Genomic DNA, 92980 nt, shown 5'->3' on the forward strand with positions numbered 1-92980 from the left:
GATCAACAGCGCAGAGCGATCCTCGCGCGCCTTCTCCAGCAGCGCCAATTGATGCGCGCGCGGCGACCAGCCGCGACCCACGAACCATTGTTGGAAGCGGTCGGGCAGCAGCGCGGCCGGCTCGGCCGATGTTTTGAGGGTACGGGGCGGCACGGCGTAAGAGGTAAGCCGTGGGGATGGGTTCGTCGAGGGGTGAGAGCTCTACGATGAGCAAGACGCCGTCCCCTCTCCCCTTGTGGGAGAGGGTGGCTCGCCGCGTAGCGGCGAGACGGGTGAGGGGTCTGTCTCAGCGAGTGAACCTCTCTCATTCGGACACGCGGATAGAACCCCTCATCCGGCGCTTCGCGCCACCTTCTCCCACAAGGGGAGAAGGGAAGAAGGCGCCCTACTCCGACATCGGCTTGTCGGAGATCTCCCAGTCCTTGCCGCTGAAGGTGGAGATGAAGAGCGTCTTCATCGGCGTGTAGTCCTCGGGCGTATAGCTGTAGGTGACGCCGTCGAGGAAATAGGGCGAGTGGAAGCCGGCGAGCGTGGAGGCCTGCTTCAGCACGTTGGCGCGGGTGAGATCGTCGCCGCAGCGGCGCAGGATCTCACCCATGGTCACAGCCTGGCCGTAGCCGGCAAAGGCGATGGTGTTGTCGGGGTCGATGCTCGGCAGGTATTTCTTGCGCAGCTCCTCGAACGCCATCACGTCCGGATCCTTCTCCCACTTCGGCAGCCCCACCTCCTTGTTGTAGCGGATCGCGACGATGCCGGTGGCGTTCTCCAGGCCCGCGGCGTTGAGGATGGAGCGCCCGGTCGAGCCCGCCGACAACAACTGCAGCGGCTTCCAGCCGAGCTCGGCGACTTTGCGGATCGACTGAGACGTCGCCTTGCCGGTGGTGATGTTGTAGAAGACATCCGCACCCGACTTCGAGAGATTGATGAGCTGGGAGTCGACGGTCGGATCGGTGAGATCATAGGTCTGCTCCATGATCACCTGCGCGGTGCCGCCGGCATCCGCCAGCACCTTCTTGAAGGGCCCCAAGAAGTCGCGACCGAAATCGTCGTTCTGGTAGAGGATGCCGATCTTGGCGTTCGGCTTCACGTTGACGACGTGCCGCGCCAGGATGCGTGCCTCGGTCGGATACAGCGGCAGGCCCGCCATCGTCCACTTGAACTCCTTCGGATTGTTCCACTTGGACGCGCCGGTGTTGAGCAAAAGCTGCGGCACGCCCTTGGAGTTCAGGTATTTGTGCACGGCGGTCTGCGGCGCGGTGCCGAGCGAGCCGTAGAGCGCCAGCACCTCCTCCTGCTCGACCAGGCGCCGCGTTGCCTCGACGCATTTCGGCGCGCTGTAGGCGTCGTCCGACGTGATGAACTTGATCTTGCGCCCGTTGATGCCGCCCTTCTCGTTCAGCATCTGGAAATAGGCCTCGCCAACGCGCCCCAACACGCCATAGAGCGAGCCGGGGCCGGAATGCGGCACGGTCTGTCCGATCTTGATCTCGGTGTCGCTGGCGCCCGCATCGTATTTCTTGTCCGCGGCCCAGACATGCGGCGCGGGCAGCGTGGATGCAGCGATGGTCGCGAGCGCGGCGGCGCTGAAATCGCGCCGCGATGGATTCTTCATCATTGTTGTTTTCTCCCTAATGCAAGCATTGTGCTGGCATCGGGCCGCGCGTCGCAAGTGGCAAGTCGCGGCTTTGCGACGCAATGACGCTCAAATCGCTGCAAGTGCAGCGCCTAGACTCAAGTTTTCTCGGCGACGACGACGAGGCCGCGCACCGGCTCGTTGTTCTCGTTGCGTGGGGACGCGGCCTCGAGTGTCAGGAGCTTGAGCCCGGCCTTGGCGATCGCGCCGCGCACATATTCCGCGGAGTGGGCATAGCGCAGGCCTTCGCCGAGCACGACGCCGCTGCCGTCATGCGTTTCCAGCGTGAATGCGAGCACGCCACTGGGCGCGAGCACGCGCTTGGCTTCGCCCAGCACCGGCGCGAGATCGGAGAGATACACGAACGCATCCGCCGCAACGACGAGGTTCGCGCTTGCATCAGCCTTGCCGCGCAGGCCTTCGATCATGTCGGCGACTTCGAGCTCGGCGTAGAGATCGGTGGCGCGCGCCTCCTTGATCATGCCGGGCGACAGATCGATGCCGGTGAAATGATCGACCTGATTGGCGAAGGCGGACGCCGCGAGCCCGGTGCCGCAGCCGAGATCGACGGCGCGCTTGAAGAAGGCCGGCTTCTTCGCGGCAACGCGCGCGGCCAGCACCGCCTTGAAGATTAGCGCCGGCGCGCGATAGCCGAGATCGTTGATCAGCGCGTGCTCGAAGCGCGGCGCATATTGATCGAACAGCGCCTGTACATAGGCCTTGGGCATCTCCGCCAGTTGCGCCTCGCCGAGCCGCATCAGATGCAGGCCGGCGCCATGCTGGTCGTCCGGGTCGGAATCACGCGCCTTGCGGAACGCCGCAATGGCCTTGTCGCGCTCGCCGAGTTCTTTGCGGATTTCGCCAAGCATGAACCAGGCCGAGATGAAGTTCGGCGCGAGCTCGATCGCCTGCTCCAGGAGATCGGCGGCGGCGGGCAGGTCGCCCTTGAGCTGGAGGTCGCGCGCGAACTCGAAGCGGCGGTCGGCCATCAGATCGCCGGAGGACAGGAACAGGCGCAGGGGCATTTTGGAACCAGAGACTGTCGTTGCCGGACTTGACCCGGCAATCCATCTAAAAAAGGGAGTGTTTAAGAGGATGGATGCGCGCGTCCCGCCTCCGCCAATGGCTTCGGCGGGCTTTTACACCACTGGGGCGGCGAAGCCTAGCGGAGACGGCAAGCCCGCGCATGACGGGTGAACATTGCGGTAGCGGCGCCCTATATAACCGGCATGCGTCCGCAAGACATCCTGCTGCCAGTTGCTGCCGGCCTGTGCTGCAAGCCCGGCGGCTTCCATATCGATCCTGTCTGCTCCGTGGAGCGGGCCGTAATCACCCACGGCCATTCCGACCATGCGCGCGCCGGCCACGGCGCGGTGCTGGCGACGCAGGAAACGCTGGACATGATGCGGCTGCGCTATGGCGAGAATTTCGCGGGCTCGACGCAAGCCATCCGCTATGGCGAGGAGATCCGGCTCGGCGATGTCCGCGTCAAGTTTCACCCGGCCGGCCATGTGCTCGGCTCGGCGCAGATCGCGGTGAGCTGCAAAGACACCTGCATCGTCGCCTCCGGTGACTACAAGGATGCGCCGGACCCGACCTGCACGCCGTTCGAGCTCGTGCCCTGCGACGTCTTCATCACGGAGGCGACGTTCGGATTGCCGGTGTTCCGGCACGGCAATGCGGCCGACGAGGTGAAGAAGCTGCTCGCGTCGGTCGCGCTGTTTCCCGAGCGCGCGCATCTCGTCGGCGCTTATTCGCTCGGAAAAGCCCAGCGCGTGATCGCGCTGCTCCGGCGAGCCGGCTACGACGCGCCGATCTATCTGCATGGCGCGATGGAAACGATCACGCATTACTACCAGAGCCGCGGGATCGATCTCGGCGAGCTGCGACCCGTGAAGGGCATGAAGAAAGCGGCTCTCGCCGGCACCATCACGCTGGCGCCGCCCTCGGCCACATCCGATATCTGGACGCGACGCTTTCCCGATCCCGTGACCGCGTTCGCCTCGGGCTGGATGCGGGTGCGTGCGCGAGCGCGGCAACGCGGCGTCGAACTGCCGCTGGTGATCTCCGATCATGCCGATTGGGACGGCCTCACCGCCACGATTGCCGCGACCGGCGCCGGTGAGATCTGGGTCACACACGGCCAGGAGGACGCGCTGGTGCACTGGTGCAGGAGCAGAGGCCTGCAGGCGCGACCGCTCGATCTCGTCGGCTATGGCGATGAGGAAGAGACCGAGACGCCGCTCGCTGACGAGGCCGAGGCATGAACCGCTTCGCCGAACTCCTCGATCGCCTCGCCTACGAGCCCGGCCGCAACAACAAGCTGCGGCTGATCACCAGCTATTTCCGCGAGGTCGGCGATCCCGACCGCGGCTATGCGCTGGCCGCGCTGACCGGCGCGCTCAGCTTCAAGCACGCCAAGCCCGCGTTGATCCGCGACTTGATCGCGGCGCGCACCGACGAGGTGCTGTTCGGGCTGTCCTATGACTATGTCGGCGACCTCTCGGAGACGGTGGCGCTGATGTGGCCGAGGGGAATCGTCAACGACAATCAGTCTTTCCTGGGCCACCCCCCTCCCCAGCCCTCCCCCACAAGGGGGGAGGGAGCGCAGCAGCGAATATGGCGAGCGACCAACGAGGTAACTGACAGAGACCCCGAAAGTGATGGACGCACGGCTCTCAACGTTCCCTCCCCCCTTGCGGGGGAGGAGACGAGCTTCGCTCGCTCCGGGGGGCAGGGAGGGAGGTACCCCGGGCGAGATGCTGACGCATCGCTCCGCCCGCGCAATCATAACAACCCACCACCTCCTACCCTCACCGACGTCGTCACAACGCTCCGCACGCTCGGCAAGACCGACATGCCGGCACAGCTTGCGCGCTGGCTCGACGAGCTCGACGAGACCGGCCGCTGGGCGCTGTTGAAGCTCGTTACCGGCGCGCTGCGCATCGGCATTTCGGCGCGCTTGGCGAAAACCGCGGCCGCCGCGCTCGGCGACAAGGATCCACATGAAGTCGAGTTGATCTGGCCGGGCCTATCTCCGCCCTATCTCGACCTGTTCGCCTGGCTGGAGGGGCGCGCGGAAAAACCCGTCAACCGCGATCCGGCGCCGTTCCGCCCCGTGATGCTGGCGCATGCGATCGAGGACACCGATTTTGCCACGCTCGATCCAGCAGACTACATCGCCGAGTGGAAATGGGACGGCATCCGCGTGCAGGCGGTCGCGGGCCGCGACGACCGCGGCCATATCACGGCGCGGCTCTATTCGCGCACCGGCGAGGACATCACGGGAAGCTTTCCCGATCTCGTGCCGTCGCTGCGCCTGCCCGGTGCGATTGACGGCGAGCTTCTGATCCTGCGCGACGGGCGCGTACAAAGCTTCAACGTTCTGCAACAGCGCCTCAACCGCAAGGTCGTCTCACCAAAGCTGATCAAGGAGTTTCCGATTCACTTGCGCGCCTACGACCTGCTCGGCGACGACGAGAACGATTTGCGCCAATTGCCCTTTGCCGAGCGGCGCGAGCGGCTGGAGACATTCATCAAAAAACTCGACGATGCCCGCATCGACCTGTCGCCGACGGTCCCCTTCGCAAGCTGGGAGGCGCTGACCGCGGCACGCGCCGATCCGGCCAACGCCGGCGCGGGCGAGGATGCGGACGCCGTCGAAGGCGTGATGCTGAAGCGGCGCGACGCACCCTACTTGCCTGGGCGGCCAAGGGGACAATGGTGGAAGTGGAAGCGCGATCCACACATCATCGACGCCGTGCTGATGTATGCGCAGCGCGGCCACGGCAAGCGCTCCTCCTACTATTCCGACTACACCTTCGGCGTCTGGACCTCGGGCGAGAATGGCGACGAGCTGGTGCCGGTCGGCAAGGCCTATTTCGGCTTCACGGACGAGGAGCTGCTGCAGATCGACCGTTTCGTCCGCCGCAACACCACGGAAAAATTCGGCCCCGTCCGTCACGTCGTGCACGAGCCCGAGAAAGGGTTGGTGCTGGAGGTCGCCTTCGAGGGCCTGCAGCGCTCACCGCGGCACAAATCCGGTGTCGCCATGCGCTTTCCCCGCATCAGCCGCCTGCGCTGGGACAAGCCGCCACGCGAGGCGGACCGGCTGGAGACGCTGGAGAAGATGCTGAAAGCGGACGAATCCCTACCAACAATTAACGCGGCGACCGGAACCGGCGGCCATTGACGGCGGGAGGCGGGTTCCCCATGTGCCCTGCCGTGACCTATAATGCAGGCGAATCCGGCGAGGAGTTTTTGCGATGGCCAACGACGTCAGAGATTTGCCGGCAAGCCATGACGGCCTGAACCGCTTCCTCGGCGGCTCGCCACTGGCGGTCGCATTCCGCCTCATCATGCTCTCGATCCTAGTCGGCGTCGTGCTCGCCGCGATCGGCTTCGATCCCTGGAATATCATCTACAGCATCCGGCTGCTGTTCCGGCGGCTGTGGGATCTTGGCTTCGACGCCGTCAACTGGCTGTGGCGCTACTTCCTGCTCGGCGCGGTCATCGTGATCCCGATCTGGCTGCTGTCGCGCGTCTTCGGCGCGCCACGCGGCCGGTAAGACGCAAGGAAAGAGCACAGCCGATGCAATTGCGCTTTGTCGGCTGCGGCGATGCCTTTGGTTCGGGCGGCAGGCTGAACACCTGCTTCCATGTCACCGGGCAACAAGCCAATTTTCTGATCGATTGCGGCGCGTCGGCGTTGCCGGCGCTGAAGCGGCTCGAGATCGATCGCAACGAGATCGATCTCATTCTGATCACGCATTTCCACGGCGATCACTTTGCCGGCCTGCCGTTCTTCGTACTCGATGCGCAGTTCTCGCGGCGGACGCGGCCGCTCATCATCGCCGGCCCGCAAGGGATCACGACGCGGCTTGCGCAGATGATGGAGGCGCTGTTCGAGCACTCCTCAAAAACCAAGCAACGCTTCGAGCTCTCCGTCATCGAGCTACAGCCCGAGCAGAGCCGCAGCTTCGGCGCTGTGACGGTGACGCCCTACCCTGTCGTGCACGGCGAATCCGGCGGGCCGTTCCTCGCCTATCGCGTCGAGGCCGAGGGCCGCACCCTCGCCTACAGCGCCGACACCGAATGGACGGAGACGCTCATTCCGCTGGCGCATGGCGCGGACCTTTTCATCACGGAAGCCTATATGTACGAGAAGGTGGTCAAGAACCATCTCAGCCTGAAGACCTTGGAACAGCATTTGCCCGCCATCGGCGCCAAGCGGCTCGTCCTCACCCATATGAGCGACGACATGCTGTCGCACCTCGATGACGTCGCGCATCTTGCGGCCGAAGACGGCATGGTGCTCGCGGTCTGACGTGCACGCGCCCGCTCATCCCAAGGTCGGTACCCGCCAGGTCTTCGCCATTGCGGGGCCGGCGATGGTCGCGAATCTCACCACGCCGCTGATCGGCGTGGTCTCGACCACCGCGATCGGACGACTCGACGACGCCGCGCTGCTCGGCGGCGTCGCGATGGCCTCGGTGATCTTCGACTGCCTGTTCTGGCTGTTCGCCTTCCTGCGCATGAGCACGCTCGCCTTCACTGCGCAGGCGCTGGGCGCGGGCGAGACGCACGAACTCAGCGCGATCCTGGTGCGCGGCTTCATCGTCGCAGGCCTGATCGGCGCCGCGCTGATCGCGCTGCAACTGCCGCTGGCTGCCGTGCTGTTCGACCTGATGGGCGGCAGCGAGGGCGTGACGCGCGCTGCAACAACCTATTTCATGATCCGGATCTGGTCGTCGCCGTTCGCCTTCGCCAACTATGTCATTCTCGGCTGGCTGGTCGGTCAGGCCCGTGCCAATCCGGCGCTGCTGCTTCAGATCGTCATCAACCTCATCAATATGATGGCGACGATCCTGCTGGTGCTCGTCTACGACACCGGCATCGCGGGCGCTGCGATCGCCGCACTGCTTTCGGAAACGGTCGGCTTCGTCCTCGGCGTGATCGTCTGCCGGCGCTATGCGGATGGCGGCTTCGCGGTGCCGCGAAAGACGCTGCTCGACCGGGCGAAGCTGATGCGGATGCTGTCGGTCAATTCCGACATCATGATCCGCACCGCGGCGCTGATCGCCGCGTTCCTGTTCTTCACCGCCAAGGGCGCCCGCGCCGGCGACGTCACGCTGGCCGCGAACTCCGTGCTCAACAATTTCCTGCTGGTCAGCGCCTTCTTCCTCGATGGCCTTGCCAATGCAGCCCAGCAGCTCTGCGGGCGCACCTTTGGTGCACGCGACGCAAAGGGCTTTGCCGCTTCGACCCGGCTGGTGCTGATGTGGGGGCTCGGTTTCGCGTTGGTGGTTGCGGTGCTGTTCGCCCTGTTCGGGCCGGCCATGATCGACTTCATGACCGCGAGCGAAGGCGTCCGCCGCAGCGCGCGCGACTTCCTAATGTTCATCGTGCTCGCGCCGGTGCCCGGCGTGTTCGCCTTCGGCTTCGACGGCATCTATGTCGGCGCGACCTGGGCGCGCGAGATGCGCAATCTGATGCTGGCCTCGCTCGCGATCTTCTTCGGCACCTGGTGGGCGCTGCAATCGCTCGGCAACGCCGGACTGTGGTGCGCGCTGCTCGCCTTCTATGTCGCGCGTGGCGGGTTGCAGGGCGCGCGCTATCCGGCGCTGTTCAGGGCGACGTTTGCTTCTCCCTCTCCCCGCTTGCGGGGAGAGGGTTGGGGTGAGGGGGACTCTCCGCGGGGGCAGTGACAGTTGGACTCGCGGAGAGTCCCCCTCACCCGGATTGCATCTTCGATGCGATCCGGCCTCTCCCCGCACGCGGGGAGAGGCGAAGGGCTACATCCCCGGCCAGTCTTCCGCCGTGAGCGTCGCGGCGTCGGCGCCGACGATTTCGGAGAGGGAATCCCTCCCTGTGCGCAACAGCGTCGAGGTGAGTTCGCGTTTGATCTCGTCGACGAGGCCGAGGCCCTTGTAGACCAGCGACGAATAGAGCTGGATCAGGCTCGCTCCGGCGCGGATCTTCGTCAGCGCCGCGCCGCCGGAATCGACGCCGCCGACGCCGATCAGGGGGAACGCACCCTCGACCCGCACATAGGTCTCCGCGACCATGCGCGTCGACAGGCGGAACAGCGGCCGGCCGGAGAGACCGCCCTGCTCTTTCGCGCGCATCTCCTCGCGCAGCGTGCTCGGCCGCGCGATCGTCGTGTTCGACACGATCATGCCGTCGACCCGGCGCGAGCGCGCGACCTGCACGACGTCATCAAGCTGGGCGAGGCTGAGGTCCGGCGCGATCTTGAGCAGCACCGGCGTGTCGCCGGCCTTCTGGCGCACCCGCTCGCGCGCGTCGATCACCTTGGCGAGGAGATCGTCGAGCAGCGCACCTTCCTGCAGGTTGCGCAGGCCCGGCGTGTTCGGCGAGGAGATGTTGACGGTGAAATAGCTCGCAACCGGCGCAAAGGTCTCAATCAGCTTGACGTAGTCGGCAACGCGGTCCGGCGAATCCTTGTTGGCGCCGACATTGACGCCGACGATGCCGCCGTTCTGCGCGCGCGCGGCCAGACGTCGTAGCGCGGCCTCCGCGCCGTCATTGTTGAAACCCATGCGATTGATGACGGCCTCGTCGCGCTCGAGGCGAAACAGCCGCGGCCGCGGATTGCCGCTCTGCGGGCGCGGCGTCACCGAGCCGATCTCGACGAAGCCGAAGCCGAGCCGAAGCAACGCATCCGGCACCTCGGCGCTCTTGTCGAAGCCAGCGGCCATGCCGATCGGATTGGGGAAGTTGAGCCCGAAGGCGCGCACCGCGAGCTTGGGATCGTCCTCACGGGGCTTTCCCGGCGGCAGGAACCGCAACCCCTGGATCGCGAGCCGGTGCGCATCCTCCGGATCGAGCCAGCGCAGGACCGGCAGCGACAGGGCATCGAAGGCGCGGATCACGGCGCAAGCTCCGGAATGTCGTGACCGCCATCGGAGCGCATTGCCAGGTTGATCACCGAGATCACCGCGCCGAGGTCGAGTTCGCCATAGAGGTGCGGAAACAGCTCGTCATTGCGCGAGCGCTCCCAGCGCAAGTCGGCGCCGAGCGCATCGCCATCGACCTCGACCAGGAACAGCGCACGCTGCCCGAAGAAATGCTTTCGCGCGGTCTCGGGAACCTGGGATGCGGTCGAGAAATGGATGAAACCGTCGCGCGCGTCATCCGCGCTGCCCCGGTAGACACCCTGCCGCTCCGCCTCGCGCCAGGCCGAGGCCGGACAGATTTTGTAGATCTTGACCACCGCTTAACGGGCCCTGTTTGCTCTTTGAGTCTCTTGGGGTTTTTCGCCTGGTACGGGTCCGAAAACCCGGGCGCGACCGTAAAGGCGGCCCCTGCCGAACTCAAGGCTTGCATGCCGCCTCTTGCACGGAAAACGGAAAACCGGTTGATTTGAGGATAGTTTTCCTGAGTTGCGACGGGCTGGACCTTCCATGGTCAGGCAGGCCAAAGCGCAGAGGATGCTGACCCACGATCAGATCTGGGGCGCGCTGGATCGGCTGGCCGCGCGCGCAGGCCTGTCGCCCTCGGGCCTTGCCAAGCGCGCCGGGCTCGATCCCACCACCTTCAACAAATCCAAGCGCGTGACCTCCGACGGCCGCGAGCGCTGGCCCTCGACCGAATCGATCGCAAAGGCGCTCAGCGCGGCCGGTTCGTCGATCGAAACCTTCGTCAGGCTGATCGACGACAGCCCGGGCGATGGCCGCTCGGTGCCGCTGATCGGCTTCGCGCTCGCCGAGGGAAGCGGCTATTTCGACGATCGCGGCTTTCCATCCGGCAAGGGCTGGGACCAGGTCGCGCTGCCTTCGGCCGAGGACAGGCATACCTTTGCGCTGGAGATTTCCGGTGACGCGCTCGCGCCGGCCTATCGCGACGGCGACATCATCCTGGTCTCGCCGGGCACACCGATCCGCAAGGGCGACCGCGTGGTGGTGAAGACCCGCGCAGGCGAAGTGATGGTGAGGACGCTGATGCGCCGCACGGCGAAGGCGCTGGAACTGCAGCCGCTCGATACGGCACAGGCCGGGCGCACGCTCGCCGTCGCTGACATCGCGTGGATCGCGCGGATCGTCTGGGCGAGCCAGTGATTGCCTTGCGCCAGGCCTCGTCAAAGGACGATGACAGGACGATCGCTGCGTAGGGTGACGATCCGCCCCCGATCGCCATTGCGACTCACCGTACCTCTCGCCTAGGTTGCGCGCCTATCGCGCACCGAATCATCGCGAGGGGGAATATGATGGATCGACGTCATGCATTGAAGGCGCTTGCAGGTCTCGCGCTGTGTCCGCTGTGCAAGCCGGCATTCGCCGCCGAAGGCGCGCATTGGAGCTATGAGGGCGCCGGCGGCCCCGCCAAATGGGGTGAACTCGACGCGGCCAACAAGGCCTGCACGGTCGGCCTGCAGCAGTCGCCGATCGACATCGAGGCGGCGATCAAATCGCAATTGCCCACGCTGAAGCTCAACTGGGCCAGGAGCGCCGATACCATCGTCAACAACGGGCACACGATCCAGCTCAACTTCGCGGAAGGCAGCACGCTGACGCTCGGCGACGTCAAATACAAGCTGCTTCAGGTCCACTTCCACCGCCCGAGCGAACACACGATCGGCGGAAAGAACTTTCCGATGGAGGCGCATTTCGTCCATCGCGCCGACTCGGGCGGGCTCGCCGTGGTCGGCGTGCTGATGGCCGAGGGCAAGCCGAACGCGGCCTTCAGCCGGATCGTCAAGACCATGCCTGGCACGGAGGGTCCTGTGGTGAAGGCGGATGCGGGCATCAATCCCAACGCCATGCTGCCACCGAGGCTCGGCTATTTCCGCTATCCCGGTTCGCTGACGACGCCGCCCTGCTCGGAGATCGTCGAATGGCTGCTGCTGACCGATCCGATCCAGGTCGCCAGCGCCGACATCGCCGCCTTCGCAAAGCTCTATCCCATGAACGCGCGCCCGGTGCAGAAGGACAACCGGCGCTCCGTGCTGCGATCGATCTGATGGGCGACACGACACGGCTATCAATGTCGTTCTGGCGAAAGGACGATTGCGCATGAAGATGCGGTGCCGACGCCCCAATCAACAATGTCGTCCCGGCGAAGGCCGGGACCCATTACCACAGGGAGCAGTTTGGCGAAGATTCGTAGTTGCGCCTTCGTCGGTACCGAGACCGCCGTTCCCCGCTAGAGCATGATCCGGAAAAGTGTGCAGCGGTTTTCCTAAAGCGCGATGACGATTTATCCTAATCTCATCGCGCTTTAGATCACGCGGTATGCGTCCCGGCCTTCGCCGGGACGACGTTGGGGAGATCGCTTGCGCCGCAACGGAGGTCTGTCGCCCGGATGGAGCGAAGCGCAATCTGGGACGGCTGGTGCCTTGTGAAGGCCCCGGATTTCGCTTTCGCTCCATCCGGGCTTCACGTTCACTACGCCGCTCACGCACTCCGCGCCAGCGCGCCGTCGATCATGTTGACCGCGTTCTGGATGCCGTAGACGGCGACGAAGGAGCCGAAGCGCGGGCCTTTCTCCTGGCCGAGCAGCACCTGGTAGAGCATGTTGAACCAGTCGAGCGTGACCCCGGGACGGCCGTCCTTACCCTTCTTGACCTGATCGAGGAACGGCTCGCGCCGGCCGATCTCGTAGACGACGTTCTGGATATCTTCGGCCGAGGCGTCCTGCGGAAGCTGCGACAGCGCGTCGCGCAGATCCTGCAACGCGGCGCGCTCGGTATCGGTCGGCTCGCGGAACTGCTTCGTCGGCGCGACGAAGTCGCGATAATAATTGATGGCGTAGCCGACCATCGCATCGAGCTTCGGATGTGTCTGCGGGCTCACGCCGGGCCGGTAGCGGCCGATGAAGCCCCACAGCGTCTCGGCGTTCTCGGCATTCGACGATGACACCAGCGTGAGCAGGAGCTGGAAGGTGACGGGCATATCGCCGCTCGGCGGATTGCCGTTGTGGATGTGCCAGACCGGATTGCCGAGCTGCTGCTTGGCATCCTGCCTCGGGAAGCCATCGATGAACTGCTGATAGTCGTCGACGTTGCGCGGGATGACGTCGAAATACAGTCGCTTGGCCGCCTTCGGCTCGCGATACATGAACAGCGACAGCGATTCCGGCGAGGCGTAGCGCAGCCATTCGTCGATGGTGAGACCGTTGCCCTTCGACTTCGAGATCTTCTGGCCCTGCTCGTCGAGGAAGAGCTCGTAATTGAAGCCTTCGGGCGGCGCGGCACCGAGCGCCCTGGCGATCGCGCTGGAGAGCTTCACCGAATCGATCAGATCCTTGCCGGCCATCTCGTAATCGACGCCGAGCGCGACCCAGCGCATCGCCCAGTCGGCCTTCCACTGGCACTTCACGTTGCCGCCAGTGACGGGCGTCTCGACCTCCTCGCCGCTGTCGGGATCGACATAGGTCACCGTGCCGGCGGCGACATCGCGGCGGATCATCGGCACCTGGAGCACGGCGCCGCTGGTCTTGCTGATCGGTAGGAACGGCGAATAGGTGGCGCGGCGGTCGGGCCCCAGCGTCGGCAGGATGATCGCCATGATCTCATCGTAGGCGGCGAGCATCTTCAGAAGCGTCGCGTCGAAGCGGCCCGACTTGTAGTAGTCGGTCGAGCTCGCGAACTCGTAGTCGAAGCCGAAATGATCAAGAAAGGCGCGCAGGCGCGCATTGTTGGCGGCGCCGAATGAGGGATGCTCGTTCGAGAACGGGTCCGGCACGGCGGTCAACGGACGGCCGAGATACTGCGCCAAGAGCTCTTTATTCGGAACGTTGTCCGGCACCTTGCGCAGGCCGTCCATGTCGTCGGAGAAGGCGAGCAGGCGCGTCTTGATCTTGTCCTCGGTCAGCACGCGGAAGGCGTGGCGCACCATCGAGGTGCGCGCGACCTCGCCGAACGTGCCGATATGCGGCAGGCCGGACGGGCCGTAGCCGGTCTCGAACAGCACCTCGTCCTTCGGCTTCTTCTTCAGCCGCGCGACGAGCGCCTTCGCCTGCTCGAACGGCCAGGCGTTGGATTGTTCGGCGAGCGCGCGCAGATCGCTCGGGTTTGCGGCAAGATCGATAACGGACATTACGGGGCCTCCGGGCCGCGGAAATTAGCGATTTCCGGGCAGAATGCAATTTTGTGGGATGATGCGGCACCACACACCGTCATTGCGAGCCAACGGGTCCGCGCGAAGCGCGGCCCGATGACAGGCTCCGCGAAGCAATCCAGAATCTTTCCGCGGAGACACTCTGGATCGCTTCGTCGCTGCGCTCCTCGCAATGACGACGGAGGCGGCAGCGACAGAACTAAAACGGACTCACCGAGAAGTAGCGCAGCCACAGATCGGTGTAGCGGCCTTTTTCCCAGACGCGGAACAGCGCCCAGTTCAGGGCCTGGCGCAGCACGTCATTGCCTTTGCGCACGGCAATGCCGATGCCCTCGCCGAAGAAGCGGCTTTCGACGAAGGGGCCACCGGAGAAGGCGCAGCAATCGCCCGAATCCGTGCCGTTGATCCAGAAGGCGAGCGAGATGGCGTCGCCGAAGATGAAATCGACCTCACCCCTGCGGAGAGCGGCACGCAACGCCTCGTCATTGGGATAGGCGTGCAGCTCGGCGTCGGTGAACATCGCCTTGAGGTAGGCCTCATGCGCGGAGCCCGCGATGACGCCGACCTTCTTGCCCTCGAGATATTCGGGGCGGATCTCCGGCATCACCGCGTCCTTGCGCGAGGCGAAGCGCGCCGGCACGCGGTAATAGGGATCGGTGAAATCGACGCGCGCGCGGAGCTGCGGGCTCACTGCCATCGAGGCGATGATGGCATCGCCGCGATTGGACGTGAGCGCATCGACCAGCGTCTCGAAGCGGCGCATCTGCACCGTGCAGGTAATCCTGATCTCATCGCACAGCGCGCGGGCGAGATCGACGTTGAAGCCGGCCGGATTGCCGTCGGCCCCGGTATAGTTGAACGGCGGATAGTCCGTCTCGGTCAAAAAGCGGATCACGGTCAGGCGCGACAGGTCCGGCCGCTCAGGGCGCCGCCGCGGATCCCAGAAGCCGGGCACGGCCTGGGGGGCCGCGGCTTGAGGGGGGGCTTTGGGCGGAGCCTGAGGCGCCGCAGCCGGCGGCTGGGCCGGGGTCTGCGCCTCCGCGCCCGGCGCCAGCGCGAACAGGCACACCCCGACAGCCAGCCCGGTCAGGAGGCCACGGACAGTTTTGGGCAATTTCGCCTGTTGCGATGGGGCCATCGGCGGAAAATGAACGAATTTCGTTGAGATCGGAGGGCCTTATAGACCATCCCACCGGGAACGCGAGCGGGGATTGTGGCCAAGCGGGAGAGGTGCACCGAGTCCATGGATCGGTCGATCCCGCCAATGAAAGTATCAGAGATATCGCTTCAGCTCGGCCGCGGCCTCTTCCGGCGTGCGCTTCAGGTTGAAGGGGGAGACGAAGCGGCCGTCGCGGTCCATCAGGTAGATCAGTGCGGTGTGGTCCATTGTGTAATCGCCGTCCTTGGTCGGGACCTTCTTGGCATAGACCCGGTAGGACGTGATCACCTTGGCGATATCAGCGGGATCGCCGCTGAGGCCCTCGAGGTGAGGATCGAAGCTCGACAGGTAATCCTTCATCGCGGCCTGGGTGTCGCGCTCGGGATCGACCGAGATGAAATAGGCGTTGACCTTGTCGGCATCCTTGCCCATCGCGCGCAGCACCTCGGAGATCTCGAACAGCGAGGTCGGGCAGACGTCGGGGCAATGGGTGTAGCCGAAGAAGATCAGCGTCGGCTTGCCCTTCAGGCTCTTGTCGGTGACGGTCTTGCCGTGCTGGTCGGTGAGCTGGAACGGGCCGCCGATCGCGGCCGGCTGCGCCACCTTGCTCACGCCGCCCATCGTCCAGAACACCACGAGCAGCCCGACGACCAGGCTTGCGGCGAAGGCGGTTGCGATCACCAGCGGGCGGGTGGTGGAGCTCATGGTCGAAAAACTTCCTGTTGTCCCAGCGTCAGAAACAGGCGGCAAAGCCGGTCCTGATCATTTCAAAGAACACCTGGGTGCCATAGTGGAACCACAATGCGAGCGCGCCGATCACGATCAGGCCGCCGAGACCTGCGCCAGCCAACACCAGCATGGACGGCGTCCGGCCGGCAGTGGGCGAATTGTCCGATACCGGATGGGCGGGGTGCAGCGGTTGAGCCATGACAACGATCCGGGCGAACGCTCCGGTTCCCTGCCCTTCAAATAGGCGCTAGCCCGCGGGCGGGCAAGCGCCGCCGGCGGGCAAAACGATCAGGTCACGTCGCGCTGATGGATTTAGTGAAACAACTCGCCCCGGGCGGACTCGAGCTGGTCCGCTGGCGGAAGAGGCCGGCGCAGCGGCCTGCTGGTCGAAGCCTGCGCGTCCAGGTAGCAGGGCTTGTACATGGCCTGAAGCTGCTTGCCCCGGAGGAAGAGCATGTGCGGGGTGAGACCGCCACGCTGTGCGATCCAGCGCCTCACCTGCGAGGGATACATCGCGTAGAGCATCTGGGTGGCTTCGGCATTGGTGATGGCCCGGCCATTGGCGCCAAAATCCCAAGCCGCGTGGAAGCCCAGCGTCGCGTGCGAGGTGACGCAGATGCGATCGCGCGGGATCGCGCCGAGGACGATGGTGCAGGCCGAAGCACAAAGGCCGTCGATGATGACGGTTTCACCGGACTGGCGCAGATCCTGGTAGCGGTCGACATAGGTTCCGATCCGGCCGCCACGATCGTCCGCGATCCGAACCACCGCGTGAGAGGCCCCCATGCCCGCGATCAAGAGAATCGCCGCGAGCAACCCCGTCAGAAGCTTCATTTCCCCGCCCCAGTCGATTTCGAATCTTTGTGTCTGGTGGTGATGCGCAGCTAGCGTCCGTCGTAACCGTGGTTTTGTCTAGGCACGCTGGCCCGCTCAAAACAAATTCAAATCCAGTGTTGCGTCCGCGCTGCACTCCGCCGGCCTCGGTCCCAAACCGGAACAAGTTAACGGACTCTTACGCCTTCCACACTTGATCTCAGCTACGGCCGCTGGCTTCAATCCGGACAACTACAGGGGGAACCTCATGACCGTACATTCGGGCGAGCAGGCGGACGTCATCGTCGTCGGCGCGGGACTGTCGGGACTGGTGGCCGCAACCGAGATTGCGGATGCCGGCAAGCGCGTGATCGTCGTCGACCAGGAGGGCGAACAGTCGCTCGGCGGCCAGGCGTTCTGGTCGTTCGGCGGATTGTTCCTGGTCGATTCACCCGAGCAGCGCCGGCTCGGTATCAAGGACTCCTTCGATCTCGCCTTGCAGGATTGGATCGGCACCGCCGGTTTCGACCGCGACGAGGATTTCTGGCCGCGCCAATGGGCCGAGGCCTATGTGGCGTTCGCCGCCGGCGAGAAGCGCGACTGGCTGCGCGCGATGGGCCATCGCATTTTTCCGGTGGTCGGCTGGGCCGAACGCGGCGGCTATGACGCGATGGGCCACGGCAATTCGGTGCCGCGCTTCCATGTCACCTGGGGCACCGGCCCCGGTATCGTCGAGCCGTTCGAACGCCGCGCGCGCGAGGCGGCGAGTTCCGGACCGCTGATCTTCAAGTTCCGTCACCGCGTCGATGCGCTCTCCGTCACCAATGGCACGGTCGACGGCGTGAGCGGCGTCATTCTCGAGTCCGACAACGTGGAGCGCGGCAAGAGCTCCTCGCGCAAAGTCGTCGGCGAGTTCGCGCTGAAAGCGCAGGCGGTGATCGTCGCCTCCGGCGGCATCGGCGGCAATCACGACCTGGTGCGGCAGAACTGGCCGAAGCGGCTCGGCGAACCGCCGAAATTCATGATCTCCGGTGTGCCCGAGCATGTCGACGGCCGCATGATCGGAATCACCGAGGCGGCAGGCGCGCGGCTGATCAACCGCGACCGCATGTGGCATTATGTCGAGGGCATCCAGAACTGGTCACCGATCTGGCCGCGCCATGGCATCCGAATCCTGCCCGGCCCTTCCTCGATGTGGTTCGACGCGACCGGCACGCGCCTGCCGGCCCCGCTGTTTCCCGGCTCCGACACGCTCGGCCAGCTCGGCTACATCATGTCTACGGGCTATGATTATTCCTGGTTCGTCCTGACGCAGAGCATCATCAAGAAGGAGTTCGCGCTGTCGGGATCGGAGCAGAACCCCGATCTTACGGGGAAGAGCTGGCGCATGACGCTCCGCCGCGCCACCAACAAGGGCGCGCCGGCGCCGGTGGAAGCCTTCAAGAACCATGGCGTCGACTTCATCGTGCGCGACAAGCTCGAGGACCTCGTTGCGGCCATGAACAAGCTTGCCGGCAACGATCTCCTCAAGCTCGACTATGTCAAAATGCAGATCGAGGCGCGCGACCGCGAGATCGCCAACCCTTACGTCAAGGATGCGCAGGTGATGAACATCCACAATGCGCGCCGCTACATCGGCGACAAGCTGATCCGCACCGCCTCCCCGCACCGGATCCTCGATCCTGCGCACGGGCCGCTGATCGCGGTCAAGCTCAATATCCTCACCCGCAAGACGCTGGGCGGCTTCGAGACCGATCTCGACTCGCGCGTGTTCGGCCAGGAAGGACAGATCATTCCCGGGCTCTACGCGGTCGGCGAGGCCGCCGGCTTCGGCGGCGGCGGCATGCACGGCTATCGGTCGCTCGAGGGCACCTTCCTCGGCGGCTGCCTGTTCTCGGGCCGCAATGCGGGCCGCGCCGCGGCGAAAGCGGTGGGATAGATCGCGCGCCGGCACGCCGTTGCGGCATTCGCCGATACGATCGACGTCAAGGGCGTGACGACTCGATCCGGGCTTTTTCGGCCGATTTCCGTGGGCGACGCATGCGCCGCACGGGGTGGCAGAGCGCGAGGCCCTGCGCTAGACAGGGCCGCCCTTCCATCAGGAGACCCGCAATGAGCATTCAGCGTTTCGAAACCGGCCCGCGCATGAGCCAGGTCGTCGTGCACGGCAACACCGTCTATCTCGCCGGCGTCGTCGCCAACAAGGCGGCCGGCGAAAGCGTGACCAAGCAGACCCAGGACATCCTGGCGACGATCGACGGCCATCTCGCCAAGGCCGGCACCGACAAGTCGAAGCTGCTGTCGGCGACGATCTACATCACCGACATGAAGACCTTCCAGGAGATGAACGCGGTGTGGGACGCCTGGGTGTCGCCTGGCAACACGCCGGCGCGCGCCACCGTCGAAGCCAAGCTGGCGGCGCCGCAATACACCGTCGAGATCATGGTGACCGCGGCAAAGTGACGCCGCGTGATTTGTGCGCGCGCCGATAACCTCAGAGGTAATCGATCGGCGCGCGCAAACCTTCGATAGTCACGGTCAGCCGAACCACACGGCGCCATCGAAGGAGAGCACCATGACCGATCACGTCACCATCGCCCGCCGCTATATCGACCTCTGGAACGAGCGCACGGCGAGCCGCCGGCGCCAACTGCTCAGCGAAAACTGGACGGCGGACGCGAGCTACGTCGATCCCCTGATGAAGGGTGACGGCCATGACGGTGTCGACGCGCTGATTGCCGGCGTGCAGCAGCGCTTTCCCGACTTCAAGTTCAAGCTGATCGGCGAGCCCAACGGCTATGGCGACCATGTTCGTTTCAGTTGGGGCCTTGGCCCCGACGGCGTCGACAGCCCGATCAAGGGCACCGACTTCGCCGTACTCCGCGACGGGCGCATCAAGAGCATCACGGGATTTCTGGATCAGGTGCCCGCGGGGGCGTGAGGATCCGCGTTCTGCTTACCCTCTCCCCTTGTTGTGGGAGAGGGTGGCTCGCCGCGTAGCGGCGAGACGGGTGAGGGGTCTCTCTCCGCGAATAACTCTGCTGCGGTGAGCGCGCGGAGAGAGACCCCTCATCCGGCGCTTCGCGCCACCTTCTCCCACAAGGGGAGAAGGGGCAGCGAGGTCGCGGCTTTAGTTAGCCAGCAACCGATACGCAGCCTTCGCATTCGCCCCAAACGCCTTCTCGCGCACATGCGGGCCGAGCTTCGCCAGGCACGCTTCCAACGCGCCCTTGATCTCGCTGTAGCTTCCGGCAAGCAAACACACCGGCCAGTCGGAGCCGAAGATCAGACGGTCCTCGCCAAAACATTTGGCGACGTGGTCGACGTAGGGAAACAGCCGCTCCGCGGTCCAATCGTCCCATTTCGCCTCGGTCGCTAGCCCTGAGATCTTGCACCAGACATTGCCGCAAGCGGCGAGCGCGGCGATGCGATCGGACCATTCGGCGCTGCCGCCATCGGCGATCGGCGGCTTGGCGGCGTGGTCGAGGACGAAGCGCGCCTTGGGAAAGGCCTGCGCGGTAGCGATCGCGGCCGGCAGCTCGCGGCTGCGGACCAGGAGGTCGTAGGCGAGATCGTGCGCGAACACCGCGGTGAGTCCGCGCTGGACGTCCTCGCGCAGCAGCCAATCCGGATCGGACTCATCGTGGACCTGGTGGCGGATGCCGACGAGCTTCTCGCCACCAGGCGAAGTACGCAGCCGATGAAGCGTCTCGTCGAGCGCGCCGTCCGTAAGATCGGCCCAGCCGACCACGCCGATGACGGAGGGCGTTGCGCTGGCAATGCGCAAGAATTCCTCGGTCTCCGCCAGCGCGGAGCGGCATTGCACTAGGATGCTCGCGTCGATGCCGTTCGCCTTCAGAAGCGGCGCGAGGTCGACCGGGCCGAATGCGCGGCGGATCGGCGCCAGCTCCGGCGCTTCCATCCAGGGATAGTCGGCGCGCGCCGGATCCCAGAAATGCTGATGGCCGTCGATCACCATGCGCTACACTCCACCGGGCAACGGCGCCCGCGCATCGACGAGGTTGCGCGCGCGCAGCTCCTGCCAGAAGGCCGGCGGCACGGTTCGTTCCGACATCGCGATGTTGTCGGACACTTCCGCCGGCGTTCGGGCGCCGGTCAGCGCGACCGTCACCGCCGGATGGGCCATGCAGAACTGGAACGCGGCCGCCTTCAGCTCCGTGCCGTGCTTGCGACAGAGCTCGTCGAGCTCGATCGCGCGCTTGACGAGCACTGCGTCGGCATCCTCATAGTTGAATTTCGCGCCGGCGCGCGGATCGGCGAGGATGCCGCTGTTGTAGATGCCCCCGAGCAGGATGCCGATGTTTTTCCTAAGGCACAGCGGAAACAGCGCATCCAGCGCGCCCTGGTCGAGCAGCGTGTAGCGACCGGCCAGCAGGAAGCAGTCGAGGGACACGGCCTCGGCGAAGCGGACCAGCATCTCGGACTGGTTCATGCCGGCGCCGATCGCCTTCACCGTGCCCTCATCGCGGAGGCGACGGAGCGCGCGGAAGGCGCCGGCAACTGCGGCCTCAAAGTGGTCGTCCGGATCGTGAACGAGCAGGATATCGACGCGGTCGAGCCCAAGGCGCTTAAGGCTCTCCTCGACCGAACGCATGACGCCGTCATGACTGAAGTCGAACACCGGCCGCTCGCGCGGCGTGTCCTTATAGTGATCGTCCTCGCCCGCAACGCCGGCCGGCGCCCGCAAGAGCCGTCCGACCTTGGTGGAAATGACATAGGAATCGCGCGGTTTTTGCCGCAGGAAGCCACCCAGCCGCCGCTCGGCGAGGCCGAAGCCGTAGAGCGGCGCGGTGTCGAAGAAGCGGACACCAAGCGACCATGCGCGCTCGATCGTCGCTTCCGCGTCAGTGTCGCTGACCGCGGAAAACAATCCTCCGAGCGGCGCGGTGCCGAGACCGATTGATGTGACATCGAGAGCGCCGAACTGCGACCGTTTCATTGCCGTTCCTTCCGGGAGCCAGTGTCCCTCCCGCTTGCGGGCTCTGCAAGCGGGAGGGAGCATAAGAGTGTGGGGCTGGCGACACTCCTATTTCAACATCTGTGCGACGTTGTCCTTGGTCACGAGATCGAGGCCGGTATAGACGATCTCCGGCACCTTCTCGCCCTTCTTGATGGCGAGCAGCGTATCCATCGCCTTCTCGCCCATCTCGAACGGGCGCTGGCCGACCAAAGCATTGGCATAGCCGTCGCGCAGCAGCTCGAGCTGCATCTTCAGCGTATCGGCGACAACAAGCGTGAACTTGCCGGCGTCGATGTCCTTCTTGTACCTCGTGGCGAAAGCTTTGAAGCCTTCGGGGGCGAACATCGGCCAGCCGCCCACGGGAACGATCGCGGCGAGGTCGGGCGTCGCGGTACGCAAATCCGTCATCTGCTGGACCGCGAGCGCGGGATCATCGTTGCAGAAGGTCGGCGAGCCGCCGACCTCGGTCCATTTCGAGCCCTTCAGCGCCTCGCGAACGCCATCGACGCGTTCGGCGAGATTCTTGGCACCGGGGCCGCCCGAGACCATGGCATATTTGCCGCCGTCGGGCCGAAGCTTCAGCAATTGCTTGCCGAGCGCGAGGCCGAACTCCTTGTTGTTGGTGCCGATATAGGCGATGCGCTTGGAACCCGGCGCATCGGCGTCGAAGGTGATGACGGGGATGCCGGCCGCGGTCGCCGCCTCGATCGACTTGGTCATGGCCGCGACGTCGGCGACTGAGATCGCAAGGCCATCGACCTTCTGGGTGATGAAGTCCTGGATGATCTGCGCCTGCGTCGCCGGCTCGTGCTCGACCGGCCCCTTGTAGATGCACTCGATGTTGCCGAGCTCCTTGGCGCGCTTCTGGCAGCCATCGCGCGCGAAATCGAAGAACGGGTTGTTCATCGCCTTGGGCACGATCACGAAACGGTAGTTCGCGGCAAACGCCGGGGCCGCCATCATCACGACGGCCATGCCGGCAAGAAGAAGTCTCCTCATTGCTCTCCTCCACCCTTGTCTGGCGCCTATCCTCTCAAAATCGTCCGGGAAGCGGATAGGCGGCATCTTCGTTGCCCTCCCGAAACGACGTCACTTCAGATCATCCGCGAGCGGATGCGGTCGACCAGCACCGCCAGGATGATGATCACACCCACCAGCGTCTGCTGCCAGTAGGAGCTGACCTGCGCCAGCACGAGACCGTTGCGGATCACCTCGAGCAGCACGCAGCCGACGATGGCCCCTAACGGACCGCCGACGCCGCCGGCAAGATTGGCACCGCCGATCACGGCCGCCGCAATCACGTTGAGCTCATAGGATGTCGCCATGTTGGCCGGCGCCGATCCGAGCCAGCCGGAGATGATGATGCCTTGGAGTCCCGCGGCGAGCGCGCAGATCACATAGACCTCGATCTTTACCCGCACGACCGGGATGCCGGTCAGTTCGGCCGCCTTCTCGTTGCCACCGAGCGCGAAGACATGCCGGCCGAAGCTGGTGTGGTGCAGGACGATGGCCATCGCCAGCGCGAGGATGACGAGATAGATGAAAGGTACGGGTACGCCGAGCACGTCACCGGAGGTCGCTGCGTAGAAGTAATCGGCGTCCGGCCCGCCCGGAAAACTGCCGCGGCCGTTGGAGACGACATAGCCGAGCCCGCGCACGATCGAGAGCATACCGAGCGTGGTGACGAAGGGCGACAGGCCGAGCACGGCGATACAGAAGCCGTTGACGAGACCGGCGATCAGCGCGACGCCCAGACCGGCGAGGAGCGAGATCAGCAGGATGAGCCCCGGCACGTTGGCAATCACGGTCTTGCCGTCTGCGGCCATGTGAACGAACAGGGAGGCTGCGGGCGAACCGGGCGTCGACAGCTCGGTCATGACCATCGAGGTGATCATCGCCGAGAAGCACATCATCGAGCCGACCGAAAGATCAATGCCGCCGGTGATGATCACGAAGGTGACGCCGAGCGTCGCAATGGCGATGAAGGAGAAATTCTTCGCCACGTTCTGCATGTTGCCTTCGGTGAAGAAATAGGGGCTGGCGAAATGCATGATCACCAGCAGCACCGCGAGCGCGAGCAGGACATAGCCGGTCTGGGAGGCGAAGATGCCGCGCTGCCACCACCTGGCCTTGCCGATATTGGTGAAGGTGATCGGGGATTCCATGGGCATGGCCATCACGCCGCCTCCTTCGCGCCGGTGATGAGAGCGGTGACTTCCTCAGGGGACGTCTCATGGATCGGCTTGTCGGCGCGCTTCTCGCCGCGGCGCATGACCACGACGCGGTCGCACACCGCGAATACGTCCGGCATGCGGTGCGAGATCAGCATCACGGCGACGCCCTGCTCTTTCAGCCGGTGGATCAGGCTCAGCACCTGCTCGACCTGACGCACCGAGATCGCGGCCGTCGGCTCGTCCATCATCACCAGCCTGGCATTGGAGAGCCGCGTCCGCGCGATCGCGACCGCCTGGCGCTGGCCGCCCGACATCTGCTTGACGAGATCATACGGCCGTGTCTCCGAGCGCAGTTCGCCGAACAGCTCCAGCGCGCGCGCCGCCATCGCCTTGTGGTCGAGCAAGGCAAACGGGCCGAACTTGCGCTTCAGCTCGCGGCCGAGAAACACGTTGGCGGCCGCCGTCAGATTGTCGGCCAGCGCGAGGTCCTGATAGACCACCTCGATGCCGACCGCGCGGGCATCGACCGGGCGGTTGAAATGGACCGCGCTGCCGGCAAAGCGGATCTCGCCGTGGCTCGGGCGAAAATTACCGGCGATGATCTTGACCAGCGTCGACTTGCCGGCGCCATTGTCGCCCATCAGGCCGACCACCTCGCCCGGGAAGACCTGCATGTCGACGCCATGCAGCGCACGGATCGCGCCGAACTCCTTGCCAATCCCGGTCAGTTCGAGGACTGGCTGCTGTGCTGCTGCATTTGCCATAAGCCGCCTCGCTCAGACGTAGCGGTTGACCAGGGATTCCAGATACTCCTGCCGGCCCGAGCGCGGCTGCGGGTCGAAGCCGGGTGTGAGTGCACGATCGGCGAGATCGGCAAGCGAACGCTCTCCGCCGAGAATGGCACGGCCTTCGGCGCCCGCCCATCTGCCGTAACGCTCGGCGAGCGGCGCGGTGAGAGCGCCGGCATCGATCATGTCAGCGGCGGCAAGGAACGCGCGCGCGCAGGCATCCATCGAGCCGACATGGGCATGGATCAGGTCGTCGGGATCGATCGACTGGCGCCGGATCTTTGCGTCGAAATTGAGCCCGCCGGAGGTGAAGCCGCCGCGGTTCAGGATCTCGTGGAACACCAGGGCGAGCTCCGGCACGTTCATCGCGAACTGGTCGGTGTCCCAGCCGAGCAGATCATCGCCGCGGTTGATGTCGAGCGAGCCGAAGACGCCGAGCGCCTCGGCGAGCGCGACCTCGTGATGGAAGGAGTGGCCGGCAAGGATGGCGTGGTTCTGCTCGATGTTGAGCTTGACGTCGTTCAAGAGGTCGTAGCGCTGCAGAAAGCCGTAGCAGGTGGCGACGTCGAAATCGTATTGATGCTTGGTCGGCTCCTTCGGCTTGGGCTCGATCAGGATCGGGCCCTTGAAACCGATCTTGTGCTTGTGCTCGACCACGAGCGAGACAAAGCGGCCGAGCTGGTCGAGCTCGCGCCTGAGATCGGTGTTGAGCAGCGTCTCATAGCCCTCGCGCCCGCCCCACAGCACATAGTTCTGGCCGCCGAGCCGATGCGTCACTTCCAGCGCGGCGCGGACCTGGCCGGCGGCATAGGTGAAGACGTCGGGATCGGGATTGGTTGCAGCACCTGCCATGTAGCGGCGGTGCGTGAACAAGTTTGCGGTGCCCCAGAGCAGGCGCACCTTGCTCGCGGCCATCTTCTTCTCGAACAGATCGGCGATCGCGTTGAGGTTGGCGACAGATTCGGCGAGCGAGGCGCCTTCCGGCGCCGCATCGACGTCGTGGAAGGTGAAGAAGGGCACGTCCAGCAGGCGGAACAGCTCGAAGGCGATATCGGCCTTGGCCCGCGCCAGAGCCATCGCATCGGTGCCGTGGTGCCAGGGCCTCAAGAACGTCTCGCCGCCGAAGGGATCGCCGCCCGGCCAGCAGAACGAATGCCAGTAGCAGACCGCAAAGCGCAAGTGATCCTCGAGCCGCCGGCCATGGACCATGCGGTCCTTGTCGTACCAGCGGAAGGCAAGCGCTTGTCCGGCATCCTTGCCGGCAAAGGCGACGGGTGCGCTTGCATCGAAGAATTTGGCTGACGCGTTCACTTAAGCGGACTCCTTCAACGCGGGGTAAAGATCGCGCCAGCGGCGATAGGCATCGTCGTAGGCGGAAGCAGTGGCTGAGCGGGGCATGAAACTCGCAAGCCGCCGCGGTCGCGAGCAGACCTCTGCAGGCTCCTCGCCGGTGGCGGCGAGCCGGCCGAGCCGCGCGGCGCCGAGCGCTGCCCCCACCTCGCCTTCCTCGACGCGGTGGACGGGAATGCCGAGCACGTCGGCGCAGATTTGCGCCCAGAGTGGCGAGCGCGAGCCGCCGCCGACGAGATCGACCTCCGCGATCGGTCCGCCCGCTGCGCTCAGCGCCGCCAGATTGTCGCGCGCGGCAAAGGCGACGCCTTCCAGCACGGCCTGAACGATCTGGCCGCGGCCGGTCGCACCGCGTAGGCCTACAAAGGCACCGCTGGCCGCAGCGTCGTTGTGCGGTGTGCGCTCACCGTCGAGATAAGGCAAGAATTTGACGGGACTCGGCCGATCGACACGCTCACCGAGCGGCGCCAAGAGCGCAGCCGCCGGTGTCTCCATGACGCCGGCCAGCCAGGCAAGCGAGGCCGCCGCCGACAGCATCACACCCATCTGGTGCCACAGGCCGGGCAGCGCGTGGCAGAACGCATGGACGGCCGAGGCCGGCGCCGGCGCAAACCGATCGGTCACGCGAAACACCACGCCCGAGGTGCCGAGCGACAGGAAGGCATCGCCGGGTGCAATCGCGCCGAGCCCGATAGCACTCGCCGCGCAATCGCCGGCGCCGCCGGCGACCACGACGTCCTTTGCCATGCCCCAGCGCTGCGCCAATTCCGGCGCGAGCGTCGCGCTGACCTCGCTGCCTTCGATGAGGCGCGGCATATGGTGAAGATCGAGCCCGGTGGCATGCAGCAGCAAGGCGGACCAGCGGCGCTGGCCGACGTCGAGCCACAGCGTACCCGCGGCATCCGACACGTCCTCGACCATCTCGCCGGTGAGGCGATAACGGACATAGGCTTTCGGCAGCAGCACCTTTGCCACGCGCTCGAATATCTTGGGCTCATGCCGTGCGACCCAGAGCAGCTTCGGCGCGGTGAAGCCAGGCATCGCCAGATTGCCGGCGATGCCCTGCAGCGATGGACAGCGCCGCTCGAGCGCGGCGCATTCGGCCTGCGAGCGGCCATCGTTCCACAGAATGGCCGGGCGCAGCGGACGGCCGTCCGCGCCGAGCAGCGTCGCGCCATGCATCTGACCGGACAACCCGATGCCGCGCACCCGCGCGACCTCGCGCGGATGGCTTGCGGCAAGATCATCGACGGCGCCGATTGCCGCATCGACCCAGGCGTCCGGATCCTGCTCGGACCACAGCGGCGCGGGATGCGACAGCGCAAGCTCGCGCGCGGTCGTCGCGACGATCGCGCCGGCCTCGCTCACGAGCACCGCTTTCACACCGGACGTGCCGATGTCCATTCCGAGATACACGCCATCCTCCCTTTCGATCCTGTCGCGGCGTGCGAACTTTCGTCGCCTTCCCGCTAGGGGCCTTCTCGAAATCCGTCCTGCCGTTCGGCTGATCGTCCCTTGGGCCTAGGGCAGATTGTCCCGCATCACGATGTCGATCCTTATCTTCTCCTGTTCGCGCAGGATCGGCTCGCCGCGGGCGAGCGCGAGCAGCACGCGCACGGCGGCGCGCGCTTCATGCCCCGGGTTCTGCGAAATCGCGGCATCCATTACGCCCTGCAACAGCAGTCTGCGCGTCAGCACCGTGACGTCGTGACCGACGAACACCACCTGCTTATCCCGTCCGGCATCGCCGAGCGCCTTGGCGACGCCTTGCGTGCCGGCGCCGACGTTGTAGAGGCCGACTATGTCGGAATGAGCGCGCAGCAGTCGCCCCAAAACCTGTTCCGAGCGGTCGTCCTCGTCGCGGCCTTCCAGCACCGGCAGCACGTTAAGCCCGTGAAATTCCGCCGCCATCACCTGGGTGAAGCCGAAGATGCGCTCTGCATGGTCGCGCAGCCCCTGCGATCCCGCAACAATCGCGACCTTGCCGGACTTTTGACCGGCCAGCCGCCCCACCAGCGCGCCGGCGGTGCGGCCCGCGGCGATGTTGTCGATGCCGACATAATGGTGGCGGCGCGAGGACGGCACGTCCGAAACCAGCGTCACCACCTTGGTGCCGGCATCGACGAGGTCGTTGATCGCGGCGCGGACGCTCGGATGGTCCAGCGCCACCACGGCGACACCATCGCAATCGCCCGACAGCGCCTCAAGCGAGGCGGCGAGCACGGACGGATCGAACACATCGGTTGCAACGACCTCGACCGCGAGGCGGCGGGCCGAAAGCCAGGCCGACATCTCGCCGAGATAGTCCTGGATCTGCTGCATGAACAGGTTCGGCCCCGACGGCATCACGAAGGCGAAGCGGCGGGCCCGGCCGCGGGCGAGCTCGGCCGCAGCCACATGAGGCTGGAAGGCGTTGCGCGCGATCGCCTCCTTGACGCGCCGGACCGTGTCCGGCCGGACGCCCGGGCGGTTGTGCAGGACGCGGTCCACTGTCGCAAGACTGACGCCCGCCTGGCGGGCGATGTCCTTCAACGTCAGCGCGGTGCCGGCGACCGTGTCGGTATGCGTGTCGGTTTCCTCGGCCATGGCTGAAGGCTAGCAGAGGCGTTTTGAGGTACGCAACTCATTTTGAGGGGGCAAGCGGTGTTTTCGAGTCACGGTTGTGCGCCGCACGCCGCGCGAAAGCTCAACGATCACTCAAATCGAGCGTCAGGAACAGGCTGTTGGGGTCCTCGACATAGCCCTCAAACGGGCCGCAGGGCACGAAGCCGTGCGCGCGGTAGAGCGCGACCGCGGGCTTGAAATAGTCCCAGGAGCCGGTCTCGAGACTCAGCCGCTTGAGGCCCCGCGCGCGGCCGGCCGCGATGATGTGGCCGAGCATCTGGCCCGCAAAGCCGCGGCGTCGCGCTGCTGCAAGCGTGTGCATCGACTTCACTTCGCCATGGTCAGCCGAAAGCGTCTTCAGCGCGCCGATGGCAACCAGCGTCTCGCCGTCCCAGCCGGTCCAGAATGCAACGTCGGGCGCGCGCAGGCCTGAGAGATCGAGCGCATGCGCGCTGCCCGGCGCGGTCTGGGCCCGCGCCGTCGTGGCGTGATAGTCAAGGAGCGCGATCACACGCGGATCGTAGGTGTCGCCGGTGCGGATCTGCATCGTCATGGTTTTACCTCGCTCGCGAGCCGCCGCTGCATGAAGACGTCCGCACGGTCAGCGACATCACATCTTCCCGTAAGAGGTGCCGCGCCGCACGATGATGATGTAGCGCGCGTCCTGCCTGGTTTCGTTCTCGAAGATCACCGAGCGCATCACGTCGAAGTCGAGGCAATCGCCCTCGCGCAAGCGCACCGTCTTGGCGTCGATGTGCACGGCGATCGCGCCCTCCAGCATCAGGAGTTGCTGGGTGAAGGCGTTGCGGCCCCAGGGGCTGTACGGCACCCGGGCGCCGGCCGGCAGGTCGACGACGATGATCTCGATGCCGCTCGCCGCATCGGTCGGCGAAGCGTGGCGGCGGCGATAGCCGCTCTCGGGATCGCGCCAGTGCGGCTGGTCGGCAAGGCGCACCAGCCGCTCCGGCGGCTTCTCGGCGAGCGCGACCACGTCGCTCAAGGACACATCGAGCGCCGCGCAAAGTTTTCCCAGCAGCGAAGCCGTGGCGCTGCTCTGCGCCCGCTCCACCCGTCCGATCATCGCCCTGCTGACGCCCGAGCGCGCGGCGAGTTCGTTCAGCGTCATCCCGGCATGCGTCCTCAAGGTCTTCAAGCGGCGACCGATCGCGCGATCGAGTTTTTGCTGGTCCATGGCCTTCATCCGAACCTCGCCCGGCATCCGGACCGCACCTGCCGGGCAAGAGGAGCTTAGGCCGGGACGCGGCGAATGCCGGGAATGAGGGACCAATATATTAGAATCTTGGCGCTGCGCGCGACGGAGCGCTGGCGCCTGTCTGGCCGGCTCGAAACGGAATTAGCAATCAAAGGAAACTTGGAGCGGGCGAAGGGAATCGAACCCTCGTATGCAGCTTGGGAAGCTGCCGTTCTACCATTGAACTACGCCCGCGAGATGCGCGGCAACCAGCGCCCCTCCTGATTAGCCGAGACAGCGGCCCGCGCCAAGCGCTTTGGCGCACCCGGCCGGACGCATCTTAACTTCTTGGCAAGATTCCAGGTGCGGCGGAATGTGGCGGTGTTATGATCGCGGCCGGGTTGAGGAAGCGTGGTGTGAGTGGGGCGTGCGCATGGTGGGGCGTGCTTACGCGATATTCGACACGGCCATCGGGCGCTGCGGCATCGTCTGGAGCGATACCGGCGTGGTCGCCGTGCAATTGCCGGAGGCGCGGGAGATCGACACCCGCCGCCGGATCTTCCAGGTCCATCCCGAGGCACGCGAGCAGCGGCCTTGCGACAACGCCGAGCTGGCGATCGAGGGCATTGCGCTGCTGCTGCAAGGCGGCGATCCCGATTTTTCCGACGTCAGCCTGGATGCCGGCGGCGTGCCCGCCTTCCATCGGCACGTCTATGAATTTGCCTGCACCATCCCGCGCGGGGAGACTCGCACCTATCATGAGGTCGCCAAGGCTCTCGGCGCCTCCGGCGCCGCGCATACGGTGGCACAAGCGATCGCGAAAAATCCCTACGTGATCATCGTGCCGTGCCACCGGGTGCTGGAGACCGGCAACTACACCGACCGGATCTCGCCGTACGGCGGGGTGATCTCCAAGCGGCGGCTGCTCGCGCTGGAGGGCGCTCACCCTGTCGCGAGCAAGACGCTGTTCGAGGTGTTGCTGCCCGTTGCCCCGCCGCGGGCGCCCTCCTAAATATCGCGGATGGATGCGACCACGCTGCTGACGACCCAAACGATGACGGTCTCCGAGTTTCGCTGCGATGCGGGACCGGACGACAAGCCGTTCGCGGAGTGCCGCACCGGCCATTCCATCGCCTATGTCCGCGCGGGCAGTTTCGGCTGCCATTGCCGCGCCGGCTTCTTCGAGCTGGTGGCCGGCTCGGTGTTGGTCGGCGCGCCCGGCGAGGAATACACCTGCACGCATGAGCATGTCTGCGGCGACGTTTGCCTGTCGTTCTTCCTCAGCGAGGACTTCGTCGACGCGCTCGGCGGGCGGCGTGAGGTGTGGCAGGTCGGCGCGACGCCGCCGCTGCCCGAGCTGATGGTGCTGGGCGAGCTCGCCCAGACGGCAGCAGATGGCAACAGCGACATCAGCCTCGACGAGGTCGGCCAGATCTTTGCCAGCCGCTTCGTCGATGTGGTCTCGGGCAAGGCGCGCAAGCAGGCCACGCCGACCGCGCGCGATCGCCGCCGCGCGGTCGAAGCTGCGCTGTGGATCGACCAGAATTCGCACGCCGAGGTCGACCTGGAACAGGCCGCCCGGCAGGCGGGACTGAGCCCCTTCCATTTCCTGCGGCTGTTCTCGGCCGTGCTCGGCGTCACCCCGCATCAATATCTGGTGCGCTCGCGCCTGCGGCATGCGGCGCGCCTTCTGACCGATGACGGGATCGCGGTCACCGACATCGCCTATGACGTCGGCTTCGGCGATCTCTCCAACTTCGTCCGCACCTTCCATCGCGCCGCCGGTGTCTCGCCGACGAAGTTCCGCCAGGCCTCGCGCGGGGAGCGCAAGATTCTCCAAGAGCAGCTCGCCCTCAACTGAGTAGGGTCGTCTCCGGCGCGCGCCACCACGCGGCGCGCTTTGCAAATGGAGACGATCATGTACGATCACATCGGACTACGCGTTGCCGATCTCGACGCCGCCACGCGCTTCTACACGGCGGTGCTGGCCCCGCTCGGTTACGTCCTCTGCTCCAGCGGCGACGGCTATGCCGGCTTCGGGCCGAAGGGCGAGCCCGCGCTCTGGCTGCATCTGAACAAGGGACGCAAAGCCGACGGCGCCCACATCGCCTTCCGCGCGAAGGACCACGACGCTGTCAAGACATTCCATAGCGAAGGACTGAAGAACGGCGGTCGCGATAACGGCGGCGCCGGCCCCCGCAAGGATTACAGCCCGACCTACTACGCCGCGTTCCTGATCGATCCCGACGGCAACAATGTCGAGGCGGTTTGTACGTGAGCGCTGGCCACTAGTTCCGTCATTGCGAGCGAAGCGAAGCAATCCAGACTGTCTCCGCGGATGCTTCTCTGGATTGCTTCGTCGCTTTGCTCCTCGCAATGACGATCCCTCTACAACAAGGACTGTTTCATGGCCTCCATCCACAACGACATTCCCCTCAATGCCTCCGCGCGCGACGTCTGGGACGCGGTGCGCGATTTCGGCGCGTTGCACGAGCGCCTGGTGCCGGGCTTCGTGACCGCCTGCACGCTTGACGGTGACGCGCGCGTCGTCACCTTCGCCAACGGTTCGGTGGCGCGCGAGGTGCTCGTCGATGCGACGACGCGCGGCAACGCCTGGTCTATGCGATCAGCAACGAACGGCTGAAGCATTACAGCGCCTCGGTGCAGGTGATCGCCGACGGCGAGCGCAGGAGCCGCCTCGTCTGGACCATCGACATGCTGCCGAACGAGCTTGCGGCTTACGTGCAGGGGCAGACGAATGAGGCGGTAACCGCCATGCACAAGGCGTTTCCGCCCGCGGCCTAGCGGCGGCGCCGTCGCCGCCACAAGCTTAGTCCGCCGCGCTCGACAGGGCCGGACGAATGCTGCGATTGCTCTCGCGCGGCCCCCAGCGCGTCAGCACCACGCTGGAGCATGAGAGCACCCCGAGCACGACCATCGAGCTCGCGGCCAGCCAGAAGAAGCTTTGCGCGGTGGCATCATGGGTCGACAGCCACCACCCGCAAGCCGCGATGTAGACGAGCCGCGCGGTCTGCGCCAGCACCGGCCCGATCACCTTGGCCGCGCCTTGCGAGGAGAAATACATCGTCGAGGCAAGGCCGATGAAGGCGTAGAACGGCGCCACCGTCGACAGATATTGATGGCTCGTTCCGCGCACCGCCGCGCTGTCGGTGAAGATGTTGACCCAGAGATCGGGGAACAGCGCGACAAGGCACGCCGGCGCGCCGACCGCCACGAAGGCGGATGCACCCGCGATCCAAGCGATGCGCCGGGCACGCGCGATGCGGCCGGCGCCGACCGCCATGCCGATCATCGGCACCGAGGCGATGCCGAACGAGAACGCGATCGAGGTCAGCAGAAACTCGAGCCGGGCGCCGATGCCGTAGCCGGCGAGGATCGCGGTGCCGAACTTCGCCAGCATGTGGGTGAAGATCGAGATCGTCAGCACCGATTGCAGCGGCGAGAAGCAGGCAATGGCGCCGACCTTCAGGATGTCGAAGAACATCGCCCATTGAATGCGCAAGCCGCGCAGCTTCGGCACGACACGGGCACGGCCGGAAAACAGGTACCAGCCCATCACGCAGATGTTCATCGAATAGGCGATCAGCGCGCCGGCCGCGACGCCGCGCATGCCGAGTTGCGGCACCGGCCCGAGTCCGAGCCCCAGCGTGCCGCCGAGCACGACCTGCCAGACCGCGGAGTTAAGGATCAGCAGCGAGGGCAGCTTCATGTTGCCGGTGCCGCGCAACACGCCGGCCATGGTGTTGAGCAGCCAGGGCAGCACAGCGCCGCCGAAGAACACCTGCGTGTAGGCGATCGCATGCGCGAGCACCGCGCCGCGGCCGCCGAGCACTTCCAGGAGCCGCGGCCCGAAGATGAGCATGCCGAGCATGAAGACGAGGCCGAAGCTGATGCCGATCAGCAGCGCATGCGCGGCAAGCGTGCCGGCGCGCTCACGATCGCCGGCGCCCAGCGCGCGTGCGATAGCCGAGGCCACCGCGCCGCCCATCGCGCCGCCCGACATCGTCATGGTCAGGATCACCGTCGGAAACACCAGCGCCATCGCCGCCAGCGCCTCGACGCCGAGCCGGCCGATATAGGAGGTCTCCGCGATCACCACGCAGGTGCCCGCCGACAGCGCAACCACGTTCGGCCACGCAAGCCCGAGCAGCGTGCGCAGGATCGGTCCATCGGTGAGCGCGCTCTTCACCGGCCGCGAAGGCGGTGGCAGCGGACGCTCTCGTTCATCGACCGGGATTTCGGCGATGTCGGACATTTCCTCTCCGGAGCACGGACGCCGATCAAGGGCGCGGCAATGACTAGGTGTGCCAATGGTTTTCTTCGCGCGGAAGGCGCGCTGCGGTGCTTGTTAGCACGGCGGGCGCAGATTCCTCCTGCGCCGGGCGCAGGCGTGCCCTGCGGCAGCGCATTTCAGCGGATGGAATTGAGCTGCTTCCGCTCCTTCTTCTCCCTCTCCCCGTTCTTACGGGGCCGCGACGAGCTTCGCTCGCGCTGAGAGGACCGGGGTGGGGGGCCGCTTCCGCAATCACGTAAATTGACGGACTCGCGGAAGCCCCCCTCACCCGCATCCCATCTTCGATGGGCTGCGGCCTCTCCCCGCAAGCGGGGAGAGGCGAAACCTGCGGATCGAATCTTCGCTAGCCGATCGTCCACACCAGCGGCGGCCGCCCACCGCCAGCCGCGCGCATGTGCACGCCGATATGCCGGCCGCATCCGGCGGCGAGTCCCCCGAACAGGCCCTCCAGCACCTTGGCGCATACAGGATGATAGTCGGCGACGTCGTCCATCAGCTTCCAGCTCTGCTGGCGAACTTCGAACGTGCCTTCGGACCTCATCGTCTCCTCGGCATCGTCCTGCGCGGCGAATAGCGCTTGCAGGAACGATGCGAACTCGCCCGCGCCACCACGGCTTGCCGACAGCGCCGCTGCGACCTCGTCGAAATACTGCATGCCGATCAGCTTGCCGGTGAGATGCAGCAGATAGCCGGCATCCTCCGGGCCGAAGAGTTGCACCATCACGGGCGCGGCGGTGCGCACATATTCCATGGCGTAGTTGCGATGCGCCTTTTCCAGCCGTGGCTTCGGCCAGCTTGCGACCGGCAAGGCCGGTGCCATCTTCGCATCGAACAGCGGCGCCTCCAGATGCCGCGCGAACACCAGGCGCTGGTCGAGTTCGAGCGGATGATCGTATTCGTAATAGTATCCTTCGAGCCCGTCCTGGCCGTCGACGCTCTGCTTGGTGCAGACGAAGCCGAGCCGGAGATCGCCGAGCGCGACGCCGTTGTTGGCGTGCCAGCCGCGCAGCATCGCGCGCGAGACCTCGCCCGGCACGCCGCAGATCGCGGTGCCCTTCCAGATCCAGCGCGGCGGCGGATAGCGTATCCAGGCCTTAGCGTCACTCTCATACATGTATTCGACGTGCACGCCGCCGATCCAGTTGGAGAGATAGTGATATTGCGCGGCCGCCACCGCGGGCGGCAGATGATTGATCCCGAGCTTCTCGAGCCCGGGCAGGAAGCGCTCCTGCTGCTGTCTCCTGAACACGCGGAAGACGAATTCGGCAGCATCCGCCGTGCCCCGCCGCGTCACCACAGTGAGGATGAGGCCAGTGAAATAGGCGTGGTAGAGGTCGGCGATGGCGCGCCAGCGTTTCCACTGGGCTTCCTGCGCGGAGTCTAAAGCTGCGGCCATGTTCACTCCCGATCGTTGTTTTGATCGAGTGTGTCACTGCCCCTCGTGGCAGGCAACATGATGCGCATGCAGGGCGCCCTGCACGGCTGCCCGTCAATTCCGCATCACGAATTTTGCGACGTTGCCGCCTTGGCGGCGCGCTCGCGCTCGACCCGCTCGGTCACGTCGCGCGCCATCGCCACCGACCCCTGCACGGCGCCGCCGGCGTCCCGCACCAGCGCGAACGTCATCTCAATGTAGAGCCTGCGTCCGCTCTTATGCAACGCGCGGGTCAGCGTCGGCCGCCCTGCAAGCTTCATCGCGCCGCTCGCAATCGCAGCCTCAAATCCCTTCCAATGCGCGGCGCGCAAATGTTCGGGAATGATCAGATCGAGATTTTGGCCGAGCGCTTCTTCCGCGGAGAAGCCGAACAGAGCGCTCGATGCCCGATTCCAGCGCACGATCGTGCCCGAGCGATCCGAATAGATCAGCGCATCCGCGACGTCGTCGAGGATTCTTGCGTCGAGTTGGGGTTGATCTGTCATTTCGGTACCTCGCACGAAATGTAGCCCGGATGAAGCGCAGCGCAATCCGGGATATTTGGTGGGGAGAGTTCCGAATGTCGCTTCGCGACCTGACGCACATTCGGTGTCATCGCCCGACTTGATCGGGCGATCCAGTATTCCAGAGGCCGTGACGAATACGGAGAAGCTGCGGCGTACTGGATTCCCCGCTTTCGCGGGGAATGACAGCGGAGAAATATGCGAAACAGTCGCCCGCATCAGCGCGAAGCGAGCTGCGGGATCACCAGATCCCGGATGTCGCTTCGCTGCATCCGGGCTGCTGCAGGATGTTGCTACACTCGAAAATGCTTCGATAGCTTGAGGCCCTGCGCCTGGTAGTTGGAGCCGATGCGCTGGCCGTACATCGCGTCGGGCCGCGCCAGCATCTTCTCGTAGACGAGGCGGCCGACGATCTGGCCGTGCTCGAGGATGAAGGGCACTTCGCGCGAGCGCACCTCCAGCACCGCGCGGGCGCCCTGCCCGCCGGCGCCGGCATAGCCGAAACCGGGATCGAAGAAGCCGGCATAGTGCACGCGGAATTCGCCGACGAGCGGATCGAATGGCACCATCTCCGCGGCGTAGTCGGGCGGCACCTGCACGGCTTCCTTGGAGGCGAGGATGTAGAACTCGCCGGGATCGAGGATGAGGTTGCCGTCGGGACGCGCCGAGATCGGCTCCCAGAAATCCTCAACCGCGTAGCCGGAGCGGCGGTCGACATCGACCACGCCGGTGTGGCGCTTGGCGCGGTAGCCGACGAAACCGCCGCCCTTCTCGCCGGAGAGATCGACCGAAACGGCGACACCGCCGGAGAGATCGGCCTCATCGATGTCGACGAGACGCTCGGCCGCATGCAACGCATCGAGCTCATCGGCATTGAGGATGGCATCGCCGGTGCGGAAGCGCACCTGCGACAGCCGCGAGCCCTCACGCACCAGCACCGGAAAGGTCTTCGGGCTGATCTCGGCATAGAGCGGACCGTGATAGCCGGCGCCGATCATGTCGAAGCGGCGGGTGCCGTCGGCGATCACGCGGGTGAAGACGTCGAGCCGGCCGGTGGAGCTCTTCGGGTTCGCCGCGGCGACGATCTCCGGCGGCAGCGCGAGGCTTTCCAGCAGCGGCACGATGTAGACGCAGTTGGTCTCCAGCACCGCGCCGTCGGCGAGACTGAACTCGTGCAGCTTCAATTCGTCGATGCGTTCGGCGACGGTGGCCCCGGGGCCCGGCAGAAAGCTCGCGCGCACGCGGTAGGCGATGTCGCCAAGGCGCAGGTCGAGGCTTGCGGGCTGGATCTGGCTTTCGACGAAGTCGTAGGCGGGCAGGATGAGCCCGTCATCCGCCATCGCCGCGATCATGCGGTCGGGCAGGATACCATTGGCATCGGCGGCAACCGTGAACGTCAAACGGTGGTCCTCAACTCGGGTCAAAACGCATCCGATACGCGGAAAAACGAACCTTTTACCGCTATCCGATGGACGCCTTGACGGGAAGGGCGCGGCAGAATAAGAGCATGACTTATCCCGTGGTGATTTGAGCCGGCCGGCTTGCAGCCACGTTAAATAAGTCGCTAAACAGGCCGGGGACCTCTGTGATCCCGGCCAGTGGAGATATCCAGGCCGGTTTTTTTGTGACCATTTTCGCTCATGTGGTCACGTCGGAGGTACCTATGTCGAAGTCGCCTGCCAACTATCGTCCCGAAACCCGCCTGGTCCATTCCGGCACTCTGCGCTCGCAATATGGCGAGACGTCGGAGTCGCTGTTCCTGACCCAGGGCTACGTCTACGGCAGCGCCGAGGAGTGCGAGGCGCGGTTCAAGGGCGAGGATCCCGGCTTCATCTACTCGCGCTATTCCAACCCGACCATCGCCATGTTCGAGCGCCGCATGATCGAGCTGGAGGGCGCCGAAGCCGCCCGCTCGGCGGCGACCGGCATGGCCGCGGTAACCACCGCGATCCTGGCGCCACTGAAGGCCGGCGATCACGTGGTGGCCTCGCGGGCGCTGTTCGGCTCGTGCCTCTATGTCGTGCAGGACCTGTTGCCGCGCTACGGCATCGAGACGACGCTAGTGGACGGCCTCGACCTCGACCAGTGGCAGCGTGCGCTGAAGCCGAACACCAAGACGTTCTTCCTGGAAAGCCCGACCAATCCGACGCTCGACGTGCTCGACATTCCCGCCATCGCCGAGATCGCGCACAAGGGCGGCGCACGGCTCGTCGTCGACAATGTGTTCGCAACCCCGATCTGGCAGAGCCCGCTCGCGCTAGGCGCCGACGTCGTGGTCTATTCCGCGACCAAGCATATCGACGGCCAGGGCCGCTGCCTGGGCGGCATCATCCTCTCCTCGGAAGCTTTCATCGCCGAACACATCCACAATTTCATGCGCCAGACCGGGCCGTCGATCTCGCCCTTCAATGCCTGGGTTCTGCTGAAAGGCCTGGAGACGCTCGGCGTGCGCGTGCGCGCGCAGACCGATACGGCCGCCCGTGTCGCCGAAGTGCTGGCGAGCCATCCGAAGATTTCGCGATTGGTCTACCCCGGCCGCGCCGACCATCCGCAGGCGGCGTTGGTGAAGAAGCAGATGCGCGGCGGCTCGACACTGGTCGGCTTCGAGGTGAAGGGCGGCAAGGCGGCTGCTTTCCGCGTGCTGAACGCGCTCAAGCTCGCGAAGATCTCCAACAATCTCGGCGACGCCAAGAGTCTCGTCACGCATCCGGCGACCACGACGCATCAGCGCCTGAAGCCGGAAGACCGCGCCGCGCTCGGCATCAGCGAGGGCTTCATCCGCTTCTCCACGGGGCTGGAGCATGCGGACGATCTGATCGAGGATCTCACCGCGGCGCTGGAAAAGGCGTGAGATCGCAGAGAAGTCGCAAATCGTAGGGTGGGCAAAGCGCAGCGTGCCCACCATTCACGATCACACTGTCGATAGATGGTGGGCACGGCGCGCCAAGAGCGCGCCTTTGCCCACCCTACAACTGCAGCGCTGGAGCAGGCGTGAGGTACGAATGGCGAGTGGTGAATCCCTATTCGCTATTCGCGATTCCCTACTCGCTTCTGCCTACATCGGCCGATACGTCCGCACGTCCGCCGGCACATTCACGCCGAGCTTGATCTGACCGACGGACTGGATGATGTCGTCGCCGAGGAGCTGGGCGAAGCAGGCATAGCCCCAGTCGTTCATGTGCAGGCCGTCGGCGATGACGAAGCTCTCCACCGGGATCGCCTGCTTCTCGTGCCACTCGCGCATCACCTCGAAGCGCGGAAAGATGCCGACGTGACGGAGCTCGGCGACCTTACCGAGTAGCTTCACCATCTTGCCGGCGCTCTCGGCGCGCCGATTGACCTGTGGCGAATATTGCGGGTCGACCAGCACGATGTCGGCGCCGCCGGCGGCCTGGATGCGGCCGATGCCGTCCTCGACGAGCTTCGCCGTCTCGCCGGGATCGAGATTGCGCAGCACGGCGTTGGTGCCGACCTGCCAGATCACGAGATCCGGATGCCGGTCGATCACCTCCGTCTGAAGGCGCTTCATCATCTCGGGCGCGTCCTCGCCGCCGACGCCGGCGTTGATGACGCTGATGTCGGCGGTTGGATAGTGCCGGCGAAGCTGGGCTGCGAGGCGGTTCGGGTAGTTGAACTCCGGCGAGCTCGCGCCGAAGCCTGCGGTCGACGACGATCCGAACGCAACGATGACGACGGGCTTGCCCTCGACCAGCTTGTTCGCGACATGCGGCAGCGAGCCCATCGTCTTCGCGCCGCCCTTCGGCGGCAGGCAGGGCACGCGGTTGAAGATGTCGCCCGCGGACTTTGCCGCCTGCTTCACCTTGTCAATGGCGCGCGCGGTGATGCCGCGCTGCTCGGCAGGCGGCTGCGTGGTCGCGGCCGCCGTGGTCTGGGACTGTGATGCGGGAGCAGGATTATTGGCCGTCTGCTGCGGCGCGGGCGTTGCCTGCGCGGCCTGCGCCTGCGCCGGCGAGAGCGAGGCAGATGTCAGCAGCAGCGCCGCCGTGGACGCGGCGAGCCATGCCGACAGGCAAAAAGGGCGGAGAGAACTCATTAACTCTAGACCTCAATTTTGCTGCTGGACCGGCCCAAGATGGGCGGCGTCGATCAGGAATTGCGCCAGCGCCCGGCCGAGGCAGTCGTGGACCTGCTTTGCCAGTTCGGGGCCACGCGATGGGCTGAATAGGTCAAACTGACCCTGATCATTCCATTGCCGCATGATCGCGAAACGGTCGAACAGCGGGACGTCGTGCTCCTGGGCCACCACGCGCATATTGTCGAGATAGGGCGGCACCGAGATCATGGTTTCGGTTCGCGGGCTGTACTGCAAATTCATCAAGACGACGTCAGCCCCTGCATTTTGCAACGCAGCAACCCCTTCGGTGACTGCGCCACGAAAATCGTCGGGATCGATGGATCGGATAGCATCCACGGTCCCGGTCTGCCAGATGACCAAAGTAGGCTTTTTCTCTTCCATCAGCTTAACGAAGGTGGAGGCGGCCTCCTCGGCGGTCTTCTTGCTCTGTATTTCTACGGAGACGTGCACTGCCTCCGACGGCGGCAGCATCTCCTTCAGGATCGCCTCCATGCGCGCGGGATAGGAGCTGTTTTCCGAGGACGGAATGGTGGTCGAACGGCTGCCGATGACCAGGATCTCGAGCGGCTTGCCGGCCTTGACGGTATCGGCGACCTTGTGGAGCTGGCTATCGGTCGTGAGCAGGTAGGACGGCAGCTCGCAGGATGGGGGTACGGCCGGAGCGGGCGGCGCAGCATCCTCCGCGCGCGCCGACGGCGCGGCGAGGCCACCGCATAGCAGGATCAGGCTCAGGAGAACCTTCGCCTTCATCAGCCCCCTCCCGCCATATCGGCGTTGCCGACGGCGTTTTTGCTTTTCGTACCGCTCTTGTCAGCCACGCGCTTGTACCACGAAATCACCCAGGCCACGCCCCACATGATCAGGATTCCGCAGAGACTAATCAGCGCATGCATGGCCGGGCCGCCGGAGACTTCGGCCAGGATGAAGTGGCCGGCGAAGGCCAGGAACACGCCGAGACAGAATATCTCCAGCGAATGCTGGCCGCACAGGATCAGTGGCCGCAGCCAGGGCGATTTCAGCCCCGGCCAGTCCCGCGGCAGGAAGCGCACCGTGAGCGCGGCGAGCGCCAGGAAATGCGTGAAGCGCAGCACGTCGAGATCGGTCTTGTCGATCGGGTACATCCACTGCTCGATCCGCTTCGGCATGAAGTGGGAGAGCTGCGGCACGTACCAGGTCAGCGTCACGTAGAACGCCGCGGCCAGATAGGCGATCGCGATCCACGTCGTGACAGGCGATGCCAGGATCCGCGACATGCGCCGCGCACCTCCGAGCGCGCACCAGGCCCCGAATACGAAAAGCAATTGCCAGGCCAGAGGATTGAACGCCCAGAAGCCGTTCGGATAGGCCGAGAAATACAGATCAAATTCCCAGGTGACGACGTAGAGAACGACCGAGAGGCCGAGCGTGACGTCGGGCTTCCACTTCATCGACCAGAGGATCACCGGCAGCGCCAACATCAAGACGATGTAGAGCGGCAGCACGTCCATGTTGACGGGACGGAAACGCAAAAGCAGCGCCTGCACGATGGTGACGTCGGGCTGCTTGAGGAAATCCATGATGCCCATCTCTTCCGTGTAGAGCGGGTTCTCGAAGCTCGTCGCGACATAGGAAATTTCCGCGAGGAAGATCGTGAACAGGAAGACGTGGGCGACATAGATCTGCCAGACCCGGCGCAGGATGCGCGCGGTGGCGATAACGAAGCCGGAATCCAGCATCGCGCGGCCATAGACGAAAGCGGCGGTGTAGCCGGAGATGAAGATGAAGATCTCGGTGGCGTCGCTGAAGCCGTAGTTGCGGATCGTGAACCAGGTCAAGAGGTTCGGCGGCAGATGGTCGATGAAGATCAGCCACAGCGCGAGCCCGCGGAATAGATCGAGCCGAAGCTCGCGTTCGCCGATCGCAGGCAGCGTGATGGCCGGCGCGGCTGCGCGCGACTTGGCGTTGGCGGTTCCCGCGATCGGCGATCCCGTCACTTGGTCGGCAATGGTCATCGGGGCCAAGAACCCTTTGCAAATCGCGACGTTGGAGGAGTGTACTGGTCCGCCGTCGCCTAGCAAAGCGACCGGATCACAATCGAAGTGTACTTCCCTGTCAATTCGGGCGGGACGATGTCGCGAAAAGCGACGCGGGCGTTTGGTTCCCGGGCGGGATTTCGGTATGATGGCAGCTATGTACCGCGCCGTGACCCGCCAGATCGAAGTGACCGTCGAGCCGAACTTTGTTCCGGAGCAGTCGTCGGCCGAACGCTCGCGCTATTTTTGGTCCTACACCATCGTCATCACCAATTCCGGCGAGGAGACCGTGCAGCTCAAGACGCGGCACTGGATCATCACGGATGCCTCCGGCCGGCAGCAGGAGGTCAAGGGCGAAGGCGTGGTCGGTGAGCAGCCGATCCTGGCCCCCGGCGAGCGCTTCGAATACACCTCAGGCGTGCCGCTCTCAACCGCGTCAGGCTTCATGACCGGCCGCTACCAGATGGTCAGCGAAAGCGGAGAGCGCTTCGAGATCGACGTGCCGACGTTCTCGCTCGACAGCCCGGACAGCAAGCGGGTGTTGAATTAACGCACGGCGCGCTGCCGTAGAGTGGGTCAGCCCCGCGGCTGCGCAAAGCGCAGTCCGCTGGCGTAACCCACCACTTCTCTCTTCGCGCGGATAGTAAAGAGGTGGGTTACACTGCGCTAACCCGCCCTACGATTCCGGCGTCAGGCGTTTTCGACGCCCGCCTCGTGTGGCGTGAATTCATACACCGACGAGCAGAACTCGCAGGTCACGACGACCCTGTCGTCCTTGACCATCGCGGCGCGATCGTCAGGCGAGAAGCTCTTCAGCATGCCGGCAACCGCATCGCGCGAACAGGAGCATTGCGCCTTGAGAGGCTCCGGATTGAATACGCGCACGCCGCGCTCGTGGAACAGGCGGAAGAGCAGGCGCTCGCCGGACAGCTCGGGATCGATGAGCTCGACGTCCTCGACCGTTTCGATCAGCGAGCGCGCCTCGACCCAGGCGTCGTCCTCGGCGATACTGTGCGCCTCCGTGCCTTCCGGAGCGTCACCGGGATGCAGATCCGCCTGCCGCGCGCGCTCCGGCGCCTTCGGCAGGAACTGCATCAGCATGCCGCCGGCGCGCCAGCGATGCTTGCCGCCGTCGCTCGAGCGCCACTCCTCGCCGACCGCGAGGCGAACGCGGGTCGGGATCTGCTCGGAGCGCAGGAAATATTCATGGGCGGCATCTTCCAAACTGCCGCCGTCGAGCGCCACCAGGCCCTGGTAGCGGCTCATGTCGGGGCCCTGATCGATGGTCATGGCAAGATGGCCACGTCCAAGCAGCGCGCCGGAATCCTGCGCCGCGCCGAGACGCGAAGCATCGTAGCGGGCGTAGGCCCGCAAGCGATCCGGCGCCTTGTAGTCCACGACCAAGAATGACACCGGGCCGTCAGTCTGGGCCTGGAGGATGAAGCGGCCTTCGAATTTCAGTGCCGAGCCGAGCAGCGTCGTCAGCACGATGGCTTCGCCGAGCAGCTTGCCGACCGGCGCGGGATAGTCGTGCTTGGTCAGGACCTCGTCGAGCGCCGGACCAAGCCGCACCAGGCGACCGCGCACGTCGAGCGCGTCGACCTCGTAAGGCAGGACCGCGTCATCGATCGGAACCGCTGATGGCGCGCGAACCGGGCTTTCAGGCCCGGTCTTCATGTCAGGGGATTGGAAAACCATGGCGCTTTATCTGGGGTCGGAGGAGGTGAAATGGAAGAGGCGTGAGGAACTCCTGTTCCGCGCAGAGCAGATTGTACGAAGCAACCTCAAGTTCGGAGTCGTCCCGGCGAAGGCCAGGACCCATAACCAAACCTACTTCACCGCGTCAAAGCACCAGGCCAGGATGCCCTTCTGCGCATGCAAGCGGTTTTCGGCCTCATCGAACACGACCGATTGCGGACCATCGATCACCTCGTCGGTAACCTCTTCGCCACGATGGGCGGGCAGGCAGTGCATGAACAGCGCGTCGGGCTTGGCCAGCGACATCAGCTTGGAATTGACCTGATAGGGCTTGAGCACGTTGTGGCGGTGTTCGCCTTCCTTGTCGCCCATCGACACCCAGGTGTCGGTGACCACGCAATCGGCGCTGCGTACGGCGGCCTCGGGATCGGTGCCGAGCACGATCGGGGCACCGGTCGCCTTGATCCAGTCGCGCATCGCCTTCTTCGGCGCGAGCTCCGGAGGCGTGGCCACATTGAGCTTGAAGTTGAAGCGCTCGGCGGCATGGGCCCAGGATGCCAGCACATTGTTGTCGTCACCGGTCCAGGCCACCGTCTTGCCCTCGATCGGGCCGCGATGCTCCTCATAGGTCATGAGGTCGGCCATCACCTGGCAGGGATGCGAGCGCCGCGTCAGTCCGTTGATGACGGGCACGGTCGCATTCGCCGCCAGCTCGAGCAGCGCATCGTGATTGAGGATGCGGATCATGATTGCATCGACGTAGCGCGACAGCACGCGCGCGGTGTCGGCGATGGTCTCGCCGCGGCCGAGCTGCATCTCGGCGCCGGTCAGCATGATCGCCTCGCCGCCGAGCTGGCGCATGCCGACGTCGAACGACACGCGCGTGCGCGTCGAGGGGCGCTCGAAGATCATCGCCAGCGTCTTGCCTTCGAGCGGCTTGACCGGCTGATGCGCCTTCTGCTTCGCCTTCATGGCGGAGGATGCGGCGAGCATGCGCTTGAGCTCCGACAGCGGGAGCTCGTTGATATCCAGGAAGTGCCTTGGCATTTTATTGGGCGCCTTGCTCATCAGCTTGCCGCCCGCTTGTTGCCGGAAAGCGCGGTGCAGGCGCGCTCGAGCCGCGCGACGCTGTCCTCGATCTCGGCTTCAGTCACGATCAACGGTGGCAGGAAGCGCACGACGTTGTCGCCGGCCCCGACGGTGAGCAGCTTTTCGTCGCGTAGCGCCGCGACCAGATCGCCCGAGGGCACCACGGCCTTGATGCCGATCAGGAGCCCCTCGCCGCGAACCTCGCTGACGATGTCGGGATGACGATCGATCACGGACGCGAGCTTCTGCTTCAACAAGAGCGACATCTTCTGAACGTGATCAAAGAAGCCCGGCTTGAGCATGACGTCGAGCACCGCATTGGCGGCCGAGATTGCGAGCGGATTGCCGCCGAAGGTCGAGCCATGCGAGCCGGGCGTCATGCCCGAGGCGGCTTCCGCGGTCGCAAGGCAGGCGCCGATCGGGAATCCGCCGCCGAGCGCCTTCGCCAGCGACATCACGTCGGGCGTGACGCCGAAGCGGCGGTGCGCGAAGAGATCGCCAGCGCGGCCCATGCCGGTCTGCACCTCGTCGAACGCGAGCAACAGGCCGCGCTCGTCGCAGAGCTGGCGCAGCGACTTGAGGAATGCGGGCGTCGCCGAGCGCACGCCGCCCTCACCCTGGATCGGCTCGATCAGGATGCCGGCGGTCTGCGGACCGATCGCCTTCTTGACGGCGTCGAGGTCGCCATGCGGCACCTGGTCGAAGCCTTCCATCGGCGGCCCGAAACCTTCGAGATATTTGGCCGAGCCGGTTGCAGCCAGCGTCGCGAGCGTGCGGCCGTGGAAGGCACCCTCGAAGGTGATCATGCGATAGCGCTCGGGATGACCTTTCGACGCGTGATAGCGGCGCACGACCTTGATGACGCATTCCAGCGCTTCCGCGCCGGAATTGCAGAAGAACACGAAGTCCGCAAAGCTCTCGTTACAGAGGCGCGCCGCAAGACGCTCGCCATCCGGGCTCTGGAACAGGTTCGACATGTGCCAGAGCTTCGTCGCCTGCTCCTGCAACGCCTTGACCAGTGCGGGATGGGCATGGCCGAGCGCGTTGACCGCGACGCCGGAGGTGAAGTCGAGATAGCGCTCGCCATTCGTGGCGATCAGCCAGCAGCCTTCGCCACGCTCGAAACCGATGTCGGCTCTGGCGAAAACAGGAAGCAGATGCGGCGCGGCGCTCTTGGTCATGACTGTCACTTGGTGTTGAGGACGGCCTCAACGCGCATTGCGCAGCGCACCATTGACCGTCCCGGAAAACGAAACGTGCCGCCTTTTCAGGGCGGCACGTAGAACTATCTTATGCTTGGTAGAACGCCTGTCAATGCCGCCGGCAAGCCTCGGGAAACGCAGAATCCGTAGTCTTGCGGTGCCTACTTTGCGGGGTTTTCGTTACGGAACATGTGGAAGCGAGTCGGCGGACTCTTGCGCGTGAGTCACGCCATATTGTAGCGTTTGGGCTGTCAGATACGACATCTCGTGCAGCGGTTCTGATCCTCTAAGTTCTCATGTACCGGCGTAAACGTTCGGGCGCTCTAGTCGCGCCCGGCGAGCCTTAAAGGATTCTGGCGGCACGGGTTTTTCGAGGCTTAGGCATTCGCCGCGAGGGCCAGGGTGGCTGGCGCGCGGCGAGGGAAAGGGTGCAATGACGGTTTTGACATGGTCCGACGATCGCGTCGAGCAGTTGAAAAAGCTCTGGGAGGCTGGACTTTCGGCCAGCCAGATCGCAGCCGAGCTCGGCAATGTGACCCGCAATGCCGTGATCGGCAAGGTGCACAGGCTCGGCCTGTCCGGCCGCGCCAAGAGCCCCTCGTCGGCGGCGCCGCGGCCGCGTAAGGCGCGCCCCGCGCAGCACATGATGCGGGTGGCTCGTCCGATCTCGCGCGGCAACACCGCGCTGGCGCAGGTCTTCGAGGTCGAGGTTGAGCCCGATCCGGTCACCTATGACAACGTCGTGCCGATGAGCCAGCGGCTGTCGCTGCTCGAGCTGAACGAGGCGACCTGCCATTGGCCGGTCGGCGATCCCTCGAGCCCGGATTTCTTCTTCTGCGGCGGCAAGGCGCTCACCGGCCTGCCCTATTGCGCCCAGCACTCGCGCGTCGCCTATCAGCCGGCGGCGGATCGCCGCCGCGCTCCGGCGAAGCCGGGCACGCGCTGAGTTAGCGTTTAGTCGGTGAACTAGGTGCCGTCGTTACACGACGGCACTTCAACTAGCTCGGTGTCGTCCCGGCGAACGCCGGGATCCATAACCACCGGCCGATGTGGTTACGGGGACTCGGAGTTATCATCGTCGCGCGACAACTGCGCCCTGGGGTTATGCGTCTCGGCCTTCGCCGGGACGACGACTGAAAGTGTGGCAACAACCAGCCATCCCGCCCCAGACTTTACGTCTGCTCCGCCTTCGCGAAACGGTCATCCAGCGCATAGCCGGCGCCGCGCACGGTGCGGATCGGATCCTGCTCGCGGCCGAGATTGAGCAGCTTGCGCAGGCGGCCGATGTGCACGTCGACGGTGCGTTCGTCGATGTAGATGTCGCGGCCCCAGACGCTGTCGAGAAGCTGCTCGCGCGAGAACACGCGACCCGGATGCTCGAGGAAAAACTCCAACAGGCGATATTCGGTCGGACCGAGATCGATCGGCCGGCCCGAGCGCGCCACGCGGCGCTTTTCACGATCGAGCTCGATGTCGCCATAGGCGAGCACGGTGGCGAGCCGCTCGGGGCTTGCGCGCCGGAGCAGGCCCTTTACGCGCGCCAAGAGCTCGGGCACCGAGAACGGCTTGACGATATAGTCGTCGGCACCGGTCGCAAGACCCCGCACCCGCTCACTCTCCTCGCCGCGCGCGGTGAGCATGATGATCGGAAGCTGCTTGGTGTCGGGCCTGGTGCGCAAGCGCCGGCACAGCTCGATGCCGGACAGGCCCGGCAGCATCCAGTCGAGCACGATCAGGTCGGGGATATGTTCCTTGAGACGGGTATCGGCGTCGTCGCCGCGCATCACCGTCTCGACGTCATAGCCGTCGCCTTCGAGGTTGTAGCGGAGGAGCTCGGTCAGAGCCTCCTCGTCCTCAACCACCATAATGCGTGCGCCCATGGGGTCGTCGCTCCTTACGTATTCGGGACCGTCGTGGCGAAGGTCGTCATGTCGCCCTTCGGCCGCTTGTCGGCGATGGCCTGACCTTCGATCATGTAAAACACGGTCTCGGCGATGTTGGTGGCATGGTCGCCGATCCGCTCGATGTTCTTGGCGCAGAACATCAGATGGATGCAGAACGAGATGTTGCGCGGATCCTCCATCATATAAGTGAGGAGCTCGCGGAACAGCGAGGTGCAGATGGCGTCGACTTCCTCGTCGCCCTTCCACACCGCCATCGCCGCCGGCAGGTCATGCGCGGCATAGGCGTCAAGCACCGACTTGACCTGCTGCTGCACCAGGTCGGTCATGTGTTCCAGGCCGCGGAACAGCTTTAGCGGATGGAAGTCCGTCTCCAGCGCGGCGACGCGCTTGCCCATGTTCTTGGCAAGGTCGCCGATGCGCTCGAGGTCGGTCGCCACGCGCATCGCACCAACGATCTCGCGCAGGTCGATCGCCATCGGCTGACGGCGGGCGATGGTGAGCACGGCACGCTCCTCGATACGCTTCTGCAGCGCGTCGAGCTCGACGTCGGTGGCGACGACGCGCTGGCCGAGCGCGACGTCGCGGCGGATCAGCGCATCGACGGAATCGACGATCATGCGCTCGGCAATCCCGCCCATCTCTGCGACCAGTCGAGTGAGCTCCTGAAGGTCGGTGTCGAAGGCCTTTGCGGTGTGTTCGGAACCCATATCCTGTCTCCTCAGCCGAACCGGCCGGTGATGTAATCCTGCGTACGCCGATCGCTCGGCGACGTGAAGATCTTGCTGGTGTCGTCGAACTCGATCAGCTCGCCGAGATACATGAAGGCGGTCTTGTCGGAAACGCGCGCCGCTTGCTGCATGTTATGGGTGACGATCGCGATCGTGTAGTTCTCGGACAGCTCCTGGATCAGCTCCTCGACCTTGGCGGTCGAGATCGGGTCGAGCGCCGAGCAGGGCTCGTCGAACAGGATCACTTCGGGGCGCACCGCGACGGTGCGCGCGATGCAGAGGCGCTGCTGCTGGCCGCCGGAGAGCGAGAGGCCCGAGGCGTTGAGCTTGTCCTTGACCTCGTTCCAGAGCGCGCCGCCGCGCAGCGCCTTCTCGACGCGGTCGTCCATCTCCGACTTCGAGATCTTCTCATAGAGGCGGATGCCGAAGGCGATGTTCTCGTAGATCGTCATCGGGAACGGCGTCGGCTTCTGGAACACCATGCCGACGCGGGCCCGCAGCAGGTTGAGATCGAGCTTGGGGTCGAGAATGTTGGTCTGGTCGAGCATGAGCTGACCGGTCACACGCTGGCCCGGATAGAGATCATACATCCGATTGAAGATGCGCAGCAGGGTCGACTTGCCGCAGCCCGACGGACCGATGAACGCCGTGACGCGGTTGGTGCCGAGCGTCAGGTTGATGTTCTTCAGCGCGTGGTGTTCGCCGTAATAGAAGTTGAGGTTGCGAACCGTCACCTTGGCCGGGGCCTCCGGCAGCGGTTGCGACGCCAGGTGACCGTTGGAACTCACGGATACGGACAGGTCGGTCATTTTGCGGTCCTCTCGGCGCCAAGGATGCGCGCGCCAATGTTCAGGGCAAGCACGGTGAGCGTGATCAGCAGCGCGCCGCTCCAGGCGAGTTGCTTCCAGTAGGCGTACGGGCTCTGCACGAAGTTGTTGATGGTGACCGGCAGGTTCGCTATCGTCTTGTTCAGGCTCAGGCTGAAGAACTGGTTCGACAGCGCAGTGAACAGCAGCGGCGCAGTCTCGCCGGCGACGCGGGCGGTCGCGAGCAGCACGCCGGTGATGAGGCCGGAGCGCGCCGCGCGATAGGCGATCCGCTTGATCACCAATGAACGCGGCAGGCCCAGTGCCGAGGCCGCCTCACGCAGCGCGTTCGGCACCAGGAGCAGCATGTCCTCGGTCGTGCGTAGCACCACCGGGATCACGATCACGGCGAGCGCGAGGCTGCCGGCGATCGCCGAGAAGCCGCGCATCGGCACCACCACCGCGCCGTAGATGAACAGGCCGATGATGATCGAGGGTGCGCTGAGCAGGATGTCGTTGATGAAACGGATGACCGAGGTCAGCTTGTCATTGCGGCCGTACTCGGCGAGATAGGTGCCGGCGAACAGGCCGAGCGGCGCACCGATGCCGACGCCGAGCACGGTCATGATCAGCGAGCCGACGATGGCATTGAGCAGGCCGCCTTCGTTCGAGCCGGGCGGCGGCGTGCTTTCGGTGAAGATCTGGAGGTTCAATCCCGTCAGGCCGTTGTAGAGCAGCGTGATCAGGATCAGCGCGAGCCAGGTCACGCCAAAGGCGGCGGCGCCGATGCAGAGACCGCGGATCAGGATGTCCTTGCGGCGGCGGCGTGCATAAATCGGGTTCATGGCGTCACTTCCCCGCTTTCTTTTCGAGGCGCAGCAGCATCAGCCGCGCGGCCGCGAGCACGAAGAACGTCAGCACGAACAGCAGGAGGCCGAGCAAGATCAGGCCGGATTGATGCAGGCCGTCGCTTTCGGCGAACTCGCTGGCGATCGCCGCCGAGATCGTGGTGCCCGGCGCGAAGATCGATGAGGAGATCCGGAACGAGTTGCCGATGATGAAGGTCACCGCCATGGTCTCGCCAAGCGCACGGCCCAGCGCCAGCATGACGCCACCGATGATACCGACCCGCGTGTAGGGGATCACCACGCTGCGGACCACCTCCCAGGTGGTGCAGCCGACGCCGTAGGCAGCCTCCTTCAGCACCGGAGGCACGGTCTTGAACACGTCGACCGAGATCGAGGTGATGAAGGGCAGCACCATGATCGCCAGGATCAGCGAGGCGTTGAACAGGCTGAGATAGGACGGCGGGCCGGCGAAGATCGCGCCCAGCACGGGAACGCCGTCGAAGATTTTGATCATGAAGGGCTGGAAGGTGTTGGCCAGGAACGGGCCGAGCACGAAGAAGCCCCACATGCCGTAGATGATGGAGGGAATGCCGGCGAGCAGCTCGACCGCCATGCCGATCGGACGGCGCAGCCATTGCGGGCAGAGCTCGGTCAAAAAGATCGCAATGCCGAGACCGACGGGGATGGCGATCAGCATCGCAATGAAGGAGGTGACGAGCGTGCCGTACATCGGCCCGAGCGCGCCGAGCACGGGCGGATCGGCGGACGGCGCCCAGCGCTGCGTCCACAGAAACGACAGGCCATACTCCTTCATCGCCGGGAAAGCACCGACGATCAGCGACACAATGATGCCGCCGAGGATGAGCAGGACCGAGATCGCACTCAGCCGCGTGATCCAGTAGAAGGTGAGATCGCCGAGCTTGAAGGCGCTCAACGCCTTGGCACGATCATAGGGTCCGGCGTCATCAATCACGTCGCTCTGAACGGCCATCTCTGCCACGCCGATCCCCTGTACTGACTGTATTTGCTCTTTTGTCACCGGTCTCGCGCTCCGGATGCGTCTCATCGCGACAGCGACCCGACGCATCCGGGAACGAGGCCTTGCGGATCCCGGACCGACAGCGCGGCAGATGATGCCGCGCTGCGCCCAGGACAAGAGCGCTTAGCTCTTGATCTCGGCAGCCCAGGTCTTCTCGATCTGCTGGACGACGCTGTCCGGCATCGGGATGTAGTCGAGCTCCTCGGCCATCTTGCCGCCGTTCTTGAAGGCCCAGCGGAAGAACTTGATGGCTTCCTGCGAGGCCGCCTTGTCGGTGCCTTCCTTGTGCATGAGGATGAAGGTCGCCGCCGTGATCGGCCAGGACTTGTCGCCGGGCTGGTCGGTCAGGATGACGTAGTAGCCGGGCGCCTTGGACCAATCGGCGTTGGAGGCGGCCGCCTGGAAGGCCTCGACCGTCGGCTGCACCGTCTTGCCGGCCTTGTTGACGAGGCCGGTGTAGGTCAGCTTGTTCTGCTTGGCATAGGCGTACTCGACGTAGCCGATCGAGTTCTTGGTCTGGCTGATGTTGCCGGACACGCCCTCGTTGCCCTTGGCGCCGACGCCGACCGGCCACTCGACAGCCGTGCCCTCACCGACCTTGCTCTTCCAGTCAGCGCTGGCCTTCGAGAGATAGTTGGTGAAGTTGAAGGTCGTACCCGAACCGTCGGAGCGGCGCACCACGGTGATCGCCTCGGACGGCAGCTTCACGTTCGGATTGAGCTTCTTGATGGCAGCATCATCCCACTTGGTGATCTTGCCGAGATAGATGTTGGCGAGGGTCTCGCCATCGAACACCAGCTCGCCGGCCTTGACGCCCTCGATGTTGACGACGGGAACGATCGCACCCATCACCATCGGCCACTGGGCGAGGCCGTCCTTCTCGAGCTGCTCGGCCTTGAGCGGCGCGTCGCTGGCGCCGAACGTCACGGTCTTGGCCTGGATCTGCTTGATGCCGCCACCGGAGCCGATCGACTGGTAGTTCAGGCCGTTGCCGGTCTCCTTCTTGTAGGCGTCAGCCCACTTGGAATAGATCGGGAACGGGAACGTCGCACCGGCGCCGGTAATATCGGCGGCGAAAGCCGACGTCGATGCGGCGACCAAGCCAGCAGCGACGATAGTTTTGAGGAAATTCATGCTGGTCTCCATACTGGGGAGCGAAGCGCCATCCGCGCCCGATCGCGCTCCCGCGCCGCCCCTTTAGGAGCGGTCGGCTGTGCTTTTACGAAGGTTTGGTGACAGTCAGATGACAGCTTTAAGTGGCTGGAATCGCTTGAATATCAGGTTGACGCCGAGGTCCTGGCCTGGGGAAAACAGGCGGTGAAGGTGGCGCCCTGCTTGGGCACGCTTTCGATCAAAAGCCGGCCGCGATGACGGTTAAGAATATGTTTCACCAGCGATAATCCGAGGCCCGTCCCGCCTTGCGAGCGGCTGTCGCCGACGTCGACCCGGTAGAAGCGCTCGGTCAGCCGCGGCAGGTGCTCGGGCGCGATGCCGGGGCCGAAATCGCGCACGAAGACGCGGATTTCCTGAGTTCCATCAGTCGCCGCGCCGATGTTGAGCGACACGATGACGCGCCCGCCCGAGGCACCATATTTGAGCGCGTTCTCGATCAGGTTCTCGAACAGGCGCAACAGCTCTTCACGGTCGCCCGCGATCATCACCGGGCTCTCCGGCAGATGGGTCTCGACGTCGACCTGGCGTTCGCGGGCCAGCGGCTCGAGCCCGTCGGCGACCTGGCGGATGATCGGCACGAGATCGACCAGGGTGTCGGGTCGCACATGGGCGGACAACTCGACGCGCGACAGCGACAAGAGGTCATCTATCAGGCGCGCCATGCGTGTGGCCTGAGCGTGCATGATGCCGAGGAAGCGCTCGCGGGCCTTGGGGTCGTCCTTGGCCTGCCCCTGGAGCGTATCAATGAAGCCCGACAGCGCGGCGAGCGGCGTGCGCAATTCGTGGCTGGCATTGGCAACGAAATCGGCGCGCATCTCCTCGACCCGGCGCAGCGGCGTCTGGTCGTGGAAGGTCATCAGCATGCATTTGTCGGCGCCGCCGAAGGTGGTGGGCACCGGCACCGGCGTGATGATGAGCTCCATCCAGCGATCGACCGGCACATGGTCGAGATAGTCTGCGCGCCGCGGCTCGGTGGTGGCGATCGACTCGCGCAGCGCGGTGATGATCTCCGGCGAGCGCAGTGCGAACTGCGCCAGCTCGTTCTTGCGCAGCGCCGGCGCAAGCTGGGCGGCGGCCGCATTGAGATGGATCACACGGCCGGCGCGGTCGAGCAGCACCGCCGGATCCGGTATGCCGGCGACGACCGCCGCAACCGCCGCGCTTTCGACGGGATTGATGCGGCGGACGTCGTCGCGCGAGGCCGCATTGTCATGCAGTCGCCACGGGATCAGCGCGGCGGCCGCTATGCAGAGAAACACCGCCACGGCGCGCACCGCCGACAATTCGCCGAGCGAAACCACGACCGACAGCGCCAGCGCTGCGGCGATCAGGATGATAGTCGAGTGCCGCAGCCGGTCGGACCAGGGCTGGGCGGGAGAAGGAGGGGCATCAATCGCCATCGGGGCGGGCTTCTCCTAGGGGCTTGCGCGGTTCAGGCGCCGCTGTCGCTGCGCTCTCTCACATAGGCGGCTTCAGGTGCCGGACCGGGGTCGAGCTTGAGCGCCGCCTGCTGCAGGCGCTTCGATCGGGCGCCGATGATAACCTCGCGAAACGTCAGCAAGATTACAGATATGACGAAGGGTGAAAGATAATAGAGCACCCGGAACAGGAGCATGCCGCCCAGGAGCTCCTCCCGGTCCATCTGCCAGAGGCCGACAAGCATGGCAGCGTCGAAGACGCCGAGGCCCCCGGGCGAATGGCTGGCAAAGCCGAGCAGCGTCGCCGAGACGAAGATCACCGCGACCACGACGAAGCCGAGATTGGGCTCGTCCGGGACCAGCACGTACATCGCGAGCGCGCAGAAGCCGAGATCGATGATGCCGATCGCGATCTGCAGCAGCGTCAGCGGGCCGCCCGGCAGCACCACCGTCCACGGTCCGCGGCCGACCACCCGCGGCTGGGTCCAGACCCAGACCACATAGGCAACCAGCGCGACGATGATCCCCATCGCCGCCGTGCGGTTCAGCCAGGGCGGAAGCTGGTCGATCGAGGCGGCCGCCTCCGGATGGTAGGAAATTCCAAGCCCCAGCACGGCGGCGTTGCCGAGCCAGAAGGTCAGACCGGCGAGGAAGCAGATCTTCGCGACGTCGATCGCGTTCAGGCCATGGGCTGAGTAGATGCGGTAACGCACCGCGCCACCGGTGAAGACGCTGGCGCCTACATTGTGACCGATCGAGTAGCTCGTGAAGGCGGCCAGCGCGTTGATGCGATAAGGCACATGGGCATGGCCGATCGCGCGCACGGCGAACAAGTCGTAGAAGGTCAGGGTAAAATAGCCCGCGGCGACGAACAGCGCCGCCATCGCAATCTGACGCGGCTCGGTGCTCTTGATCGCTTCGACCACCTCGTTGAAATCGATGCCGCGCAGCATGTGATAGAGCACATAGCAAGCGATGCCGATGACCGTGACGCTGATGACAACGCCAAGCTTATGCAGGATTTGCTTCTGGCGCAGAAACGACATCGCCCTGCGTATGGCTTCCAGCATCTAGACCTCGAACAACGCTCCAGCGGCCACGTTGGCCGGCGAATTGACGGCCGGCGAACCCGCGCCGCCGGCGCCGGCATCGCGCATTCCCCCCGCCCCTCCAGTAGCGCGTTTCGGGCCGGAGTGGAATTCGCCAATGCGACCAAAAAGCCGTTCCTTCAATGTTTTAGATAGGCTTTCGAGCAGGGAATACACGGGGGGCGGCTCTTTCCGCGACAGGGTTCACGCGAATCTCCATGGCAATCCTGCGCAGGGGCCGTGAAGTTTTGATGATTTCGATCGTGCAATGTTCCGTCCGGCCTTAAGCCGACGTCAATCTATGCGCCGCGCCCGACTGTTGAAAGGCGGGACGGCACGGCCGGTTTTGCGTGGATTATCCTCTGCGCTGAGAGGTCGCGGCGTGAGCGCCGCCTAGGGCGCGGTCAGATAGCCGCGCTCATAGGCATGGGTCTGATCCTCGAAGATGGCCATGGCCGTGGTCATCCGGCGGAAGCCGAGACGTTCGTAGAAGGCCTCCTTGCCCGGCACGGCATAGAGGATGATTTTTCGGTGCGAGCCGCAGCGCGCAAGCAGCCGCTCGATGATCTGGCGGCCGAGGCCCTGGCCCTGACAGTCCGGGTGCACCGCGATATCGCAGAGATAGGCGCAGTCGCGGCCGTCGGCGAGCACGCGGCCGGCGCCGACGAGACGGCCGCTATCGTAGACGAAGGCCCGGAACATGCTGTTGCCGAATACCAGCGCGAGATCGGCCGGCGCCTTGTTGCCCAGCGGCGCGATGCGGTAGAGCACGGAGAGTTCGTCCCAGTCGATCGCGGTGAGATCGTCGGTCCAGACAATCGACATCGGCAAACCTTCCTGTGCTCAATCAGCGCCGCGCGGCGGCAACGGCGGCGACGATCTCGTCAGCTCCAGGAAAATGCCCCTTGCTGCGGCTAGCGACAATCCTGTCGCCGAGCTTGAGCTGGAAGATCCCGCCCTTGCCCGGCACGAGATCCGACTCCAGCGCCAACTGTTCATGCAGCGCAGCGGCTGCTTCCTTCGCGCGTTTTTCGTAGCCGCAGGGCCGACAATAGACAATCGTGACGTCCGACATTTTGCTCTCCGTTCAAGCCGCAAGCTGCGGGCGCACCGCTTCGATGCCGGCGATCCAGCCCGCGACCGACCGGCCGATCGCCTCGGGGTGATCCTCCTGGAGGAAATGCAGTCCCGGACCAAGACGCACCAGCGCGCAGTGCTTCAACGGAGCTGCGAACCGCTCGGCAAATTCGGGCGAGACCAGCGCGCCAGGCTCGCCCGTGAACAGCAGCTTTGGATAGGACGAGGTTGCCAATGCCGCATGGGCGGACTGAAGCGTTTCATAGACATCGGCAGGCTCGCCAGCGATCGGCAGTTCGCGGGGAAGGGCGAGAACGGGGCGGCGGCTCTCGGGCGTCGGGAACGGTGCGCGATAGGACGACATCTCCTCGTCGCTGAGCCTGCGCAGGATGCCGCCGGGCAGCACGCGTTCGACGAACGCATTGGCCTGAAGGATCATGGCCTCGCCCTCGCCCGGTGTTCTGAACTTGCGAAAGATGGCCCTCGCCGCCTCGGCGTGCTCGAACTCCTCCGCGACCTCGCTGTGGTGGAAATCCTGCCAGGTCGGCATCGGGCGGATGAACTCCATGAAAGCGAGGCCGCGGACGAAATCCGGCCGGCGCGCAGCAAGATGAAATGCGAGCGCGGTGCCCCAGTCCTGCGCGACGAGGTAGGCCGAGGAGATGCCGAGTTCGTCGATCAGTGCATCGAGATGGCGGACGTGGTCGAAGAAGCGATAGTCGATGTCGGGCTTGCCGGACCGGCCGAAGCCGACGAGATCGGGCGCGATGCAATGCGCCACCGGCGCCACCAGCGGCAGGATGCTGCGCCAGATATACGACGAGGTGGGATTGCCGTGCAGAAACAGCGCGACCGGCGCATCCTGGGCGCCCGCCTCGCGCCAGGCCATGGTCGTTCCCAGGATGGACGTGTTGCGAATCTCGATCTCGGCTTGCTGGCTCATGTCGACTCCTTGAACACGGTTTGGAATGCGATGCTCTTGAAACGCTCGAGCGCTTTGGGATTGCGATCGACCTTCATGCGCAGGATCGCGCCCTGCCAGGATGCGAGCAGGAAGTCGGCAAGCTCCTCGGGCTCGAAATCCGACGCTATCTCGCCACGTTCCTGGGCTTCTGCGATGCAGACGGCGAACGGCACGCGCCATTCGGCAAAGATCTCGGCGAGGCGCGTGCGCAGCATCTCGCTGCTGCCGGTGGCCTCCAGGCTGAGATCGCCAATCAGGCAGCCGCGGCCATAGCCGTCGGCCTCCAACCTGCCGGTGATGATGTCGAGGTAGCGGCGGAGCCGCGCGCGCGGTGTCAGCGAGGTATCCTCGAGCGCCTGCGCGACCAGCCCCCTGGTGACGCCAAAATAGCGGTCGAGCACTTCGGAAGCGAAGGCCTCCTTGGAACGAAAATGGTTGGTGAAGGAGCCCTGCGGCGCGCCCGCCGCGGCGGTGACGTCGCGCACGCTGGTGCCATGATAGCCGGTGCGGAACATGACCTTGAGGCCGGCGTCGAGGATAGCGTCTTTGAGTGAGGGCTTTGGCATGACATGCACAATACGCACGTACGTATTATTGTCAAGCTCAACTTTTCGCCTCGACGTTCTCCTTTGTCATCAGACAGTTACCGCAATGTTGGATGCGCCTATACGCGGGCCGGAAGCTCAGGCCGCTGGCGCGCTGCGCGAGACCACGCGATCGCGTAGCCACGCGCCGATGGTGCAGCCGACCAGATAGCAGGCAAAGATAATCAGACCGAGGTCGAGCCAGTAGCCGAACCGTCCGGGGACCACACGGGTGAGCGACGCCGCGACCAGTCCCGCGACCAGCACCGCCAGCCAGCGTGCTGTCACCTTCGAGGTGCCGTTGCCGCGCTGGACCACCGAAATCCAGCCCATCGCCAAGCCCAACAGCAGCGATCCGATCAGCCAGCCCAAATGAAACGAGACGAGATACGGCATCGTCACCTCACCAGAAATTCGATGCGGCGGTTCTGCGCCTTGCCATCATCGGTGTCGTTGCCGGCGACGGGCTGCGTCGCGCCATAGCCGACCGCGGTGAAGCGGGTCGCCGGCAGGCCGGCCTTGACCAGATAGTCGATCACCGCCTGCGCGCGCTTTTCCGAGAGGGCCTGGTTGAAGGAATCCTCGCCATCGGCATCGGTGTGGCCGGCAACCTCGATATTGGTGGTCGGACAACGCAGCGCCGTCTCGATGAGATGGTCGAGAATGCCTGCAGAGTCCGGATCGATGTTGGCGCGCTTCGGCTCGAAGCGAATCTTGCCCTTGCCCAGGAGCTCCGAGAACAATTGCTGGCAGACGGTGCCGTCGACCGGGCCCGCCGCAGGCTTCACCGTTATTTCCGGCTTGTACTGCCAGGTCTTTGGAAAATCCTTGCCGAGACCGGCGCGAATATCGTTGGCCGCGCCTTCATACAGCGCATCGCCCGACAGCTTCACCTCGCGGTCGGACACCACAAGTGTGCCGGTCGACAGCCGCGACAGCGCGCCGAGGGCTGCGACCACCGCAGTGCTGAAGGAGCTAGGCGCCCCGATGCTGGACTTGAGATTGTCGACGACCTTTTCGGTGAAGAACCTTCGCGAGGCGCTGCTTGCGATGGCCGCGTGCACGTTGTCGTCAGGCACGTAGCCGGTCAGCGTCAGCGTCGCGGCGACCGGATCCTTGTAGGCCTGGAAGATATAGGGCGGTGCCTTGACCTCGTTCGCGGCGATTGAAAAACCTTCGGGCAGGTTCTTCAACGCCACCGCGATCGCCTCGCGGCCGCCGAGGTCCCGGGCCATGCCCGACAGGCTGATCTTGGTGTCGGAGATCGTGATCTTGCCTTCCTTGAGCTTGCCGATCTGGTCGAGCAGGAGCATCGCGGCCGCCTCGAACCGCGGCGGCGCGCCGCGCGCCAGCCCCATCTGATCGGCCACCTCGACCCCGCCGAGCTCCTTGCGCGCCGCCTCCACGAGCCGCGCCTTCATCGCCGGCAACGGCGCGCTGCCCGACAGCGTCACCCGGACCACGTCGCGCTCGGCGTTCCAGACGAAGGGCTTGGCCTCGGGAACGAGGCGGGTCGCGTCGTCGACGAGGCGAACGCCTGGAACGTTCTCGACCGCCATCACCGCATCGCGGCGGCCCTCCTCGGAGAAGGCATCCGCGGCCAGGCTGACATCGCGGCCGTCGACGGCAATCCGGGTCTTGTCCAGAACGGTGCCCTTGAGCGCGGCGCTGCTTCGGGCCGACAGGTCGGCTTCGACCGGCAAGGTGTTATTCCAGGCCGCAAATCCCCACATGACGGCCAAGGGGATCAGCCCCGGCCACCATTTGCTGGCCCACTTGAAAAGCTTCTGCATTCGACGACCCGAACTCTGGAACCGGAGACAAAACAAACCCTTGGCAGGCTGTCAAACCGGAAATGCCGGCCGTCTGAAGGCCCTGCGTGGACAATTGGAATAACTTTTTCTTCAAGGGTCCTTCCTTAAGTTGAAGGCGGAATGCCAGGGGTCCGCCAGCCTTCGATGAAACAACTCCGCAACAACGTCATCCGCGCCGGGCTGGGAGCACTCTATTTCAGCGGCGCGCACCATCTCCTGCGTCCGCTTTTGTCGGGCGTCGGTGCCATTTTCATGCTGCACCACGTGCGGCCGGCCCGAGACGACGCATTCCAACCCAACCGGCACCTCGAGGTCACCCCGGATTTCCTGCGCGCGACCCTTTGCCACCTGCGCTCGCGCGACATCGACATCGTCAGCATGGACGAGTTGCATGAGCGGCTGGTCCAAGGCAACTTTGCTCGCCGCTTCGCCGCCTTCACCCTCGACGACGGTTACCGCGACAATCTGGAGTTTGCGCTGCCGGTGCTGCGCGAGTTCGACGCGCCTTCGACCGTCTATGTCACCAGCGACTTCGCCGAAGGCATCGGACGCCTGTGGTGGATTGCGCTGGAAGCGGTGATCGCCAAGGCCGAACAGATCGACGTGCAGATCGGCAAGGCCGCGCTTCGCCTCGATGCGACGACGCCTGCGGCAAAGCAGGCGGCGTTCGACCGCCTGCACGACTGGCTGCGCGCGCTGCCGGGCGAGCATGATCTCAAGCGCGAGATCGAGACACTCTGCACCAGATACGACGTCGATATGGCCGCGCTGTGCCGCGGCCTTTGCCTGCCCTGGGGCGAGGTCACGGCGCTTGCCGCCGATCCACTGGTCACGATCGGCGCCCACACCATCAGCCACTGCAATCTCGCCAAGCAGAGCGAGGCGATCGCCGCGCAGGAAATGGCAATGAGCCGCGCGCGGATCGAACAGGCGCTCGGACTTCCCGTGCTGCATTTTGCCTACCCCTATGGCGACCGCGAGGCAGCAGGCCAGCGCGAATTCGCGCTTGCCGCTTCCGCCGGTTTCAAGACCGCCGTGACGACGCGACCCGGTATGCTGTTCGCCGAGAACGCCGGCCACATGACCGCGCTGCCGCGCGTCTCGCTCAACGGCAACTACCAGGACACCCGCATCCTGCCGGTGCTGACCTCGGGCGCCGCGACCGCGATGTGGAACGGCCTACGCCGGATCGCTGCGGCCTGATCGATCCGCACACTCAGACCTCATCCTGAGGAGCGCTCCGAAGGAGCGCGTCTCGAAGGATGGTGCGCCCGCATCCTTCGAGACGCGCTAACGCGCTCCTCAGGATGAGGGCGGAGCTAGCGACGGTTCCTTGACTCCCCTCATCGCCCCGCCCACAACGAGTGCCAACCAAGGGAGGCGTCATGTTCAAAAATCTGTTCTCGCTCGAAGGCCGTGTTGCGCTCGTGACCGGCGGCTCGCGCGGCATCGGCAAGATGATCGCAGCAGGCTTTCTTGGCGCCGGCGCGGCGAAGGTTTACATCACTGCGCGCAAGGCCGGGCCTTGCGAGGAGACCGCCAAGGAGCTCTCCGCGCAATTTAACGGCGAATGCATCGCGCTGCCGATCGACATCTCCGCGCTTGCCGGCGTCGAGCTGCTCGCGGGCGAATTCAAAAAGCGCGAGCCAAAACTCGACATCCTCGTCAACAATGCGGGAGCAGCCTGGGGAGCGAAGTTCGACGAGTTTCCGGAGAGCGGCTGGGACAAGGTGATGAACCTCAACGTCAAGTCGCCGTTCTTCCTGACCAAGGCGCTGGCAGCTCCCTTGCGTGCGGCTGCAAGCGCGGAGCGGCCGGCCAAGGTGATCAACATCGCGTCCATCGATGGCATCTTTGTCAATCCGATGGAGACCTACTCTTACGCGGCAAGCAAGGCCGGGCTGATCCACCTGACGCGGCGGATGGCGGTGAAGCTGATCTCCGATCATGTCGTGGTCACCGCGATCGCGCCGGGACCGTTCAAGTCGGACATGAACCGCGCCGCGCGCGATCACGGTGACGAGGTTGCGACGCGCGTGCCTGCAGGTCGGATTGGCACCGACGAGGATATGGCGGGCGCCGCAATCTATCTCGCCTCACGCGCGGGCGACTATGTGGTGGGCGCGACGATCGCGGTGGATGGCGGGATCGTCTATGCGAATCCCGGCATCAAGGGGAGCGGGTGGGATAGTTGAGACTGGCTGCGAGTGCAGCACCCTCGCCTCACACTCGCTGTCATGCCCCGGCTTGACCGGGGCATCCAGTACGCCGCGGCCTCTCTGCGAAGCCACGACCGCCTCTGGAATACTGGATCACCCGCTTTCGCGGGTGATGACAGCATTCGGTCTTGCGCAAAACTCAGTCCCTGGCCCTTACGACTCGATCTTCACGTATTCGAAATCGCCGGGCTTGTTGTCGATGCCGACTTTCGGCGGCGAGATCCAGGAGGCGAACTTGCCGGTCTCGGTGACGGGCTGCATCAGCGATGTGATGAAGTCGCCGTCGCTGGCCGACGGCAGCCACTCGTCCCTGCGCTTGGCCCAGGTGGCATCGTCGATCAGGATGCCGTCGGGCGTGGCGTGGACGTCCTTGAACTCGCCGATGTGACGATGGAAGGCGACGTTGGGCAGCGTCAGCTTGAAGTCGTAGCCCGCGGTCGAGATCACCTTGTTCCAGCGCAGCATGCCCTTGACGCAATCCTGGCTGTAGTCGTCGCGCAGGCGCATGTTGAGCGCGGTCAGCGCCGGCTCGTCGACCAGCTTGGCTTCGCCGTTGATCAGCTTGAGCACCGGATAGGTGGCATTCTTGAGTTGATGATCGTCCTCGATCTGGGTCTCGTGATAGCGGCCCTTGATGCCGGCGTTGAAGGCGTTCGCCGCATTGGTCGAAACTTCGGAGCCGAACAGGTCGAGCGACAGCGTATAGTGCAGGTTCAGCTTCTTCTGGATGGTCGGCAGATCGATCACGCCGAGTGCGCGGACCTTGGCGATATCCGTCGGATCGGAGATGCCCGCTTCCCGCATCGCATCGCAGGTGCGCTGCACGACGCGGGTGATGCCGGTCTCGCCGACGAACATGTGGTGCGCCTCTTCCGTCAGCATGAAACGGCAGGTGCGCGACAGCGGATCGAAGCCTGACTGCGCGAGGCTGTGGAGCTGCATCTTGCCGTCGCGGTCGGTGAAGTAGGTGAACATGAAGAAGGACAGCCAGTCCGGCGTCGCCTCGTTGAAGGCGCCCAGCATGCGCGGCGCATCCGCATCACCCGAGCGGCGGCGCAGCAAATCGTCGGCTTCCTCGCGGCCGTCGCGGCCGAAATACTTTTGCAGCAGATACACCATCGCCCAGAGGTGACGGCCTTCCTCGACATTGACCTGGAACAAATTGCGCATGTCGTAGAGCGAGGGCGCGGTCTTGCCGAGATGACGCTGCTGCTCGACGGACGCGGGCTCGGTGTCACCCTGGATCACGATCAGGCGGCGCAGCATGGCGCGATGCTCGCCCGGGACTTCCTGCCAGGCCGGCTCGCCGTAGTGCTCGCCGAACGGCACGACGCGCTTTTCTTCCTGCGGCGCAAGCAGAATGCCCCAGCGATATTCGGGCATGCGGACATAATCGAACTTGGCCCAGCCGCGCGGATCGACCGAATAGGCGGTGCGCAAGTAAACCAGCGATTCCTGAAAACCTTCCGGTCCCATGTCGCTCCACCAGTCCATGTAGCCGGGATGCCAGCCTTCCAGCGCTTTCAGCACCTGGCGATCTTCGGCGAGATTCACGTTGTTCGGAATCTTGGTCGAGTAGTCGACGTTCATGATGTTCATGTTCATGGCGCATCTCCCGTGGGGGACTGGTTCATTTAATTTCTGGCGTCGAACTGCGGATCGCGAATAGCGAATGGCGAGTAGTGAATGGACTTCCCTCATTCGCTATTCGCCATTCCCTACTCGCTATACCCGCGTCATATCGAATTTCGGCTTCTGTCCGCTGCCGTAGCGGCGCAGTGCGCCTTCCTCGCCGACGGCATTGGGGCGCTGGAAGATCCAGTTCTGCCACGCAGTCAGACGCGCGAAGATCTTTGACTCCATCGTCTCCGGGCCGACGAAGCGCAGGCTCGCTTCCATACCGGTGAGGCTGTCGGGCGAGAAGCTGGCGCGCTCCTCGAGGAAGACGCGGACCTCGTCATCCCAGTCGATGTCGTCGAGCGCGAAGGTGACAAGGCCGAGCTCCTCGGCCTGCTCGGCGTCGAGCGCCTCGCCGGTATGGCCCTTGGCGCGTTCGACCTCGGACGGATCTGCCTGGAAGCGCGACTCGAGCCGCGTCAGCCCGTGGCTCATCGGATACGGGCCAAAATTCATCGCGGAAAGCTCGATCGCGGGCGGCGGGCGGTTGTCGCCTTGGCGCGTGCCGACCAGCATGTAGGAGCGGTCGGCGGCGAAGACGAGCTCGGCGAGCGTACCAGCAAAGCAGGAGCCGGGCTCGACCAGCGTCACCAGCGTGCGCGAGGTGACGTCGATGCGCTTCAAGACACGCTTCCAGTAGTGGCGGATCTCGTTGACGAGCCAGTGCGCCTTGTTGGCTTCGAGGAACGCGTCGCAGGCGAGCACATGGGCGCGGTCGCCATGGCTCTTGAACACCAGCATGGCGATCTCGAGCTCGTTGATGCGCAGATGCAGGATGGCGTCATCGAGCTCGCGCGCGACCTGAAGCGGCCAGAACGAGGCACCCTGCGCCATCATGCCGTCGATATCGGCGGGCGGTGAGGCCTCCGGAGCCTTGATCGCGACGGTGGCAATGCGGGCGGCGCGGTCGATGTCGACGCTGACGAAGCCGTAGCGGACGCTGTTCTCGTCGATCGTCCGCTTGAGCGGCGTCAGCGCGATACCCTTGCCGCTGCCGTTGCGCTTCGAGGCGCCGGCGAACTCCTTGGCGCGCTCGGCGATCCTGGCCTCGAGCTTGGAATTCGGCGCGATCTCGTCGACCAGGCGCCAGGCCACTGCGCGCTTGCCCTTCACACCTTCCTCGATGGTGCAGAAGAAGTCGGCATGGTCGCGGCGAACCTTGCGCTTGTCGACGACGCGGGTGAGACCGCCGGTGCCCGGCAGCACCGCGAGCAGCGGCACTTCGGGCAGCGCAACAGCAGAAGAGCCGTCATCGGCGAGGATGATGTGGTCTGTGGCGAGCGCGAGCTCGTAGCCGCCGCCGGCGGCCGAGCCGTTCACCACGGTGATGAAGCGCTGGCCGGAATTCTCCGAGGAGTCTTCCATGCCGTTCCGGGTCTCGTTGGTGAACTTGCAGAAGTTGACCTTGTGGGCGTGGGTCGAGCCGGCAAGCATGCGGATGTTGGCGCCGGCGCAGAACACGCGGTTCTTGGCCGAGCGCAGCAGCACGACCTTCACCTCCGGATGTTCGAAGCGCAGCCGCTGGATCGCATCGGCGAGCTCGATATCGACGCCGAGATCGTAAGAGTTGAGCTTGAGTAGATAGCCCTCGAACAGGGCGCCGTTCTCGTCGACATCCATGATCAGCGTCGCGACCTCGCCGTCGACCGCGAGCTTCCAGTGCCGGTAGCGGGACGGATCGGTCTGGAAATCGATGAATGTCGCACCGCCTGCGAGGCGACGATCTTCCCCGGCCATGGGCCACCCTTGAGCTGGATTATGAGCTTCGGTCTTTAACCGTTAGATGCACAATAATGCATCTTTTCGGATGCGTCTAGCCCCCGCGCTGTCGCCACATGCATTTTGTTTCATGGGTCGGGATCGCGGCGGCGCGCCGGACCACGGCTGCGGCCCGCTCGCCTTTAGCGGCACACCCATCAAAGATGTGCCTGCAACAGTTCAAGCGGCCCGTCCCTGAAGACTCTGGTCGTCGCGCAGGGCCGCCGTTGCAAACTGGACAATCGCGTCAAGCGTCGCACCCGGCGCTTCGCGATGCGGCGAATGCCCCGCGCCTGAAATGACTTTCAAATCTACCGGGCAATAACATTCTGCCTGCGCGATCTCGACCTGACGCAGTGTCCCGTATTGATCATCGACACCCTGCAGGACCATCACAGGGACGCGGATGTAGGCGAGGTACTCGGAGATGTCCCAGTTGCGGAATTTTGGATCGAGCCAAGCGCCGTTCCAGCCATAGAAGGCGTTGTCGACATCCTTGTGCCAGCGCGCGAGTTTGGCCTTCAGGTCCGTGGTCTCGTAGGCCGTCTTGATCGCGGCGATCGACTGCACCGAGATATCCTCGACGATGAAATGCGGCGCCAGCAGCACGAGGCCGCCCAGCCGGTGATCCTGGTGCGAGCCGGCATAGATCGCCGCGATCGAGCCGCCGTCGGAATGGCCGAGCAGCAGGCCGCGCTTGAACCCGATTGCGTCGAGCACCTTCGGCAGCACGTCCAGCGCCTCGCGCTGCATGTAGTCGAGCGGCCGCGGCAGCTTCACGGGGCTCGACTGGCCATAGCCCGCGCGCGAGTAGACGAACATGCCGGCGCCGGTGGCCTGCTGCAGCTTCTCGGGAAAATCATTCCAGAGCCCGACCGAGCCGAGCCCTTCATGCAGCATGACAATGGTCGGCGCGTCCTGGACTTGTGGCGCGAGCCATTTGTATTCGAGGCTGGCGCCATCGATGCTGAGGAAGCCGGTGGGGGTGAGGTTGGTCATGCTGTGACTCTTCTTCGTTCGCGCAATGAGGACGAGACGCGTTCTCTCGCTCCGTCGTTCCCTCCCCCCTTGCGGGGGAGGGCTAGGGAGGGGGTTGCCACACGGCACCCTCTCTCAATTTGAACAAACGATGTTGTGACGATGGATAGACCTTTTGCTGGGCTACCCCGCTCCCACAGCCGAAGCTCCGCTTCGGCGTTCATTAGAAGGACGGCCGCCGAAGGCGGCCTACGCCTCCCCCGCAAGGGGGGAGGGAGCGCAGCGGAGTTCGCGGTAACAGCACTACGCCATATGAGCACGCTCAGTTCGCCCCTTCACGCAGCTTGAACCGCTGAATCTTTCCCGTTGCCGTCTTCGGCAAGGACTCCACCACGTCGATCCACCGCGGATATTTCCATGGGCCGATCTTCTGCTTGACGTGCTCTTTCAACATCTCCTGCAGATCGTCCGTCTTTGCGCCAGGGCGCAGCACGACGAAGGCTTTCGGCTTCAGCAGTCCTTCCGGATCGGCCTCGGGCACGACGGCAGCCTCCAGCACGGCGGGGTGCGTGATCAGCGCGCTCTCGACCTCGAACGGCGAAACCCAGATGCCGGAGACCTTGAACATGTCGTCGGCGCGGCCGCAGAAGGTGTAGCGGCCCTCGGCGTCGCGCACATATTTGTCGCCGGTGCGCGTCCATGGCCCTTCAAAAGTGCGGCGGCTCTTGTGGCGCTGATTCCAGTAGCCCTCACCGGCAGAGGGCGCATCGACCAGGAGCTCGCCGACCTCACCGTCGGCAACGTCCTGGCCGGCCTCGTTGACCAGCCGCACGGCATAGCCCGGTACCGGCTTGCCGGAGGAGCCGTACTTGATGTCGCCGGGCGCGTTCGACAGGAAGATGTGCAACAGCTCGGTCGAGCCGACGCCGTCGAGAATGTCGACACCGAAACGCGCTTTCCAGCTATTGCCGACGGATTCCGGCAGCGCCTCGCCGGCCGAGGTGCAGATGCGTAATGCGCTGCCGCCGCGCTCACTCTTCATCGTCTCGTCGTTGAGCATCGCCGCGAACAGCGTCGGCACGCCGTAGAAGATCGACGGATTGTACTTGTTCATCAGGCCGAACATCCGCGCCGGCGTCGGGCGCTCGCTATTCAAGACCACGCTGGCGCCCACCGACATCGGGAAGGTCAGCGCATTGCCGAGGCCATAGGCGAAGAACAGCTTTGCCGCGGACAGGCAGACATCGCTCTCGCGGATGCCGAGCACCTGTTTTGCGTAGGTGTCGGCGGTTGCCTGCAGGTTCGAATGCAGATGGCGGACGCCCTTGGGCATGCCGGTCGAGCCGGACGAATACAGCCAGAACGCCGGCTCATCGGGGTGGGTCGCGGCCGTCGCGAACTGATCGCTCTCACCCGCAAGCTCCTCAGTGAGCTGCTTGTGGCCGTTCATCTTGGCGCCGGACACCACGACATGCTCGAGATCCGGCATGCGGCCGACGACGTCCTTGATGACGGGATAGAGCGCTTCGGCGACGAACAGCGCGCGCGCGCGGCAGTCGGCGAGGATGTAGGCGTACTGGTCCGCAGTCAGCAGCGTGTTGAGCGGCACCGGCACGATGCCGGCTCGGATCGCGCCGAGAAATACGATCGGGAAGTCGACCGTATCCAGCATGATCATCGCCACCCGCTCCTCGCGGCGGACGCCAAGCCGGCGCAGCATGTTCGCGGCGCGCCGCGTTTCGCGCTGGAGCTCGCCATAGGTGAGCCGCGAGGCGGTATCGTCGAAGACCAGCTTGTTGCCGCGGCCTTCCTCGACGTTGCGGTCGAGCAGCCAGGTCACCGCGTTATAGGATCCCTCGCTCACGGACTTCTCCCCAGAATTTAGAATTATAATTCATAGAAAGACACCGGAGCGGCTTGCTGTCAATGCCATCAGGCATTATGTTTCATTTAAATGCGCCGCAGGACCTCCGCTAAAGAAGGCCCATGATCTGTAGTCCATGACCGACAGTCCCGACGCCGAATCCCGATTTCTCGAACAGCTCGGCCAGCGCGTGCGCACCATGCGTGCGCTGCGCGGCATGTCGCGCAAGGTGCTCGCCAAGGTATCAGGAATTTCGGAGCGTTACATCGCACAGCTCGAGAGCGGCAAGGGCAACGTCTCCATCGTGCTGCTGCGCCGCGTGTCGGACGCGATGGGTGCGCATCTCGAAGACCTGCTTCCCTCAGCCGATCCGACGCCGGACTGGCAGATGTTTCGCGATCTCCTCCGCAAGGCGACGCCGAGCCAGATCGCGCAGGCCAAGGATCTGCTTGCCGGCGGCAGCGCCTCGGCGCCGCGGCGTGCGCCGTTCTGCGGCATCGCGCTGATCGGCCTGCGCGGTGCCGGCAAGTCCACGCTCGGCAAGATTTTGGCGAAGAAGATCGGCTGGAGCTTCGTCGAGCTCAACAAGGCGATCGAGGAGCAGAACGGGCTTTCGATCGCCGAGATCATCGCACTCTACGGCCAGGAAGGCTTTCGCCGCATGGAGCAGACGGCGCTGCAACAGCTCCTGGCACGCAACGAGCTGATGGTGCTGGCGACGGGCGGCGGCATCGTCTCGGAGCCGCTGACCTTCGACCAGATCCTGTCGTCGTTCTACACGATCTGGCTGAAGGCCGAGCCCGAGGAGCACATGGCGCGCGTGCGCCGCCAGGGCGATCTGCGCCCGATGGCCGATGACCGCTCCGCAATGACGGAGCTGCGCAACATCTTGCTGAGTCGCGAGCCGCTGTATTCGCGTGCGACGGCGGTGGTGGATACCGCCGGCCTCTCCGTCGACGCCGCCGCCGCGCGCCTGATCGACGCAGTGCGCCCCGTGCTCCAGAACGAAGCCCGCAGCTTCGGCCTGCGCAGCGTGGCGCTGTAGATTCTTCGCCGTCGTCCCGGACAAGCGAGCGCAGATGTTTGTGGGCGCGCCACAATGCATATCCGAACCCGGCAGCAAGCCTTGGGATTAGCAATGACCGATAGCGACGTCGCAGCTTCCATGTTCGAGCGGATCGGCGGCAGCGCCACGATCGATCGGCTGGTCGAGCGCTTCTATGCGCGCATGGACACGCTGCCGGCTGCGAAAGTCATCCGCACCATGCATGCGGCCGATCTCGGCGACATCAAGGACGTGCTGAAGCGCTATCTCACCGAATGGACTGGCGGACCGCGACTCTATTCGGTCGAGAAGGGCCATCCGCGGCTGCGCCAGCGGCATATCGGCTTTGCGATCGGCGATGCCGAACGCGATGCGTGGCTGCTCTGCATGCGCGGCGCGCTGGAGGAGACGGTCGTCGACACGGCTGCGCGACAGGACCTCGACCGCGCGCTATCCGGCCTCGCCGACTGGATGCGCAACCGGCAGTGAGGGTGCCGGCAGAGGGGCGAGGACACGCGGGGCGCGACATGGAGCGCGAAGCGGCGGGGCATCAAGACGAATGAAGTCGATCGCCTAGATCGACCAGTAATTCGGATGCTGGTAGGGCCGCGAGCGGTCGCCCCAGTCGAACTCATCGCCATCGACCTCGCAGGGGCCGCTGCTCAGTTGCTCCGGCGTCAGCTCGACCTGGAAGGCCTGACGTCCCGGATCGTATTTCAGTGCGCTCCACTGCAGAGGATAATGATGGTGGGTCCCGAGCAGCCTGCCGGTCTTGATGACGGCGTAGGCGACCGTTCCGCTCACCTTGTCGAGCATCAATCGCTCAATCGTGCCGAGCTTCGTGCCGTCACATCCGTAGACGGCGACGTGCTCCACGCGATCACTGGGAACCATGGTGTGTTGCATGGCGTACTCCCTGGTCTTCTGTGGAGCACATTATAGCACAGGCTGCGGCAATGTAGGGTGGGTTAGCCGAAGGCGTAACCCACCTCTTTGCGTCGCACACGGTGAGAGAAGTGGTGGGTTACGCTTAGCTACAGCAACTGCGACCGCACCGCCTCGGCACCTTCCCGTAGCAGCGGCAGGAAGCGGTCGAGCAGTTCCCGCGCCGGCACGCGGTCGACATGGGCGCCCATGTTGATGGCGGCGACGATCACTCCGTCGTAGCGGCGGACGGGAACGGAGATCGAGCGAAAATGCGGCTCGGCCTCGCGATCGACCAGCGAATAGCCTTGCGTACGGTCGGCAATGATGCGCGCGCGCAGCGCCTCGGGATCGGTCACCGTTTGCGGCGTCAGCGCCTCGCGCGTCATGGCCTTCAGCCGCGCGGTGAGACCGGCATCGTCGAATTGACCGAGCATCGCGCGACCGACCGAGGTGCAGAACGAAGGCAGGCGGTAGCCGATTTCGAGTCCGCCCGAAAACACGCGCGCCGGGCCGCCGCGGGCGATGAATACGACATCGTCGCCATCGAGCACCGCAAGCGAGGAGATCTCCTGCGCGGCGGTTGCGACGCGGTCGAGCACGGGCTGAAGCACGGCGACGAGCTGGCTCGAACGCAGATACGACGCCGCGAGCGTCAGTACATGCGGTGTCAGCGTGAACAGCTTGCCGTCGCCGGCAACGAAGCCGCCGCGCTGGAGCGTGAACAGCATGCGCCGCGCGGTGGCGCGCGGCAGCTCGGCGGCGCGGGCGAGGTCGCTCAGCGTCATCGGACCCGCGGCGGTGCCGAAGCACTGAAGCAGGCGCAGGCCGCGATCGAGGCTTTCGACGAAATCCGTCGCGCGCTCCTCGCTCTCGCTCCGCTTCAGCTTGGGCATCGGTGTCGGGACATTCCTGCAAAATAGTGCTTGCTGCGGATCCAACGCATGGCATAATTCGCCCATTCGTTCAATAGGCGAACAGAACGCCCCTCCAGAAAAAGGACGCGACCCGCCATGATGAGCCAGGAGCAGAACGACCTGATCACCCGCACCGGGCCAAGGGACCCCTGCGGCAAGCTGATGCGGAGCTATTGGCAGCCGGCGGCGCTGGTGGATGAGCTGGAGGGCGCGCGGCCGATCCGACCCGTCAAGCTGCTCGGCGAAAATCTGGTGCTGTTCCGCGACGAGCAGGGGCGCTACGGCTTGATCGACCGCCACTGCGCCCATCGCGGCGCCGACCTCGCCTTCGGCCGGCTCGAGCATGGCGGCCTGCGCTGCGCCTTCCATGGCTGGCTGTTCGACGCGACCGGCCAGTGCATCGAGACACCGGCAGAGCCGAAGGACTCAAAACTCTGCCAGAACATCCGCCAGCGCTCCTATCCCGTGATGGAGAAGGGCGGCATCCTCTGGGCTTATCTCGGCGAGGGAGAGCCGCCGGCATTCCCGGAGATCGACTGTTTTGTCGCCCCTGGCACGCACACCTTTGCCTTCAAGGGCCACATGGCCTGCAACTGGCTGCAGGCGCTGGAGGTCGGCATCGATCCCGCGCACGCCTCCTATCTGCACCGCTTCTTCGAGGATGAGGACACCTCGACCGCCTACGGCAAGCAGTTCCGCGGCGCCTCCGCAGGGTCCGACCTGCCGATGACGAAGATCCTGCGCGAGTACGACCGCCCGATCATCAATGTCGAGCACACCGAATACGGCCTGCGGCTGATTGCGCTGCGCGAGATCGACGACGAGCGCACCCACGTGCGCGTGACCAATCAGCTCTTCCCGCACGGCTTCGTCATCCCCATGAGCACGGAGATGACGATCACGCAGTGGCACGTACCGGTCGACGACGAGAACTGCTATTGGTACGCGATCTTCACCAGCTACACCAATCCCGTCGACAAGAAGAAGATGCGGGAACAGCGGCTCGAGCTCTATGAGCTGCCGGACTACACCTCGCGCAAGAACAAGAGCAACGAATACGGTTTCGATCCGCACGAGCAGCAGACCGCGACCTACACCGGCATGGGCACCGATATCAACGTGCACGACCAGTGGGCGGTGGAATCGATGGGCGCGATCCAGGACCGCACCAAGGAGCATCTCGGGCAGAGCGACAAGGCGATCGTGCTGTATCGCCGCCTGCTGCGGCAGGAGATCGAGAAGGTTGCAGGCGGCGAGAAGCCGATGCTGTTCCTGGACGAGGGCAACGCGCGCAGCATCCAGGGGCCGGCGACCATGGACGGCATCGGGCCGACGCGGGGCTGGGAAACCTACTGGATGGAGGTCGACGTCAAGCGCCGCCGCGGCGCGCCCTGGACTGCACCGGTGCCGAAGGAGATCGAAGGCAAGGTGCAGCATTTGACGGCGGCGGAGTGATGTCGTCTCCTGCCGCCGGGTCACAACGGAGGCTCATACGCTCCGCTGTCATGCCCCGCGAAGGCGGGGCATCCAGTACGCCGCGGCCTCTCGTGGACACGCTACCGTCTCTGGAATACTGGATCGTCCGCCTTCGCGGACGATGACAGCGTGGAATATGCTCTCACCGAGCAGGAAGGAGCAATCAAAGTGACTTTCGTCGCGCGTCATGGGTTGTGGTCGGATGAGCAGAAGGACGCGGCGACGCGGCTGAGCCGTATCGTCGAGGAGAAGAACCTCGAAGTCATCCGCCTCGCCTTCCCGGACCAGCACGGCATCTTGCGCGGCAAGACGATCATCGCCTCCGAGGCGATCGCCTCGCTGGAAAGCGGCTGCTCGATCACCACGACCATGCTCGCCAAGGACACCTCGCACCGCACGGTATTTCCGGTGTTCACCGCCGGCGGCGGCTTCGGCATGAAGGAGATGGAGGGCGCCGCCGACGTGCTGATGGTCGCCGATCCCACCACCTTCCGCGTGCTGCCCTGGGCGCCGACCACCGGCTGGCTGCTGTGCGACCTCTACTTCAGCGACGGCCGTCCAGTCCCGTTCGCAACGCGCGGGCTCTATCGCAAGGTGCTCGATGAGCTCGCAAGCCGCGGCTACGATTTCGTTGCGGGACTCGAGGTCGAATTCCACATTTTCAAGCTCGACGACGCGCACATGCGCGCCGAGGATGCCGGCCAGCCCGGCACGCCGCCCTCGGTGAGCCTGCTCAGCCACGGCTATCAATATCTCACCGAGCAGCGCTTCGATCAGATGGAGCCGGTGCTTGAGATCCTGCGCCGCGACATCGTCGCGCTCGGACTTCCCTTGCGCTCGGTCGAGGTCGAGTTCGGGCCGAGCCAGTGCGAGTTCACCTTCCAGCCGAAGAGGGGAATGGAGCCCGCCGACAACATGGTGCTGTTCCGGTCTGCCGTAAAGCAGATCGCGCGGCGGCACGGCTACCACGCCACCTTCATGTGCCGGCCGAAGCTGGCCAATCTGTTTGCGAGCGGCTGGCACCTGCACCAGTCGATCGTCTCGCGCGCTACGGCTGAGAACCTGTTCATGGCGAAGGGAGGCGCCGAGCCGCTGAGCGAATTCGGCCGCGCCTATCTCGCGGGCCTGCTCGACCATGCCCGCGCTGCGACCGTGTTCACGACGCCAACGATCAACGGCTACAAGCGCTACCGCTCCTATTCGCTGGCGCCGGACCGCGCGATCTGGGGCCGCGACAATCGCGGCGTGATGATCCGCGTACTCGGCGGGCCGAACGATGCCGCGACGCGCCTGGAAAACCGCGTCGGCGAACCCGCCGCCAATCCCTATCTCTACATGGCCTCGCAGGTCCTTTCCGGCCTCGATGGTGTCGACCGCAAGCTCGACCCTGGCCCGTCGGCCGATACGCCGTACGAGACCAAGGCCCCGCTGTTGCCGAAGAGCTTGCGCGACGCTGTCGCGGCACTGAAGGACGACCCGTTCTTCCGCGAGAAGTTGGGCGCCGAGTTCGTCGACTACTACACCCACATCAAGAACGCCGAGATCGACCGCTTCCTCGCCGAGGTGACCGACTGGGAGCACCGCGAATATTTCGAGATGTTCTGATTGTTGGCGGTCATTTCGGGGCGGTCCGCAGGACCGAGCCCGGCATGACAAGAGCACTTCACACCCCTGTGAGGCGACTTCGTCCCGCCTGTTCCGACGACATCACTACCCTCGCCGACGAAGCCATTTTCCCGATCCCGCGAAAACCGTCGGAAAGACTGGCGCGCTAGGCTGCATCCAAGTGATCAAACAGCGGAATTGGATCATGTGGGGTCATTTCTTCAGCCTGATTTACCGCCTGTCCTGCCGGACAACCCTGATTGAAATCGGCACGCATCGCCTGGCGCGCTAGTGTCGGCGCGATCTAGGCAAGACCCCACAATGTCGTCCTGGCGAGAGCCGGGACCTATTATCCCAGGGGGATGTTTGGCGAAGACCGGTCGTCCGGGACCTCCTTTCACGCCCGATCGATAGATTCCGCGGGATGGGTCCTCGCTTTCGCCAGGACGACACCGACTCGGTGGCGCAGCCGCACCGCTCCTCATTCAGCCGTAGTGCCCGGACTTGTCCCGGGGAATGTATGTCTCGCTTCCTCGCGGCCCACGCCTGATTAGCCGGGACAGGCCCGACCACAACGACGCGGAGAGCGAACTAAATCCCCAGATAGCGGTGCTGCAACTCCGGCTCGGCCATCAGCTCGCTCGATGTGCCGTTCCATACCGTCTTGCCGCGCTCGATGATGTAGTGGCGGTCGCAGATGCGGGCGAGGTGATCGACGTTCTTGTCGACCACGAGGATCGACTGCCCGCGCTTCTTGAGCAGCGACAGGCAATTCCAGATCTCCTCGCGGATCAGCGGTGCGAGGCCCTCGGTCGCTTCGTCCAGAATCAGGAGCTTTGGGTTGGTCATCAGCGCGCGGCCGATCGCGAGCATCTGCTGCTCGCCGCCGGAGAGTTGGTTGCCCATGTTGGAGGCGCGTTCGGCCAGCCGCGGAAACAAGGAGTAGATCGCGGCAAGCGTCCAGGGATTGTCGATGCCGAAGCGGTCGGCGGCGGCGGCAACCAGATTTTCGCGCACGCTGAGGTTCGGAAAGATTTGGCGCCCCTCGGGGACGAGACCGACGCCGAGCTTTGCGATCTTGTAGGACGGAAGCTGCCGCACGTCCGCACCCGCAAACCGGATCGCGCCGGCGCGCGCCGGCGTCAGGCCCATGATGGAGCGGATCGTGGTGGTCTTGCCCATGCCGTTGCGGCCCATCAGCGAGACCATCTCGCCCGGCTTGATGGACAGCGACAGGCCGAACAGCACCTGGGACAGGCCGTAGCAGGTCTCGATGCCGTCGACGTCGAGCAGCGTGTCAGCCAGCCGATCAATCATGACGCGTCACCACGTGCTGGTCGCCGAGATAGGCGCGCTTGACCTCCTCGTTCTGCCGGATCGCGGCCGGGTCGCCCGAGGCGATGACGCGGCCATAGACCAGCACCGAGATGCGATCGGCCAGCGCGAACACCGCCGGCATGTCGTGCTCGACCAGCACGATCGAGACCTCTTTACGCAGCTCCTGCAGCAGCTTCACCATGCGCTGGGATTCGGTGACACCCAGGCCCGCCATCGGCTCGTCCAGCAGCAGCAGTTTCGGCTTGCTGGCCAGCGCGACCGCAAGCTCGAGCTCGCGCCGCTCGCCGTGACTGAGCCGCGAGACCACGACGTCGGCGCGATGGGACAGACCGACGCGGTCGAGCGCGGCATGCGCAGCATCGCGCAGCCCCTTTTCCTTGCGCGCATTGGCGAAGAAGCGGAAGGACGTGCCGGCATGCGCTTGCGCCGCCAGCGCCACATTGTCGGCAGCAGTGAAATCGAGCAACAGCGAGGTGATCTGGAACGAGCGTGCAAGCCCCAGCGCGCAGCGGCGATACGCCGGCAGGTAAGTGATGTCGAGACCGCCGAGCGAGACCGTGCCGGCATGCGGGGCAAGGTGCCCGGTGAGCTGGCTGATCAGCGTGGTCTTGCCGGCGCCGTTGGGGCCGATGATGGCATGCAGTTCGCCGGCCGCGACGTCGAGCGACACGTTATCGGTTGCGGTGATGCCGCCGAAGCGGCGTACCAGCTTTTCGACCCGGAGCAGCGGTTCAGCCACGGCCAACCCTCCCGAGCAGGCCCATGATGCCGCCGCGCCCGAACAGCACGACGAGCAGCAATAGCGGGCCCATGATCAGCGCCCAATATTCGGTGACCTGCGACAGCAGCTCTTCGAGCACGAGATAGACCACTGCGCCCATCACCGGGCCGAACAGCGTGCCCATGCCGCCGAGGATCACCATCACCATGAGGTCGCCGGAGCGGGTCCAGTACATCACGGCGGGGCTGACGAAGTCGGTGTTGTTGGCGAGCAGCGCGCCGGCGAGCCCGCACATGGTGCCCGATATCACGAAGCAGACGAGCTGATAGCGTTTCGCCGGAAAGCCGATCGCCTGCATGCGCTGCTCGTTGGAGCGCAGCCCCTGCACCACGAGGCCGAAGCGCGAATTGACGACGCGCCAGATCAGGAAGATCACGCCAAGGAGACACGCGACGCAGAGATAGTAGAACTGCACGCGGTCGGAGAGATTGACCAGGCCGGAGAAGTCGCTGCGCTTGTAGACGGTGAGGCCGTCGTCGCCGCCGTAACGCGCAAGGCCCGAGGCGACGTAATAGGCCATCTGCGCAAAGGCCAGCGTGATCATGATGAAATAGACGCCGCGGGTTCGCAAGCTGAGCGCACCGATCACGAGTGCGAACAACGCGGACGCGGCGAGCGCGACCGGAAACTGGACGAAGCCGGAGCCGACGCCTTCCTGCGCCAGAATGCCCACGGCATAGCCGCCGATACCGAGATAGGCGGCGTGGCCGAAGCTCATCATGCCGCCATAGCCCATGATCAGGTTGAGGCTCGCAGCCGCCAGCGCCAGGATGACGATGCGTGTGAACAGCGTCAGGATGAAGATGTTGCCGGAGAGCGACGAATAGAGAGGCAACAGCACGAGGCCCGCCAGCATCAGGGCCGTGACGGCCTTGCTCACGCTCAAACCCTTCATCGACGGTTGGCCGGAAACAGCCCCTCCGGCCGCACCACCAGCACGATTGCCATCAAGAGATAGATCAGCATCGAGGACAGCGCCGGCGCGGCGGTGGAGGCCGCGGTCGAGCTCAGCACCTGGCGCAACAGGTTGGGCAGGAAGGCGCGGCCGAGCGTGTCGATCATACCGACGAAGATCGCGGCAAGGAACGCGCCGCGGATCGAGCCGATGCCGCCGATCACGATGATGACGAAGGCGAGAATCAGGATGTTCTCGCCCATGCCGATCTGCACAGTGAGGATCGGCGCCTGCATCAGGCCCGCGAGGCCCGCGAGCGCCGCACCGAGGCCGAAGACCAGCGTGTAGAGCAGCTTGATGTTGATACCGAGCGCGCCGATCATCTCGCGATTGGAGGCACCGGCGCGGATCAGCATGCCGATGCGGGTGCGCATCACGCCGAGATAGAGCAGCAGCGCAACGAGCAACGCAACCACGATGATCGCGACGCGGTAGGCCGGATAGTAGATGCCGGGCAGAAGCTGCACCGGCACGGTGAGCCAGGCCGGCAGCGGCAGCGCGAGCCCGGCGGGACCCCAGATCAACCGCACGGCCTCGTTGAAGAACAGGATCAGGCCGAAAGTCGCGAGCACGTGGTCGAGATGGTCGCGGCCGTAGAGATGCCGCAGCGCCGTCACTTCGAGCACGATGCCGAGCAGCAGCGTCGCGCCGAGCGCCATCAGCGCGCCGAGCACGAAGCTGCCGGTCCAGGCGACGAAGGTCGCTGCGAAATAGGCACCCATCATATAAAGCGAGCCGTGCGCGAGGTTGACGAGATCCATGATCCCGAACACCAGCGTCAGCCCGGCGGCAAGCAGGAACAGCAGCAGGCCGAATTGCAATCCGTTCAAGAACTGTTCGACGACGAGCAGCATCAAAACTCTTTCAGGCGCACGCAGCGTCGCGCCGATGTTCGAACACGGTCGCCATCAGTGAAAGAGCTCCCCCCGCCTCTTCAAGGCCGAAAAATGGGTAATGGCAGTATCGTTCCGAGGCAAGAGCGATTCTGCGCCAGACATGCACTTTGTTGCATCTCGGTGCCTGCAGCCGAGCGGCAATGCAGGAAAGTTGCCACGCTGAATGGGTCAACCTGCCGCACCGGCCTGCCTCCAGAACTGAGCGGTTGGTGTTGAACGGTCAGGTTGCTGACGGCGCCGGCCTGCAACTCTTCGGCTATGGCCGAAAGCAAGAGATGCGCGTGATCGGCACGGTGACGCCAACGAACGCGGTGCGATGCACCTCCATTCGAGGCGCGTGATCACCCCTCCCCGCAAGGAGGAGAGGTTGAGAGCATGCCCTTTAGGAACGGAAGAGGATCCGCCTAATGCGATGTCATCTGGTGAGGGAAATCATCCGGCTCGGCCATGACGGTGTCCACGGTGGAAGCTTCCAGCGCAGCCATCCGGAACAGATAGGCGAGCGTTGTCAGTCCGGAGTCCTCCGCCATTTGTGCAAGCTCGAGCGCCATGTCGGACATGTAGCCGAGGTTCTCGTCCCTGGTCTGCGCCATGATCTGGCTGTCCCGCATCATGTCCGACATCTCAGGCGGTCTTTCGTTGCGCCGCGGCGAGGCCGCAGCCGTTGGCAAGGGCGATGGCGTCGAGGCGCGGACCATCCTGTTGGATGACATGCGTCATCCCGATGCGATTCCGCACGATGTCGAGGGACTCCTGACGAACCTCGATCGTTGCAGCCATAGTCCAGGAGTCCTCGATCAGGGACGGCAGTCCGAGGGGTGTCACGACGAATCCGATGTCGTGGAAACGCGGCAACCACCACGTCTCCATGACCAGGCAGAGACGCTCGATGCCCTGGCTGAGACAGAACTCCTGCGCTGACGCCATGAGCCGCAGGTTGAGCGCGCCGTCGCGGCGATCGCGCGCGACGAAAAAGCGGGACCATTCCCAGACCAGCGGATCCACGGGGCAGCCGCGCACCGCGGCGAGATGCGGGAACACCTCGCTCATCATCGTCGGCTTGGTGGTGGGATAGAGCCGGTAGCCGCCGAGCACGCGGCGATCCTCCAGGGCGAGGAAGTAGATCGCGTCCTCGTTGTCGTAGACGTCGATCTCGCGGCCGTCGGGCTTGCGCAGCGCCTCCCACTTCCGCTCCTCGACGAAAATCTCGTGCCTTACCCGGAAGTGCTGCTCGATGACGTCTTCATAGAGGTGCCGATTGGTGGCGGAAATCACATGAATCATGGAGTCCCCCATTGCTTGAAATGGAGGAAGCCTCGGAGAAAAACGCCGCGACGACTATTGGGAAATTTCCCAGTAGGCGGACAGCCTCAGGGATTGATGATTCTGTGGCGGATCGCGATCGCGACCGCATGCGTCCGGTTGACCGCCCCGAGCTTGCGCGCGGCGGTTGCAAGATGCTCCTCCGCCGTACGCTGCCTGATGTCCAGGATCTCGCCGATCTCCCAAGCCGACTTGCCTTGCGCGGCCCAGGCAATCACCTCGCGCTCGCGGGGCGTGAGCCGCGTCGAGGGATGGGGTGCGGGATCCAGCAGGCGGCGGATGTGGTCGAACCCGTACATCGCCATCAGATGCAGCGCCGGCTTGCTGCGCGCATTGAGGTCGAGATGGACACCCGCGAGCGAGACGCCGGCCTCATAGCCGGTCAGCCCGTGGATCGGCACGACGAAGCCGCGGGACATGCGGAAATCGGCGGCCCGCCGCATCACCTCCACGGCGCCAGGCTCGAGCTCCGCATCATAAGGCGCCTCCGACCATTCGAACGGATTCACCGTCTGCCGGCATTTGCGGATGACGGGGTCGACGCGGTCGTAGTTTCTCTCAGTGTAAATGTCGAACCATTCCACCGGCCAGCGCTTGGCAAGCACCATCTGGGAGAAGCGCTGATCGGGATTCGGCAGACCGGTTACGATGATGTGCTCGAAGCCGTATCGGCCGAAGGCCATTGCGAGTGCATCCATGGCGTCAGGAACCCTGCTGTAGGCTCCCAGACCCTCGATGAAGTCGAGCGCTTCCCGACCATATTCAACGGCGGACATCGGTGCGTTTCCCGTCCCTTGCCGCTCGCTATAGCACGACTTTGGGGGACGCCTCAATTCGCCGCCACCGTAGTTTCACGGAGCGCTACACGCTCCGAAGATTTAATCTACTTGTGGAGGAATCGGCATCAAGATACAGCTTGAATGTCCGAAGCGGGAAACCACGATGGAAGATGAGAACATCGCCCTCAACAGCGTGCTCGGCCTGGAACTCAACCGCGTGTTTTTCGCCGTTCGCGAGACGGCAAACAAACAGAAGATCGTCGAGTTCGCGCGCGCGGTGCTGGAAAGCGAACGCGCCAGGCTGCCCGACAGCGCTTCGCCCGAGGGACCGGCGAGCTGAGGCATGCCGTTGCTGCAAAAGCGTACGAACGGGCGTGCGCCGTCATTCCATTCGAACTTGCCTTTTTTAGTCGAAACAATCTGACCGCGAAGCTTCTCCGTCGTTGTCATCGGCGAGTGAGCTGCGCTCTCACTTACCCTCCCCTGGAGGGGGAGGGTGAAGCGTCGCCCTCCCGTCCGTATTGACAGGCATTTGCCGCTGGAAGTCCTCGCATCGCTCGTGAGATGATCGCCGTCGCGATCGCCTTTCGGGATGTCCAGGACATGATGACGCTGCGCCAGGTCGAAGTGATCCGTGCCGTGATGGTGACGGGCACCATCGGCGGCGCGGCGAAGCTGCTCAACGTGTCCGCGCCGGGCATCAGCCGGCTGGTCAAATACACCGAGCGCTCGCTCGGCATCCGCTTCTTCCAGCGCCAGAACGGCCGCTACTTCCCGACGCCGGAGGCTGAGAACATTTTTGAGCAGATCAACGGCGTCTACAAGAAGGTCGATGATCTCTCCGAGATCATCTCCAAGATCGGACGCGGCGGATTGTCCGAACTGCGCATCGGCTCGGTGCCGAGCATCTCCCAGGTGATGGTGCCGCGCGCGATCGAGCGCGTCCGGCGCCGCTATCCGGATCTCGGCATCGACATCAACATCCTCAAGCTCGAGGAGGCCATCGACTATCTCCTGCTCGGCCGCGGCGAGTGCGTGGCGATGAGCTACCGGCTCGAGCATTCCGGTCTCGACTTCATGCCGCTCGCCTCCGGCGAGCTCTATTGCATCGTGCCGCCCGGCCACGAGCTCGCGGGGCGCAAGCAGGTTTCGGCTGCCGAGATCACCCGTTATCCGCTGATCGGCATCGACCCGAACGACCCTTACGGGCGGATCATGGCCGAGATCTTCGCGCGCAACCGGCTCGACTACAACATCACCATCCGCGCACGTTTCGGTACCACCGTCTGCGCGCTGGTGAAGGCGGGCCTCGGCATCGCCATCATCGACCAATTCACGGTGGCCCATGGCGGCTACCCCGGAATCGAGCTGTTGAAGATCACCGAGCCGACGCGGTTCGATACCTACATCGCGGTGAAGCGCGGCGCGCCGCTGTCGCTCCATGTCGAATATTTCATCGAGGCGCTGCGCGCCGAGATGCGCGCGGTCGAGCCCTCCCGCAGCAACGGAAAGGGTGGAGCGGTGCGCGGCCGGCGAAAATAACACTATGTTAGGTTTGTCGGATAAATGGGTAATTGTGTTAGCTGAGGGAAAGTCTATCGTCGCACTTGGAATTGCGCGGATTTCCCCGCTAATGGCCGGGAAAGAACGCCCCTCACCAGACGATAGTGGATCATGTCGAAGCGCGGCCCCGCCACCAGCAAGAAGCTCCTCACCGGCCTGCTCGGCGCACCGATCGCGCATTCCGCCTCCCCCGCCATGCACGAGCGCGCCGCCGAGGCGCTCGGCTGGCGCGGCCATTACCAGCTCATCGAGATCGCCGGCGCCGATGCCGCACAGCTCAGCACTTTGCTCGAGGGCGTGCGCCGTCTCGGCTTTGCCGGCATCAACGTCACCTATCCCTACAAGGAGGCGGTGGTCCCGCTGCTCGACGAGCTGGCACCGGGCGCCGCCGCCATGGGCGCGGTCAACACCGTCGTTGTCCGGGACGGCCGGCTGATCGGCCACAACACCGACACCACGGGCTTTGCCCGCGCCGTTGCGCCGCTGCTGGCGCCATCCGGCAACGCGGTCGCCGTGATCGGCGCCGGCGGCGTCGGCAAGGCGATCGCTTTCGCACTGGCGAGCCTGGAGGTGGCCGACATCCGCATTTTCGACAGCGAGCCCGCGCGCGCCGAAACGCTCGCCTCGCTGCTTGCCCCACGCGCGGGCGCCAGGGTGGCTGGAAGCGTCGAGGATGCGCTTGATGGCGCAACCGGCCTCGTCAACGGCACGCCGGTCGGCATGCTGCCGAACCGGGGTATTCCGGTCCCGGCCACGCTGCTGCACGAAAAATTGTGGGTCGCTGACGCCGTCTATTCGCCGCTGATCACGCCGCTGCTGGCGGCAGCCCAGGCCAAGGGCGCGCGGATCATGACCGGACGCGAGCTCGCGATCTACCAGGCGGCCGACGCCTTCGAGCTGTTCACGGGCCTTGCCCCATCGACCGAAGTCATGGGACAGGCTTTCGACGAGGTGATGGCGGCCCGAAGCTCAGCCTATTACGCAGCGTAACCCGAGCGGCCGGACACAAGGCTGCCGACGACATCAAGTGAAACGGGAGGAGAGACGATGAAATCGACCATTCTGGCGGGCGCCTTGTTTGCCTTTGCCGCAGCAACCAGCGCCCATGGCCAGGCGATCAAGCTTGCCGACGTCGCCGAGCTTTCGGGCGGCGGCGCCACCGTCGGCACCAATTGGAAGAACGGCATTGATCTTGCGATCGAGGAGATCAATGCCAAGGGCGGCGTGCTCGGCCGCAAGTTAGAGGTCACCCACGCCGACTCGCAATCCAACCCCGGCGTCGCCCGCGCCCAGGTGCAGAAAGCGCTCGACGCCGAGCCCTATGTGCTGCTCGGGCCCGGCTATTCCGGCTCGGTGAAGGTGACCGCGCCGCTGGCGGCGGAGGCCGGCATCGCCCAGATCATGGGCGGCGAGGCCGCCGAGCTGACGCAGGCCGGCAACAAATTCCTGTTCCGCACCTCGTTCGGCCAACAATCCTCGATGCCGAAGGTCGCGAAATACATCCACGACGAGATGAAGGCGAAGACGGTCGCGGTGGTCTGGGTCAACAATGACTTCGGCCGCGGCGGGCGCGACGTCATCGTCAAGGAGCTCGACCGCCTCGGCTCCAAGGTCGTCGCCGACCTCTCGACCGAAGCCGGCCAGGCCGACTTCGCCGCCGACGTCGGCAAGATCAAGGCCGCCAATCCCGACGCCGTCTTTGTCTACCTGAACGAGGAGGAAAGCGCGCGCATCCTTAAAGAGCTGAAGCGACAGGGCGTCACTGCGCCGCTGATGGGCGAGACCACGCTGATCGGCCAGAAGGTGATCGAACTCGCGGGCGACGCCGCCAACGGCGCGCGCGGCCATGTCGGCCTCACCACCGACGCACCGGTCGACCTGATCAAGGCGTTCCGCGACAAGTTTTCCAAGAAGTATAATTACGTGCCGGACCACAACGGTCTGAAGGGCTACCTCGCCGTCTACATGATCAAAACCACCACCGAGAAGATGGGCAAGGTCGATTCCAAGGCTTTCGCCGACACGCTGCACGGATTGACGATCAAGGCCGCGGATGAGCCGGGCATCCTGATGGACGTCACGTTCGATCAGAACGGCGACATCGATCGCCAGAGCTTTCTGGTCGAGGTCGTGGAAGGCAAGCAGGTCGTGAAGCAGGTTCTGCCGAAGCTGAAGTGAGGTCCTGCCCTTCTCCCTCTCCCCGCTCTTCGCGGGGAGAGGGTTGGGGTGAGGGGCCGCTTCCGCGGTCACGGTGACAGTTGAATTCGCGAGGAGAGCCCCTCACCCCACCCTCTCCCCGTAAGAACGGGGGAGAGGGAGTGATAGGCCTGAATTCGCGTCGACCCAATTCGATCGGGCTCTAACGAAAAGAGAACCCCATGTCCAATCTGTTCGATCTTCTGGTCGCGGGGCTCGCCACAGGCGCAATCTATGCGCTGGTGGCCGTCGGCTTCACGCTGCTCTGGCAGACCTCGCAGACCATCAACTTCGCGCAAGGCGAGTTCGTGATGCTGCCGGCTTTCCTGATGCTGGCGGCGATGCATGTCGGCGCGCCGTTCTGGCTCGCCATCATCCTCGGCATCCTGCTCTCGATGATCCTGCTCGGCCTCGCCTTCAAGCTGCTGCTGGTCGATCCCATGATGCGCCACGGCGTGCTGCCGCTTGCGATCGCCACCATGGCGCTGGCGATCGGCATCAAGGAAGCCGTGAAGCAGTTCTTCAGCGCCGAGGCCTCGTCGTTTCCCTCGATCGTGCCGACCGGCGACATCTCGGTGCTCGGTCACGCGGTCTCCCTGCAAAGCATCGGCGTGCTCGCCGTCGCCATCCTCGCCGTCTTCGGTCTGACCACGCTTTTGAACCGCACTTCGCTCGGCCACCAGATGCAGGCGGCGGCGCAGAATCCAACGGTCGCACGCATCATCGGCGTTCCCGTCGAGCGGATGATCCTCCTGACTTTCCTGATCAACGCTTTCCTGGTGGCGCTGGCTTCGCTTTTGATCACACCGATCTATCTGGCTAAATTCTCCTCCGGCGAGGTGCTGGGCCAGGCCGCCTTCATCGCCGCCATCGTCGGCGGCTTCAACCAGGTGCGCGGCGCCATCGCCGGCGGCCTGTTGATAGGCGTGCTCGACAATCTCGCAGCCGCCTACGTGTCGACCCAGTATCGTGCGGCCGTGCCGCTGATCTTCCTCATCGTCGTCATCCTGTTCCGGCCGCAAGGATTGCTCGGCCGCGCCGAGGAGCGCACGGTATGAGCGGATTTGGCAAGCCTCTGAAGATCGCGCTCGCCCTCGCCGTCATCGCGGCGCTGATCGTGGTCCCCATGAACTTCAATCGCTACGGCCTGTTCATCCTGAGCCAGTGGGCCGTGATGACCATCGCCGCGATGGGGCTGAACCTCACGCTCGGCTATGCCGGCCAGGTCTCGCTGGCACAGGGCGCCTTCGTAGGCATCGGCGCCTATGCCGCGGCGATCATGACGACGCATGGCTGGCCGCTGCCGGCCGCGATCGTCGTCGCGATTGCCTTAAGCTTCGCGGTCGGCTGGGTGCTCGGCTATCCGGCACTGCGCGTGCAGCACCACTATCTCGCCTTCGTCACGCTCGCCTTCTCCACCCTCGCCTTCCTGGTGTTTCGCAACGAGAGCTGGCTCACCGGCGGCATCTATGGCATTTCCAATATTCCGCGGCCGCACATTTTCGGGCTCGCGACCAACAAGCCGCTGCCCTTCTATTATGTCTGCCTCGGCTCGCTCGCACTCGTGTCGATCGCGGTGTGGTGGCTGATCCGCTCGCCCTGGGGCCGCGCTTTCATGGCGCTGCGTGAAAATCCGCTGCGCGCGCAGTCGCTCGGCGTCGACACGCGGCGCTACACGCTGATGGCCTTTGCCATCGGCTCGGCGCTCGGCGGCGTCGCCGGTGCGCTCTACGCGCCGCTGACGCAATATATCGATCCCGTGCCGTTCAACCTGTCGCTCTCGCTCGACCTGTTGATGATGGTGATCGTCGGTGGCGCCGGCTTCTACTTCGGCCCCTTCCTGGGGGCGATGATCGCGGTGCTGCTGCCGGAATGGCTGCGCTTCACCGAAGGCTACTATTTGATGCTCTACGCCGTCGCGGTGATGCTGCTGCTGATCTGGTCGCCGACCGGCATCCTGGGAATCCTCGATCGTTACCTCGCCGCGCGCCGCACCAAGGCAGCCTCTGCACTGCGCGCCGTCGCGAAATCACGACTGGAGACGGCGCAATGAGTCCGGTTCTCGAAGTCACCAACATCAAGAAGAATTTTGGCGGCATCAGCGCCGTCGACGGCGTCAGCTTCGACGTGCGCGAGGGCGAGATCCTCGGCCTGATCGGGCCGAACGGCTGCGGCAAGTCGACCCTGTTCAACTGCATCCTGGGCCAGCTCACACCGAGCAGCGGCGAGGTCAAGCTCGACGGCAAGACAGTGACGGGCTTGCGACCCGCCGAGCTCAACAAGCTCGGGGTCAGCCGCACCTTCCAGCTCCTGCAGGTCTTCCCAAAGCTCTCGGTGCGCGAAAACCTGATCCTTGCGGGCCAGGAGCATCAGGGTAACATGGCTTCGCGCCTGGTCGGCCGCTCCGATGCGGGATTGACCGGCGCAGCGGACCAGATGATCGGCTTCTTCAAGCTCGATCATCTCGCCGCCGAGCCGGCCGGCGGCCTCTCCTACGGCCAGCAGAAGCTGCTCGACGCCGCCATGGCCTTCATGGGCGGACCGCGCCTGGTGCTGCTCGACGAGCCCGCCGGCGGCGTCAATCCGTCGATGCTGGCCGACCTGAAGGACCGGCTGGTCGCGATCAACCGCGAGAAGAACGCCACCTTCGTCGTGATCGAGCACAACATGGAATTCGTGATGTCGCTGTGCTCGCGCGTGATGGTGATGGCGGAGGGCAAGGTACTGGCGATGGGACGGCCGGACGAAGTCCGCAAGAACCCCGCCGTGATCGAAGCCTATCTGGGTCATTGAGGGAGCGAGCCATGAGCGACCCGATCCTCTCCGTTCAGAATCTTGTCGGCGGCTACGGCAAGATGACCATCCTGAACGGCACGACATTCTCCGTGCCGCAGGCGACCATCACCACCATCATCGGCCCGAACGGCGCCGGCAAGTCGACGGTGTTCAAGGCGATCTTCGGCCTGTTGAAGCTGCGCGAGGGCAAGATCAGCTTCGCCGATCGCGATGTGACTAACTTGGGCCAGCGCGCGCTGCTCAATGCCGGCATCTGCTACGTGCCGCAGGGGCGCAACATCTTCCCCGAGTTGTCGGTGCGACATAACATCGAGCTCGGCGGCGTCGCGGCGAAGGGCATCGACCTGCAGAGGCGGATCGAGGCCGTGCTCGACCCGTTTCCGGCACTGCGGCGGAAGTCCACGCAGCAGGCCTCGACATTGTCGGGCGGCGAGCAGAAGCAGCTCGAGATCGCGCGCTCGCTCCTGCTCGAGCCAAAACTCGTGCTGATCGACGAGCCCTCGATCGGGCTGTCGCCGCTGATGGTGCAACAGACCTTCGATATCCTCAAATCTCTGCGCGACCGCGGCATCACCATCCTGATGATCGAGCAGAACGCGCGCTCGGCGCTGGAGATCTCCGATTTCGGCATCGTCTTGGAGCTCGGCCAGACCCGCATGGTCGACAAGGCCGAACGCATCCTGAATGATCCCCGCATCGGCCAGCTCTTCCTCGGCGGCGTCATGGAGGAGAGCGCCGCATGAGCGCGAAAATGCGCATCGCCGTTGCCGGTGCCGGCCTGATCGGCCGCCGCCATGTCGAATTGATCGAGGCATCAAGGGATTGCGCGCTGGCCAGCATTGCCGATCCTTCACCTGGCGCAAAGGACTACGCGGAGGCACGTGATGTGCCCTGGTATGCGGACCATCGCGCGCTGCTGGAGCAGGAGAAGCCCGACGGCCTCATCATCGCCTCGCCCAACACGCTGCACCTGCCGATGGCGCTCGATTGCGCGGCGGAGGGCGTGCCGGCGCTGATCGAAAAGCCGGTGACGGAGAATGTTGCCGCCGCGCAGCGCCTCTGCGCCGCGGTCAAGCGGATCGGCGTGCCGATGCTGGTCGGCCATCATCGCCGGCACAATCCGATCATCAAGGCCGCGCGCGAGGCCGTCGCGACCGGCCGCCTCGGCCGGCTCACCGCCGTGGTCGGACTGTGGCTCCTGAAGAAGCCGGACGACTATTTTGGGGTGGCCTGGCGACGCGAAGCGGGCGGCGGGCCGCTTCTCATTAATCTCATCCACGACATCGACAACCTCCGCTTCATCTGCGGCGAGATTTCCGAGGTCCAGGCGCTGACCTCGAACGGGGTCCGTGGCTTTCCCGTCGAAGACACCGCCGCTCTGCTGCTGCGCTTCGCCAATGGGGCGCTTGGAACGGTGACGGTGTCCGATGCGACGCCGGCGCCGTGGAGCTGGGAGCTGAGCTCGGGCGAAAACGCGGTGTATCCGAAGCAGGATCAGCCCTGTTACGTCTTTGCCGGCACGAGCGGCTCGCTGTCGGTGCCGACCATGGAGCTGTGGTCCTATCCGAGCAATCCCGGCTGGCACGCACCTCTGTCGCGCGAGACGATCGCACCGCGGGCGTTCGACCCTCTGGTCGAGCAGCTCCGTCACTTCTGCGCGGTGATCGCGGACCGTGAACAGCCGCTGATCACGATCGAAGATGCAATGGGAACGCTGGCCGTCGTCGAGGCCGTCAGCGAGGCCGCCCGCACGGGACTCACCGTAGCGCCGGGCAGGATCATGGAGCAGGCAGCATGAACAAACGTTCGATCGCGACAGTCTCCCTCTCCGGCGCTCTCGATGAAAAGCTCCGTGCCATCGCCGCGGCCGGCTTCGATGCAGTCGAGATTTTCGAGAACGACCTGTTGTCGTTCGGCGCAAGCCCGCGCGAGATCGCAAAACTCTGCCGCGATCTCAATCTTGGGATCTGTGCGTTCCAGCCGTTCCGCGATTTCGAGGGCATGCCGGAGCCGCAACGCGCGCGCAATTTTGCCCGCGCCGAACGCAAGTTCGACCTGATGCAGGAACTCGGGACCGATCTGCTGCTGATCTGCTCCAACGTCTCCCCTAGCTCGCTCGGCGGCATCGACCGCGCGGCGGACGATTTTCGCGAGCTCGGCGAACGCGCCGCGAAGCGCTCCTTGCGCGTCGGGTACGAGGCGCTCGCCTGGGGACGGCATGTCAACGACTACCGCGACGCCTGGGAGATCGTGCGGCGCGCCGATCATCCCGCAATCGGCGTCATCCTCGACAGCTTTCACGCCTTGGCGCCCGGCTTTCCAACCCGCGCGATGGCCTCGATCCCCGGCGACAAGATTTTTCTGGTGCAGCTCGCCGATGCGCCGAGGCTCGAGCTCGACATCCTGTCCTGGAGCCGCCATTTCCGCTCCTTTCCGGGCCAAGGCGATCTGCCGGTCGGCGAGTTCATGGAGGCGATCGCGGCGACCGGCTATGCCGGCCCGCTGTCACTGGAGATCTTCAACGACCAGTTCCGCGCCGGCTCGGCCGCACAGACCGCGATCGACGGCCTACGGTCGTTGATCCTGCTGCAGGATCAGCTCGCGGAGAAGTGGCCTAAGGCTTCCGACAGGTCGCTTACACCAAGAGCCGTGAGCCACGGCACCGGCTTCGTCGAGTTCGCGGTCAACGAGACCAAGGCGGGCGATCTTGCCCGCCTGTTCGCGCAGCTCGGCTTCCGCAAGACCGGCAAGCATCGCAGCAAGGCGGTGGAGCGCTGGTCGCAGGGCAAGGTCGAGCTCGTGATCAATTGCGAGACCGACGGCTTTGCGCATTCCCACTACGTCACGCACGGACCCGGCGTCTGCGCCATCGCGCTCGACGTCGATGATGCCGGCCGCGCCATGGCGCGCGCGGAGGCGCTGAAGGCGCGCGCCTTCTACCAGCCGGTCGGGCCGGGCGAGCTGGAGATTCCGGCGATCCACGGCGTTGGCGGCAGCCTTTTGTATTTCCTCGATCAGGCCGGCCGGAACTGGGACACGGATTTCGAGCCGGTCGCGAGCAATGCAGACAAAGACGCGCTGCTGGCCGTCGATCACATCGCGCAGTCGATGCCCTATGACGAGATGCTGTCCTGGCTGTTGTTCTACACCGGCATTCTCGACCTGACGCGGCTGCCGCAGATGGAGATCGCCGATCCCAGGGGTCTCGTGCAGAGCCAGGCCGTCATCAATGGCGACCAGAGCCTGCGCTTCGTGCTCAACGGCTCCTCCGCCAACCGCACGCTGCCGGCGCGGTTCATCTCGGAGTTCTTTGGCTCAGGCGTGCAGCATGTCGCGTTCTCATGCGAGGACATCTTCGCAACGGTCGCAGCGATGCGCGCGCGCGGCGCCGAGTTCCTGGATATTCCGGACAACTACTACGATGATATCGAAGCCAAATACGACCTTGGGCCGGAAGTCATGGCGAAACTCCGCGCCAATCACATCCTCTACGACCGCGAGGGCGACGGCGAGTTCTTCCAGGTCTACACCCACATCTTCGATGAGCGCTTCTTCTTCGAGATCGTGGAGCGACGGGACTATCAGGGATTCGGTGCAGCCAACGCCGGCATCCGCCTCGCCGCGCAGGCCCGCGAGGTGCGCCCCGCAAGTATGCCGCGGGTGTGAGTTTCTTCCCCTCTCCCCTTGTGGGAGAGGGTGGCTCGCCGCGAAGCGGCGAGACGGGTGAGGGGTCTCTCTCCGCGCGCGCAACTCTCGCAGAGAGTTTGCGGAAGCCCCCCTCATCCGGCGCTTCGCGCCACCTTCTCCCACAAGGGGAGAAGGGAACGCAGCTCGTTCGTGGCTAATTCAGCTCACTTCATCGGGCACTTGTCGTGGAAGCGATCCTGATCGTTCTCGACGATGGTGGCGACCGTCTTCAGCGAGAGCTGGCCTTCGGCGTCCTTGACCACGTCCTGCAGATAGAAGCTCTGCACCGGGATATGGTTTTTGCCGTATTTGAACGCGCCGCGCAGCGACTTGAAGTTGGCCTTCTCCATCTCGGCCTTCATCGCGTCCTTCTTGCTGGTGTCGCCCTTCACGGCGACCACCGCGCTGTTGATGAGCTGGGCGGCGTCATAGCTCTGGGCGCCGTAATAGGTCGGGCGCAGACCGGTGTACTTCTTGCGATAATCGGCGACGAAGCGCTTGTTCTGCTCGTTGGGGAGGTCGTTGACCCATTCCTGCGCGCCGGGCACGCCCAGCGCGTTCTCCTTCTGCAGCGGCAGCGACAGCTCGTCGACGGTGAAGGCGGTGTAGAGCGGCATCGTGTTCTTGAGGCCGGCCTGCACATACTGGTTGAGGAACTGCACGCCGGCCGCGCCGGGATAGAACACGAAGATCGACTCGGCGCCGGAGGCTCGCGCCTTGGAGAGCTCGGCGGAGAAGTCGAGCTGGCTCGGCCAGACCGTGTATTCCTCGCCCTTGATCTCGCCCTTGAAGGTGCTCTTCACGCCCGCGAGCATGTCCTTGCCGGCGGCGTAGTTCGGCCCGATCAGGAACACGCTCTTGACGCCCTTCTGGTTCATGTAGAGGCCCATCGCCTGCGGCGTCTGGTCGTTCTGCCAGGAGGTCGAGAACACGTAAGGCGAGCACAGCTCGCCGGCGAGCTGCGACGGACCGGCATTGGCTGAGATCATGAAGGTCTTCGAGTCGACCGCCGTCTTCAGCGAAGCCAGCAGCACGTTGGACCAGATGTAGCCGACGATGAAATCGACTTTGTCGGACTGCACCAGCTTCTCGGTCTTCTGCTTGCCGACATCCGGCTTCTGCTGATCGTCCTCGTAGATCACCTCGACCGGCTTGCCGTCCATCTTGCGCCCGAGATGATCGAGCGCGAGCTCGAACGAGTTGCGCATGTCGTTGCCGATCACGGCGGTCGGGCCGCTGAAGGTCGAAACGAAGCCGATCTTGATGGTGTCGCCGGCGACTGCCGGGCTTGCCAGCGCGAGCGCAGCCGCGCCCGCCAGCCAGAATGCCGTCCTCATAGTCACTCCCCTCCTCATTTATTAATCCCGGAGACGAGGTGATCGCCGCCCCCGGGTCTGTCTCTATTGAACGCAAAATCTGTCGAGCCGCCAATGGCTCAGCCCCTGCCCTGCACCATATTTCGCCCCAATCGGGGATGGCAAGAAATATAATTCTACTCACTTCGGCGAAGGCTGCGGCGCTTTTTCGCGGACCTCGATACATGCCGTCTATTCGCCGATTGATGAAGGCTATTGGACCACTGCGCCCGATCCGCTCTTAAATAAAGTAAGAGACCAGCGAGATTCGAGGGCGCATCCATGACCACGACACCCCATCGCGTCGTCATCGTCGGAGCCGGCTTTGGCGGGCTGGAGACGACCTACCGGCTCGCAGGCAGCCCGGTCGCGATCACGCTGATCGACCGCCGCAACCACCATCTGTTTCAGCCGCTGCTCTATCAGGTCGCGACCGCCTCGCTCGCGACCAGCGAGATCGCCTGGCCGGTCCGCCATCTCATGCGCGACAGGCCTGAGGTGACGACGCTGTTTGCGACTGTGAGCGGCGTCGATGCGGCACGGCGCTGCGTGCTGATCGACGACGGCAGCGAGGTGCCCTACGACACGCTCGTGCTCGCGACCGGCGCGCGCCACGCCTATTTCGGCCACGACGAATGGGAGCAATGGGCGCCCGGCCTGAAGACGCTGGAGGACGGGACCACGCTGCGCCGGCACATCCTGGTGGCGTTCGAGCGCGCCGAGCGCGAGACCGACCCCGCGCGGCGCGCGGCCCGGCTCACTTTCGTCATCATCGGCGCCGGTCCCACCGGCGTCGAGCTCGCCGGCACCATCGCCGAGATGGCGCATCACACGCTACCTAAGGACTTCCGCAACATCGATACGCGGAAAGCACGCGTCGTGCTGATCGAGGCGGGTCCGCGCGTGCTGGCCGGCTTCGCCGACGATCTCTCCGCCTACGCGCAGGCCTCGCTGGAAAAGATCGGTGTCGAGGTCGTGCTGGGACAGGCGGTCACCGAGATCGACCGTGATGGCGTGGTCTATGGTGGGCAGCGCCTGAATGCCAAGACCAGGATCTGGGCCGCCGGCGTGCGCGCCTCACCCGCCGCCGAGTGGCTGGGCGCGCCGGCCGATCGCGCCGGACGCGTGCAGGTCGAAGCCGACCTGACGATCCCCGGTCATCCCGAAATCTTCGCGATCGGCGACACCGTCAGCATCAATGCGTGGGAGGGCAAGCCGGTGCCCGGCATCGCGCCGGCCGCCAAGCAGCAGGGGCGTCATGTCGCCGAGACCATCAAGGCGCGCCTGCGCGGCCAAGCGACCGGTCCGTTCCGCTACAAGCACGCCGGCAGCCTGGCGCAGATCGGCAAGCGGCTCGCGGTGATCGACTTCGGCCGCATCAAGCTGCGCGGCACGATCGCATGGTGGATCTGGGGCATCGCCCACATCTACTTCCTGATCGGCCTGCGCCATCGCCTCAGTGTCGCGCTTAGCTGGCTCTGGATCTACGCCCGCGACCAGCGCGCCGCGCGCCTGATCACGCAGGGCAGCAGCAAGGTGGTGGGGTAGAGGGATC

General features: G+C 64.9%; 91 protein-coding genes, 1 tRNA gene, 1 pseudogene and 1 riboswitch. Of the genes and pseudogenes, 34 read left to right on the top strand and 59 right to left on the bottom strand.

What is annotated here, in order from left to right; translation table 11 throughout:
• Positions 1–385: 385 nt before the first annotated feature.
• Positions 386–1615, bottom strand: a complete 1230-nt coding sequence (locus tag MTR72_RS36115) for an ABC transporter substrate-binding protein (protein ID WP_280967050.1) — start codon at positions 1613–1615, stop codon at positions 386–388.
• Between the two features lie 116 nt (positions 1616–1731).
• Positions 1732–2658 (bottom strand): class I SAM-dependent DNA methyltransferase, encoded by a 927-nt coding sequence (locus MTR72_RS36120; protein WP_280967051.1) that lies wholly within the window; start codon positions 2656–2658, stop codon positions 1732–1734.
• A 204-nt stretch (positions 2659–2862) separates the two neighbouring features.
• Here MTR72_RS36120 and MTR72_RS36125 point away from each other — a divergent pair, with 204 nt between their 5' ends.
• The 5 genes from MTR72_RS36125 to MTR72_RS36145 all read left to right on the top strand — a co-directional run bounded on the left by MTR72_RS36125 (position 2863) and on the right by MTR72_RS36145 (position 8340).
• On the top strand, positions 2863–3900 hold the full coding sequence (locus MTR72_RS36125; RefSeq protein ID WP_341512029.1) for a ligase-associated DNA damage response exonuclease: 1038 nt from the start codon (positions 2863–2865) through the stop codon (positions 3898–3900).
• Positions 3897–5825: an ATP-dependent DNA ligase gene (locus MTR72_RS36130; protein WP_341512030.1), complete on the top strand. Its 1929-nt coding sequence runs from the start codon at positions 3897–3899 to the stop codon at positions 5823–5825. Before MTR72_RS36125 ends, MTR72_RS36130 begins: the two co-directional genes overlap by 4 nt.
• Before the next feature lie 73 nt (positions 5826–5898).
• Positions 5899–6201 (top strand): DUF6460 domain-containing protein, encoded by a 303-nt coding sequence (locus MTR72_RS36135; protein ID WP_280967054.1) that lies wholly within the window; start codon positions 5899–5901, stop codon positions 6199–6201.
• Positions 6202–6224: 23 nt separating this feature from the next.
• On the top strand, positions 6225–6959 hold the full coding sequence (locus tag MTR72_RS36140) for an MBL fold metallo-hydrolase (protein ID WP_280967055.1): 735 nt from the start codon (positions 6225–6227) through the stop codon (positions 6957–6959).
• A gap of 1 nt (position 6960) precedes the next feature.
• Positions 6961–8340 (top strand): MATE family efflux transporter, encoded by a 1380-nt coding sequence (locus MTR72_RS36145; RefSeq protein WP_280967056.1) that lies wholly within the window; start codon positions 6961–6963, stop codon positions 8338–8340.
• A gap of 87 nt (positions 8341–8427) precedes the next feature.
• On the opposite strand, the gene MTR72_RS36150 is transcribed toward MTR72_RS36145, so the two are convergent.
• Entirely contained in the window at positions 8428–9525 is a 1098-nt protein-coding gene (locus MTR72_RS36150) for a quinone-dependent dihydroorotate dehydrogenase (RefSeq protein ID WP_341512031.1), read from the bottom strand.
• A complete protein-coding gene (locus MTR72_RS36155; RefSeq protein WP_280967058.1) occupies positions 9522–9866 on the bottom strand; it encodes a DUF952 domain-containing protein in 345 nt (114 codons plus the stop codon). Before MTR72_RS36155 ends, MTR72_RS36150 begins: the two co-directional genes overlap by 4 nt.
• 190 nt (positions 9867–10056) lie before the next feature.
• On the opposite strand from MTR72_RS36155, the gene MTR72_RS36160 reads away from it, so the two are divergent.
• Positions 10057–10710 (top strand): S24 family peptidase, encoded by a 654-nt coding sequence (locus MTR72_RS36160; RefSeq protein WP_280967059.1) that lies wholly within the window; start codon positions 10057–10059, stop codon positions 10708–10710.
• Between the two features lie 149 nt (positions 10711–10859).
• Positions 10860–11612, top strand: a complete 753-nt coding sequence (locus tag MTR72_RS36165) for a carbonic anhydrase (RefSeq protein WP_280967060.1) — start codon at positions 10860–10862, stop codon at positions 11610–11612.
• 433 nt (positions 11613–12045) lie between these two features.
• On the opposite strand, the gene MTR72_RS36170 is transcribed toward MTR72_RS36165, so the two are convergent.
• The 5 genes from MTR72_RS36170 to MTR72_RS36190 all read right to left on the bottom strand — a co-directional run bounded on the left by MTR72_RS36170 (position 12046) and on the right by MTR72_RS36190 (position 16432).
• Positions 12046–13689: a lysine--tRNA ligase gene (locus MTR72_RS36170; protein WP_280967061.1), complete on the bottom strand. Its 1644-nt coding sequence runs from the start codon at positions 13687–13689 to the stop codon at positions 12046–12048.
• 220 nt (positions 13690–13909) lie between these two features.
• Positions 13910–14848 carry a transporter substrate-binding domain-containing protein gene (locus MTR72_RS36175; RefSeq protein WP_280967062.1) on the bottom strand — a complete coding sequence of 313 codons (939 nt, stop codon included), beginning with the start codon at positions 14846–14848 and terminating at the stop codon, positions 13910–13912.
• Positions 14849–14983: 135 nt separating this feature from the next.
• Positions 14984–15574 carry an SCO family protein gene (locus MTR72_RS36180; protein ID WP_280967063.1) on the bottom strand — a complete coding sequence of 197 codons (591 nt, stop codon included), beginning with the start codon at positions 15572–15574 and terminating at the stop codon, positions 14984–14986.
• A gap of 28 nt (positions 15575–15602) precedes the next feature.
• Entirely contained in the window at positions 15603–15797 is a 195-nt protein-coding gene (locus MTR72_RS36185; RefSeq protein ID WP_341512032.1) for a hypothetical protein, read from the bottom strand.
• Between the two features lie 113 nt (positions 15798–15910).
• Positions 15911–16432 (bottom strand): hypothetical protein, encoded by a 522-nt coding sequence (locus MTR72_RS36190; protein WP_280967065.1) that lies wholly within the window; start codon positions 16430–16432, stop codon positions 15911–15913.
• Between the two features lie 247 nt (positions 16433–16679).
• Between MTR72_RS36190 and MTR72_RS36195 the strand changes: the two genes are divergently transcribed.
• The 3 genes from MTR72_RS36195 (at position 16680) to MTR72_RS36205 (ending at position 19352) form a co-directional block, all read left to right on the top strand.
• Positions 16680–18350, top strand: coding sequence for an FAD-binding dehydrogenase (locus tag MTR72_RS36195; RefSeq protein ID WP_341512033.1), 1671 nt, complete (start codon positions 16680–16682; stop codon positions 18348–18350).
• 173 nt (positions 18351–18523) lie between these two features.
• Complete coding sequence (locus MTR72_RS36200) at positions 18524–18874, top strand: RidA family protein (RefSeq protein WP_027549734.1); 351 nt, start codon at positions 18524–18526, stop codon at positions 18872–18874.
• A 112-nt stretch (positions 18875–18986) separates the two neighbouring features.
• Positions 18987–19352 (top strand): nuclear transport factor 2 family protein, encoded by a 366-nt coding sequence (locus MTR72_RS36205; protein WP_280967067.1) that lies wholly within the window; start codon positions 18987–18989, stop codon positions 19350–19352.
• Between the two features lie 189 nt (positions 19353–19541).
• Here MTR72_RS36205 and MTR72_RS36210 read toward each other — a convergent pair whose 3' ends face one another.
• The 11 genes from MTR72_RS36210 to MTR72_RS36260 all read right to left on the bottom strand — a co-directional run bounded on the left by MTR72_RS36210 (position 19542) and on the right by MTR72_RS36260 (position 29755).
• Positions 19542–20390, bottom strand: a complete 849-nt coding sequence (locus tag MTR72_RS36210) for an amidohydrolase family protein (RefSeq protein ID WP_280967068.1) — start codon at positions 20388–20390, stop codon at positions 19542–19544.
• A gap of 3 nt (positions 20391–20393) precedes the next feature.
• Positions 20394–21371 (bottom strand): aldo/keto reductase, encoded by a 978-nt coding sequence (locus MTR72_RS36215; protein ID WP_280967069.1) that lies wholly within the window; start codon positions 21369–21371, stop codon positions 20394–20396.
• A gap of 87 nt (positions 21372–21458) precedes the next feature.
• Positions 21459–22391 (bottom strand): sugar-binding protein, encoded by a 933-nt coding sequence (locus tag MTR72_RS36220; protein WP_280967070.1) that lies wholly within the window; start codon positions 22389–22391, stop codon positions 21459–21461.
• A 95-nt stretch (positions 22392–22486) separates the two neighbouring features.
• A complete protein-coding gene (locus tag MTR72_RS36225) occupies positions 22487–23569 on the bottom strand; it encodes an ABC transporter permease (RefSeq protein WP_341512034.1) in 1083 nt (360 codons plus the stop codon).
• Positions 23569–24330: an ATP-binding cassette domain-containing protein gene (locus MTR72_RS36230; RefSeq protein ID WP_280967072.1), complete on the bottom strand. Its 762-nt coding sequence runs from the start codon at positions 24328–24330 to the stop codon at positions 23569–23571. Before MTR72_RS36230 ends, MTR72_RS36225 begins: the two co-directional genes overlap by 1 nt.
• A 12-nt stretch (positions 24331–24342) precedes the next feature.
• Complete coding sequence (gene xylA / locus MTR72_RS36235; protein ID WP_280967073.1) at positions 24343–25665, bottom strand: xylose isomerase; 1323 nt, start codon at positions 25663–25665, stop codon at positions 24343–24345.
• Positions 25666–27120 (bottom strand): xylulokinase, encoded by a 1455-nt coding sequence (xylB, locus tag MTR72_RS36240; RefSeq protein WP_280967074.1) that lies wholly within the window; start codon positions 27118–27120, stop codon positions 25666–25668. It lies immediately after the preceding gene.
• 105 nt (positions 27121–27225) lie between these two features.
• Positions 27226–28290, bottom strand: coding sequence for a LacI family DNA-binding transcriptional regulator (locus MTR72_RS36245; RefSeq protein ID WP_280967075.1), 1065 nt, complete (start codon positions 28288–28290; stop codon positions 27226–27228).
• Positions 28291–28390: 100 nt separating this feature from the next.
• Positions 28391–28855, bottom strand: coding sequence for a GNAT family N-acetyltransferase (locus MTR72_RS36250; protein ID WP_280971144.1), 465 nt, complete (start codon positions 28853–28855; stop codon positions 28391–28393).
• A 63-nt stretch (positions 28856–28918) separates the two neighbouring features.
• Positions 28919–29500 carry a helix-turn-helix domain-containing protein gene (locus MTR72_RS36255; protein ID WP_027549745.1) on the bottom strand — a complete coding sequence of 194 codons (582 nt, stop codon included), beginning with the start codon at positions 29498–29500 and terminating at the stop codon, positions 28919–28921.
• A gap of 181 nt (positions 29501–29681) precedes the next feature.
• Positions 29682–29755, bottom strand: a tRNA-Gly gene (locus tag MTR72_RS36260).
• 178 nt (positions 29756–29933) lie between these two features.
• Here MTR72_RS36260 and MTR72_RS36265 point away from each other — a divergent pair.
• The 4 genes and pseudogenes from MTR72_RS36265 (at position 29934) to MTR72_RS36280 (ending at position 32305) form a co-directional block, all read left to right on the top strand.
• Positions 29934–30512 (top strand): methylated-DNA--[protein]-cysteine S-methyltransferase, encoded by a 579-nt coding sequence (locus MTR72_RS36265; protein ID WP_280967076.1) that lies wholly within the window; start codon positions 29934–29936, stop codon positions 30510–30512.
• A gap of 9 nt (positions 30513–30521) precedes the next feature.
• Positions 30522–31361 (top strand): helix-turn-helix transcriptional regulator, encoded by an 840-nt coding sequence (locus tag MTR72_RS36270; protein WP_280967077.1) that lies wholly within the window; start codon positions 30522–30524, stop codon positions 31359–31361.
• A 57-nt stretch (positions 31362–31418) separates the two neighbouring features.
• Positions 31419–31778: a VOC family protein gene (locus MTR72_RS36275; RefSeq protein ID WP_280967078.1), complete on the top strand. Its 360-nt coding sequence runs from the start codon at positions 31419–31421 to the stop codon at positions 31776–31778.
• A gap of 129 nt (positions 31779–31907) precedes the next feature.
• Positions 31908–32305 (top strand): annotated as a pseudogene (locus tag MTR72_RS36280) (SRPBCC family protein).
• Between the two features lie 25 nt (positions 32306–32330).
• Here the strand turns inward: MTR72_RS36280 and MTR72_RS36285 are convergent.
• The 4 genes from MTR72_RS36285 to MTR72_RS36300 form a co-directional block, all read right to left on the bottom strand.
• Positions 32331–33776, bottom strand: coding sequence for an MATE family efflux transporter (locus tag MTR72_RS36285; RefSeq protein ID WP_280967080.1), 1446 nt, complete (start codon positions 33774–33776; stop codon positions 32331–32333).
• A 382-nt stretch (positions 33777–34158) separates the two neighbouring features.
• Positions 34159–35211: a hypothetical protein gene (locus tag MTR72_RS36290; RefSeq protein ID WP_280967081.1), complete on the bottom strand. Its 1053-nt coding sequence runs from the start codon at positions 35209–35211 to the stop codon at positions 34159–34161.
• A gap of 104 nt (positions 35212–35315) precedes the next feature.
• Positions 35316–35735, bottom strand: a complete 420-nt coding sequence (locus tag MTR72_RS36295) for a PAS domain S-box protein (RefSeq protein WP_280967082.1) — start codon at positions 35733–35735, stop codon at positions 35316–35318.
• Positions 35736–36046: 311 nt separating this feature from the next.
• Positions 36047–37153 (bottom strand): 2'-deoxycytidine 5'-triphosphate deaminase, encoded by a 1107-nt coding sequence (locus MTR72_RS36300; protein ID WP_280967083.1) that lies wholly within the window; start codon positions 37151–37153, stop codon positions 36047–36049.
• Between the two features lie 109 nt (positions 37154–37262).
• Positions 37263–37342, top strand: a riboswitch (SAM riboswitch).
• A gap of 74 nt (positions 37343–37416) precedes the next feature.
• On the opposite strand from MTR72_RS36300, the gene MTR72_RS36305 reads away from it, so the two are divergent.
• Positions 37417–38604, top strand: coding sequence for an O-succinylhomoserine sulfhydrylase (locus MTR72_RS36305; protein WP_280967084.1), 1188 nt, complete (start codon positions 37417–37419; stop codon positions 38602–38604).
• A gap of 204 nt (positions 38605–38808) precedes the next feature.
• Here MTR72_RS36305 and MTR72_RS36310 read toward each other — a convergent pair whose 3' ends face one another.
• Genes MTR72_RS36310 through MTR72_RS36320 form a run of 3 tightly spaced genes read right to left on the bottom strand, consistent with a single transcriptional unit; the run spans position 38809 to position 41840 of the window.
• On the bottom strand, positions 38809–39807 hold the full coding sequence (locus tag MTR72_RS36310; protein WP_280967085.1) for an SGNH/GDSL hydrolase family protein: 999 nt from the start codon (positions 39805–39807) through the stop codon (positions 38809–38811).
• A 12-nt stretch (positions 39808–39819) separates the two neighbouring features.
• Positions 39820–40599, bottom strand: coding sequence for an SGNH/GDSL hydrolase family protein (locus MTR72_RS36315; RefSeq protein ID WP_341512035.1), 780 nt, complete (start codon positions 40597–40599; stop codon positions 39820–39822).
• On the bottom strand, positions 40599–41840 hold the full coding sequence (locus MTR72_RS36320) for an OpgC domain-containing protein (RefSeq protein WP_280967087.1): 1242 nt from the start codon (positions 41838–41840) through the stop codon (positions 40599–40601). Before MTR72_RS36320 ends, MTR72_RS36315 begins: the two co-directional genes overlap by 1 nt.
• 178 nt (positions 41841–42018) lie before the next feature.
• Between MTR72_RS36320 and apaG the strand changes: the two genes are divergently transcribed.
• On the top strand, positions 42019–42411 hold the full coding sequence (gene apaG, locus MTR72_RS36325) for a Co2+/Mg2+ efflux protein ApaG (protein ID WP_280971145.1): 393 nt from the start codon (positions 42019–42021) through the stop codon (positions 42409–42411).
• 140 nt (positions 42412–42551) lie between these two features.
• Here the strand turns inward: apaG and MTR72_RS36330 are convergent, their stop codons facing one another.
• The 3 genes from MTR72_RS36330 to MTR72_RS36340 all read right to left on the bottom strand — a co-directional run bounded on the left by MTR72_RS36330 (position 42552) and on the right by MTR72_RS36340 (position 45829).
• Positions 42552–43559 (bottom strand): Hsp33 family molecular chaperone, encoded by a 1008-nt coding sequence (locus MTR72_RS36330; RefSeq protein ID WP_280967088.1) that lies wholly within the window; start codon positions 43557–43559, stop codon positions 42552–42554.
• Between the two features lie 132 nt (positions 43560–43691).
• Positions 43692–44627, bottom strand: coding sequence for an ornithine carbamoyltransferase (gene argF, locus MTR72_RS36335; RefSeq protein ID WP_280967089.1), 936 nt, complete (start codon positions 44625–44627; stop codon positions 43692–43694).
• Entirely contained in the window at positions 44627–45829 is a 1203-nt protein-coding gene (locus tag MTR72_RS36340) for an aspartate aminotransferase family protein (RefSeq protein WP_280967090.1), read from the bottom strand. Before MTR72_RS36340 ends, argF begins: the two co-directional genes overlap by 1 nt.
• A gap of 454 nt (positions 45830–46283) precedes the next feature.
• On the opposite strand from MTR72_RS36340, the gene MTR72_RS36345 reads away from it, so the two are divergent.
• Positions 46284–46796 carry a GcrA family cell cycle regulator gene (locus tag MTR72_RS36345; protein ID WP_280967091.1) on the top strand — a complete coding sequence of 171 codons (513 nt, stop codon included), beginning with the start codon at positions 46284–46286 and terminating at the stop codon, positions 46794–46796.
• Between the two features lie 226 nt (positions 46797–47022).
• Here the strand turns inward: MTR72_RS36345 and phoB are convergent, their stop codons facing one another.
• The 15 genes from phoB to MTR72_RS36420 form a co-directional block, all read right to left on the bottom strand.
• On the bottom strand, positions 47023–47730 hold the full coding sequence (gene phoB, locus MTR72_RS36350) for a phosphate regulon transcriptional regulator PhoB (protein ID WP_212432749.1): 708 nt from the start codon (positions 47728–47730) through the stop codon (positions 47023–47025).
• 14 nt (positions 47731–47744) lie between these two features.
• A complete protein-coding gene (gene phoU / locus MTR72_RS36355) occupies positions 47745–48461 on the bottom strand; it encodes a phosphate signaling complex protein PhoU (RefSeq protein ID WP_280967092.1) in 717 nt (238 codons plus the stop codon).
• An 11-nt stretch (positions 48462–48472) separates the two neighbouring features.
• Entirely contained in the window at positions 48473–49291 is an 819-nt protein-coding gene (gene pstB, locus MTR72_RS36360) for a phosphate ABC transporter ATP-binding protein PstB (protein WP_280967093.1), read from the bottom strand.
• Complete coding sequence (gene pstA / locus MTR72_RS36365; RefSeq protein ID WP_280967094.1) at positions 49288–50133, bottom strand: phosphate ABC transporter permease PstA; 846 nt, start codon at positions 50131–50133, stop codon at positions 49288–49290. Before pstA ends, pstB begins: the two co-directional genes overlap by 4 nt.
• A gap of 4 nt (positions 50134–50137) precedes the next feature.
• A complete protein-coding gene (gene pstC, locus MTR72_RS36370) occupies positions 50138–51127 on the bottom strand; it encodes a phosphate ABC transporter permease subunit PstC (RefSeq protein WP_280971146.1) in 990 nt (329 codons plus the stop codon).
• 171 nt (positions 51128–51298) lie between these two features.
• Positions 51299–52309 (bottom strand): phosphate ABC transporter substrate-binding protein PstS, encoded by a 1011-nt coding sequence (pstS, locus tag MTR72_RS36375; RefSeq protein WP_280967095.1) that lies wholly within the window; start codon positions 52307–52309, stop codon positions 51299–51301.
• A 143-nt stretch (positions 52310–52452) separates the two neighbouring features.
• Entirely contained in the window at positions 52453–53748 is a 1296-nt protein-coding gene (locus tag MTR72_RS36380) for an ATP-binding protein (protein ID WP_280967096.1), read from the bottom strand.
• 32 nt (positions 53749–53780) lie between these two features.
• Positions 53781–54836, bottom strand: a complete 1056-nt coding sequence (locus MTR72_RS36385; protein ID WP_280967097.1) for a lysylphosphatidylglycerol synthase domain-containing protein — start codon at positions 54834–54836, stop codon at positions 53781–53783.
• Positions 54837–55031: a hypothetical protein gene (locus MTR72_RS36390; protein WP_280967098.1), complete on the bottom strand. Its 195-nt coding sequence runs from the start codon at positions 55029–55031 to the stop codon at positions 54837–54839.
• A 216-nt stretch (positions 55032–55247) separates the two neighbouring features.
• Positions 55248–55679, bottom strand: a complete 432-nt coding sequence (locus tag MTR72_RS36395; protein WP_280967099.1) for a GNAT family N-acetyltransferase — start codon at positions 55677–55679, stop codon at positions 55248–55250.
• Between the two features lie 22 nt (positions 55680–55701).
• Complete coding sequence (locus MTR72_RS36400) at positions 55702–55929, bottom strand: Rdx family protein (RefSeq protein WP_280967100.1); 228 nt, start codon at positions 55927–55929, stop codon at positions 55702–55704.
• Between the two features lie 12 nt (positions 55930–55941).
• On the bottom strand, positions 55942–56874 hold the full coding sequence (locus MTR72_RS36405) for a haloalkane dehalogenase (protein WP_280967101.1): 933 nt from the start codon (positions 56872–56874) through the stop codon (positions 55942–55944).
• On the bottom strand, positions 56871–57461 hold the full coding sequence (locus tag MTR72_RS36410) for a TetR/AcrR family transcriptional regulator (RefSeq protein ID WP_280967102.1): 591 nt from the start codon (positions 57459–57461) through the stop codon (positions 56871–56873). Before MTR72_RS36410 ends, MTR72_RS36405 begins: the two co-directional genes overlap by 4 nt.
• Before the next feature lie 117 nt (positions 57462–57578).
• Positions 57579–57875, bottom strand: a complete 297-nt coding sequence (locus tag MTR72_RS36415; protein ID WP_280967103.1) for a hypothetical protein — start codon at positions 57873–57875, stop codon at positions 57579–57581.
• A 2-nt stretch (positions 57876–57877) separates the two neighbouring features.
• Positions 57878–59272, bottom strand: a complete 1395-nt coding sequence (locus MTR72_RS36420) for an OmpA family protein (RefSeq protein ID WP_280967104.1) — start codon at positions 59270–59272, stop codon at positions 57878–57880.
• A gap of 165 nt (positions 59273–59437) precedes the next feature.
• On the opposite strand from MTR72_RS36420, the gene MTR72_RS36425 reads away from it, so the two are divergent.
• Together MTR72_RS36425 and MTR72_RS36430 are read left to right on the top strand one after the other, a co-directional pair.
• Positions 59438–60496 (top strand): polysaccharide deacetylase family protein, encoded by a 1059-nt coding sequence (locus tag MTR72_RS36425; RefSeq protein ID WP_280967105.1) that lies wholly within the window; start codon positions 59438–59440, stop codon positions 60494–60496.
• 182 nt (positions 60497–60678) lie between these two features.
• Positions 60679–61488 (top strand): SDR family oxidoreductase, encoded by an 810-nt coding sequence (locus MTR72_RS36430; protein WP_280967106.1) that lies wholly within the window; start codon positions 60679–60681, stop codon positions 61486–61488.
• A 177-nt stretch (positions 61489–61665) separates the two neighbouring features.
• Here the strand turns inward: MTR72_RS36430 and boxB are convergent, their stop codons facing one another.
• The 4 genes from boxB to MTR72_RS36450 all read right to left on the bottom strand — a co-directional run bounded on the left by boxB (position 61666) and on the right by MTR72_RS36450 (position 67789).
• Positions 61666–63117: a benzoyl-CoA 2,3-epoxidase subunit BoxB gene (gene boxB, locus MTR72_RS36435; protein WP_280967107.1), complete on the bottom strand. Its 1452-nt coding sequence runs from the start codon at positions 63115–63117 to the stop codon at positions 61666–61668.
• Positions 63118–63237: 120 nt separating this feature from the next.
• Positions 63238–64926, bottom strand: a complete 1689-nt coding sequence (boxC, locus tag MTR72_RS36440) for a 2,3-epoxybenzoyl-CoA dihydrolase (protein ID WP_280967108.1) — start codon at positions 64924–64926, stop codon at positions 63238–63240.
• Between the two features lie 201 nt (positions 64927–65127).
• Entirely contained in the window at positions 65128–65946 is an 819-nt protein-coding gene (locus tag MTR72_RS36445; protein WP_280967109.1) for an alpha/beta fold hydrolase, read from the bottom strand.
• Positions 65947–66247: 301 nt separating this feature from the next.
• Positions 66248–67789 (bottom strand): benzoate-CoA ligase family protein, encoded by a 1542-nt coding sequence (locus MTR72_RS36450; RefSeq protein ID WP_280967110.1) that lies wholly within the window; start codon positions 67787–67789, stop codon positions 66248–66250.
• A gap of 136 nt (positions 67790–67925) precedes the next feature.
• Between MTR72_RS36450 and MTR72_RS36455 the strand changes: the two genes are divergently transcribed.
• Both MTR72_RS36455 and MTR72_RS36460 read left to right on the top strand, forming a co-directional pair.
• Positions 67926–68834, top strand: a complete 909-nt coding sequence (locus tag MTR72_RS36455; protein WP_280967111.1) for a helix-turn-helix transcriptional regulator — start codon at positions 67926–67928, stop codon at positions 68832–68834.
• A 93-nt stretch (positions 68835–68927) separates the two neighbouring features.
• Positions 68928–69323, top strand: a complete 396-nt coding sequence (locus tag MTR72_RS36460; protein ID WP_280967112.1) for a group II truncated hemoglobin — start codon at positions 68928–68930, stop codon at positions 69321–69323.
• Positions 69324–69407: 84 nt separating this feature from the next.
• Here the strand turns inward: MTR72_RS36460 and MTR72_RS36465 are convergent, their stop codons facing one another.
• Together MTR72_RS36465 and MTR72_RS36470 are read right to left on the bottom strand one after the other, a co-directional pair.
• On the bottom strand, positions 69408–69740 hold the full coding sequence (locus MTR72_RS36465) for a PRC-barrel domain-containing protein (RefSeq protein ID WP_027549787.1): 333 nt from the start codon (positions 69738–69740) through the stop codon (positions 69408–69410).
• Between the two features lie 128 nt (positions 69741–69868).
• Complete coding sequence (locus MTR72_RS36470) at positions 69869–70654, bottom strand: IclR family transcriptional regulator domain-containing protein (RefSeq protein WP_280967113.1); 786 nt, start codon at positions 70652–70654, stop codon at positions 69869–69871.
• 117 nt (positions 70655–70771) lie between these two features.
• Here MTR72_RS36470 and MTR72_RS36475 point away from each other — a divergent pair, with 117 nt between their 5' ends.
• Together MTR72_RS36475 and MTR72_RS36480 are read left to right on the top strand one after the other, a co-directional pair.
• Positions 70772–72130 carry an aromatic ring-hydroxylating dioxygenase subunit alpha gene (locus MTR72_RS36475; RefSeq protein ID WP_280967114.1) on the top strand — a complete coding sequence of 453 codons (1359 nt, stop codon included), beginning with the start codon at positions 70772–70774 and terminating at the stop codon, positions 72128–72130.
• Between the two features lie 189 nt (positions 72131–72319).
• Positions 72320–73756 (top strand): glutamine synthetase family protein, encoded by a 1437-nt coding sequence (locus tag MTR72_RS36480; RefSeq protein ID WP_280971147.1) that lies wholly within the window; start codon positions 72320–72322, stop codon positions 73754–73756.
• A 591-nt stretch (positions 73757–74347) separates the two neighbouring features.
• On the opposite strand, the gene MTR72_RS36485 is transcribed toward MTR72_RS36480, so the two are convergent.
• From MTR72_RS36485 to MTR72_RS36515, 7 genes are all read right to left on the bottom strand, one after another.
• Positions 74348–75073 carry an ABC transporter ATP-binding protein gene (locus MTR72_RS36485; RefSeq protein ID WP_280967115.1) on the bottom strand — a complete coding sequence of 242 codons (726 nt, stop codon included), beginning with the start codon at positions 75071–75073 and terminating at the stop codon, positions 74348–74350.
• On the bottom strand, positions 75066–75833 hold the full coding sequence (locus tag MTR72_RS36490) for an ABC transporter ATP-binding protein (RefSeq protein ID WP_280967116.1): 768 nt from the start codon (positions 75831–75833) through the stop codon (positions 75066–75068). Before MTR72_RS36490 ends, MTR72_RS36485 begins: the two co-directional genes overlap by 8 nt.
• Positions 75826–76770, bottom strand: coding sequence for a branched-chain amino acid ABC transporter permease (locus MTR72_RS36495; RefSeq protein WP_280967117.1), 945 nt, complete (start codon positions 76768–76770; stop codon positions 75826–75828). Before MTR72_RS36495 ends, MTR72_RS36490 begins: the two co-directional genes overlap by 8 nt.
• On the bottom strand, positions 76767–77684 hold the full coding sequence (locus MTR72_RS36500; RefSeq protein ID WP_341512036.1) for a branched-chain amino acid ABC transporter permease: 918 nt from the start codon (positions 77682–77684) through the stop codon (positions 76767–76769). The genes MTR72_RS36495 and MTR72_RS36500 overlap by 4 nt, the downstream gene beginning before the upstream one ends.
• Positions 77685–78130: 446 nt before the next feature.
• Positions 78131–78349, bottom strand: coding sequence for a hypothetical protein (locus tag MTR72_RS36505; RefSeq protein ID WP_341512037.1), 219 nt, complete (start codon positions 78347–78349; stop codon positions 78131–78133).
• Position 78350: 1 nt separating this feature from the next.
• Positions 78351–79010, bottom strand: coding sequence for an acyl-homoserine-lactone synthase (locus MTR72_RS36510; RefSeq protein ID WP_280967120.1), 660 nt, complete (start codon positions 79008–79010; stop codon positions 78351–78353).
• 86 nt (positions 79011–79096) lie between these two features.
• On the bottom strand, positions 79097–79825 hold the full coding sequence (locus MTR72_RS36515; RefSeq protein ID WP_341512038.1) for a helix-turn-helix transcriptional regulator: 729 nt from the start codon (positions 79823–79825) through the stop codon (positions 79097–79099).
• Between the two features lie 166 nt (positions 79826–79991).
• Here MTR72_RS36515 and MTR72_RS36520 point away from each other — a divergent pair, with 166 nt between their 5' ends.
• The 10 genes from MTR72_RS36520 (at position 79992) to MTR72_RS36565 (ending at position 90049) form a co-directional block, all read left to right on the top strand.
• Positions 79992–80168 (top strand): hypothetical protein, encoded by a 177-nt coding sequence (locus MTR72_RS36520; protein ID WP_280967122.1) that lies wholly within the window; start codon positions 79992–79994, stop codon positions 80166–80168.
• A 263-nt stretch (positions 80169–80431) separates the two neighbouring features.
• Complete coding sequence (locus tag MTR72_RS36525; RefSeq protein ID WP_280971148.1) at positions 80432–81370, top strand: LysR family transcriptional regulator; 939 nt, start codon at positions 80432–80434, stop codon at positions 81368–81370.
• Positions 81371–81502: 132 nt separating this feature from the next.
• Positions 81503–82381 carry a shikimate dehydrogenase gene (locus MTR72_RS36530; RefSeq protein ID WP_280967123.1) on the top strand — a complete coding sequence of 293 codons (879 nt, stop codon included), beginning with the start codon at positions 81503–81505 and terminating at the stop codon, positions 82379–82381.
• 57 nt (positions 82382–82438) lie between these two features.
• The gene (locus tag MTR72_RS36535) at positions 82439–83569 is read left to right on the top strand and encodes an ABC transporter substrate-binding protein (RefSeq protein WP_341512039.1); all 1131 of its coding nucleotides are present in this window, start codon (positions 82439–82441) and stop codon (positions 83567–83569) included.
• 200 nt (positions 83570–83769) lie between these two features.
• The gene (locus MTR72_RS36540) at positions 83770–84645 is read left to right on the top strand and encodes a branched-chain amino acid ABC transporter permease (RefSeq protein WP_280967125.1); all 876 of its coding nucleotides are present in this window, start codon (positions 83770–83772) and stop codon (positions 84643–84645) included.
• The gene (locus MTR72_RS36545) at positions 84642–85640 is read left to right on the top strand and encodes a branched-chain amino acid ABC transporter permease (protein WP_280967126.1); all 999 of its coding nucleotides are present in this window, start codon (positions 84642–84644) and stop codon (positions 85638–85640) included. The genes MTR72_RS36540 and MTR72_RS36545 overlap by 4 nt, the downstream gene beginning before the upstream one ends.
• Positions 85637–86380: an ABC transporter ATP-binding protein gene (locus MTR72_RS36550; RefSeq protein WP_280967127.1), complete on the top strand. Its 744-nt coding sequence runs from the start codon at positions 85637–85639 to the stop codon at positions 86378–86380. The genes MTR72_RS36545 and MTR72_RS36550 overlap by 4 nt, the downstream gene beginning before the upstream one ends.
• Positions 86381–86391: 11 nt before the next feature.
• A complete protein-coding gene (locus MTR72_RS36555) occupies positions 86392–87126 on the top strand; it encodes an ABC transporter ATP-binding protein (protein ID WP_341512040.1) in 735 nt (244 codons plus the stop codon).
• Positions 87123–88181 (top strand): Gfo/Idh/MocA family protein, encoded by a 1059-nt coding sequence (locus tag MTR72_RS36560; RefSeq protein ID WP_280967129.1) that lies wholly within the window; start codon positions 87123–87125, stop codon positions 88179–88181. Before MTR72_RS36555 ends, MTR72_RS36560 begins: the two co-directional genes overlap by 4 nt.
• Complete coding sequence (locus MTR72_RS36565) at positions 88178–90049, top strand: bifunctional sugar phosphate isomerase/epimerase/4-hydroxyphenylpyruvate dioxygenase family protein (RefSeq protein ID WP_341512041.1); 1872 nt, start codon at positions 88178–88180, stop codon at positions 90047–90049. The genes MTR72_RS36560 and MTR72_RS36565 overlap by 4 nt, the downstream gene beginning before the upstream one ends.
• Positions 90050–90234: 185 nt before the next feature.
• Here MTR72_RS36565 and MTR72_RS36570 read toward each other — a convergent pair whose 3' ends face one another.
• Positions 90235–91407, bottom strand: a complete 1173-nt coding sequence (locus MTR72_RS36570) for an ABC transporter substrate-binding protein (protein WP_280967131.1) — start codon at positions 91405–91407, stop codon at positions 90235–90237.
• Positions 91408–91707: 300 nt separating this feature from the next.
• Here MTR72_RS36570 and MTR72_RS36575 point away from each other — a divergent pair, with 300 nt between their 5' ends.
• Positions 91708–92973 (top strand): NAD(P)/FAD-dependent oxidoreductase, encoded by a 1266-nt coding sequence (locus MTR72_RS36575; protein WP_280967132.1) that lies wholly within the window; start codon positions 91708–91710, stop codon positions 92971–92973.
• Positions 92974–92980 lie beyond the last annotated feature (7 nt).

The sequence above is a fragment of the Bradyrhizobium sp. ISRA442 genome (assembly GCF_038085055.1).
Lineage (GTDB): Bacteria > Pseudomonadota > Alphaproteobacteria > Rhizobiales > Xanthobacteraceae > Bradyrhizobium.

Coding starts and splice junctions, on each gene's coding strand:
- MTR72_RS36115 (WP_280967050.1), bottom strand. CDS start 1,615: ATGATGAAGAATCCATCGCGGCGCGATTTCAGCGCCGCCGCGCTCGCG.
- MTR72_RS36120 (WP_280967051.1), bottom strand. CDS start 2,658: ATGCCCCTGCGCCTGTTCCTGTCCTCCGGCGATCTGATGGCCGACCGC.
- MTR72_RS36125 (WP_341512029.1), top strand. CDS start 2,863: ATGCGTCCGCAAGACATCCTGCTGCCAGTTGCTGCCGGCCTGTGCTGC.
- MTR72_RS36130 (WP_341512030.1), top strand. CDS start 3,897: ATGAACCGCTTCGCCGAACTCCTCGATCGCCTCGCCTACGAGCCCGGC.
- MTR72_RS36135 (WP_280967054.1), top strand. CDS start 5,899: ATGGCCAACGACGTCAGAGATTTGCCGGCAAGCCATGACGGCCTGAAC.
- MTR72_RS36140 (WP_280967055.1), top strand. CDS start 6,225: ATGCAATTGCGCTTTGTCGGCTGCGGCGATGCCTTTGGTTCGGGCGGC.
- MTR72_RS36160 (WP_280967059.1), top strand. CDS start 10,057: ATGGTCAGGCAGGCCAAAGCGCAGAGGATGCTGACCCACGATCAGATC.
- MTR72_RS36165 (WP_280967060.1), top strand. CDS start 10,860: ATGGATCGACGTCATGCATTGAAGGCGCTTGCAGGTCTCGCGCTGTGT.
- MTR72_RS36170 (WP_280967061.1), bottom strand. CDS start 13,689: ATGTCCGTTATCGATCTTGCCGCAAACCCGAGCGATCTGCGCGCGCTC.
- MTR72_RS36175 (WP_280967062.1), bottom strand. CDS start 14,848: ATGGCCCCATCGCAACAGGCGAAATTGCCCAAAACTGTCCGTGGCCTC.
- MTR72_RS36180 (WP_280967063.1), bottom strand. CDS start 15,574: ATGAGCTCCACCACCCGCCCGCTGGTGATCGCAACCGCCTTCGCCGCA.
- MTR72_RS36185 (WP_341512032.1), bottom strand. CDS start 15,797: ATGGCTCAACCGCTGCACCCCGCCCATCCGGTATCGGACAATTCGCCC.
- MTR72_RS36190 (WP_280967065.1), bottom strand. CDS start 16,432: ATGAAGCTTCTGACGGGGTTGCTCGCGGCGATTCTCTTGATCGCGGGC.
- MTR72_RS36195 (WP_341512033.1), top strand. CDS start 16,680: ATGACCGTACATTCGGGCGAGCAGGCGGACGTCATCGTCGTCGGCGCG.
- MTR72_RS36200 (WP_027549734.1), top strand. CDS start 18,524: ATGAGCATTCAGCGTTTCGAAACCGGCCCGCGCATGAGCCAGGTCGTC.
- MTR72_RS36205 (WP_280967067.1), top strand. CDS start 18,987: ATGACCGATCACGTCACCATCGCCCGCCGCTATATCGACCTCTGGAAC.
- MTR72_RS36210 (WP_280967068.1), bottom strand. CDS start 20,390: ATGGTGATCGACGGCCATCAGCATTTCTGGGATCCGGCGCGCGCCGAC.
- MTR72_RS36215 (WP_280967069.1), bottom strand. CDS start 21,371: ATGAAACGGTCGCAGTTCGGCGCTCTCGATGTCACATCAATCGGTCTC.
- MTR72_RS36220 (WP_280967070.1), bottom strand. CDS start 22,391: ATGAGGAGACTTCTTCTTGCCGGCATGGCCGTCGTGATGATGGCGGCC.
- MTR72_RS36225 (WP_341512034.1), bottom strand. CDS start 23,569: ATGGCCATGCCCATGGAATCCCCGATCACCTTCACCAATATCGGCAAG.
- MTR72_RS36230 (WP_280967072.1), bottom strand. CDS start 24,330: ATGGCAAATGCAGCAGCACAGCAGCCAGTCCTCGAACTGACCGGGATT.
- MTR72_RS36245 (WP_280967075.1), bottom strand. CDS start 28,290: ATGGCCGAGGAAACCGACACGCATACCGACACGGTCGCCGGCACCGCG.
- MTR72_RS36250 (WP_280971144.1), bottom strand. CDS start 28,855: ATGCAGATCCGCACCGGCGACACCTACGATCCGCGTGTGATCGCGCTC.
- MTR72_RS36255 (WP_027549745.1), bottom strand. CDS start 29,500: ATGGACCAGCAAAAACTCGATCGCGCGATCGGTCGCCGCTTGAAGACC.
- MTR72_RS36265 (WP_280967076.1), top strand. CDS start 29,934: ATGGTGGGGCGTGCTTACGCGATATTCGACACGGCCATCGGGCGCTGC.
- MTR72_RS36270 (WP_280967077.1), top strand. CDS start 30,522: ATGGATGCGACCACGCTGCTGACGACCCAAACGATGACGGTCTCCGAG.
- MTR72_RS36275 (WP_280967078.1), top strand. CDS start 31,419: ATGTACGATCACATCGGACTACGCGTTGCCGATCTCGACGCCGCCACG.
- MTR72_RS36285 (WP_280967080.1), bottom strand. CDS start 33,776: ATGTCCGACATCGCCGAAATCCCGGTCGATGAACGAGAGCGTCCGCTG.
- MTR72_RS36290 (WP_280967081.1), bottom strand. CDS start 35,211: ATGGCCGCAGCTTTAGACTCCGCGCAGGAAGCCCAGTGGAAACGCTGG.
- MTR72_RS36295 (WP_280967082.1), bottom strand. CDS start 35,735: ATGACAGATCAACCCCAACTCGACGCAAGAATCCTCGACGACGTCGCG.
- MTR72_RS36305 (WP_280967084.1), top strand. CDS start 37,417: ATGTCGAAGTCGCCTGCCAACTATCGTCCCGAAACCCGCCTGGTCCAT.
- MTR72_RS36310 (WP_280967085.1), bottom strand. CDS start 39,807: ATGAGTTCTCTCCGCCCTTTTTGCCTGTCGGCATGGCTCGCCGCGTCC.
- MTR72_RS36315 (WP_341512035.1), bottom strand. CDS start 40,599: ATGAAGGCGAAGGTTCTCCTGAGCCTGATCCTGCTATGCGGTGGCCTC.
- MTR72_RS36320 (WP_280967087.1), bottom strand. CDS start 41,840: ATGACCATTGCCGACCAAGTGACGGGATCGCCGATCGCGGGAACCGCC.
- apaG (WP_280971145.1), top strand. CDS start 42,019: ATGTACCGCGCCGTGACCCGCCAGATCGAAGTGACCGTCGAGCCGAAC.
- MTR72_RS36330 (WP_280967088.1), bottom strand. CDS start 43,559: ATGGTTTTCCAATCCCCTGACATGAAGACCGGGCCTGAAAGCCCGGTT.
- argF (WP_280967089.1), bottom strand. CDS start 44,627: ATGAGCAAGGCGCCCAATAAAATGCCAAGGCACTTCCTGGATATCAAC.
- MTR72_RS36340 (WP_280967090.1), bottom strand. CDS start 45,829: ATGACCAAGAGCGCCGCGCCGCATCTGCTTCCTGTTTTCGCCAGAGCC.
- MTR72_RS36345 (WP_280967091.1), top strand. CDS start 46,284: ATGACGGTTTTGACATGGTCCGACGATCGCGTCGAGCAGTTGAAAAAG.
- phoB (WP_212432749.1), bottom strand. CDS start 47,730: ATGGGCGCACGCATTATGGTGGTTGAGGACGAGGAGGCTCTGACCGAG.
- phoU (WP_280967092.1), bottom strand. CDS start 48,461: ATGGGTTCCGAACACACCGCAAAGGCCTTCGACACCGACCTTCAGGAG.
- pstB (WP_280967093.1), bottom strand. CDS start 49,291: ATGACCGACCTGTCCGTATCCGTGAGTTCCAACGGTCACCTGGCGTCG.
- pstA (WP_280967094.1), bottom strand. CDS start 50,133: ATGAACCCGATTTATGCACGCCGCCGCCGCAAGGACATCCTGATCCGC.
- pstC (WP_280971146.1), bottom strand. CDS start 51,127: ATGGCCGTTCAGAGCGACGTGATTGATGACGCCGGACCCTATGATCGT.
- pstS (WP_280967095.1), bottom strand. CDS start 52,309: ATGAATTTCCTCAAAACTATCGTCGCTGCTGGCTTGGTCGCCGCATCG.
- MTR72_RS36380 (WP_280967096.1), bottom strand. CDS start 53,748: ATGGCGATTGATGCCCCTCCTTCTCCCGCCCAGCCCTGGTCCGACCGG.
- MTR72_RS36385 (WP_280967097.1), bottom strand. CDS start 54,836: ATGCTGGAAGCCATACGCAGGGCGATGTCGTTTCTGCGCCAGAAGCAA.
- MTR72_RS36395 (WP_280967099.1), bottom strand. CDS start 55,679: ATGTCGATTGTCTGGACCGACGATCTCACCGCGATCGACTGGGACGAA.
- MTR72_RS36400 (WP_280967100.1), bottom strand. CDS start 55,929: ATGTCGGACGTCACGATTGTCTATTGTCGGCCCTGCGGCTACGAAAAA.
- MTR72_RS36405 (WP_280967101.1), bottom strand. CDS start 56,874: ATGAGCCAGCAAGCCGAGATCGAGATTCGCAACACGTCCATCCTGGGA.
- MTR72_RS36410 (WP_280967102.1), bottom strand. CDS start 57,461: ATGCCAAAGCCCTCACTCAAAGACGCTATCCTCGACGCCGGCCTCAAG.
- MTR72_RS36415 (WP_280967103.1), bottom strand. CDS start 57,875: ATGCCGTATCTCGTCTCGTTTCATTTGGGCTGGCTGATCGGATCGCTG.
- MTR72_RS36420 (WP_280967104.1), bottom strand. CDS start 59,272: ATGCAGAAGCTTTTCAAGTGGGCCAGCAAATGGTGGCCGGGGCTGATC.
- MTR72_RS36425 (WP_280967105.1), top strand. CDS start 59,438: ATGAAACAACTCCGCAACAACGTCATCCGCGCCGGGCTGGGAGCACTC.
- MTR72_RS36430 (WP_280967106.1), top strand. CDS start 60,679: ATGTTCAAAAATCTGTTCTCGCTCGAAGGCCGTGTTGCGCTCGTGACC.
- boxB (WP_280967107.1), bottom strand. CDS start 63,117: ATGAACATGAACATCATGAACGTCGACTACTCGACCAAGATTCCGAAC.
- boxC (WP_280967108.1), bottom strand. CDS start 64,926: ATGGCCGGGGAAGATCGTCGCCTCGCAGGCGGTGCGACATTCATCGAT.
- MTR72_RS36445 (WP_280967109.1), bottom strand. CDS start 65,946: ATGACCAACCTCACCCCCACCGGCTTCCTCAGCATCGATGGCGCCAGC.
- MTR72_RS36455 (WP_280967111.1), top strand. CDS start 67,926: ATGACCGACAGTCCCGACGCCGAATCCCGATTTCTCGAACAGCTCGGC.
- MTR72_RS36460 (WP_280967112.1), top strand. CDS start 68,928: ATGACCGATAGCGACGTCGCAGCTTCCATGTTCGAGCGGATCGGCGGC.
- MTR72_RS36465 (WP_027549787.1), bottom strand. CDS start 69,740: ATGCAACACACCATGGTTCCCAGTGATCGCGTGGAGCACGTCGCCGTC.
- MTR72_RS36470 (WP_280967113.1), bottom strand. CDS start 70,654: ATGCCCAAGCTGAAGCGGAGCGAGAGCGAGGAGCGCGCGACGGATTTC.
- MTR72_RS36475 (WP_280967114.1), top strand. CDS start 70,772: ATGATGAGCCAGGAGCAGAACGACCTGATCACCCGCACCGGGCCAAGG.
- MTR72_RS36485 (WP_280967115.1), bottom strand. CDS start 75,073: ATGATTGATCGGCTGGCTGACACGCTGCTCGACGTCGACGGCATCGAG.
- MTR72_RS36495 (WP_280967117.1), bottom strand. CDS start 76,770: ATGAAGGGTTTGAGCGTGAGCAAGGCCGTCACGGCCCTGATGCTGGCG.
- MTR72_RS36500 (WP_341512036.1), bottom strand. CDS start 77,684: ATGCTGCTCGTCGTCGAACAGTTCTTGAACGGATTGCAATTCGGCCTG.
- MTR72_RS36505 (WP_341512037.1), bottom strand. CDS start 78,349: ATGTCGGACATGATGCGGGACAGCCAGATCATGGCGCAGACCAGGGAC.
- MTR72_RS36510 (WP_280967120.1), bottom strand. CDS start 79,010: ATGATTCATGTGATTTCCGCCACCAATCGGCACCTCTATGAAGACGTC.
- MTR72_RS36515 (WP_341512038.1), bottom strand. CDS start 79,825: ATGTCCGCCGTTGAATATGGTCGGGAAGCGCTCGACTTCATCGAGGGT.
- MTR72_RS36520 (WP_280967122.1), top strand. CDS start 79,992: ATGGAAGATGAGAACATCGCCCTCAACAGCGTGCTCGGCCTGGAACTC.
- MTR72_RS36525 (WP_280971148.1), top strand. CDS start 80,432: ATGATGACGCTGCGCCAGGTCGAAGTGATCCGTGCCGTGATGGTGACG.
- MTR72_RS36530 (WP_280967123.1), top strand. CDS start 81,503: ATGTCGAAGCGCGGCCCCGCCACCAGCAAGAAGCTCCTCACCGGCCTG.
- MTR72_RS36535 (WP_341512039.1), top strand. CDS start 82,439: ATGAAATCGACCATTCTGGCGGGCGCCTTGTTTGCCTTTGCCGCAGCA.
- MTR72_RS36540 (WP_280967125.1), top strand. CDS start 83,770: ATGTCCAATCTGTTCGATCTTCTGGTCGCGGGGCTCGCCACAGGCGCA.
- MTR72_RS36545 (WP_280967126.1), top strand. CDS start 84,642: ATGAGCGGATTTGGCAAGCCTCTGAAGATCGCGCTCGCCCTCGCCGTC.
- MTR72_RS36550 (WP_280967127.1), top strand. CDS start 85,637: ATGAGTCCGGTTCTCGAAGTCACCAACATCAAGAAGAATTTTGGCGGC.
- MTR72_RS36555 (WP_341512040.1), top strand. CDS start 86,392: ATGAGCGACCCGATCCTCTCCGTTCAGAATCTTGTCGGCGGCTACGGC.
- MTR72_RS36560 (WP_280967129.1), top strand. CDS start 87,123: ATGAGCGCGAAAATGCGCATCGCCGTTGCCGGTGCCGGCCTGATCGGC.
- MTR72_RS36565 (WP_341512041.1), top strand. CDS start 88,178: ATGAACAAACGTTCGATCGCGACAGTCTCCCTCTCCGGCGCTCTCGAT.
- MTR72_RS36570 (WP_280967131.1), bottom strand. CDS start 91,407: ATGAGGACGGCATTCTGGCTGGCGGGCGCGGCTGCGCTCGCGCTGGCA.
- MTR72_RS36575 (WP_280967132.1), top strand. CDS start 91,708: ATGACCACGACACCCCATCGCGTCGTCATCGTCGGAGCCGGCTTTGGC.